The organism is Glycomyces salinus (assembly GCF_016428645.1).
Lineage (GTDB): Bacteria > Actinomycetota > Actinomycetes > Mycobacteriales > Micromonosporaceae > Glycomyces > Glycomyces salinus.
On record NZ_JAELXW010000018.1, the window covers coordinates 1 to 104190 of the forward strand.

General features: G+C 71.2%; 91 protein-coding genes, 3 pseudogenes and 1 riboswitch. Of the genes and pseudogenes, 63 read left to right on the top strand and 31 right to left on the bottom strand.

Features of this window, described 5'->3' with window-relative positions; translation table 11 throughout:
* From JFB92_RS07255 to ptsP, 4 genes and pseudogenes are all read left to right on the top strand, one after another.
* Positions 1 to 210, top strand: a pseudogene (locus tag JFB92_RS07255) (1-phosphofructokinase); the annotation flags it as partial.
* A 22-nt stretch (positions 211 to 232) separates the two neighbouring features.
* Positions 233 to 2157: pseudogene (locus JFB92_RS07265) on the top strand (PTS fructose transporter subunit IIABC).
* Positions 2158 to 2170: 13 nt separating this feature from the next.
* Complete coding sequence (locus JFB92_RS07270) at positions 2171 to 2452, top strand: HPr family phosphocarrier protein (RefSeq protein WP_199036490.1); 282 nt, start codon at positions 2171 to 2173, stop codon at positions 2450 to 2452.
* Positions 2449 to 4092, top strand: a complete 1644-nt coding sequence (ptsP, locus tag JFB92_RS07275; protein ID WP_199036492.1) for a phosphoenolpyruvate--protein phosphotransferase — start codon at positions 2449 to 2451, stop codon at positions 4090 to 4092. Before JFB92_RS07270 ends, ptsP begins: the two co-directional genes overlap by 4 nt.
* A 4-nt stretch (positions 4093 to 4096) precedes the next feature.
* On the opposite strand, the gene JFB92_RS07280 is transcribed toward ptsP, so the two are convergent.
* Positions 4097 to 5074, bottom strand: coding sequence for an aldo/keto reductase (locus tag JFB92_RS07280; RefSeq protein ID WP_199036495.1), 978 nt, complete (start codon positions 5072 to 5074; stop codon positions 4097 to 4099).
* Positions 5075 to 5181: 107 nt separating this feature from the next.
* Here JFB92_RS07280 and JFB92_RS07285 point away from each other — a divergent pair, with 107 nt between their 5' ends.
* From JFB92_RS07285 to JFB92_RS07305, 5 genes are all read left to right on the top strand, one after another.
* On the top strand, positions 5182 to 6387 hold the full coding sequence (locus JFB92_RS07285) for an ROK family transcriptional regulator (RefSeq protein ID WP_199036497.1): 1206 nt from the start codon (positions 5182 to 5184) through the stop codon (positions 6385 to 6387).
* A gap of 194 nt (positions 6388 to 6581) precedes the next feature.
* Positions 6582 to 7874 (top strand): ABC transporter substrate-binding protein, encoded by a 1293-nt coding sequence (locus JFB92_RS07290; RefSeq protein ID WP_199036505.1) that lies wholly within the window; start codon positions 6582 to 6584, stop codon positions 7872 to 7874.
* 10 nt (positions 7875 to 7884) lie between these two features.
* Entirely contained in the window at positions 7885 to 8859 is a 975-nt protein-coding gene (locus tag JFB92_RS07295; protein WP_307789048.1) for a carbohydrate ABC transporter permease, read from the top strand.
* A gap of 5 nt (positions 8860 to 8864) precedes the next feature.
* Entirely contained in the window at positions 8865 to 9743 is an 879-nt protein-coding gene (locus JFB92_RS07300; protein WP_199036507.1) for a carbohydrate ABC transporter permease, read from the top strand.
* 65 nt (positions 9744 to 9808) lie between these two features.
* Positions 9809 to 10324: an adenine phosphoribosyltransferase gene (locus JFB92_RS07305; RefSeq protein ID WP_199036509.1), complete on the top strand. Its 516-nt coding sequence runs from the start codon at positions 9809 to 9811 to the stop codon at positions 10322 to 10324.
* An 8-nt stretch (positions 10325 to 10332) separates the two neighbouring features.
* On the opposite strand, the gene JFB92_RS07310 is transcribed toward JFB92_RS07305, so the two are convergent.
* Both JFB92_RS07310 and JFB92_RS07315 read right to left on the bottom strand, forming a co-directional pair.
* Positions 10333 to 10926, bottom strand: a complete 594-nt coding sequence (locus tag JFB92_RS07310) for a bifunctional 4-hydroxy-2-oxoglutarate aldolase/2-dehydro-3-deoxy-phosphogluconate aldolase (protein WP_199036511.1) — start codon at positions 10924 to 10926, stop codon at positions 10333 to 10335.
* Complete coding sequence (locus JFB92_RS07315; protein ID WP_199036513.1) at positions 10923 to 11840, bottom strand: sugar kinase; 918 nt, start codon at positions 11838 to 11840, stop codon at positions 10923 to 10925. The genes JFB92_RS07310 and JFB92_RS07315 overlap by 4 nt, the downstream gene beginning before the upstream one ends.
* A gap of 121 nt (positions 11841 to 11961) precedes the next feature.
* On the opposite strand from JFB92_RS07315, the gene JFB92_RS07320 reads away from it, so the two are divergent.
* The 4 genes from JFB92_RS07320 (at position 11962) to JFB92_RS07335 (ending at position 16860) form a co-directional block, all read left to right on the top strand.
* Positions 11962 to 12387, top strand: a complete 426-nt coding sequence (locus tag JFB92_RS07320; protein ID WP_199036515.1) for a hypothetical protein — start codon at positions 11962 to 11964, stop codon at positions 12385 to 12387.
* A gap of 77 nt (positions 12388 to 12464) precedes the next feature.
* On the top strand, positions 12465 to 13988 hold the full coding sequence (locus tag JFB92_RS07325; protein ID WP_199036517.1) for an RICIN domain-containing protein: 1524 nt from the start codon (positions 12465 to 12467) through the stop codon (positions 13986 to 13988).
* A gap of 395 nt (positions 13989 to 14383) precedes the next feature.
* Entirely contained in the window at positions 14384 to 16285 is a 1902-nt protein-coding gene (locus tag JFB92_RS07330; protein ID WP_199036519.1) for a DEAD/DEAH box helicase, read from the top strand.
* Positions 16285 to 16860, top strand: coding sequence for an SWIM zinc finger family protein (locus JFB92_RS07335; protein ID WP_199036521.1), 576 nt, complete (start codon positions 16285 to 16287; stop codon positions 16858 to 16860). Before JFB92_RS07330 ends, JFB92_RS07335 begins: the two co-directional genes overlap by 1 nt.
* On the opposite strand, the gene JFB92_RS07340 is transcribed toward JFB92_RS07335, so the two are convergent.
* Complete coding sequence (locus JFB92_RS07340) at positions 16857 to 17507, bottom strand: HAD-IA family hydrolase (RefSeq protein WP_199036523.1); 651 nt, start codon at positions 17505 to 17507, stop codon at positions 16857 to 16859. The genes JFB92_RS07335 and JFB92_RS07340 overlap by 4 nt on opposite strands.
* Before the next feature lie 96 nt (positions 17508 to 17603).
* On the opposite strand from JFB92_RS07340, the pseudogene JFB92_RS26880 reads away from it, so the two are divergent.
* A pseudogene (locus JFB92_RS26880) lies at positions 17604 to 18128 on the top strand (GNAT family N-acetyltransferase); the annotation flags it as partial.
* 37 nt (positions 18129 to 18165) lie between these two features.
* Entirely contained in the window at positions 18166 to 18936 is a 771-nt protein-coding gene (locus tag JFB92_RS07350) for a class I SAM-dependent methyltransferase (RefSeq protein ID WP_199036525.1), read from the top strand.
* Here JFB92_RS07350 and JFB92_RS07355 read toward each other — a convergent pair.
* From JFB92_RS07355 to JFB92_RS07380, 6 genes are all read right to left on the bottom strand, one after another.
* Positions 18917 to 19591 carry a response regulator gene (locus JFB92_RS07355; protein WP_199036527.1) on the bottom strand — a complete coding sequence of 225 codons (675 nt, stop codon included), beginning with the start codon at positions 19589 to 19591 and terminating at the stop codon, positions 18917 to 18919. The genes JFB92_RS07350 and JFB92_RS07355 overlap by 20 nt on opposite strands.
* Complete coding sequence (locus JFB92_RS26515; protein WP_199036529.1) at positions 19588 to 20847, bottom strand: sensor histidine kinase; 1260 nt, start codon at positions 20845 to 20847, stop codon at positions 19588 to 19590. Before JFB92_RS26515 ends, JFB92_RS07355 begins: the two co-directional genes overlap by 4 nt.
* A gap of 10 nt (positions 20848 to 20857) precedes the next feature.
* Entirely contained in the window at positions 20858 to 21685 is an 828-nt protein-coding gene (locus JFB92_RS07365; protein ID WP_199036531.1) for an ABC transporter permease subunit, read from the bottom strand.
* Positions 21685 to 22605, bottom strand: coding sequence for an ABC transporter ATP-binding protein (locus JFB92_RS07370; RefSeq protein WP_199036533.1), 921 nt, complete (start codon positions 22603 to 22605; stop codon positions 21685 to 21687). The genes JFB92_RS07365 and JFB92_RS07370 overlap by 1 nt, the downstream gene beginning before the upstream one ends.
* Positions 22606 to 22724: 119 nt before the next feature.
* Positions 22725 to 24290: a bifunctional 3'-5' exonuclease/DNA polymerase gene (locus tag JFB92_RS07375; protein WP_199036535.1), complete on the bottom strand. Its 1566-nt coding sequence runs from the start codon at positions 24288 to 24290 to the stop codon at positions 22725 to 22727.
* Between the two features lie 54 nt (positions 24291 to 24344).
* Complete coding sequence (locus tag JFB92_RS07380; RefSeq protein ID WP_199036537.1) at positions 24345 to 24620, bottom strand: hypothetical protein; 276 nt, start codon at positions 24618 to 24620, stop codon at positions 24345 to 24347.
* 244 nt (positions 24621 to 24864) lie between these two features.
* On the opposite strand from JFB92_RS07380, the gene JFB92_RS07385 reads away from it, so the two are divergent.
* Complete coding sequence (locus JFB92_RS07385; RefSeq protein WP_199036539.1) at positions 24865 to 25620, top strand: GntR family transcriptional regulator; 756 nt, start codon at positions 24865 to 24867, stop codon at positions 25618 to 25620.
* Here the strand turns inward: JFB92_RS07385 and JFB92_RS07390 are convergent, their stop codons facing one another.
* The 3 genes from JFB92_RS07390 to JFB92_RS07400 form a co-directional block, all read right to left on the bottom strand.
* Positions 25621 to 26637, bottom strand: coding sequence for a LacI family DNA-binding transcriptional regulator (locus JFB92_RS07390; RefSeq protein ID WP_199036541.1), 1017 nt, complete (start codon positions 26635 to 26637; stop codon positions 25621 to 25623).
* Positions 26638 to 26800: 163 nt separating this feature from the next.
* Complete coding sequence (locus JFB92_RS07395) at positions 26801 to 28201, bottom strand: carbohydrate-binding protein (protein ID WP_199036543.1); 1401 nt, start codon at positions 28199 to 28201, stop codon at positions 26801 to 26803.
* Between the two features lie 202 nt (positions 28202 to 28403).
* Positions 28404 to 28856 (bottom strand): hypothetical protein, encoded by a 453-nt coding sequence (locus JFB92_RS07400; RefSeq protein WP_199036545.1) that lies wholly within the window; start codon positions 28854 to 28856, stop codon positions 28404 to 28406.
* A gap of 105 nt (positions 28857 to 28961) precedes the next feature.
* Between JFB92_RS07400 and JFB92_RS07405 the strand changes: the two genes are divergently transcribed.
* Positions 28962 to 29699, top strand: coding sequence for a M50 family metallopeptidase (locus JFB92_RS07405; RefSeq protein WP_199036547.1), 738 nt, complete (start codon positions 28962 to 28964; stop codon positions 29697 to 29699).
* On the opposite strand, the gene hrpB is transcribed toward JFB92_RS07405, so the two are convergent.
* The gene (gene hrpB / locus JFB92_RS07410) at positions 29696 to 32137 is read right to left on the bottom strand and encodes an ATP-dependent helicase HrpB (RefSeq protein ID WP_233162574.1); all 2442 of its coding nucleotides are present in this window, start codon (positions 32135 to 32137) and stop codon (positions 29696 to 29698) included. The genes JFB92_RS07405 and hrpB overlap by 4 nt on opposite strands.
* Before the next feature lie 65 nt (positions 32138 to 32202).
* On the opposite strand from hrpB, the gene JFB92_RS07415 reads away from it, so the two are divergent.
* Entirely contained in the window at positions 32203 to 32730 is a 528-nt protein-coding gene (locus tag JFB92_RS07415; protein ID WP_199036551.1) for a COG4315 family predicted lipoprotein, read from the top strand.
* 3 nt (positions 32731 to 32733) lie between these two features.
* Here the strand turns inward: JFB92_RS07415 and JFB92_RS07420 are convergent, their stop codons facing one another.
* Complete coding sequence (locus JFB92_RS07420; protein WP_199036553.1) at positions 32734 to 34263, bottom strand: serine/threonine-protein kinase; 1530 nt, start codon at positions 34261 to 34263, stop codon at positions 32734 to 32736.
* A gap of 61 nt (positions 34264 to 34324) precedes the next feature.
* Positions 34325 to 34717 carry a peptide-methionine (R)-S-oxide reductase MsrB gene (msrB, locus tag JFB92_RS07425; protein WP_199036555.1) on the bottom strand — a complete coding sequence of 131 codons (393 nt, stop codon included), beginning with the start codon at positions 34715 to 34717 and terminating at the stop codon, positions 34325 to 34327.
* Positions 34718 to 34778: 61 nt separating this feature from the next.
* Here msrB and JFB92_RS07430 point away from each other — a divergent pair, with 61 nt between their 5' ends.
* The 8 genes from JFB92_RS07430 (at position 34779) to JFB92_RS07465 (ending at position 43408) form a co-directional block, all read left to right on the top strand.
* Positions 34779 to 35798, top strand: coding sequence for a lactonase family protein (locus JFB92_RS07430; RefSeq protein ID WP_199036557.1), 1020 nt, complete (start codon positions 34779 to 34781; stop codon positions 35796 to 35798).
* Between the two features lie 74 nt (positions 35799 to 35872).
* The gene (locus JFB92_RS07435; protein WP_199036559.1) at positions 35873 to 36481 is read left to right on the top strand and encodes a TetR/AcrR family transcriptional regulator; all 609 of its coding nucleotides are present in this window, start codon (positions 35873 to 35875) and stop codon (positions 36479 to 36481) included.
* 117 nt (positions 36482 to 36598) lie between these two features.
* Complete coding sequence (locus tag JFB92_RS07440; RefSeq protein ID WP_199036561.1) at positions 36599 to 38848, top strand: MMPL family transporter; 2250 nt, start codon at positions 36599 to 36601, stop codon at positions 38846 to 38848.
* An 85-nt stretch (positions 38849 to 38933) separates the two neighbouring features.
* Positions 38934 to 39503: a DedA family protein gene (locus JFB92_RS07445; protein ID WP_199036563.1), complete on the top strand. Its 570-nt coding sequence runs from the start codon at positions 38934 to 38936 to the stop codon at positions 39501 to 39503.
* Positions 39504 to 39588: 85 nt separating this feature from the next.
* Positions 39589 to 41283 (top strand): DUF2264 domain-containing protein, encoded by a 1695-nt coding sequence (locus JFB92_RS07450; protein WP_199036565.1) that lies wholly within the window; start codon positions 39589 to 39591, stop codon positions 41281 to 41283.
* A 143-nt stretch (positions 41284 to 41426) separates the two neighbouring features.
* Positions 41427 to 42311, top strand: coding sequence for an RNA polymerase sigma factor SigJ (gene sigJ, locus JFB92_RS07455; RefSeq protein ID WP_199036567.1), 885 nt, complete (start codon positions 41427 to 41429; stop codon positions 42309 to 42311).
* A gap of 60 nt (positions 42312 to 42371) precedes the next feature.
* Positions 42372 to 43037 (top strand): NAD(P)-dependent oxidoreductase, encoded by a 666-nt coding sequence (locus tag JFB92_RS07460; protein WP_199036569.1) that lies wholly within the window; start codon positions 42372 to 42374, stop codon positions 43035 to 43037.
* 17 nt (positions 43038 to 43054) lie between these two features.
* Complete coding sequence (locus JFB92_RS07465) at positions 43055 to 43408, top strand: DoxX family protein (protein ID WP_199036571.1); 354 nt, start codon at positions 43055 to 43057, stop codon at positions 43406 to 43408.
* A 1-nt stretch (position 43409) separates the two neighbouring features.
* Here JFB92_RS07465 and JFB92_RS07470 read toward each other — a convergent pair whose 3' ends face one another.
* On the bottom strand, positions 43410 to 44051 hold the full coding sequence (locus JFB92_RS07470; RefSeq protein ID WP_199036573.1) for a TetR/AcrR family transcriptional regulator: 642 nt from the start codon (positions 44049 to 44051) through the stop codon (positions 43410 to 43412).
* Positions 44052 to 44125: 74 nt separating this feature from the next.
* Between JFB92_RS07470 and JFB92_RS07475 the strand changes: the two genes are divergently transcribed.
* The 9 genes from JFB92_RS07475 (at position 44126) to atzF (ending at position 56749) form a co-directional block, all read left to right on the top strand.
* Positions 44126 to 45562 (top strand): serine hydrolase domain-containing protein, encoded by a 1437-nt coding sequence (locus JFB92_RS07475; RefSeq protein WP_199036575.1) that lies wholly within the window; start codon positions 44126 to 44128, stop codon positions 45560 to 45562.
* Between the two features lie 241 nt (positions 45563 to 45803).
* Positions 45804 to 47081 (top strand): urea ABC transporter substrate-binding protein, encoded by a 1278-nt coding sequence (urtA, locus tag JFB92_RS07480; protein WP_199036577.1) that lies wholly within the window; start codon positions 45804 to 45806, stop codon positions 47079 to 47081.
* 28 nt (positions 47082 to 47109) lie between these two features.
* Positions 47110 to 47994 (top strand): urea ABC transporter permease subunit UrtB, encoded by an 885-nt coding sequence (gene urtB, locus JFB92_RS07485; protein WP_199036579.1) that lies wholly within the window; start codon positions 47110 to 47112, stop codon positions 47992 to 47994.
* On the top strand, positions 47991 to 49076 hold the full coding sequence (gene urtC, locus JFB92_RS07490; RefSeq protein WP_199036581.1) for an urea ABC transporter permease subunit UrtC: 1086 nt from the start codon (positions 47991 to 47993) through the stop codon (positions 49074 to 49076). The genes urtB and urtC overlap by 4 nt, the downstream gene beginning before the upstream one ends.
* A complete protein-coding gene (gene urtD / locus JFB92_RS07495) occupies positions 49073 to 49837 on the top strand; it encodes an urea ABC transporter ATP-binding protein UrtD (RefSeq protein WP_199036583.1) in 765 nt (254 codons plus the stop codon). Before urtC ends, urtD begins: the two co-directional genes overlap by 4 nt.
* Positions 49821 to 50513, top strand: coding sequence for an ATP-binding cassette domain-containing protein (locus JFB92_RS07500; RefSeq protein WP_199036589.1), 693 nt, complete (start codon positions 49821 to 49823; stop codon positions 50511 to 50513). Before urtD ends, JFB92_RS07500 begins: the two co-directional genes overlap by 17 nt.
* Before the next feature lie 220 nt (positions 50514 to 50733).
* A complete protein-coding gene (locus JFB92_RS07505; RefSeq protein ID WP_307789050.1) occupies positions 50734 to 51450 on the top strand; it encodes a GntR family transcriptional regulator in 717 nt (238 codons plus the stop codon).
* A 23-nt stretch (positions 51451 to 51473) separates the two neighbouring features.
* On the top strand, positions 51474 to 55046 hold the full coding sequence (uca, locus tag JFB92_RS07510; protein ID WP_199036591.1) for an urea carboxylase: 3573 nt from the start codon (positions 51474 to 51476) through the stop codon (positions 55044 to 55046).
* Between the two features lie 2 nt (positions 55047 to 55048).
* Positions 55049 to 56749 carry an allophanate hydrolase gene (atzF, locus tag JFB92_RS07515; protein ID WP_233162577.1) on the top strand — a complete coding sequence of 567 codons (1701 nt, stop codon included), beginning with the start codon at positions 55049 to 55051 and terminating at the stop codon, positions 56747 to 56749.
* 99 nt (positions 56750 to 56848) lie between these two features.
* On the opposite strand, the gene JFB92_RS07520 is transcribed toward atzF, so the two are convergent.
* Positions 56849 to 57406, bottom strand: a complete 558-nt coding sequence (locus JFB92_RS07520) for a CDP-alcohol phosphatidyltransferase family protein (RefSeq protein WP_199036595.1) — start codon at positions 57404 to 57406, stop codon at positions 56849 to 56851.
* Positions 57403 to 58014, bottom strand: coding sequence for a hypothetical protein (locus tag JFB92_RS07525; RefSeq protein ID WP_199036597.1), 612 nt, complete (start codon positions 58012 to 58014; stop codon positions 57403 to 57405). Before JFB92_RS07525 ends, JFB92_RS07520 begins: the two co-directional genes overlap by 4 nt.
* A gap of 144 nt (positions 58015 to 58158) precedes the next feature.
* Between JFB92_RS07525 and JFB92_RS07530 the strand changes: the two genes are divergently transcribed.
* Genes JFB92_RS07530 through JFB92_RS07545 form a run of 4 tightly spaced genes read left to right on the top strand, consistent with a single transcriptional unit; the run spans position 58159 to position 61930 of the window.
* On the top strand, positions 58159 to 59547 hold the full coding sequence (locus JFB92_RS07530) for a histidine kinase (RefSeq protein WP_199036599.1): 1389 nt from the start codon (positions 58159 to 58161) through the stop codon (positions 59545 to 59547).
* The gene (locus tag JFB92_RS07535) at positions 59544 to 60245 is read left to right on the top strand and encodes a response regulator (RefSeq protein ID WP_233162578.1); all 702 of its coding nucleotides are present in this window, start codon (positions 59544 to 59546) and stop codon (positions 60243 to 60245) included. The genes JFB92_RS07530 and JFB92_RS07535 overlap by 4 nt, the downstream gene beginning before the upstream one ends.
* Before the next feature lie 48 nt (positions 60246 to 60293).
* The gene (locus JFB92_RS07540) at positions 60294 to 61142 is read left to right on the top strand and encodes a YwqG family protein (protein WP_199036601.1); all 849 of its coding nucleotides are present in this window, start codon (positions 60294 to 60296) and stop codon (positions 61140 to 61142) included.
* Between the two features lie 35 nt (positions 61143 to 61177).
* On the top strand, positions 61178 to 61930 hold the full coding sequence (locus JFB92_RS07545; protein ID WP_199036603.1) for a maleylpyruvate isomerase family mycothiol-dependent enzyme: 753 nt from the start codon (positions 61178 to 61180) through the stop codon (positions 61928 to 61930).
* Positions 61931 to 61987: 57 nt separating this feature from the next.
* On the opposite strand, the gene arfA is transcribed toward JFB92_RS07545, so the two are convergent.
* Positions 61988 to 63493 carry an arabinosylfuranosidase ArfA gene (gene arfA / locus JFB92_RS07550; protein ID WP_199036605.1) on the bottom strand — a complete coding sequence of 502 codons (1506 nt, stop codon included), beginning with the start codon at positions 63491 to 63493 and terminating at the stop codon, positions 61988 to 61990.
* A gap of 68 nt (positions 63494 to 63561) precedes the next feature.
* Entirely contained in the window at positions 63562 to 64569 is a 1008-nt protein-coding gene (locus tag JFB92_RS07555) for a LacI family DNA-binding transcriptional regulator (RefSeq protein WP_199036607.1), read from the bottom strand.
* A 286-nt stretch (positions 64570 to 64855) separates the two neighbouring features.
* Here JFB92_RS07555 and JFB92_RS07560 point away from each other — a divergent pair, with 286 nt between their 5' ends.
* From JFB92_RS07560 to JFB92_RS26085, 18 genes are all read left to right on the top strand, one after another.
* Positions 64856 to 65221 carry an L-rhamnose mutarotase gene (locus tag JFB92_RS07560; RefSeq protein WP_307789051.1) on the top strand — a complete coding sequence of 122 codons (366 nt, stop codon included), beginning with the start codon at positions 64856 to 64858 and terminating at the stop codon, positions 65219 to 65221.
* Positions 65214 to 66383 (top strand): L-rhamnose isomerase, encoded by a 1170-nt coding sequence (gene rhaI, locus JFB92_RS07565; RefSeq protein WP_199036610.1) that lies wholly within the window; start codon positions 65214 to 65216, stop codon positions 66381 to 66383. The genes JFB92_RS07560 and rhaI overlap by 8 nt, the downstream gene beginning before the upstream one ends.
* Before the next feature lie 13 nt (positions 66384 to 66396).
* Positions 66397 to 68418, top strand: a complete 2022-nt coding sequence (locus JFB92_RS07570; protein ID WP_307789052.1) for a bifunctional aldolase/short-chain dehydrogenase — start codon at positions 66397 to 66399, stop codon at positions 68416 to 68418.
* Positions 68415 to 69911, top strand: coding sequence for a rhamnulokinase (locus JFB92_RS07575; RefSeq protein WP_199036614.1), 1497 nt, complete (start codon positions 68415 to 68417; stop codon positions 69909 to 69911). The genes JFB92_RS07570 and JFB92_RS07575 overlap by 4 nt, the downstream gene beginning before the upstream one ends.
* Positions 69912 to 69970: 59 nt before the next feature.
* A complete protein-coding gene (locus JFB92_RS07580) occupies positions 69971 to 71266 on the top strand; it encodes an ABC transporter substrate-binding protein (protein WP_199036616.1) in 1296 nt (431 codons plus the stop codon).
* A gap of 20 nt (positions 71267 to 71286) precedes the next feature.
* The gene (locus tag JFB92_RS07585; RefSeq protein ID WP_199036618.1) at positions 71287 to 72282 is read left to right on the top strand and encodes a carbohydrate ABC transporter permease; all 996 of its coding nucleotides are present in this window, start codon (positions 71287 to 71289) and stop codon (positions 72280 to 72282) included.
* Positions 72279 to 73166: a carbohydrate ABC transporter permease gene (locus JFB92_RS07590; RefSeq protein ID WP_199036620.1), complete on the top strand. Its 888-nt coding sequence runs from the start codon at positions 72279 to 72281 to the stop codon at positions 73164 to 73166. The genes JFB92_RS07585 and JFB92_RS07590 overlap by 4 nt, the downstream gene beginning before the upstream one ends.
* A gap of 28 nt (positions 73167 to 73194) precedes the next feature.
* Positions 73195 to 73809 carry a hypothetical protein gene (locus JFB92_RS07595; protein ID WP_199036622.1) on the top strand — a complete coding sequence of 205 codons (615 nt, stop codon included), beginning with the start codon at positions 73195 to 73197 and terminating at the stop codon, positions 73807 to 73809.
* A 70-nt stretch (positions 73810 to 73879) separates the two neighbouring features.
* Positions 73880 to 74503: a hypothetical protein gene (locus tag JFB92_RS07600; protein ID WP_199036624.1), complete on the top strand. Its 624-nt coding sequence runs from the start codon at positions 73880 to 73882 to the stop codon at positions 74501 to 74503.
* A 296-nt stretch (positions 74504 to 74799) separates the two neighbouring features.
* The gene (locus JFB92_RS07605; protein ID WP_199036626.1) at positions 74800 to 75402 is read left to right on the top strand and encodes a CDP-alcohol phosphatidyltransferase family protein; all 603 of its coding nucleotides are present in this window, start codon (positions 74800 to 74802) and stop codon (positions 75400 to 75402) included.
* 168 nt (positions 75403 to 75570) lie between these two features.
* On the top strand, positions 75571 to 75951 hold the full coding sequence (gcvH, locus tag JFB92_RS07610; protein ID WP_307789053.1) for a glycine cleavage system protein GcvH: 381 nt from the start codon (positions 75571 to 75573) through the stop codon (positions 75949 to 75951).
* Positions 75952 to 75985: 34 nt separating this feature from the next.
* A complete protein-coding gene (locus tag JFB92_RS07615) occupies positions 75986 to 76423 on the top strand; it encodes an FHA domain-containing protein (RefSeq protein WP_199036627.1) in 438 nt (145 codons plus the stop codon).
* A gap of 124 nt (positions 76424 to 76547) precedes the next feature.
* The gene (locus tag JFB92_RS07620; RefSeq protein WP_199036629.1) at positions 76548 to 77018 is read left to right on the top strand and encodes a bifunctional nuclease family protein; all 471 of its coding nucleotides are present in this window, start codon (positions 76548 to 76550) and stop codon (positions 77016 to 77018) included.
* A 107-nt stretch (positions 77019 to 77125) separates the two neighbouring features.
* A complete protein-coding gene (locus tag JFB92_RS07625) occupies positions 77126 to 77674 on the top strand; it encodes a MerR family transcriptional regulator (protein WP_199036631.1) in 549 nt (182 codons plus the stop codon).
* Between the two features lie 21 nt (positions 77675 to 77695).
* Positions 77696 to 77796: riboswitch (glycine riboswitch) on the top strand.
* 99 nt (positions 77797 to 77895) lie between these two features.
* Positions 77896 to 80751 (top strand): aminomethyl-transferring glycine dehydrogenase, encoded by a 2856-nt coding sequence (gcvP, locus tag JFB92_RS07630; protein WP_199036633.1) that lies wholly within the window; start codon positions 77896 to 77898, stop codon positions 80749 to 80751.
* 76 nt (positions 80752 to 80827) lie between these two features.
* The gene (locus JFB92_RS26080) at positions 80828 to 82528 is read left to right on the top strand and encodes a vWA domain-containing protein (RefSeq protein ID WP_199036635.1); all 1701 of its coding nucleotides are present in this window, start codon (positions 80828 to 80830) and stop codon (positions 82526 to 82528) included.
* A 63-nt stretch (positions 82529 to 82591) separates the two neighbouring features.
* Positions 82592 to 83827, top strand: a complete 1236-nt coding sequence (locus JFB92_RS07640) for a chorismate-binding protein (RefSeq protein ID WP_199036637.1) — start codon at positions 82592 to 82594, stop codon at positions 83825 to 83827.
* A gap of 324 nt (positions 83828 to 84151) precedes the next feature.
* Positions 84152 to 84529, top strand: a complete 378-nt coding sequence (locus tag JFB92_RS26085) for an ankyrin repeat domain-containing protein (protein WP_372451593.1) — start codon at positions 84152 to 84154, stop codon at positions 84527 to 84529.
* Here JFB92_RS26085 and JFB92_RS07650 read toward each other — a convergent pair.
* Complete coding sequence (locus JFB92_RS07650; protein WP_307789055.1) at positions 84526 to 85455, bottom strand: LysR family transcriptional regulator; 930 nt, start codon at positions 85453 to 85455, stop codon at positions 84526 to 84528. The two genes, JFB92_RS26085 and JFB92_RS07650, sit on opposite strands and share 4 nt — an antisense overlap.
* A gap of 73 nt (positions 85456 to 85528) precedes the next feature.
* Here JFB92_RS07650 and JFB92_RS07655 point away from each other — a divergent pair, with 73 nt between their 5' ends.
* From JFB92_RS07655 to JFB92_RS26890, 5 genes are all read left to right on the top strand, one after another.
* Positions 85529 to 86269: a succinate dehydrogenase cytochrome b subunit gene (locus JFB92_RS07655; protein WP_199036641.1), complete on the top strand. Its 741-nt coding sequence runs from the start codon at positions 85529 to 85531 to the stop codon at positions 86267 to 86269.
* A gap of 1 nt (position 86270) precedes the next feature.
* Positions 86271 to 88211, top strand: coding sequence for a fumarate reductase/succinate dehydrogenase flavoprotein subunit (locus JFB92_RS07660; RefSeq protein WP_199036643.1), 1941 nt, complete (start codon positions 86271 to 86273; stop codon positions 88209 to 88211).
* Entirely contained in the window at positions 88208 to 88954 is a 747-nt protein-coding gene (locus JFB92_RS07665; protein ID WP_199036645.1) for a succinate dehydrogenase/fumarate reductase iron-sulfur subunit, read from the top strand. The genes JFB92_RS07660 and JFB92_RS07665 overlap by 4 nt, the downstream gene beginning before the upstream one ends.
* A 140-nt stretch (positions 88955 to 89094) precedes the next feature.
* Positions 89095 to 89859 carry a MerR family transcriptional regulator gene (locus JFB92_RS26885; RefSeq protein ID WP_199036647.1) on the top strand — a complete coding sequence of 255 codons (765 nt, stop codon included), beginning with the start codon at positions 89095 to 89097 and terminating at the stop codon, positions 89857 to 89859.
* A complete protein-coding gene (locus JFB92_RS26890) occupies positions 89860 to 91134 on the top strand; it encodes a hypothetical protein (protein WP_199036649.1) in 1275 nt (424 codons plus the stop codon). It begins immediately after the preceding gene.
* On the opposite strand, the gene JFB92_RS07680 is transcribed toward JFB92_RS26890, so the two are convergent.
* The 9 genes from JFB92_RS07680 to JFB92_RS07720 form a co-directional block, all read right to left on the bottom strand.
* A complete protein-coding gene (locus JFB92_RS07680; RefSeq protein ID WP_199036651.1) occupies positions 91128 to 92276 on the bottom strand; it encodes a type III PLP-dependent enzyme domain-containing protein in 1149 nt (382 codons plus the stop codon). The genes JFB92_RS26890 and JFB92_RS07680 overlap by 7 nt on opposite strands.
* Entirely contained in the window at positions 92273 to 93793 is a 1521-nt protein-coding gene (locus JFB92_RS07685) for an IucA/IucC family protein (RefSeq protein WP_199036653.1), read from the bottom strand. Before JFB92_RS07685 ends, JFB92_RS07680 begins: the two co-directional genes overlap by 4 nt.
* Positions 93790 to 95127, bottom strand: coding sequence for an IucA/IucC family protein (locus tag JFB92_RS07690; RefSeq protein WP_199036655.1), 1338 nt, complete (start codon positions 95125 to 95127; stop codon positions 93790 to 93792). Before JFB92_RS07690 ends, JFB92_RS07685 begins: the two co-directional genes overlap by 4 nt.
* Before the next feature lie 48 nt (positions 95128 to 95175).
* Complete coding sequence (locus tag JFB92_RS07695; protein WP_307789056.1) at positions 95176 to 96636, bottom strand: J domain-containing protein; 1461 nt, start codon at positions 96634 to 96636, stop codon at positions 95176 to 95178.
* A 12-nt stretch (positions 96637 to 96648) separates the two neighbouring features.
* Entirely contained in the window at positions 96649 to 98157 is a 1509-nt protein-coding gene (locus JFB92_RS07700) for a molybdopterin-dependent oxidoreductase (RefSeq protein WP_199036659.1), read from the bottom strand.
* Positions 98158 to 98220: 63 nt separating this feature from the next.
* Positions 98221 to 98730: a hypothetical protein gene (locus JFB92_RS07705; protein ID WP_199036661.1), complete on the bottom strand. Its 510-nt coding sequence runs from the start codon at positions 98728 to 98730 to the stop codon at positions 98221 to 98223.
* On the bottom strand, positions 98723 to 100621 hold the full coding sequence (locus JFB92_RS07710) for a dynamin family protein (protein WP_199036668.1): 1899 nt from the start codon (positions 100619 to 100621) through the stop codon (positions 98723 to 98725). The genes JFB92_RS07705 and JFB92_RS07710 overlap by 8 nt, the downstream gene beginning before the upstream one ends.
* Complete coding sequence (locus tag JFB92_RS07715) at positions 100618 to 101190, bottom strand: nucleotide exchange factor GrpE (RefSeq protein WP_199036670.1); 573 nt, start codon at positions 101188 to 101190, stop codon at positions 100618 to 100620. Before JFB92_RS07715 ends, JFB92_RS07710 begins: the two co-directional genes overlap by 4 nt.
* A 21-nt stretch (positions 101191 to 101211) precedes the next feature.
* Complete coding sequence (locus tag JFB92_RS07720; protein ID WP_233162585.1) at positions 101212 to 102654, bottom strand: dynamin family protein; 1443 nt, start codon at positions 102652 to 102654, stop codon at positions 101212 to 101214.
* 219 nt (positions 102655 to 102873) lie between these two features.
* Between JFB92_RS07720 and JFB92_RS07725 the strand changes: the two genes are divergently transcribed.
* A partial coding sequence (locus JFB92_RS07725) for an AAA family ATPase (RefSeq protein WP_199036675.1) occupies positions 102874 to 104190 on the top strand: 1317 nt, incomplete at its 3' end.

Here is a 104190-nt window from a genome sequence, read left to right on the forward strand (position 1 = left end):
CCCGTGGCCAGCACCGTCGGCGCCGGCGACGCCGCCCTGGCCGGGTTCCTCGCCGCCGGAGGCGCCGGAGCGCGGGCCCTGGCCGCGGCCGTCGCCTGGGGGACCGCCGCGGTCACCCTGCCCGGCAGCCGCATGCCCCACCCGCACGACATCGACCTGCAGGCGGTCGAGACCACATCGCACCCGGACGCCGCCCGGGTCCTGACCTGACAGACCACAGAGGAGACAGCCAATGACGGATCTCATCAACGCCGACCTCGTCGACCTCGACCTGACCGGCGAGGACCGCTACGAGGCCACCGCCCTACTGGCCGAACGCCTGGTGGAGGCCGGACGGGTCACCGACCTCGACGGCTTCCTGGCCGACGTGCGGGCCCGCGAGGAGCAGATGCCCACCGGCCTGGAAGGCGGCATCGGCATCCCCCACGCCCGCAGCGCCCACGTCACCGCACCGACGCTCGCGTTCGGACGGTCCACCGAGGGCGTCGACTTCGGCGCCGCCGACGGTCCGGCCGACCTGGTGTTCCTCATCGCCGCCCCCGAAGGCGGCGGCTCGGAGCACATGACCATCCTCGCCTCGCTCGCCAGGCGGCTGGTCCACAAGGAGTTCAAAGACGCCCTGCGCGCCGCGCCCGACGCCGACGCAGTGGTCGCCCTGATAAAGAAAGAGGTGCTCGAACAGTGAAGTTCGTAGCCGTCACATCCTGCCCGACCGGCATCGCCCACACCTACATGGCCGCCGAGGCCCTCGAGCAGGCCGCCACCGAGGCCGGACACGAGATCCAGGTCGAGACCCAAGGAGCGGCCGGAGCCGAACCGCTCGACCCGGCCGACATCGCCGCGGCCGACGCGGTCATCTTCGCCGCCGACGTCGAAGTCCGAGACAAGGAGCGCTTCGCCGGCAAGCCCACCGTCTCCGGCGACGTCAAGCGCGGGATCAACCACGCCGCGGCCATGGTCGCCGAGGCCGCGGAGGCCGCCGAGAAGGCACCGGCCACCGCCGGAGCTCCCGCGCCCGCCGCCCCGGCCGCCGAAGCGCCCAAGGTCGGCCCCGGGGCCCGGCTCCGCATCTGGCTGATGACCGGCGTGTCCTACATGCTGCCGTTCGTCGCCGCCGGAGGCATCCTCATCGCGCTCGCCTTCGTCATCGGCGGCGCCGAGATCGCCCCCAAGGTCAACGGCGGCGAATTCGAAGGCGTCACCTACGAGGCCATCGCCAACCCGACCGACATCCTCGCCCAGGTCGGCATCGCCGGGCTCATGTTCTACCTCGGCGGGCTCGCCTTCTCGATGCTGGTGCCCATTCTGGCCGGCTTCATCGCCTTCGGGATGGCCGACCGCATGGGCATCGCGCCCGGCGTCGTCGGCGGCCTCATCGCCGTCAACATCGGCGCCGGATTCCTCGGCGGCCTCGTCGCCGGACTGCTCGCCGGGGCCGTGGTCATGGCCCTCAAACTCATCAAGGCGGGCCAGGCGTTCTCGGGCATCATGCGGATCGTGGTGATACCGCTGGTGAGCGTGTTCGCCGTCGGCTTCGTCATGCTGGTGCTCGTCGGACAGCCGATCGCCTCGGCCCAGGAGGGCCTGACCGACTGGCTCGAGGGGCTCTCGGGCACCAACGCGATCCTGCTGGGCCTCCTGCTCGGCGCCATGATGGGCTTCGACCTGGGCGGACCGGTCAACAAGGTCGCCTACCTGTTCGGCGTCGCCGCCATCGCCAGCGACAACTTCGCGATCATGGCCGCGGTCATGGCCGCCGGGATGGTGCCGCCGCTGGGCATGGCCCTGGCCAGCGTCATCCGCAGGAGCCGGTTCACACGCGCCGAACGCGAGGCCGGCAAGGCCGCCTGGCTGCTGGGCGCCTCCTTCATCACCGAAGGCGCGATCCCGTTCGCCGCCGCCGACCCGCTGCGCGTCATACCGTCCACCATGGCCGGAGGCGCCGCCGCCGCGGCCGTCTCCATGGCCTTCGACGCGACCCTGCGGGCGCCGCACGGCGGCATCTGGGTCATCGGCCTGATCGGCAACGCCTGGGGCTTCCTGATCGCGCTGCTGGTCGGCACCGCCGTCACCTGCGCGGTCGTGCTCGGCCTGAAGTCGGTGGCCCGCAGCGAGCGCGCCGCCGAAGTCGAAGACCGCGCCATGGCCACCATCTGAGAAGGGAAGAGACATGCCGCAACGCCGCGTCACCGTCGGCTCGAGGGTCGGGCTCCACGCCCGCCCGGCAGCCCTGTTCGTGCAGGCCGCCGCCGCCCAGGACGTCCCGGTCACCATCGGCAAGGACGGCGTCGAACCGGTCGACGCCCGCTCCATCCTCTCGGTGATCGGACTCGACGCCAAGGGCGGCGAAGAGGTCGTCCTCCACGCCGAGGGCGAGGGCGCCGAAGCGGCGCTCGACGCGCTCGAGACCGTCCTCGAAACCGACCACGACACATCGGAGAAGCCGACATGAACGCTGAGACGTCGGGGATCGGGGTCGCCCCGGGGGTGGCCTCCGGGCCGGTCGCCCGGCTCGCCGCCCCGCCCGAACCGCCCGCCGACACCGGGCCCGAGGCCGACCCCGCCGCCGCACTCGAGCGGATCAAGGCCGCCCTCGAATCCGTCGCGACCGAACTGGACGCCCGCGCCTCGCGGGCCTCCGGCCCGTCCGCCGACGTCCTGTTCGCGCAGTCGATGATGCCGCGCGACCCGGCCCTGGCTGAGCGGATCTCGAAGGCGCTCTCCGACGGCCGGTCGGCGCCCCGCGCCGTCGCCGAGGCCTTCGCGTCCTTCCGGGCCTCCCTGGAGGCCGCCGGAGGCTACCTCGCCGAACGCGCCGCCGACCTCGACGACCTGCGGGACCGGACCTTGGCCGAACTGCTCGGCCTGCCGATGCCGGGCCTGCCCGACCCGGGCCACCCGTTCGTGCTGGTCGCCCGCGACCTGGCCCCGGCCGACACCGCCGGACTCGACCCGGCCCGGGTCCTGGCCGTCGTCACCGAAGCGGGCGGCCCCACCAGCCACACCGCGATCCTGGCGAAGTCGATCGGCATCCCCGCCGTCGTCGCCTGCCCCGGGGCCGGCGGCCTCGCCGACGGCGACCCGGTCCTGGTCGACGGACGCACCGGCGCCGTGACCGCCGACCCCGACCCGGCCGCGGTCCAGGCCGCCCTCGAAGCCGAGGAACGCCGCCGCGCCGCCCTCGAAGCGGGCGGCGGCCCCGGCCGCACCGCCGACGGCCGGCACGTCCAGCTCCTGGTCAACCTCGGCTCGGCCGCCGACCTGGAGGCCGCGGCCGGGGCCGACAGCGAAGGCGTCGGCCTCTTCCGCACCGAGTTTCTCTACCTCGACCGGGCCGCCGAGCCGACCGTCGCCGAGCAGACCGAGACCTACCGGCGGGTCTTCGCGGCCTTCGCCGGACGCAAAGTAGTCGTGCGCACCCTCGACGCCGGGGCCGACAAGCCCCTGGCATTCGTCGACCACGGCCACGAGGACAACCCCGCGCTCGGGGTGCGCGGCATCCGGATGGCCCGCCGCCACCCGCGGATGCTCGACGACCAGCTGGAGGCCATCGGAGCGGCCGCGGCGGACGGCGAGGCCGAGGTGTGGGTGATGGCCCCGATGGTCGCCACCGCCGCCGAGGCCGCCGACTTCGCCGAACGCTGCCGCGCCCGCGGACTGCCGACGGCCGGGACCATGATCGAGGTCCCCGCGGCCGCCCTGCGGGCGGACCAGATCCTGCGCACCTGCGACTTCGCCAGCCTCGGCACCAACGACCTGGGCCAGTACACGATGGCGGCCGACCGGATGAACGGCGAGCTGGCCGAGCTGCTCGACCCCTGGCAGCCCGCGCTGCTGGAACTGGTGGCCCTGGCCGCCGAGGCCGGGCGCGAGCTCGGCAGGCCGGTCGGGGTCTGCGGCGAGGCCGCCAGCGATCCGCTGCTGGCCTGCGTCCTGGTCGGGCTCGGGGTCACCAGCCTGTCCATGGCGCCCTCGGCGCTCGGCGAGGTGCGCGCCGAGCTGGCCGCCCGCACCGGCGCCGACTGCGCGGCCATGGCCGCCGCGGCCCTGGCCGCGGCCGACGCCCGCGAGGCCAGGGCGGCCGTCCGGTGACCGGCTACCAGCGGTGGTGGACCTGCGGGCGGATCAGCTCGTCGTAGACCGCCGCCACCTGCCCGTGCACTGACCCGGGCAGCGGGGCGAAGTCGGCGGCCGCGGCGTTGGCGCGGGCCTGCTCGGCGTTGCGGGCGCCGGGGATGACCACGGTGACGCCCGGCTGGTCCAGGATCCAGCGCAGCGCGAACTGCGCCATCGTCATGCCCTCGGGCACCAGCGGGCGCATCCGCTCGACGGCGGCCAGCCCGGTCGCGTAGTCCACGCCCGCGAAGGTCTCACCGACATCGAAGGCCTCGCCGTGCCGGTTGAAGTTCCGGTGGTCGTCGGCGCCGAACTCGGTCCCGGCCGTGTACTTGCCCGACAGCAGGCCCGAGGCCAGCGGAACCCGGGAGATGACGCCGACCCCGGCCTTCTCGGCGGCCGGGAGCACGGCCTCCAGCGGCTTCTGCCGGAACGGGTTGAGGATGATCTGGACCGTCGCCACGCCCGGCCTCTCGATCGCGGCCAGGGCCTGCTCGCAGGTCTCCACGCTGACCCCGTAGGCGCGGATGCGGCCGGCCTCGACCATCTCGTCGAGCGCGGTGAAGACCGCCTCGGAGTGGTAGACCGGCGTGGGCGGGCAGTGCAGCTGCACCAGGTCGAGGGTCGGGACCTCGAGGTTGGCGCGCGAGTCGTCGTTCCAGACCTGGAAGTTCTCGGCGCTGTAGTGCTCGGGGACCTGCTCGACCCGCCGCCCCATCTTGGTGGCCACGGTGATCTCCGGGTGGCGGCGGCGCAGCCCGGCGATCAGGCGCTCGGAGCGGCCGTCGCCGTAGACGTCGGCGGTGTCGAAGAAGTTCACGCCCGCTTCGACCGCGGCCTCCAGGGCCGCGTTCGCGTCGTCCTCGCCGACCTCGCCCCAGGCCGCGCCGATCTGCCAGGCGCCGAAACCGATGACGCCGACCGGCACGCCGGTCCTTCCCAATACTCGTTGCTCCATGCGGGCGAGCATAGCCGCCGCCAACGGGCAACGTTCTATACGGTTTGACCGGCGTGACTTCATATAACCCATTTACAAAGGTCGCCTGCCGTCGTAGGCTTCGATACATGAAGTCCACCTCGCGCGACATCCGCATCCGCAACTGCTTCTCGGTGCTCAGGCACCTCATTGCGGATTCGCCCACCTCGCGGCAGCAGCTCGCGCGCGCGACCGATCTGAGCGTGGCGACCGTCTCGAACCTGGTCACCGACCTCATCGAGCTCGGCGTGGTCGTCGAGATCGGGCGCGAGGACTCCGGGGGCGGGCGGCCGCGGGCGCTGCTGGCCCCCAACACCGGCGGCGGCGTCCTCATCGGCGTCGACGTGGCCGAGACCTACGTCCAGATGGAGGTCTACGACCTCGGACTGTCCGTGCTCGAACGCGTCGAGGAGCGCCTGGACACCAGCGAGAACAGCCCCGGGGCCGTCCTGGGCCACATCGTCGACGGCGTCAAGGCCGCGCGGGAGCGCCTGGACGGCAGGCCGATCCTCGGCCTGGGCGTGAGCCTGCCCGGGCAGGTGGACGTGGCCGGGGGCGTGTCGACGTTCGCGCCCAACTGGAACTGGCGCGACGTGCCCTTCAGGGACCTGCTGGAGCAGCGGCTCGACCTGGACGCCCCGATCTATCTGGACAACCCGCTCAAGACCGTCACGGTCGGGGAGCTGTGGTTCGGCGACGGGCGCGGGGTCGACCGGCTGGCCGTGGTCAACCTCGGTACCGGCTGCGGGGCGGGCCTGGCCTTCGGCGGCGAGCTCTACCGGGGCGCGTCCAACGCCGCGGGGGAGTGGGGCCACACCGTCATCGACCTGGAGGGGCCGCAGTGCAGGTGCGGCTCGCGCGGCTGCATCGAGGCATATATCGGCGCCCCGGCGATCCTGCGCCAGTGGGGCGAGCTCGACGAGCGGGCCGCACACGGCTCGCAGGACGAGGCGATGGCGGCCCTGGCCGCGGCCTGGGCGGCGGGCGAGCCGGCCGCGGCCGCCACGATCGAGTCGGTGGCCGTCAAGCTCTCGGCCGGGCTGGCGAACCTGGTCAACGTCCTCAACCCGGACCTGGTGGTCCTCATCGGCTGGGTGACCCGGGCGCTGGGCGACCGGCTGCTGCCGGAGATCGAAAGTCGCCTCCCCGCCTACTGCCTCGATGCGACACTGGGGTCGCTGCAACTGAAGGTCAATCACCAGCGTCGCAACATGGTCGGCCTGGGGGCCGCGGCCCTGGCACTGGAGGGGCATCTGAGTCGGATAAACACTGTCGGGGCACGCGCGCGCCGCTGAGGCACCGCTCTCCAACATCTTCGAACACAAATCGTTATCGAGAACTTAATCCAACCCATTGACAAAGCCAGTGTGTCCCGTAACACTGGGAATCGGATCGAGAAGTGTTGATTCTCCTCCGCGGCGTCGACCAAGACCCGGGGTCGCACGGGAGCCCTTCACTTGACCTCTCAACGTAGCGAGGAGCAAAAAAGATGGTTGCTTCAGGCAATTCAAAGAAAGCGTTCGCAGACTTCATGGTGAACCGGCGGCGCATGCTCGCCCTCGGCGGCATGGCCGCGGGAGCGGGCGCGCTGAGCGCCTGCGGCGGCGACACCGGACGCGATGACGGCGGCGACGGCGACGGTGCGTCGCTGCTGCAGTGGTACCACGAATACGGCGAGGCGGGCACCCAAGAGGCCGTCCAGCGGTACGCCGAGGAGTACACGGACGCAGGCGTCTCCGTGGAGTGGATTCCCGGCGACTATGACGCGGCGATCAGCTCCGCCCTGCTCACCGACGACGCCCCCGACGTCTTCGAGTGGCACCTCAACCGCGCCATGGTCGAGGCCGGGCAGGTCGAGCCGCTCGACGACATCCTGGCCGACGTCATCGACGACATTCCCGAGAGCGACATCGCCCGCAACACCCTCGACGGCACCATCTACGGCGTCCGGATGATCGACGACCCGCAGTACATCGTCTACCGGCCCAGCATGTTCGAGGACGCCGGCATCTCCGCGCCGCCGACCACCTTCGAAGAGCTGGTCGACATCGCCATCGAGCTGACCACCAGCGACGTCAAGGGCATCGACTTCGGCGCGGCCGGCGGCACCGACCGCTTGGGCCAGCACATGATCCACAGCCTCGGGCTGTCGTTCATAGGCGACGACAAGCAGGCCGGCTTCGACGACCCGCGCATGGCCGAGGCCGCCGAGCAGGTCGTGCGGCTCAACCAGTCCGACGCGCTGCTGCTCGGCGCCCCCACCGACTGGTGGGATCCTTCCTCGATGAGCCAGGGTCTCACCGCGATGTCCTGGACCGGTCTGTGGACCATGCCGGTGCTGCTGGAGAACCTCGGCGACGACATCGGCGTCTTCCCCAACCCGGGCTTCGTCGACGGCTCGCCGACCGTCTTCAACGGCGGCTGGTCGGCCTTCGTCAACGCCAACAGCTCCAACGTGGAGGCGGCTAAGGCCTTCACCAAGTGGCTGTGGGTCGACAACACCGAGAACATCCTCGACTGGTGCCTGAGCTACGGCTTCCACATCCCGGCGCGGCTGTCGCTGCGCGAGCAGGCCGACGAGCTCAGCTCGGGCCCGTCCGCGGAGGTCGTGGCCATGTCCCAGGAATACGGCTGGGCCGAGGATCCCGACTGGACTCCGACGATGAACACCGCCGTCCAAGACTGGCTGAGCAACGTCGTCAACGAAGGCGCCGACCCGGTGGACGAACTCTCCAAGACCGTCGAGACGGTCAACTCCGAACTCGATGGCATCTTCGGTTAAGGGGAACTGAGTGGCCGTCACCCGAAAGTCGGCCGAACCGGCATCATCGGCAGCGGGGGCGCCCCGGCGCCCCCGCCGCCGATTGTTCGGCGGCCGCAACCTCGCTTTCTGGTACTTCGTCGGGCCGTTCCTGATCGGCCTGGCGATCTTCACCTACATCCCGGTGGGCTGGTCGGCCTACCTGTCGCTGTTCGACGCGCGCAACACCGTCACCCCGGCCTCCGAGGACTTCGTGGGGCTCGACAACTTCGCCACGATGCTCACCGACGAGAACTTCCGGCGGAGCCTGATCACCTTCACGGTGTTCGCGCTGTTCGTGGTGCCGCTCACGTTCGCGGCATCGCTCGGGCTGGCCCTGGCGGTCAACCGGGTCCGCATCATGCGGGCCTTCTTCCGGTCGGTGTTCTTCCTTCCCTTCGCCTGCTCCTACGTGGTGGCGTCGCTGGTGTGGAAGATGTCCATCTTCACCGGTGTGCGCTACGGCATGATGAACACCGTCCTGGAGTGGTTCGGGGTCGAGAACATCGCCTGGCTCGCCGGGAACGACCCGCCGTGGTTCTGGCTGGTCATCGTGACCCTGCGAATCTGGATCCAGTGCGGCTTCTACATGATCCTGTTCATCGCCGCGCTCCAGCAGATCCCCGAGCAGCTCTATGAGGCCGCCTACGTCGACGGTGCCAAGCCCGGCCGGCAGACCTTCTGGCACATCACCATGCCGGGGCTGCGCGCCACCTCGGTGGCGGTGCTGATGCTCATCGTCATCCAGGCATACCAGGCGTTCGACGAGTTCTACAACCTGCTGCCCAACAACGGCAACGTGCCCTACGCGCGGACACCGCTGATCTACCTCTACAACACCGCGCTCGGTACGGGCCAGGATCTTGGAAGGGGCTCGGCGGGTGCGCTCATTCTCGCGCTGCTGATCGCGATCGTGACCCTGCTCCAGGGCAGGTTCCTCGGCTTCGGCAAATCGGAAGGACGGTGAGCGGAATGCTGGACACTAAGCCGCAACGGCGCAAACCGGTCGGATACAAGCCCGGCGTCGGCTCCCGCGCCTCGCGTGTGGTCAACCTCGTGGGGCTGCTGGCGCTCGCGGCGGTCTTCCTGATCCCGTTCTACCTGATCGTGCGCAACGCGCTCTCCACCACCCAGGAGATCACCGCACCCGAGTGGATGTGGTTCCCCACCGACATCCAGTGGTCGAACTTCGCCGAACTGTTCAACGACCCGATGGTGCCGATGGCGCGCAGCCTCTGGAACTCCACGGTAGTCGCCGTGCTCACCACGGTCGGCACCCTGTTCCTGTGCACTACGGCCGGATACGGGCTCGCCCGCATCCCCAACCGGTTCTCGAACCACGTGTTCTACGCGATCCTGGCCACGCTGATGATCCCCAGCGCGATCACCTTCGTGCCCAGCTTCGTGCTGGTCTCCAGCCTCGGCTGGGTCTCGGACCTGCGGGGCCTGATCATCCCGACCCTGTTCAACGGCTTCGTGTGCTTCCTTTGCCGCCAGTACTTCCTCGGCTTCCCCAGGGAGCTGGAGGAGGCCGCGCGCGTCGACGGGCTCGGGTACTGGGGCGCCTTCTGGCGGATCGTGATCCCCAACTCGAAGGGCTTCCTGGCCGCCATCGGCGTGATCACCTTCGTGACCTCCTGGAACGCATTCCTGTGGCCGCTGGTGATCGGCCGGAGCTCGGACTCGTGGACGGTGCAGGTCGCCCTGTCGACCTTCCTGACCGCGCAGACGATCAACCTGCCGCAGCTGTTCATGGCCGCCGCCGTGGCCATCCTGCCGCTGGTGTTCGTGTTCCTGTTCCTCCAGAGGTACCTCGTCCAAGGGGTCACCCAGTCCGGACTCAAGGGCTGAGACCGACCGCGCCCCCGGCCCCGCGGCCGGGGGCGCGGTCCGCGGCCACCGGATAGGCTGGCCCGGTGGAACTGACCGATTACGTGCCCGTCGTCCCCGACTTCCCGCAGCCGGGAGTCGGCTTCCGCGACATCACGCCCCTGCTGGCCCACCCGGAGGCGTTCCGCACCTCCATCGACCGGCTCGAGGACGCCTGCGCCGCCCACCCCTTCGACTCGATCGCGGCCTTCGACGCCCGCGGGTTCCTGTGGGCCGCGCCCCTGGCCGACCGCACCGCCAAGCCGCTCGTCCCCATCCGCAAGGCCGGCAAGCTCCCCAGGGACGCGGCCGCCGAGAGCTACCACGGGGAATACGCCGAGGTTCGGGTCGAGATCCACGCCGACGCCGTCGCGCCAGGCGACCGCGTCCTGCTGGTCGACGACGTCATCGCCACCGGCGAGTCCATGGCCGCGGGCGTGCGCCTCGTCGAGGGCCTGGGCGGGACCGTCGCCGCCTGCGTGGCGCTGCTGGAGATCGCCGCGCTCTCCGGGCGCGACCGGCTCACCGGCCACCCGGTCGTCTCCCTCCTCGGCAGGCTCTGACAGGCCGGTCAGCCGACCAGCTTGGCGAGGTTGGCCGGGTCGGCCAGCGCCGAACCCATGCCGATCGCCGAGGCCCCCGCCTCCAGGTACCGGCCGACCTCGTCCGGGCCGACCCCGCCGGTGCCCACGAACCGCGCGTCCGGGAACGGCCCCCGCATCGCCTTGAACCAGGCCGGACCCAGCACCGAGGCGGGGAAGACCTTCACCCAGGTGCAGCCCAGCTCGCGGGCCCGCTGGACCTCGCTGGCGGTCGCCACGCCGGGCAGGTGGGGCAGCCCGGCCTCATGGGAGGCGGCCACGACGGACGCGTCCAGGCCGGGGGCGACGGTGTAGGCCGCTCCGGCTTCGGCCGCGCGCTCGACGTGCCCGGCCGAGACGACCGTGCCGGCCCCGACGGCCAGGCCGCGCTCGCGCCCGGCCGCGACGGCCGCGGCCAGGGCCTCCTCCTGGCCCGGCTGTCCGATCGGGACCTCCACGAGGCCGACCCCGCCGTCCCAGACCGCCGTCGAGAGCGCCACGGTCTCCTCCGGCGGCAGGCCCCGCCAGATCGCCATCACGCGCTGGCCCTCGAAGAGCTGGTCGAAGTACTCGCCTTGGTTCATTGTCGCGACTCCAGGATCGATGTGACGGTGGCCGGATCTGGCGGTGCGGCGAGGTCGCCGACGGTCTGGAGGGCCCCGGCGGCGAGCCGGTGGCCCAGGCGCATGGACTGCGCGTCTCCGGCGCCCTTGAGGCGCCCGTAGAGGAACCCCGCGGCGAAGGCGTCGCCGGCGCCGACCGGCTCGACGATCTCCACCGACTCGGCGGGGGAGTAGCGGCGGTCGTCGCCGCTGAAGCAGGTGACGCCCGCGCCGCCGTCCTTGACCACGAGGGTTCCGGCGCCCGGCAGCCGCTCGCGCACGTCGTCGGGGCTCTCGGCGCCCCACAGGGTCTCGGCCTCGTCGAGGCCGACGAAGGCGATGTCGGCCCGGTCGGCCAGGTCGGCCAGGACCGGGCCGGCGGTCTCGACCGGCCACAGCGCCGGCCGGTAGTTGACGTCGAAGCTGACCTGCGCCGGAGCCAGGGCCCGGTCGACCAGGAGCTCCTCGACCAGGGCGCGGCAGGACCCGGACAGCGCCGGGGTGATGCCGGACAGGTGCAGGATGCGGGGAGGCTCGGCGCCGCGGAGGTGGCCGGGGGCCATGGTGGAGGCCGCCGAGCCGGACCGGTAGTAGTGGACGCGGGTGCCGTCGGGGCCGGGGTTCTTGAAGTAGACGCCGGTGGGCCGCTCGGGGTCGACCTGGACGCCGCCGGCGTCGACTCCGGCCGCGGCGAGGGCGTCGGTGACGCGCTCGCCGAAGGGGTCGTCGCCGACCTTGCCGCGCCAGCCGGAGCGGGCTCCCAGCAGCGCCAGGCTGATGGCGACATTGGACTCGGCCCCGGCCACGCCGATCTTGAGCTCGGGGGCGCGGCGCAGGTCGTGGTGCGGCGCCGGAGCGAGGACGACCATCGACTCTCCGAGGCAGAGGACTTCCATCGGCAACTCCTAGAGCGTAGGCTGCCCACAGCCTACCGGTCCGCTGACAAGCGCTTGCCACCGTGTGGACCGGTGCGGACGCGCTAAGGTGGAGGCGACCCGAGGGCCGAGGGTGTGAGCGATGACCGGTACCCAGTTGACGAAGCTCTTCGCCTGGGCCATTGGGGTGCTGATCCTGCTGTGGCTCCTGGCGGAGTGCCTCGGCGGCGCGAACCCGACCGGTCCGGCGCCCGAGGAGATCGAGCAGGAGAACCAGCAGCTGGTGGACGACTGCCGCCGCACCTGGGAGGCTCTGGAGCTGCTCGGCACCGCCGACCACGAGAACCTCGGCCGGGTCGTCGACGAGATCGAGATCCTGGCCGCCGAGATCGCCGACCCGGAGCTGGGGGCGATGGCGGCCGACTTCGGGGTGCGCGCCGAGGAGATGGTCGACTCGGTCGAGCCCGGCGACCGGGAGGCGTTCGAGGAGAACTACCGGCTCTTCCGCTCCCTTACCGAGGTGGATCTGTCCATGCGCTGCGCCGGGGCGGCGGGGGCCGGGATGTGACGCATTGACAATCGTGGAGTCCGTGGCTAATCTCTACTGGTCCCACGTACTTTATCGATCAACCAAGAGGTGTGACAGTGAAGCCCCTTGACGAGCGCGGCGCCCCCACCGCGCGGACCCCTCGCCGCCCCTGGCTCGGCGCGGCCCTGATCCTCGCTCTCGTCGCCGCCCTCCTCGGCGTCGCCCCGGCAGCTGGCGCCGGGGAGCGGCACGACTGCGAACCCGCGGCCCCCGACGGGCCCATGCTCGGCGAACTGGGCTCCCACGACCCGGCCCTGGTGGTCGGGTGCGACGGCGAACCCTGGTACGTCCTGGCCACCGGCTGGGAGGGCTACGCCGGCGGCGCCGTCCCGATCCGGCAGTCGCTCGACGAGGGCCGCTCCTGGCGCACAGTCGGATCGGTCTTCGACGGCATACCCGACTGGGTCTCCGAGGAGATCCCCGGCGTGTCGAACCTGTGGGCGCCGGCCGTCCACTTCGACAAGCGCTCGAAGACCTACTACGTCTACTACTCGGCCTCGACCTTCGGCTCCCAGCGGTCCCTGATCGGCCTGGCCACCAACACCACCCTCGACCCGTCCGACCCCGACTACGAATGGGTCGACCACGGCAAGGTCTTCGAATCCCACGAGGGCGACCCCTACAACGCCATCGACGCCGAGATCACCGTCGCCCACCGCGGCAAGCACTACATGACCTTCGGCTCCTGGTGGTCGGGCATCCACATCGTCGAACTCGACTGGCCCTCGGGCAAGGTCGCCGAAGGCGCCGAACCGATCCAGCTGGCCGCCGACCCCGAGGAGGGCCCCGAGGGCGCCTCGATGATCAGGCACGGCAGGCACTACTACCTGTTCATCTCGACCGGCGTCTGCTGCGCCGGAGCCGACTCGACCTACGCGATCGCCGTGGGCCGCTCGACCTCCCCGACCGGGCCGTTCCGGGACGCCGACGGAGTCGACCTGCGTGACGGCGGCGGCACCGTCGTCCTCCGAGAGCACGGCACCAACGTCGCCACCGGCGGGCAGAGCTTCGACCGCCGCCTGATCGCCTACCACTCCTACGACCAGGCCGGCGGCTTCGCCATGGGCGTCGAACGCCTGGAATGGAAGCGCGGCTGGCCGGTCCTGTCCGGCCCGGCCGGGGGCGGCGAGCCGAGTCCGGCGGTCGACCCCGACGCCTGGTACGAGATCACCAGCGCGCACTCCGGACTCGCCCTGGGCATCGAGGGCGCCTCGACCGAGGGCGGCGCGCCCCTGGTCCAGCAGACCCCCACCGGCGAGACCCACCAGCAGTGGCGATTCGTCTACTCCGACAACGGCTTCTACCGCCTCCAGAACCGCGCCTCGGGCATGGCGCTCGACATCTGGGAGTGGAACGACCAGCCCGGAGCGACCATCGCCCAGTGGGAGGACCTCAACGGCGTCAACCAGCAGTGGCAGGTAGGCCAGACCGGCGGCGCCGTCACCCTCCTCAACCGCTTCTCGGCGCTGTCGATGACGGTCTGGGAGGACTCCACCGAGCCCGGCTCGCGCATCAGCCAGGACGCACCGAGCGACTCGGCCTCGCAGCAGTGGCTCCTCGACGAGGTCGAGGGCCCCTAGGCGGTGTTTAAGGACCCCTGACGGCCGCTATCCGGCCGATTCGCCCGCTCGCTGCGTTGTCGGCCTTGCAGATCCAACCCCGGGATCTGGAAGGCCTTCCGCCTTGCGAGCGAACAAATCGACTCGGATACCGATTCGCCAGTGGTCCTTAAACACCGCCTAGCCTCCCCGAAGACCGAACGGGACGGCGACCGTTTCCTATATGAAATGCGCCGTCCCGTTCGGCGTTGAACACCCATAAAACGCCCAAAACCACCGCGCGCGTTTGGGATCGTGATCCAACCTGTGGCAAAATGGCTCGTCTGCTCTGCGAATGTAGGGTCCCGCAGGCACCCTCGGCGAAGCTTGCGAGCCGCAAATTGGCAGAGACGTCACCAGAACCCGTAGGAGCCTTGGTGCCACCCAGCCAACTGCACGCCACCTTCCTTCCCGACCTCGCCTCACCGGCCGACGGTCGGCTTCTCTTCTACGGCGGCGAGCACCCCCACCGCGCCGCCGGCGAACTCGGACTCCCCCCGGGCGACACCGCTACCACCCGCCTGTACCTGCAAGGAGACCTCACCGAGGTCACCGGCATCGCCATCCCCGCACGCTCGGTCCTGACCGCCCTGGCCCGCGTCGCCTCCCGCCCCGACATCACCCCCTCGGTCGCCGCCTGGGCCCGCGTCGCCGGAGCCGTCGCCGACGACAAATTCGACGACCTCGACAAGATCGCGAACGAACTGCCGCCCGAGGGCCACGCCGCACCCCACTCCGAGGACCACGTGTGGACCCGGGCCGCGGCCGTCGCCTCCTTCGTGGAGTCCTACACCGAGCTCCAGCGCTCCGACTCCGGCCTGAACCTGCGCCTCGTCACCGCCCAGCACACCGACCCCGGAGACGTCCGCGTCAACGCCGACCTGCGCCGCTACCAGGCCCACGGCATCGCCTGGCTCGAGGCCGCCGCCGAAGGCGGGGCCGGAGTCATCCTCGCCGACGACATGGGCCTGGGCAAGACCCTCCAGTCGATCGGCCTGCTCGTGCGCCGCGCCGGCGGCGCCCCCCACCTCGTCGTCTGCCCGACCTCGCTGGTCGGCAACTGGCAGCGGGAGATCGCCCGCTTCGCCCCCCAGCTGACCGTCCACCTCCACCACGGGCCCGGCCGCACCAAGCACGCCGAACCGCTCCTGGAGGCCGACGTCGTCGTCACCTCCTACTCGATCGCACTGCGCGACGTCAAACTCATCCGCTCGATCGCCTTCGACACCATCGTCATCGACGAGGCCCAGGCCATCAAGAACCACCGCTCCCGCACCGCCGGAGCCGTCCGCGACCTCACCGGGCGGGTCCGGGTCGCCCTCACCGGCACACCCGTGGAGAATCACCTGGCCGAACTGTGGTCGATCTCGGAGTTCGTCAACCCCGGCCTGCTGGGCGGGCAGACCGACTTCAAGCGCCGCTTCGCCGACCCCATCGAGATCGGACGCGACCCCGCCGCCGCCGCGCTCCTCCGCGCCCGCATCGACCCGGTCGTGCTGCGCCGCATGAAAGAAGAGGTCGCCGCCGACCTGCCCCCCAAGATCGAATCCACCGTCGCCTGCACCATGACCGACGAGCAGGCCGGGCTCTACAAGGAGACCATCCGCGAGGCCTTCGACGAGGGCCTGGGCGACGGCATCACCCGCCGCGGCCGCGTCCTCAAGCTGCTCACCAAGCTCAAGCAGGTCTGCAACCACCCCGCCCAAGCCATCGGCGTCCGCGAGGGCGACCTGGCCGAGCGCTCCGGAAAGCTCGACCGCGTCACCGAGATGCTCGCCGAGGTCGCCGACGAGGGCGCCAAGGCCCTGGTGTTCACCCAGTACCGGCAGATGGGGGAGATCCTCTCCGAGCACCTGCCCGCCGAACTGGGCGTGGACGCGCCGTTCCTGCACGGCGGCCTCGACCAGGCCGCCCGCGACCGGCTGGTCGACGAGTTCCAGGTCGGCGAGGGCCCGGCGATCCTCCTGGTGTCCCTGCGAGCCGGCGGCACCGGCCTCAACCTCACCGGCGCCTCCCACGTCGTCCACTACGACCGGTGGTGGAACCCCGCCGTCGAGGACCAGGCCACCGACCGGGCCCACCGCATCGGCCAGACCCAGACCGTCCACGTCCACAAGCTCGTGACCGCCGGAACCCTCGAAGAACGCGTCGACGAGCTGCTGGCACGCAAACGGGCCATCGCCGAGGCCGTGGTCGGCACCGGCGAGGACTGGCTCGGCGAACTCGACGACTCGCAACTGCGCAAACTCATCGAACTCGACGAAGGCGGAGGCTACTGATGAGCGACCCGTACGGCCGGACCTGGTGGGGACGCAAATGGTGGCGCGCCTTGGAGACCATCGGCCTGAACTACCCCGACCAGCGCATCGTCAAGGGCCGGTCCCTGGCCGGACAGGGCGCCGTCTCCGAGCTGGCCATCGACCCCGGCACGGTGTCCGGACGCGTCGCCGACGCGACCGGCACCTTCGAGTCGGCCATCCACATCCCCGTCTACGACGGCCCCACCTGGAACCGCGGCATGACCGCCCTGTCGCTCTCGCCCGCGTGCGTGGCCGGGCTCCTGGCCGGACGCCTGCCCAAACGCATCGACGACGTCCTGGCCGAGGCCGGGATGCGCCTGCTGCCGAAGAAGTACGTCGCCGAGCCCTACAACCGGATCGAGACCTCCTGCGACTGCGCCGACTCCCGCGACGTCTGCGCCCACATCATGGCCGTCGCGCTCGTCAGCGCCGCCAGGATGGACGACGACCCGTGGCTGGTCCTGCTCCTGCGCGGCGGCCCCACCCGCGACCTGGCCGGACGCCTCCGCGCGGCCCGAGTCGCCAGCATGGACGCCGCCCAGCCGGTCGCCTAGAGCACCACCCGCAGCTCCGCGCCGTCCGCGACCACGGCCGCCCCCGAAAGATCGGCCACGCGCGGCAGCCCCGCGGCGGCCCCGCCCTCGTAGGCGCCGACCACGACCGTCGCCGCACCGGCGGCCCGCCCGGCCAGCAGGCCCGCCTCGGCGTCCTCGAACACGACCGCCTCGCCCGCGCCGGCCCCGAGCGCCTTCGCGGCCATCCGGTACCCCTGCGGGTCCGGCTTCCCCGCGCTCACGTCGTCGGCCCCGACCAGCACCGCCGGCACCGGCAGACCGGCCGCGACCAGCCGCCGCCGCGCCAGCTCCCGCGGCGCCGAGGTGACCACGGCCCACCGGCCCGGCTCCAGCGACGCCAGCAGTCGCCCCGCACCGGGAACCTCCCTGATGCCCTCGGTCCGGTCCATCTCCTCATCCTCGATCCGCGCCGTCTCGGCGGCCGGATCCATGCCCGGGGTCGCGAACTGCTCGATCACCTCGACCGTCGGCCGCCCGCTCGAGACGGCCAGGATCGCCTCGGCGTCCAGGCCGTGCCGGGCCGCGAACCGCCTCCAGCAGTCCTCGACGACCTCCGCCGAGTCCACCAGCGTCCCGTCCATGTCGAACAGCAGCACCCGCGCGCGCAGCTCGGTCGGAGTGTCCATGCGCCTCTCCCATCGTGATCGACCCGCAACGGTACCAATCCCACGTGAACTCCGAATACGGTTGTGCGCCGGCCCGACCTCGCTTAGCGTCGGGGCATGGCAGAACTGATCGCCCCGACCGTCCGCCTCGCCGACTCCTTCGCCGAGGCGATCGAGGAGTTCATCGCCGAAGGCCGCGGCGGACCGGGCGACCACAGCCTCACCGGCGACCTGATCCGCAACTTCGCCCGAGGCGCCGACGGCGCCGCATGGGTGGCCGACTTCCTCGCCTACGAGCGGCGCTTCGAGACCCACCCGCCCGAGTACTTCGTGCCCATGACCGTCTACTGGTGGGTCGAGGTCGAGACCTACCTGGGCCGCATCTCCGTCCGGCACCGGCTCAACGACCGCCTCTTCGAGATCGGCGGGCACATCGGATACGATGTGCGGCCAAGCGCCCGCTGCAAGGGCCACGCCACAGCCATGCTCGCCGCGACCCTGCCCCGGGTGGCCGCCCTCGGCGTCGAGAAGGCCCTCATCACCTGTGACTACGACAACATCGCCTCGCGCAAGGTCATCGAACGCAACGGCGGCGTCTTCGAGGACCAGCGCGGCAAGAAGCTCCGATTCTGGGTGCCCACCGGACCAGGAGCCGAGCCCGACCACGGAGAACGCCCACATGCTCAAACGCGTCGATTACGACCGCACCCTCCACCCCGGCTACGCCCGCGGCCGCGCCCTGCTGCCGGTCAGCCGGGCCGCCTGGCTGCGCGCCTTCCGGATCCACGCCGGAGACGACCGCATCGAGATGATCCTCGACGTCGGCTCCGGCACCGGCCGATTCTCGCCGGTCCTGGCCGACGGCTTCGACGCCGACGTGGTCGGCGTCGAACCCTCGTTGCGAATGCGCGAGATCGCCCGGACCGAGTCGGCCCACCCGGCGGTCACCTACGCGGAGGGGTCGGCCGCCGACGTGCCCCTTCCCGACGGCGCCGCCGACCTGTCCCTGATGTTCCTGGTCTGGCACCACGTGCCCGACCGGGCCGCCGCCGCGGCCGAACTGGCCCGCGCCCTCGCCCCCGGCGCGCGCCTGCTGATGGCCACGACCTTCGCCGACCGGCTCAAGGACCTGCTGCTCTACCGCTACTTCCCGCGCACCCGCCAGATCGACGTCGAACTGTTCCCGACCCTCGCCGAGACCGTCGAGCTGTTCGACGCCGCCGGATTCGAGCACACCGCCCTGACCGAGGTCCGCCACCGCTCGGCAGAGAGCCTGGCCGAGTACGCCGCACGCCAGCGCCTGCGGGCCCTGTCGGTCTACGAGCACCTGACCGAGGCCGAATACGAGGACGGCATGGCCGCGCTCGAAGCCGACGCCGCCGCCGAGACCGAGCCCCGCCCGGTCGAGGCCGACTGCGACCTTCTGGTCCTCACTCGCCGTCCGGACTGACCAGCCCCGTGTTGTAGGCGAAGATCACCGCCTGCACCCGGTCCCGGGCCCCGATCTTGGCCAGGATCCGGCCCACGTGCGTCTTCACCGTCGACTCGGCCAGGTGGAAGCGCCCGGCGATCTCGGCGTTGTTCCAGCCCCGGCCGATCGCGGTCAGCACCTCGCGCTCCCGCTCGGTCAGCACCGCCAGCCGCTCGGCGGACTTGGCGTCCTCCGGCTCGCCGTCGACCGGGAACTGGTCGGCGAAGCGGTCCAGCAGCCGCCGCGTCAGCTTCGGGGCCACCACCGCGTCCCCGGCGGCCACCACCCGGATGCCCGTCAGCAGCTCCTCGGGCTGGGCGTCCTTGACCAGGAACCCGCTCGCCCCCGCCCGCAGCGCCGCGTAGGCGTACTCGTCCAGGTCGAACGTGGTCAGCACCAGGACCCGGCTGCGGCCGCCCGCGGCGATGATCCGCCGCGTCGCCTCGATCCCGTCCATGCCCGGCATGCGCACGTCCATCAGCACCACGTCCGGGGCCAGCTCGGCGGCCATGCGCACCGCCTCGGTCCCCGTCTCGGCCTCACCGAGCACCGACAGGTCCTCCTGGCTCTCGACCAGCATCCGGAAACCCATGCGCTGCAAGGGATGGTCATCGACGATCAGCAGTGTGGTCAAGGCCGTGACTCCTCGGTCGGCGTGGTCTGCGAATCCTGGTCCTGCCCGTTCCGGGGCAGCCACAGGGCCACTCGCCAGCCCCCGGCCGGCTGCGGCCCGGCCTCTATTGTGCCGCCGAAGGCCGAGGCGCGTTCGCGCAGTCCCGCCAGGCCCCGCATGGGCCCGGCGTCGGCGACCGCCGGTCCGGAGTTGCCCACCGACGCGGCCAGCCCGTCGTCCCGGTAGTCCAGCGTCACCTGTGCTCGGCGCGGCTCGGACGCGTGCTTGAGGACGTTCGTCAGCGCCTCCTGCACCGTCCGGTACACCGCCAGCTGCTGGTTCTCGGTCAGGTCCCACCGCTCGCCCGAGACCCGCACCGACACCGGCAGTCCCGCCTCCCGGACCCGCTCGATCAGCGTCTCCAGTTCGGACAGGCCCGGCTGCGGGGCCAGCTCGCCCACCTGGTCGGCGTCGTCGGCGTTGAGCACCGACAGGACCCTCCGCAGCTCCCCGAGCGCCTGGCGGCTGGTCGCCCCGATCGCCTCCAGCGCCTCCTTGGCCCGCTCCGGTGCGGCCGTGGCCGCGTACGCGCCCCCGTCTGCCAGCGCGTTGATGACCGCCAGGTTGTGGCCGATGATGTCGTGCATCTCCCGGGCGATCCGGGTCCGCTCGGCCGAGACCGCGTCCCGCGCGACCTGGTCGCTGACCGACTGGTGGAAGGACCGGCGGGTCTTGATGACGAGCGCGATCAGGGCCACCAGCCAGAATATGGTCGCACCGCCGAGTAGCGCCGTGGCCACCTCCGAGGCGTCGGCGTCGATGCCGGTCATCCAGATCTCCATCGAGGTCTGGACCGCCACGATCCCCGCCGCGACCCACATCAGGCGGGTGGACCGGCGCAGCACCAGGTTGAACAGGACGGGAACGAACGCGAGCGCGATCGCCGCGTCGACCGGCGCGGGTGCCTGCGGGCCCTCCGGCCGCCAGATGGACAGGTAGTACAGCGTGATCGGCACGTTCTGGCTGAGGAACACCGCGAAGGGGTACCGCCGCCGCCACACGACCGGCACCATCAGCATGAGGATCAGCGCGATCGCGAGGACCCGCTCGCCGGCGCCGATGTCGATCACGGCCGCGCCGATCAGGATCGCCAGCCCGACGACCGCCACCGGCCCGATGTCCCACCACAGCGGGTGCCGGGAATCGAATCCCCACACCCGCTGCAGCAGTCCCGGTTTCCTCGGTTTCACGGCCCGCCTGCCCGTCACTTCCGACACGTCGGCATTGTCACACGTCGCGGCGCCTGAGGAGGACGGCCGCGAGTCCGAAGGTGACGACGATCCAGATGCCCATCCAGGTCCACGACTCGCCGAGCGTCAGATTCGCTCCGGCGGTGTCGGACATCGACAGGGTGTTGACGACCTCCCCGGGCGTGTAGGGGACGGCGTCGGCGACCCACTGCCACGGCAGCATCGTCGCCAGCTGCGGCAGGATCATGATCACGCCGATGTAGAAGGCGATCGACCCGGCCGAGTTGCGCAGGATCGCGCCCAGGGCCAGACCGAGCAGGCCCAGGTAGGCGATGGTCGCCACGTACCCGGTGAGCACCCGCAGCGTGGTGGCGTCCGACAGGCTCGCCCCGCCCAGGTCGGTGCCGCTGAGGATCGCTTGCGTCCCATAGAAGGTCGCCAGCACCACCGCCGAGTAGACGCCCACGACGACGGCGGCGAACACGGCCGCCTTCGCCCACAGCACGCCGGTCCGGCGCGGCGCGGCCGACATCGTCGAGCGGATCGACCCGGTCGTGTACTCCCCGGTGATGAACAGGGCCCCCAGCACGGCGATGAACACCCCGCTGAGCAGGAACCCGAACAGGACGTCGCCCGGGGCCATGCCGAAGCCGTCCGCGCTCGGGTCGTAGTTGGCGCTGTAGTCGGCCGAGACGGCCACTGCGATCCCGGCCCCGAACAGGGCCGCGCAGACCAGCACGATCCAGCTCGACCGCAGCGACCAGAACTTGGTCCACTCGCTGCGCATCAGGCCGAAGGCGGTGAGCCGGTAGTCCGAGGGCGGGGTGTAGACCGCCCGGTTCTCAATGAGCGTCGCGGAGGTCATCAGGCCGCCACTCCTTCCTTGCTCTGCTGGTACTCGACCGAGTCGGCGGTGATCTCCATGAACACGTCCTCCAGGGAGGCGCGCTGGGTGTGCAGCTCGTGCAGCACCAGTCCGTGGGCGGCCGCGGTCTCGCCGATGAAGGCCGACCCGGTGCCCCGGACCTCCAGCACCCCCGACTCGGGACTGGTGATGGACACGCCCGGCCCCTGGAGGCGTTCGGCCAGCGCCGCGGCGTTGGGCGAGACGACCTTGACCGCGCCGCCGCCGCGGCTCTCGACGAAGTCGTCGACGGTGGTGTCGGCCAGGAGCCTGCCCTGCCCGATGACGACCAGGTGCTCGGCGGTCTGGGCCAGCTCGCTCATCAGGTGCGAGGACAGGAACACCGTCCGGCCCTCGGCGGCCAGCCGCTTGAGCAGCTGCCTGATCCAGCGGACCCCGTCGGGGTCCAGGCCGTTGACCGGCTCGTCCAGGATGAGCACGGCCGGGTCGCCCAGGAGGGCGACGGCGATGCCGAGCCGCTGCCCCATGCCGAGGCTGAACCCGCCGACGCGCTTGCCGGCGACGTCGGACAGGCCCACCATGTCGATCACCTCGGACACCCGCCGCTTGGGGATGCCGTGGGTGTGGGCCAGCGCCAGCAGGTGCTTGTACGCCGACCGGCCGGCGTGCACCGACTTGGCCTCCAGGAGCGCCCCGACCTCGGTCAGGGGCGCCCGGAACCGGTCGTAGCGCTGGCCGCCAACCCGGACGGTCCCCGAGGTGGGGGCGTCGAGGCCGACGATGGTGCGCATCGTGGTCGACTTCCCGGCGCCGTTGGGGCCGAGGAAGCCGGTGACGGCACCCGGCTTGACGGTGAAGCTGAGGTCGTCCACGGCGGTCTTCTTGCCGTAGCGCTTGGTCAGGTGCTCGATTTCGATCATGGACACGACGTTACGGCCGCCGCCGCCCGGTTCCATCGGGCTCGGGCCTGAACTTCGCGGCCCCCGGTCATACCCCGGTACTACGCCGCGAGTAGTCCCGACGCCCCACCGCGCCCGCGCTACTTGGCCTCGGCATAGGTGTCGACGGTCTTCGGCCGCAGCGGGATCCGCACCGGCACGTCCCCGAACAGCGTCCGGGTGGCCCCGGCCGCGGCCTCCTCGATCGCCGCCGAGACGGCCTCGGCGTGCTCGGCCCGGCAGTGGACCATCACCTCGTCGTGCAGGAAGAACACCAGCTCGCCGAGGCCGTGCTCGTGCAGCGACCGCCGCAGCAGCGCCAGCACCACGTTCGCCCACTCGGCGGCGGTGCCCTGGACGATGAAGTTGCGGGTGAACCGGCCCCGGCCCCGGGCGACCTGCGTGCCGTCCTCGGAGTTGAGCCGCTTCCACCACTTGTCGCCGGGGACAGGCACGGTGCGGCCGAGCCAGGTGCGGACGACGCCGCCCTTCTCGCCGATGCGCGCGGCCGACTCGACCCGGTCGAACGCGGCCGGGAACCGCTCGCGCATGAGCTGCACGAGCGCGGCCGCGTCACCGGCGGTGCCGCCGTACATCGCCGAGATCAGCGCGATCTTCGCCTTCGACCGCTCCCCGCCGAGGTCGGGCGCCAGCTCGGTGTAGACGTCGTCGGCGGCGGTGGCCGCGATCATCGCCTCGTCGCCGCTGATGGCCGCCAGCAGTCGCGGTTCGAGCTGGGCCGCGTCGGCGACGACCAGCTTCCAGCCCGGCTCGGCGCGGATGGCCGCGCGGACGGCGTGCGGCATCTGGAGCGCCCCGCCGCCGTCGGTGCCCCAGCGTCCGGTGTCGGCCGACCCGACCGCGTAGACCGGCCGGAACCGTCCCTCTGCCACCCACTCGTCGGCCCAATTCCAACCGAACGCCGTCCACACCCGCGCGTGCTCGCGGTAGACCTTCAGTGCCCCGACCGCCGGATGGTCGATCGAGTGCAGCTCCCAGGCGTGCGTGGTCTTGACGTTCAATCCGGCCGCGTGGAAGGCCGCCAGCACCTGCTTGGTCGAGTCCGGATTCAACTGATGGCCGAACGCCTCGGTCACCTTGTCAGCGAGGGCCTGGAGCTTGCGCGGCCGCATGCCCTTGGTGGGACGGGGCCCCAGCAGCTCCCGCAGGAGCTCGTCGTGGACGGCCACGTCGAACGGCACGCCGGTGCGGGCCATCTCGGCCCCGACCAGAGCGCCGGCCGACTCGGCGGCCAGCAGCGTCTCCAGCCCGGGAAGCCCGGCCGACCGCAGCCGCCGCCGCTGGTCGAGCCAGGTCGCCTGGAGGCGGGTGAGCAGGGCCGGGCCGTCGACCGGTTCGGGCTCGCGCTCGAAGAGCGTCCCGGCGTCCGGATCGGACTGGGCCACCGCGGCGGGCGGCTCGTGCTGCTCGACACGCGAGAGGATCCGCTCGGCCAGCCGCAGGTCCCGGCCCCGGCACAACCGCGCGCCCGCCGCCAGCAGCGGCGGATAGTCGCGGGCGGTGTCGGCCAGCACCCACCGCGGAGCCTGGTCGGCCTCGGCCGACGCCACCGCTTCGGCCAGGTCCGAGTGGTGGCGCATCTCCCCGCCGGGCAGGGACATCGTCCAGCCGTCCCCGCCGCGACCCGGCACCAGCGCTACCTCCACCCCTCCAGCCAAGCACGGCCCACCGACATCCGCAGGTGCCTCGTCCGGCTGCCTTCAGTCGCGGGTGGTCTTGCCGCTGATGGTGGTGCCGGGTTTCCTGCTCAGCAGCGCGAATGAGTCCCTGTCGAACTCGCGACCCAGATGAGCCCAGTCGGCGGCGCCTTCATGGCGGTCGGCGGTCTCGGTGATGATCTGGTGAGCGAGTGCGTCGGCTTCGCGAAAGCTCAGTCCTTCGGGCAGATTGAGGCGGAGCATGTAGCGTTCATGCTCGAACAGTTCGCCGAGCGCACGCTCGCTGTATTCCAAGTCGTCTTCGTAGAAGTCGCCCATGCTCGAACAGTTCGCCGAGCGCACGCTCGCTGTATTCCAAGTCGTCTTCGTAGAAGTCGCCGGTTTGCTGGCTCGTGCCCATGGTCGTCTCCTCAGCGCTCGTGGTCGGAGAGCTCGTGTCTGGATAACATATTATAACGAGTATAATGAGATGTCGAGCCGGGTGGACTGCCGATAATCGGACAAGTGCAGTAGCGTCGGGGAACATGGAATACTCGTTGTACTGAGCGGGAAGGAGGCCGATGTGACCAAGCCCGGACGCCCCGCTTATCTCCGGATCGCCGACGACCTTCGGGACCGGATCATCGGCGGCGACCTCGCTCCGGACGAACTTCTTCCCAGCGAGAGCTCCCTCGAAGCGCAATACAAGAAGTCGCGCATCGTGGTTCGGAACGCCGTCAAGGTCCTTCGATCCGAAGGCTTGGTGATCACCGAACACGGCAAGGGCACCAGAGTGCGAAGCGTCCGGAAGGTCATACGCGACAGTGCGGGCCGGTACTCTCGGAACAGGACGGCCGACGTCTCTCCGTTCAAACGCGATGCCGGCGAGTCCGGGCAGCGCGGGGGATGGGAACACGAGAGCGTCAAGACCCGTGCCTCCGATGCGATCGCACAGCGACTGGGCATCGAAGCAGGGGATCCGGTCATGCGCACCAACTACCTGTTCCAGGTCAACGGCGAGCCCGTCCAGATCTCAACTTCGTACGAGCCGCTCTCCCTGACCGAGAACACCTCGGCCGAGTACCCCGAAGACGGTGCGGCAGTGGGCGTCATCGCACGTATGGACACCGTCGGCGTGCACGTGGATCATGTGATCGAGAAGGTCAATGCGCGCGCCGCGCGGCCTGAAGAGATACGGCGGCTGGACCTACCGGCTGAAGGGTCCTACGTCCTGCTGATAGAGCGGACCCACTTCGCTGGAGAAACCCCGGTCGAGACCTGCGACATCGTATTCCCCGGCGACCGGTACGAGCTGAACTACCGCATCGACGTCGACTGATCAGGCCGATTCGCGCTGCACCAGCTCGGTCGGCAGGATCGTCTCGCGCTGGACCGGCTCCCCGGCCAGCAGCGCGAGCATGTGCAGCGCCAGCGTCCGGCCGATATCGGTGATCGGCTGCCGCACCGTGGTCAGCGGCGGCTCGCTGTAGGAGGCCATCGCGATGTCGTCGAAGCCGACCACCGCCACGTCCTCGGGCACGCGCCTCCCGGCCTCCCGCAGGGCGATGAGCGCGCCGTGCGCCATCAGGTCGGAGGCGGCGAACACCGCGTCCAGGTCCGGCTCGTCGGACAGCAGCTGCCGCATCGCGTCGAGCCCGGACTGGGCCGTGAAGTCGCCGACGGCCACTATCGCCCGCCGGTCCGCCGCCGCCAGGGCCGCCCGGTAGCCGGCCAGGCGGCCCCGGCCGGCGACCATGTCCTGCGGCCCGGCCACGGTCGCGATCCGCGTCCGGCCCCGCGCCAGCAGGTACTCCACGGCCTTCCGGACGCCGCCGACATGGTCGACGTCGATGTAGGGCACCGTCGAGTGCGGCAGCATCCCGTTGACCACCACCGGGACCCCGCGCCGCACGATCAGCTCCGGCAGCGGGTCGGCGTCGTGCAGCGAGGCGAACATGACTCCGTCGACGTGGCCGCCGACCGCGTACCGCTCGACGCGATCGCGGCCCTCGGCCGAACCGGTCGTCATCAGCACCAGGAGCTTCCCGGCCGCGTCCAGTTCGGCGGCCACGCCCCGGATCACCCCGGGGAAGAACTGGTCGTCGGAGAACACGCGGGTAGGCGCCTCGGGGACGATGAGCGCCACCGAGTCCGTCCGCTGGGTCACCAGCGACCGGGCCGCGGCGTGCGGCACATAGCCCATGTCCGAGGCCGCCTCCTCGACCGCCTTGCGCAGATGCTCGGCCACCGTCGTCTGGCCGTTGACCACGCGCGAGACCGTCGCGCGCGAGACACCGGCGCGCTCGGCCACCTGCTCGAGGGTCGGACGCCGTCGTCCGTTCCCGCTGCTCGCCATCGCCTTACGCCCAGCCCTTCGCCGCACTTTGCATGATCGCGCCGATCATGTACCCGCCCAGCAGCGTGAACACCGCCAGTAGGGGAAGGGTAGCCAGCGCCCTCGCGGCCGGTACCGGCGAGTGGTCGGTCGCATACCCTCCCGAAACCGGAAGAATGCCCTTCTATCTGCGGAAATGGAACTGGTCGACCGACACGAACGGGTCGGGCTGACCGGAGGTGAAGGTGAGGTAGACGTCGTGGACGCCGGTGGTGGAGGCGACGTTGCCGGGCACGTCCCGCCAGGACTCCCAGCCTCCGGTGCTCCCCACCGCGAACGAGCCGATCGGATCGGCGGTGGCCGAGTCGAGCCGGACCTCGACCAGGCCGCTGACCCCGCCGGCGGCGCCGGAGGCGACCGTGGCGACGAAGTCGATCGGGCCGCTCGACCCGAAGTCGACGTCGTCATAGCGGAGCCAGGCGCCGTCGCCGAGCGGTCCGACGGCCGATCCGGAGACGGTGGCGCCCTCAGCGTCGTCGAAGTCGGTCGCGTCGATGGGGGAGTAGGCGTCGTGGCCGTCGCCGGGCTCATCGGGCTCGGAAGTGGTCGGGTCGGGGTCGGTCGAGCCGCCGCGGGTGTAGACGCGGACGTAGTCGACCAGGAGCGAGTGGCCCGGCTCGGTCGCGCCGGTGGGGGTGGCGATCCCCGAGACCCCGTCGGGGAAGGCGCCGCCGACGGCCAGGTTGAGCAGGATGAAGTATCCGGCGTGCTCGGTCATGTCCGCCCAGGTGCCGGCGGGCAGGTCGGACTCGCGGACGGTGTGGTACAGCTGCCCGTCGGCGTACCAGCGCAGCTCGCCGGTCGATCCGGAGTCGTCCCATTCGAACGCGTAGGTGTGGAAGCCGGTGTGGCAGCTGCCGCCGCAGGTGGTGGTGGCGCCGAGCCCGTTGTTCTCGTTGCACGGGCCGCCGGGGGCGGTGCCGCAGTGGAGGACGCCGTGGACGGTGTCGGAGCCGTTGACGTTCTCCATGACGTCGAACTCGCCGATGCCCGGCCAGTTCCAGTAGTTCCCGCGGTAGGGCGAGCCGAGCGCCCAGAACGCCGGCCAGTACCCGAGGGCGGCGTCGCCGGTGACCTGGGGGAGCTGGAGGCTGCCCTCGATGCGCATGGCCCCGCCCTCGGGGGCGCGGAAGTCGTCGCGGTTGGTCTCGATGCGCCCTGAGGTCCAGTTGCCGGAGCCGTCGCGCAGGGCGGTGATGTTCAGGTTGCCGTCGCCGTCCAGGGAGATGTTGGCCGGGTCGTCGGTGTGGTAAGCGATCTCGCCGGTGCCCCAGTTGTCGGGACCGCCCGGGTAGGAGTGTCCGATGTCGAAACGCCAGTTGTCGGTCGACGGCAGCTGGCCGGCGGGCCCGTCGAAGTCGTCGGACCATACCAGTTCCCAGTCCTGGGATGCCTGGGGCGGGGTCTGGGCCCCGGCGGAGGTGATGGTGAGCGCGGCCGCGGCGGTGACCGCCACGGCGGCCGCGAGCGCGGCGGCGACGCGAACCGGGAGGCGGCGCCGGGATCTGGTTCTGTCTGCGGTCATGATGACTCCTGAGTCGTAGGAGAGGGATCGCGCTCTCTGTGTTCTGAGCTAGTGCAGAACGCTAATGAGAGAGCGCTCTCTCATCGGTCTAGAGTCATGTTTCTACCGAACATATCAATGTATGTCAATCCAACTGGGCCGATTCGTCGCCGGACGGCGAGGATCAAACGCTTTCAACCGGCGCGGCGGATGGACCCGGGCCTCAAGTCCCGGACTCCTCGGCCCCCGGCTCGGGCCTGCGCCGCTCCCGGGAGTGCTGGCGGAGCTCGTCGAGGCGCTCCCGCCGCTCGGTGCTCAGCCGGTCCAGGCGGTTCTGGCGCTCCCGCCGCTCCTCAGGGGACTCGGTGCCGCCGAGCATCCGCTTCTCGAGCCACTCCACGTGCTCGGCGTGCGAAGCGGCGTTGATCGCGCGCACGTCCTGGTAGGTGTCCCGCAGCGACTCCATCCGCTTGAGCGCGTCATGGCACTGCGCCAGCAGGATCTCGATGTCGGCGTTCTCATCCGAGGTCGCGTCCATCCGGCGGGCCTCCAGCCACGCGATGCCCTCCCGCAGCTTCTCGCGCGCCTTGAGATTGTGGACGGCGAGCTCCTCGACGATCTGGTCGGTCAGTTCGAGGAAGTTCAAGTGCGGATCGGGGCGATCGTCGGTGCCCATCTGGGGCTGTCCTTCCGTGCGGAGGAGATGCCTGCCTCCTCTACGATACGGCTGGACACTGGAAGTCCGATCACCGAGCGTCCGATCCCCCGGAGACGAGGCCCCTTGGATACCTTCGACGCGGTCATCGACCGCCTTACCCAGACCCAGTCGGCCCCGCCGGCGGGCGTCATGCTCGCCTGCCTTGGCGCGGCGGCGGTCATGGTCCTGTACGCGCCGCTGTGGCGCTGGAGCCGCGGCCTGGTCACCATCGCCCATGAGGGCGGCCACGCCCTCATGGCGGTCCTCATGCGCCGCCGCCTGACCGGCATCCGCCTCCACGCCGACACCTCGGGGCTGACTTTCTCCCGCGGCAAGCCCACCGGGTTCGGCGCGGCGATGACGCTCCTGGCCGGCTACATCGCCCCCGCCGCGCTCGGCCTGGCCGCGGCCGCCCTGACCGGCGCGGGGTACATCGTGGCGCTGCTGTGGATCACCCTGGTGCTGCTGGCGGTCATGCTCGCGTTCATCCGCAACTGGTACGGCGCGCTGGCCCTGGTGATCGTCGGCGCCGGAGTCTTCGCCGCCACCTGGTACGGCAACGCGATCGTCCAGACCGTGGCCGCCTACCTCGGAGCCTGGCTGCTGCTGCTCGGCTCGGTCAAACCGGTCCTCGAACTCGGCGCCCGCCGCCGCGGCAGGCGCACTCCCGGCGCCTCCGACGCCGACCAGCTGGCCGGGATCACCCCGCTGCCGGCCGGGCTGTGGATCTTCCTGTTCTCCCTGGCCACCATCGCCGCTGCCGCCTGGGGCACCTGGATGCTCCTGCCGGTCGAGGAATGGGGCTGGTTGCGGCCGTCCTAAGCCCTGCGGCGCTTGACCGTCCGCCACCGCGGCTCGGCGGTCAGCGGGTCCTCGGGCCAGTCGTGCTTGGGGTAGCGGCCGCGCATCTCCCCCCGCACCTCCCGATACGGTCCGGCCCAGAACGAGGCCAGGTCGGCGGTCACGGCCAGTGGCCGACCGGCCGGGCTGAGCAGATGCACCACCACCGGCTCCCCGGCCACCTCGGGCACCTTCGACGTCCCGAACATCTCCTGGAGCTTGACCTCCAGCACGACCGCGTCGCGCCCGTAGTCGAGGCGGACCGTGCGGCCGCTGGGAACCTCGATCGAGTCGGGCGCGACCCGGTCGATGTTCTCCCGCCACGGCAGCAGGTTCCGCAGCGCCGCGGCCACGTCGATGCGCTTGAGGTCGGCCTCGCCGCGGACCCGGGAGAGCCACGGCTCCAGCCAGTCCAGGTCGCCGCTCAGCGCCTCGTCGCCGACGTCCGGCCAGGGCTCCCCGAGTTTCTCGTGGCACCAACGCATCCGCGCGCGCAGCCGCTTCGCCGGTTCGGTCCACCTCAGCAGGCCGACCCCCGCGTGCAGGGCGCCCACCAGGGCCTGGTGCATGAACTCCGGATCGGGGTCGGGAATCTGCCGCGAGGACAGGACGATCGCGCCCAGGCGGGTGAGCCGCGAGGCCCGCAGCCCGCCGGAGCCCCATTCGATGACCGAGGCGGTCTCGGTGGCGCCTCCGAGCTCGACCGCCAGCTCGCCGTCGATCGGGACCGCCGCGCGGACGGTGGCCGCGGCCCGTCCGGGGGACCGGTCGGCGTCGGCGATCGCCAGCCATTCGCTCCCCGACAGCGGTGAACCGTCCGCGACCACCGCGCCGGTCCCGGCCACCGTCAGCCACTGGCCGCCGCTGCGCTTGGCCACGCGCTCGGGGAACGCCAATGCCACGATGGTCGCCGCGGCCTCGTCGTCGGACGAGCGCCGGTCGACCCGGGGAACGTTGACGCTCAGCCGCCTGACCTCCTTGCGCCATTCGCCGTCCCCTCCGGACCTGGCCCTGCGCCACTCGGCCAGCAGGTCGTCGGACCTGCCGCGCCGGTCGAGCCCGAGCAGCGCGACGACCTCGGTCGCCTTCTCGGACCCGACCCGCTCGGCCCCGTCGATCAGGGCCCGCGCCAGGCGCGGATGGAGCCCCACCTTCGCCAGGGCCCGGCCGCGCTCGGTGGCGCTGCCGTCGGCGTCGACCGCGCCGAGGGAGCGCAGCGTCTCCCGCGCGGCCTCCAGCGCGCCGCCGGGCGGCCGTCCCGGGAGCGCGAGCCGCTCGACCGCCGTGCCCCAGCAGGCCGCCTGGAGGGCGAAGGCGGCCAGGTCGGAGGTCTCGATGTCGGGTGTCGGCTGGGCGGGGCGGCGGGCGTGCTCGGCCTCGCTCCAGCACCGCCACACCGCGCCGGGCGCCTCGCGTCCGGCCCGCCCGGCGCGCTGGTCGCACGAGGCGCGCGAGGCGGCCGTGGTCGTCAGTCCCGGCAGTCCGCGGGCGTGGTCGACGACCGGGCGGCGGGCGAGTCCGGCGTCGACGACGATCCGCACCCCCGGCACGGTCAGGCTGGACTCGGCGATGTCGGTCGACAGGATCACCCGGCGCCGGTCGCCGGGGTGCATCGCCCGGTCCTGAGCGGTCGACGAAATCGAGCCATGCAATTGATGTATATCGACGTCGAGGTACTCGAGTTGTGCGGCGACCCTCCGGATCTCGCCGGCGCCGGGCAGAAAGCACAGCAGGTCGCCCTCGTCGGCCTCCAGGGCCCGCTCGATCGTGCAGGCCGCGTGCGCCAGCGCCCGGGGGTCGACCCGCAGGCCGTCGGGCGGCGAGATCCGCTCCCGCGGCGGCACCCAGTGCATCGCGACCGGGTGCCTGGCCGGGGCGGAGGAGACGGTCGGGGCGTCCTCAAGCAGGCGCGTCCACAGCGCCACGTCGGCGGTCGCCGAGGCCGCGACCAGGGCCAGGTCGGGGCGGAGGATCTGCCGGGTCTCGATCAGGAACGCGCAGGCCGTGTCGGTCTCCAGGTGGCGTTCGTGGCACTCGTCGAGCATGACCGCGTCGACGCCCGGCAGCTCGGGGTCACCCAGCAGCCGGTTCAGCAGGACCCCGGTGGTCACCACCTCGACGCGCGTGGCGGCAGAGCGCTTGGACTCCCCGCGGATCCGGTAGCCGATGCTCCGCCCGACCGGCTCGCCGAGGATCGCGGCCATCCGCCGCGCGGCCGAGCGCGCCGCCAGCCGCCTCGGCTCGGCGACCAGCACCGTCCGCTCGGTCCCGCCGTCGAGCAGACCGGCCAGGGCCAGCGGCGCGAGCGTGGTCTTGCCGGTGCCCGGGGGTGCGGACAGGACCGCGGTCCCGGTCTCGTCGACGGCGCGCAGCAGATCGGGGAGGGCCTGGCGGATCGGCAGCTCGGGAGGCTCGGACATGCCGACCATTGTCGCGGGTGCGGAATCGGCTGCGAGCGGGGGAGAGTGAATCTATCGTTTTCTATATGAGACGTGTATTTCGAAAGAGCGGCCTCGGGGCCGCCGCGGCGATCCTGGCCGCGGCCATGGCCCTGGCGGCCTGCGGCGACGGCGATGACGGCGGTTCGGACGGCGGCGGAGGCTACGGAGGCGTCCCCGATACCGACGGCGAGGAGGAGACGACCACCGAGGCGGCGTCGGCGACCGTGGCCACGGGCGAGACCTCCCTGGGCGAGGTCCTGGTCGACGGCGAGGGCATGACCCTCTACTTGTTCACCGACGACACCGACGGCACCTCCACCTGCTACGAGCAGTGCGAGGAGAATTGGCCTCCGCTGCTGGTCGAGGGGACGGCGGACGTCGGGGGTGCCGCCGACGAAGCGCTGCTGGGCACCACCGAACGCGACGACGGCTCCACGCAGGTCACCTACAACGACTGGCCGCTGTACTACTGGGCGGCCGACACCGCGCCCGGGGACGTGGACGGCCAAGGGGTCGGCGGCGTCTGGTTCGTCCTCGACGCCGAGGGCAACGCGGTGGAGACCACCGGCTGAGGCTCACACGCCGCAGCCCTCACCGTCGTCCCAGTAAGTGAGTTCGACACGGGTGTTGTCGGGGTCCCGCTCGCCGTCCTCGGGAGTCGGATCCTGGGTCTCGACCCGGCAGCTTCCGGCGTCCTCGTCCTCGATCAGCCCGTCGTCGGACTCGGCGGCCCAACCGACGTCGTTGAAGCCGGCTTCGCTGAGCGAGCCGACCGCGTCGGTCAGGACCTGCCCGGTCACGTCGGGCACCGCGACGCCCTGCGGCTCCTCGAGCGTGTGGTCGCCGGGGTCGGGCTGCTCCTCGTCGTCCGAGGTGTCCTGCTCCTGGTCCTCGTCCTGGTCTTCTTCCTCGTCCGAGCCCTCGTCGGCGGTCTCCTCGGACTCGTCCTCAGGGGACTCCTCGTCCTCGGCCTGTTCGGTGGTCGTGGTGTCCTCGGCGCCGGCCCGATCGGGGTCGCCGTCGCGGGGCCACAGCCACACCGCCGCGACGACCAGGATCATCACTCCCAGGACCGTGAGCACGATCGGCACGACCGGGCTGCGCCCCGGCTCCTCGGGCTCGCGCGGGGCGGGCCAGTCTCGTTCGGCCGCCGGAGGCGAGTCGAACTCGCTCCTGGGCATGGCCTGGGTTCCGGCCGGGACCACGCCCTGGGGCATGCGCTGCGTGGCCGCCGCCCCGGCGGCCGCCCGGCCCGGGGGCAGGATCGCCGTCGTGCCGCCCTGCGAGGTTCCCCCGTCGCGGCAGGCCCGAGCGAGCTCGCCGGCCGAGGCGAACCGCTGCCGCGGGTCCTTGGCCAGGCAGCGCATGACCAGCTGCGCGATCGGCTGGGGGACGTCGGGCGGCAGCGGGTCGGGGGTGCCGGTCAGGTGCCCGGTGATCGCGGAGGTCGGGTCGGCGCCGTTGAACGGGGTCCGCCCGGCCAGGCACTCGTAGGCGACGATCCCGAGCGAGTAGATGTCGGTCGCGCCGGTCAGCTGCGCGCCCTGGAGCTGCTCGGGGGAGGCGTAGGCGACGGTGCCCATGACCGTGCCGGTCTCGGTCAGTCCGGCCTGGGCCCGGCCCGCGGCGATGCCGAAGTCGACGATCTTGGCGGTGCCGTCGTCGCCGATCAGCAGGTTCCCGGGCTTGATGTCGCGGTGGATGATCCCGGCCCGATGCGCCGTGTCCAGGGCCTCGGCGGCGCTGGCGACGATCTTGAGCGTCTCGTTCGGGGACAGGCGGCGGCGCTGGGCGATGAGCCTGTCCAGGGAGGTGCCGCGTACCAGCTCCATGATCAGGTACGAGGTCAGGCCCTCCGGGCTGTGCTCCTCGCCGTAGTCGTAGAGCGCGACGATGCCCGGCGATTGCAGGGCGGCCACGGCCTGCGCCTCCTGGTGGAAGCGGGCGCGGAAGCGGTCGTTGCCGGACAGGCCCGCGTGCAGCAGCTTGACGGCCACGGCGCGGTTGAGGCGGGTGTCGGTGCCGCGCCACACCTCTCCCATGCCGCCGGCGGCGAGCCGGTCGTCGAGTCGGTAGCGGCCGGCGATGAGCGTCCCGGGGTGCACTGGCCCTCTTTTCGCTGCGGGAATTCACGTATAGGGAACCCCGAGCTTAGTCGGGTCCCGCTCAGGCGTCCTCGGCCGGTTCCAGGGTCAGGCTGATGGAGTTGATGCAGTATCGGACATCCTCGGGAAGGTTCCATCCCTCGCCGTAGAAGACGTGCCCCAGGTGCGAGTCGCAGTTCGCGCAGCGCACCTCGGTCCGCTCCATGCCCAGGCTGCGGTCGGTCAGGAGTTTCACCCGCTCCCCGGCCAGCGGGGTCCAGAACGAGGGCCACCCGCACTGGGAGTCGAACTTGGTGTCGGAGGCGAACAGCTCGGCGCCGCAGGCGCGGCACCGGTAGACGCCCCGGCGCTTCTCGTCGACGTACTCGCCGGTCCACGGCGCCTCGGTGCCGGCCTCGCGCAGCACCCGGTACTCGTCCGGAGTCAGCTTCTGGCGCCACTGTTCGTCGTTCATGTCTCCGAGTCTAGGCAGCCGAGCCGCCCCGGGGCGGCGGCCGACCATTAAGATCTGCGGAATGCGGTATCTCCTTGGCGACTACACCACCGAAGGCGGACCCGGGCTCGTGGTCGCCGGGCCCGACGGGCTCGGCGGGGCCGCGGCCGTCGCCAACCCCTCGTGGGTGGCCACCGGCGGGCCCGGCGGGACGGTCTACACCGTCGCCGAGACCGAGCGGGGCTCGGCCGCCGCGTGGCGGATCGGTCCCGACTTCGCCCCGGTCCCGGTCGGCCTCCCCAGGTCGGTCGGCGGCGAATCGCCCTGCCACGCGGTGGTCCACCCTTCGGGGAAGTGGCTGCTGGTGGCCAACTACGGGAGCGGCTCGATCGCGGTCCTCCCGATCGGCGACGACGGCGCCCTGGGGGAGGCGACCGACGTGTTCGAACTGGACGGCTCCGGGCCCGACCCGGACCGCCAGGAGGGCCCCCACGCCCACCAGATCGTGTGCCACGCCGGGCGAGTCCTGGTCGTCGACCTCGGATCCGATCGAATCTGGGCCTTCGACCTCGACGGCGACGGCAGACTCCAGCCGGTCGCCGCCACGGCACTCGAGCCCGGCTTCGGCCCCCGCCACCTGGTGATCGAGGGCGAACGCGCGCTCATCGCGGGAGAACTGGCCAACGCGGTCCAGTCCGCGACCTTCGATCCCCGCTCGGCCCAGTTCCACCTCGGCCCGACCCTGCCGCTGCCCGGCACCGACCAGGCCGATCTGGCCGCGCTGCCCGACATCGGCCTGCCCGAGGACGCCCCCCGGCCTCTGCCGGCCGCGGTCGTCGCCGACGAGCGGCGCGGCTTGATCTACGTCACTGTGCGGGGCACGGACCAGTTGGCCGTGATCGACCCGGCCGGCCCGGCCCTGGTGCGCGCGGTCCCGGTCGGCGGCTCCTGGCCGCGCGACGCCGTGCTCGCCGACGACGGGAACCTGCTGGTCGCGTGCCAATTCAGCGGCACCGTCACCCGAGTCGACCCCAGCGGCGAGGCCGCGGCCGAGACCGTCTGGGAATGCCCCGGCGTCGCCCGGGTCACCCCGCTCGGATAGAAAAACTTGCGCCGACTGAAAACTTTCGCTGAGGGAACCTTGTAAACGGCGGCAACCCTCACTAGGGTTGCCACATGGCAGAGCAGACCGGACTGCGCGAGCGCAAGAAGGCCGCCACCAAGGCGGCCCTCGGCCTCGCCGCGTTCCGGCTCGCCACCGAGAAGGGCGGCCTCGAGGCCGTCAGCCCCGACGAGATAGCCGCCGAGGCGGGCGTGTCCACCCGCACCTTCCACAACTACTTCCACAGCAAGGAAGACGCGCTCCTCCACGACTTCAACGAGGTCGCCCGCGCCCTCCTCGCCGACCTCCGCGAGCGGGCCCGGCACCAGCCGATCTGGGACGCGCTGCGCGACGCGAGCATCGGCCTCCACATAGACCGGCGCTTCGACGTGGCGACGATGAAGTGCCGCGAGGACCTGGTCAAGAACTCGCCGACGCTGATCACCGTGCAGGCCGGCAAGTTCATCGAACTGTTCACCGCCGCGGTCGACATCGTCGCCGAGGCCACCGGCACCGACCCCGCCGACCTCTACCCGAGGCTCGTCCTCGGCAGCGCGCTCGTCGCGATGAAGGTCGCCAACGAGCACTGGATAGAACATCCCCAACACGCCCCGCTGGCCGAGGTCATCACCCGGACCTTCGCCCAGTTCGAGACCGGGATCACCAGACCCATAACCGAATAAAGCGAAATACCAGGAAACCCGCCGCCGAAGAAGTCGGCGAACCACCACGGCCCACCGGACCGCCGCCACACCCGATCGAGGCGGTCCGGGCGGTCGCCATCGATTGGAGCACCCTCCGTGGCAACCTTCCTCTACCGCATCGGCAGAGGGTCCTATCGGCTGCGATGGCTCGTCCTCGCGCTCTGGGTCCTCATCGTCGCCGGCGTCGGCTCCGCCGCCGCGACCCTCCAAGAGGAGACGAACCCCGAGTTCGAGCTTCCCGGCACCGAATCCCAGGAGGCGTTCGACCTCCTCGCGGACCGGTTCCCCGACCGGAACAACGACGGCGCGAGCGCCCAGATCGTCTTCGCCGCCGACGACGGCCAGACCCTCCTCGACGAGGACAACGCCGCCGTCGTCAACGAACTGACCGCCGAGATGATGGACTCGCCGCAGGTGGACGAGTCCGGCGTGATGGGCCTGTTCGACCCCGAGGGCAACCCGGTCGGGATGCTCTCCGAGGACCAGACCATCGGCGTAGTCCAGGTCTCATACAGCGCCAACGCCTTCGAACTCGACGAGGAGACCACCGAGTACCTCAAGGACACCGTCGAGACCGCCCGCGACTCCGGGATGACCGTCGAGATCGGCGGTGACGCGCTCCAGGAGATCGAGCTCGGCGGCATCACCGAACTGATCGGCATCGGCGTCGCCCTGGTGGTCCTGATCGTCACGTTCGGCGCGCTGCTGGCCGCCGGGCTCCCGATCATCACCGCCGTGCTGGGAGTCATGCTGACCACGGCCGGAATCATGGCCGCGACCTCCTTCATGAACATCTCGCAGGACACCGGCACGCTTTCGACGATGATCGGCCTGGCGGTCGGCATCGACTACGCGCTGTTCATCCTCTCGCGCTACCGAAACGAGCTGGCCTCCGACGGCCGCGTCGAGGACCGGAACGCCCGCATCGACGCCATGGGCCGCGCCGTGGGCACCGCCGGCTCGGCGGTCTTCTTCGCGGGCCTGACGGTCATCATCGCCCTGCTGGGCCTGTCGGTCGTCAACATCCCGTTCCTGACCGAGATGGCCGTCGCGGCCGCCGTGGCCGTCCTGATCGCCGTGGTCATCGCCGTGACCCTGCTGCCGGCCCTGGCCGGCTTCACCGGCAAGCGGATCTTCACCGGCCGCCAGCGGCGCCGGATCGCCGAAGGCCGGCACGACGAGAAGCCCAGCGGCGGGCGCCGCTGGGGCGGCTTCATCACCCGCCACCCGATCCTGGTGGGCCTGATCGGGCTCATCGGCCTCGGCGTGGTCGCGATCCCGGCCGCCGACCTGGAACTCGGCATGCCCGACAACGGGTCGATGTCCGAGGACAACACCGCTCGCCGCGCCTACGACCTCATCAGCGAGGGCTTCGGAGCCGGATTCAACGGCCAGATGCTGGTCATCGGCGACGTCGACCCGGGCTCGGACCCGATGGCGGTCGGCCAGGAGGTGGTCGACGAGCTGTCGGCGATGGACGGCGTCGCCGTGGTCTACCCGCCGGTCGCCAACGAGGCCGGTGACACCGTGCTGTTCAACGTGATCCCCGAGACGGCCCCGGCCGCCGAGGAGACCAACGACCTCGTCCACGCGATCCGCGACGCCCTGGCCGACGACTCCGGCGCCGACTGGGCCGTCACCGGCGGCACCGCGGTCAACATCGACATCTCCGACAGCCTCAACGACGCTCTGATCCCGTACATGCTGGTCGTGGTCGGCCTGGCGGCGCTGGTCCTCCTGCTGGTATTCCGGTCCCTGCTGGTGCCGGTCCTGGCCACACTCGGGTTCACGCTCAGCGTCTTCGCCGCGATCGGGGCCCTGGTGGCGGTCTTCCAGTGGGGCTGGATGGCCGACGTCTTCGGCGTCGAGCAGCCCGGCCCGATCATGTCGATGATGCCGATCCTGATGATCGGACTGGTCTTCGGCCTGGCGATGGACTACCAGATCTTCCTGTTCACCCGGGTCCGCGAGGCCTACGTGCACGGCGCCGATCCCAAGGCCGCGATCCAGGAGGGCTACGCCCACTCCTCGCGCGTGGTCGTAGCCGCCGCCCTGATCATGATCAGCGTCTTCGCCGCGTTCATCCTCAGCAGCGAGGTCTTCATCGCCGCCATGGGCTTCGGACTGGCGGCGGCGGTCGCCTTCGACGCGTTCATCGTCCGCATGGCGGTCATTCCGGCGCTGATGTCCCTGGTGGGCCGCGGCGGCTGGTGGATCCCGAAGTGGCTGGACCGCATCCTGCCGAACGTCGACGTCGAGGGTGAGAAGCTCCAGCAGCGCCTCGCCGACAATGCGACGGCCGAGGGCACCGACGAACGCGAATTCGTCGGAGCCTCGGCGAAGTAGCCCGGACGCAGGGGGCGGACCCGCCGCTCGTCCGGCGAGCCGAGGGCGCCCGCCTCCTGCCCCGCCAACTGAAGAAGAACTCAAGATGAGCCTGACTGTGGCGATCGTTGCCGTACTGCTGGCGGCGCTCGTGATCGCCGATTTCTTCGTACCGATGCTGCCGAGCGCGACGACCATCGCCACGCTCGCCGGCTTCCTGATCGGCAGCCCGGTGCTGCTGGTCATCCTCGTGGTCGGATCCGCCTGCGCCTCTTGGGCGGGCGACGTCCTAGGCTACCGGGCCCTCCGCCACGCCCGGGGCCGCATGAAGCGGCCCATCCTGGCCTCGGCCAAGGTCACCCGGCTGGAGATCCGCCTGCGCGAATCGCTGCGGCGGCACCCGCGCTGGACTACCGTCGTGGCCCGCTTCCTCCCGGCCGGGCGGACCGCCCTGGCCTGGGCGGCCGTGGTGACCCCCGACTACCGGCACGCGCGGATGTCGCTCATGGCCGGGATCGCGTGGGCCGCCTACATGACCGGGGTCGGCCTGCTGATCGCGGCCGTGTTCGGGCCCGGCCTGCTGTCGGCGGCCACCACCATCACCTCGGTGGTGGCGCTGTCGGTGGTCCTGGGCTGGTGGTTCCGCGGCTCGCCCGTCGAGGCGGCCGAGCGGTGAGGCCCCGGAGGGCTTCGGCTCTCCGGGGACCGCCGGTCCTGCAAGGGGTTGCGGACCGGCGGTCCCGTTGATAGCGTCGGCGCCTGTGAACTCACCGCTGCGCGCATTCGGACCCCTGCAACACAGTCACAGCGGCTGGGAGGCCGCCGCGGTAGCCGTCGGCAGGCCCGCCGCCGAACTGGCCGCGCGCGGCCCTGAGGCCATGACGGTCACCATGTCGAACCACTCCGAGCACGAGAACTGGTTCGAGCTGCTCACCCGCCCCCTGTGGGGCCTGGCCCCGGCGAAGGACTCAGTCCCCGGGGAGGTCTGGGAGATCCTGGCCGAGACCCTCGTGCGCGCGACCGATCCCGACGACGAGTGGTACATCGGCGCCGGAGAGGGCCAGCGCACCGTCGAGTCCGCCTCGGTCGGATGGGCGCTGGCGCTGGCGCCGGAGCACATGTGGGAGCCCCTGGCGCCGGGGTCCAGGGACAAGGTCGCCGCCTGGCTGTCGAAGGCGTACCTGCACGACACGGTCGACTCCAACTGGCACTACTTCCCGGTCTTCGCCGGGCACGGCCTCGACAAGGTCGGCGTCAAACGCGACCCCAAGGTCGCCGAGGCGCACCTGGAGCGCATGGGGGAGTTCCTGCTGGGCGACAGCGTCTTCGAGGACGGCCCCGGCGGGAGGGTCGACTACTACAACCCCTTCGCCTTCCACACCTACGCGCTGCTGCACTACCGCCTGAGCGGCGACGACCGCTACGTGGCGAACGCGGCCGCCTTCGCCCGAAAGTTCCGCTCCTGGTTCGGCGCCGACGGCGCGGGCGTCCCCTACGGCCGCAGCATGGGCTACCGCTTCGCGCAGGGATCGCTGTGGGGCGCGCTGGCCGCCGCCGACGTCGAGGCCGTGCCGTGGGCCGAGGCGGCCGGGTTCTCCCGCCGCCACCTCGACTGGTGGTGGGACCGGCCGATCCTGGACGGCGAGGGCCGCCTGACCGTCGGCTACGGGTACACCGGCGACTCGCTGGTCGAGCAGTACCTGACGGCCGGATCGCCGTGGTGGGCCACCAAGATCTTCACCGGGCTCCTGGCCGGGCCCGACCACCCGTTCTGGGGCGAGGAGACCGCGCCCGCCCCCGGGCCGGGCGTCGAGCCGCACTCTGCCGCGCGGGCGGTCCACGTGCGCGACCGCGGCGGGAACGTCACCCGGCTCAACGGGCAGGCCGTGCACGTCAAGGGCATGCGCGGCGCGCAGGACACCTACGCCAAGCTCGCCTACTCGACCCTGGCGGGCTTCTCGCGCTCGATCGCCGGGGTCGACCTGGAGTGCGCGGTGCCGGACGGGGCGCTGCTGCTGTCCGAGGACGGCCACCACTGGCGGGGCCGGGAGGACTCCGAGGAGGGCGTGGTCGACGACAAGGGCGTCATCACCATCGCCTGGCAGCCCTGGGAGGACGTCTCGGTCACCACCTCCCTGGAGGCGGCCGTGGACGGCTGGCACGCCCGCGTGCACATCATCGAGACCGAGCGCGTCCTCTACACCGGGGAGGGGGGCTGGTGCGTTCCCCGCGACGGCCATGTCGCGGACGTGTCCGAGGGCCGCGCGGTCGCGACCGCGCGCGGCCTGCGCAGCGAGATCATCGACGGCGCGGCGGGCCGCGAGGCCGAGGTGATCCACCCCTCGGAGGGCACGCACCTGTACTGGCCGCGTACGGTCCTGCCGGTGCTGCGGGGCATCCTGGAACCGGGCCGACACGCCTTGAAATCTCTGATATATATCGGAAACGAGGTATAGGGACTCTGCCGGTGATGAGGGATCCGTCACATCCTCGGCCCTGAAAGTCACAGCGGCTACGCCACAGACCTCTCGGTTCGGTGACCACGCACGAGCCGCGGCTTCGTCGCCCGGCTCGCGAGCTTCGCCAAGCGGGAGGACCCATGACCACCGACGCGGCGGCGACCGAGACGTTCACCGAGCACCGCGAACTGCTGTTCGCGATCGTCTACAGCATGCTCGGCACGGTCGCCGACACCGAAGACGTCCTGCAGGAGACCTGGCTGTCCTGGGAGCGGCGCTTCCCGGCCGGGGCGATCGACCATCCACGCGCCTACCTGGTGCGCGTGGCGGTCAACGCCGCAATGGCCCGGGACCGCGCCATCAAGCGGCGCCGCGAGACCTACATCGGTCCCTGGCTGCCCGAACCGCTGCCCGGGGCCGAGGAGCCGGACGCGGCCGACCACCTGATGCGGTCCGAGTCGGTCTCGATGGCGCTCATGGTCGTCCTCGAATCGCTCAGCCCCGCCGAGCGGGCCGTGTTCGTGCTCCGTGAGGTCTTCGGCTACGGGCACACCGAGATCGCCGAGATGACCGGCAAGAGCTCGGTGGCCGTCCGCCAGCTGGCGCACCGCGCCCGCTCGCACGTCCGGGCCCGCCGCCCGCGGTACCGGGTCGACCCGCGGGTGCACCGCGAGGTCACCGAGCGGTTCATGACCGCGGTGGCCGGCGGCGACATGGACGGCCTGTTCGACCTGCTCGCGCCGGATGTCACGCTCATCTGCGACGGCGGCGGCCGCGCTCCGGCGGCCGGGCCCCGCCCGCTGCACGGGGCCGAAAGGGTCGGCGGGCTGCTGCTGCGGCGCGGCTTCGGGCTCTCAGAGGAGGTGGAACTGGACTACCGGTCGGTCGGCGGGGCCCCGGCCGCGCTGATGTACCGCGACGGACGGATCGTGAGCGTCCTGGTCCTGGACCTCGACGCCGAAGGCGACCGCGTCACCGGCGTCTACGCCGTCACCAACCCCGACAAGCTCACCCACCTGCGCTGACCGCCCAGGCAGGCGCGCTTCGCGCAGACCTCTTCCGAACCTCATTCTGGAGCGAAGACCGTGAAACTCACCGTCATCGGCGCGACGGGCGGCATCGGCCGCGCCGTCGTCGCCCAGGCACTCGAAGCCGGACACGACATCACCGCCGTCGTGCGCGATCCGCGCAGGGTGGAGGCCGACGTCCATGTGGTCCCGACCGACCTTTCCCGTCCCGATCCCGCCGTGCTCGCCTCGGCCATGGAGGGCGCCGCCGCGGTGCTGTCGGCGATCGGGCCACGCCGCAGGGGCGAATGGGGCATCGTCTCGCGCGGCACCGCCGCGATCGCCGAGGCGATGGCGGCGGCCGGCGCCCGCCGGGTCCTGATCGTGACCGGCGTCGGCATCTCCACTGTCCGCACGCCCGGTCGGCCGAACCCGGCCAAGCGCGAACCCGGAGCCGGATTCGTGATGCGCCGTTTCGCCACGCCGCTCGCCAGGGCGGTGATCGGCGAGCACATGGCCGATGTGGCCACGGCCGAGGAGATCCTGGCCGGCAGCGGTCTCGACTGGACCTCGGTGCGCGTGCCCTACCTGGTCGACGCGCCGCTCACCGGCGTCTACAAGGTCGCCTACGGGGTCAGTCTGCCGCGCGCCTTCCGGCTCGGCCGCGCCGACGCCGCGCACTTCATGCTCGGCGCGGTCGACGAACCGCGAGCCTTCGCGCGGCCCGTCACCGTCGCCTACTGATACCGCAGGGAGATCCGATGTCCACGTTCTACATCGTGCTCGCCGCAACCGCGGCGGGTGCCCACCTCTTCTCCGGCGTCGCCTCGATGATGCGGCTGAAGATCATCTATCCGCTGCTGGAGCGCGTTGGCGTGCCCGGTTCGTGGCTGGTCTTCCCGATCGGGGTCGCCAAGACCGCCGGCGGCCTCGGCCTCTTGGCCGGTCTGCTCGGCCCGCACTGGATCGGCGTGGCCGCGGCCGGGGGCCTGGTCCTGTTCTGGACCTGCGCGATCTTCGCGCACCTGCGGGCGGACTTCTGGCCCAAGCAGACGCCGTTGATCTTCGTCTTCACGGCCCTAGCGGCCGGGACGCTGGCGGTCGGCCTGGTCTGACTCACCGGTACCGGCGGCACTCGCCCGGGAGGGTCGAGGCCAGGGCGCCGCGGAGGATCACGACGGCCGCCTCACCGGCGGGGCGGCCGTCGACGGCCTGCCCGGCTCCCCGGTAGAGCTGGTCGGCCAGGCCCTCGACCAGCGCGAGGACGCCCATGGCCGCGGTCTCGGCGGCGGTGCCGGGCTCGGTCTCGCCGCATTCCTTGCCGTTCTCGATCGAACTGGCGATCAGGCCGCGGATGTTCGCGGCGGTCTCGCGGGCCACCTCGGCGACTTCGGGGCTGTCCATGGAGCGGGCGCGGAACGCGGCGGCCACGCGGTGCTCGCCGCGCCGCCGCGCGTCCAGCGGCCACAGCTGCTGGAGGCACTCCAGCAGGATCCCGGCGATGGTCCCGTGGGCGGCCTCGCCCTCGGCGACCAGCTTGTAGGCCCGTTCGAGCACGCCGTCCATGGTCCGCCGGTAGGTGAACAGCAGCAGCTCGTCCTTGGAGCCGAAGTAGTGCTGCACCAGGCCGACCGAGATGCCGGCCTCGCGGGCGACGGCGGCCATCGTGGCCGCGTCGAGTCCCGCGCCCGCGATGAGGTCGTAGGCGGCCTCGGCAATCTGCGTGCGACGCAGGTCATGGTCGGCGGTCCTCGGCATCCGTTGATCATACCGCTGTATGGTTATGATGAAACCATACGAGCATATGGTTATCGAGGACCATTGGAGACCCCGTGCAGAACACCCTGATCATCGCCGTCGCCGCCGCCCTCACCGGCGCACCCGCACCCCCGGCGCAGGTCGACACCGCCCATGCCGACATCGACTCCTTCATCGAACAGCGGCTCGACGACCTCCAAGTCCCCGGAGCGGCCTGGGCCGTCGTCTCCTCAGCGGGCATCGAGCACCAGTCCGCGCGGGGCGAGGACGGCGACGGCGGTCCGGTCACCGCGACCACTCCGTTCCTGTGGGGATCGGTAGCCAAGCCCGTCACCGCCACCGCCGTGATGACGCTCGTCGAGGACGGCGCGATCGACCTCGACGAGCCGGCCGCGACCTACCTGCCGGACTTCCATCTGGCCGACCGGGACCACTCGGACCGGATCACCGTGCGGCACCTGCTGGAGCAGACCAGCGGCATCCCCGCCGACACCGGCATCACCGACCGGGCCGACCCCTACGGGGAGGCCGTGGCCGACCTCGCCGATGCCGAGCCCGTCACCGAACCGGGCGCCGAGCACCTGTACGCCAGCGCCAACTACCTCGTCCTCGGTGCGATCGTCGAGGCCGTCACCGGCGAGACCTACGCCGACTACCTCCAGCGGGCCGTGCTCGACCCGCTCGGCATGGACGGCGCGATCACCACCACCGAGCGGTCCGAGCGAGTAGCCGAAGGCCACTCCTACTTCTTCGGTCGACCGGTCGGCATGGGCCTGCGGTTCGACCCGACCGGTCCCAGCTACGGCTACCTCGGCGGCACCATCGAAGACCTCGCCGCCTTCGCCGCCGCCAACCTCAGCGGAGGCGGCGGCGTGCTCGAGCCCGAGACGGTCGAGCGGATGCACACCGGGACCGCGACGATGAGCGGCTCGACCAGCTACGGCCTGGGCTGGAAGGACTCCGGCCTCAACGACGACCTCGGCACCAGGACCATCTGGCACTCGGGCGGCACTCCGGGGTTCTCCGCGGTCCTGGTGCTCCTGCCCGAACTGGACCGCGCCGTGGTCCTCCACCAGAACCTCTACCACTACTTCGCCGACACGCCCCTGATCTTCACCGCCCTCGACGCCGCCCGGCTCCTGGCCGGAGGCGATGTGAGCGACCGCGAAGTCGGCCCGCTCTATCCGACCCTGCTGGCCTCGCTGTCGGCGCTGCTCCTGGCGGCCATCGCGATCGGAGCCTGGAACGTCCGGCGCATCCGCCGCCCTTCGGCCTCCGCCCACCGCGGACGCACCATCGCCGCGACGGCCGCCTGGGGCGCCGGCGGACTCGCCGTCGCCTACGCCGCAGCGATCGGACTGCCGAGCGCGGCCGGGGGAGACCTGCATCTGCTGCGACTCATAGTGCCCGACCTGGCGGCTCTGCTCACCGCACTGGCCGCCGCCACGATCGCAGCGGCCGCGCTCAGAGTCTGGGCGGGCACGCTGCGCCTGCGTCGCACCGGCGACTGACCCCGGTATTCATCACCCGCACCGCCATCCGGTTGTGCGGGCTTTTTTACTGCCCAGAAATCACAGTTCACCTGCCTGTACTTGACAGGCATGGCGGTGAAACATCGCGAACCTAACTTGTCCTGAAAGCGGATACGCCGTTGTATACGCACCCGTACACCGCCGCTGCCTGCGGCGGCGCCCGTGCAGACCCCGCGCCCCCAGCGGCCGGGACACTCCTCTGCGAAAGGTCGATAACCGCATGCCACACCGCTTCAGCCCCTTCAAGGGCCGCCCCGCCCGCGCACTGGCGGCCTCGGCGGCCGCCCTGCTCGCCGCCACCGTCGCGGCCGCCTGCGGTTCCCGCGCCGGCGACGAGTCGGCCGCCGCCGCCGAATCCTGCCTGGACACCTCGGGCGACACGGTCGCCGTCGGCGCCCTGAACTCCCTGTCCGGCACCATGGCCATCTCCGAGACGACCGTCCGCGATGCCATCTACCTCGCCGTCGACGAGATCAACGCCGACGGAGGCGTTCTGGACAAGCAGATCGAGATCGTCGCCGAGGACGGGGCCTCGGAGCCGACCGTCTTCGCCGAGAAGGCCGAGAAGCTCATCCGCGAGGACTGCGTCGCCGCCGTCTTCGGCGGCTGGACCTCGGCCTCCCGCAAGGCGATGCTGCCGGTCTTCGAGGACAACGACTCCCTGCTGTACTACCCGGTCCAGTACGAGGGCCTGGAGGCCAGCGAGAACATCTTCTACACCGGCGCGACCACCAACCAGCAGATCATCCCCGCCCTGGACTACCTGGCCGAGACCGGCGTCGAGTCCCTCTACCTGGTCGGCTCCGACTACGTCTTCCCGCGCACCGCCAACGCCATCATCAACGCCTACGCCGAGGCGAACGGGATCGAGATCCTCGGCGAGGACTACGTGCCGCTGGGCTCGACCGAATTCTCCACGATCGTCCAGCAGGTCGACGCCGCCGACGCCGACGCGGTGTTCAACACCCTCAACGGCGACTCCAACGTGGCCTTCTTCCGCGAGTACTCCAATGTGGGCCTGACGGCCGACCAGATGCCGGTCATGAGCGTCTCCATCGCGGAGGAGGAGGTCGGCGGCATCGGCGTCGAGAACATCGAGGGCCAGCTGGCCGCCTGGAACTACTACCAGACCGTCGAATCCGACGCCAACAGCGCCTTCGTCGAGGCGTTCAAGGCCGAGTACGGCGCCGACCGGGTCACCTCCGACCCGATGGAGGCCGCCTACAACTCCGTCCACCTGTGGGCCGCGACCGTCGAGGCCGCCGAATCCTTCGCCGTCGAGGACGTCCAGGCCGCGGCCGGAGGCGTCTCCTTCGAGGGACCCGAAGGGACGGTCGTGATCGACGGAGAGAACAACCACGTCTCCAAGACCGCCCGCATCGGCGAGATCGCCGACGACGGCCTGCTCTACACCGTCTGGGAATCGGAGGGCCCGATCGAGCCCGACCCGTTCCTGGAGGGCTACGACTGGGCCGCCGACCTGACCGTCACCGAATAGCGACGCAGGCGATCGGGAAGGAGACCGCATGGACGTCATCGTCGGACCCCTGTTCACCGGATTGAGCACCGGCTCGATCCTGCTGCTGGCCGCCCTCGGACTGTCGCTGACCTTCGGTCAGATGGGCGTGATCAACATGGCGCACGGCGAGTTCATCATGGCCGGCACCTACACCGCCTACCTCACCCAGCAGCTGGTCGGCGACGCCGGCGTCTCCCTCCTGATCGCCCTGCCGTTCGGCTTCGCCGTCGGCGGGGCGATGGGCCTGATCCTGGAGGCCCTGCTCATCCGGCACCTGTACCACCGGCCGCTGGACACGCTCCTGGCCACCTTCGGCGTCGGCCTGATCCTCCAGCAGGTCGCCCGCGACATCTTCGGGGCCCCGGCGGTCAACGTCACCGTCCCCGAGGCGCTGCGCGGCGGCGTCGACATCCTCGGCACGACCGTCCCCAAGACCCGTCTGTTCATCATGGCCCTGGCCGTGGTCGCCGTCGTCGCGGTCACCCTGGTGCTGCGCTTCACCCCGGCCGGGCGGCGCATCCGAGCCGTGGTCGGCAACCGCGACTTGGCCGAGACGGCCGGGATCTCCTCGCGCCGGGTCGACGCCGGGACCTTCTTCATCGGCTCGGGACTGGCCGGCGTCGCCGGGGTCGCCTTGACCCTCATCGGCTCGACCAGCCCGACCACCGGGCAGTCGTACCTGGTCGACGCGTTCCTGGTCGTCGTCGCCGGGGGACTGGGCCGCATCAAGGGCGCCGTGGTCGCCGCGGTCGCCCTCGGCGCGCTCCAGGCGGTCTTCGAGACCTACTCGACCGCCTCCCTGGCCAAGGTCGGCGTCTTCGTCGTCATCGTCGTCTTCCTGCAACTGCGCCCGCAGGGCCTGTTCACGCTGCGGACAAGGAGCCTGGCATGAGCAAATTCCTCCAATCCAGACTGGGAACCTGGAGCGGTTTCGCCGCCGCCGCGCTGGTCCTGTTCGGTCTGGCCCCGCTGGTCCTGTCCGGTTTCCGGCTCGGCCTGTTCGCGCAGTTCATCTGCTACGCGATCGTCGCGGTCGGCATCGGCCTGGCCTGGGGCAGGGGCGGGATGCTCACCCTCGGCCAGGGCGTGTTCTTCGGCATGGGCGCCTACCTGATGGCCATGCACCTGAAGATGGCCGACGCCGAGTTCCGAGGCGGCCCCGGCTCGGTCCCCGACTTCATGGAACTGGCCGGCATCCGCGAACTTCCCGCCTACTGGGCCCCCTTCGCGTCCCCGGTATTCACCGTCGCCGCGATCCTGATCCTGCCGACCGCCGTGGCCGTCCTGCTCGGCCTGGCCGTGTTCAAACGCCGAGTGAAAGGCGCTTACTTCGCGATCCTCTCCCAGGCCCTCGCCGGAGCCTTCGCGATCCTCCTGATCGGGCAGCAGTCGCTGGGCGGGTTCAACGGCCTCAGCTACTTCCGCTACTTCTTCGGGTTCACCATCAACGACCCGGTCAACCAGCGGATGCTCTACTTCATCACCGCCGCGGCCCTGCTCGGCGTGGTCGCGGTGGCCCTGCAACTGCGGCGCTCCCGCTACGGCGAGCTGCTGGTGGCCGTCCGCGACGCCGAGGAACGCGTCCGCTTCCTCGGCTACGACGCGGCCAACGTCAAGGTCGTCGCCTACGCGGTGGCCGCCCTGTTCGCCTCGATCGCCGGGGCACTGTTCGTGCCGGTGGTCGGCATCATCTCCCCGGCGAGCGTCGGCATCGTCCCCTCCATCATGTTCATCCTCGGCGTCGCCATCGGCGGCCGGGCCACCCTGGTCGGCCCCGTCGTCGGCGCCCTGGCCGTCGCCTGGGCCCAGACCGCCCTGTCCGAGCAGTTCCCCTCGGCGTGGACCTACGCCCAAGGGCTCCTGTTCGTCCTCGTCATCGCGCTCCTGCCGGGCGGGATCGCGTCGATCCCGGCCCTGGCCAAACGACTGAAGAAGACCCGGACCGCCAGCACCCCAGCGGAGGCAACGGCATGAACGACATCGCACTGACATGCACTGACGTACAAGTGGCCTTCGACGGATTCAAAGCCGTCGACGGCGTCGACCTCACCCTGCGGCGCGGCGAGGTCCACTTCCTCATCGGACCCAACGGCGCCGGCAAAACGACGCTGGTCGACGCCGTCACCGGCCTGACCCCGTACACCGGCTCGGTCGTCAAGGACGGCACCGAACTGCGCGGCAAGAAGGTCCACCACATCGCCCGCGCCGGCGTCGGACGCACCTTCCAGACCGCCGCCGTCTTCGACAACCTCACCGTCGCCCAGAACCTCGACATCGCCGCCGGAGCCGCCCGCGGCCCCTGGACGCTGCTGCGCCGCCGCAAGCACCTGCCGGAATCCGTCGTCGACACCATGAAGCGCATCGGCCTGGCCGAACACGCCGACCGCGCCGCCGGCACCCTCGCGCACGGGCAGAAGCAGTGGCTGGAGATCGGCATGCTCCTGGTCGGCGACGCCGACGTGCTCCTGCTCGACGAACCCATTGCCGGCATGGGCCACGAGGAACGCGAGACCACCGGGGCGCTCCTGCGCGACATCGCCGGCGAACGCGCCGTGGCCGTGGTCGAGCACGACATGGACTTCATGCGCGCCAACGCCTCCCGTGTGACCGTCCTCCACGCCGGATCCGTCCTGGCCGCCGGAGGCGTCGACGAAGTCTCGGCCGACCCCCGCGTCCAGGAGGTCTACCTCGGCGCCGAACGGGGAAAGGAGACCGCCGATGCTGCGGCTGCGTGACCTCACCTGCGGCTACGGCCGCACCGCCGTCGTCCACGGCATCGACCTCGAGATCGGCGCCGACCAGGTCGTATCCGTCATGGGGCACAACGGAGCCGGCAAGACCACCCTCCTGCGCGCCGTGGTCGGCCTCATCCCGGCCATGGGCGGCACCGTCGAGTTCGACGGCGCCGACGTCACCGGCCGCGCCGCCAACAAACGCGTCAAAGCGGGCATGGCCTACGTCGCCCAAGGCCAGCAGTGCTTCGCGCACCTGACCGCCGCCGAGAACCTCCGACTGGTCGCCGACGGCCGCAAGAACGGCAAGGCCCTCATCGACGCCGCGCTCGACCGCTTCCCGGCCCTGCGCGGCCTCCTCGGCCGCCAGGCCGGGCTGCTCTCGGGCGGCCAACGCCAGCAACTGGCCATCGCCCGCGCACTGATCACCGAGCCGCGCCTGCTGATCCTCGACGAACCCACCGAGGGTATCCAGCCCAATGTCGTCGCCGAGATCGAACAGGCGATCGTCGACCTGGCCGGGACCGGCGGACTGTCGGTCCTCTTGGTCGAGCAGCACCTCGGATTCGCACTCCAAGCAGCTCAGCGCTACTACGTGCTCCGCTCGGGCCGGGTCGCCTCAAGAGGCGATACCGGCCCGGAGAGCAATGTCCTCGTAAGAGAGGCCATGGCCATTTGACATCCCATCCTGCCTTTGCAGGAGGCCCCAACCTTCACAGGTCGAGCTTTCTGCTTCACAGACGGTCGCCGACTCGCATGAGCAACAAGGGACGAAGCCTCGTCCATCGGTCTTACACCAGCTCCACAGACCTGACATTCCGTGAGCCCCACGGTAGGTCCAATTTGCTTGGTTTTCGCATAGCGGACGACCCAAACGACACCAATCGATCGGAGGGAAAGTGAAACCAGGTTCCTACTCAGAGTTGCCGGAGACCGAGGAGCCCCTGGCCGCCCGCGTCTACGTCGCCCTGCGCGCCGACCTCATGGCCGGCAAGTACGAGCCGGGCCGCCGCCTCGGCGAGGAGCGCCTGGCCGGGAACTACGGCGTCTCGCGCACGCCCGTGCGCGAGGCCCTCTCCCGCCTGTCCGCCGATGGCCTGGTCGCCCGCGAAACCGACGGCCTCTACCCCTACCGGCCCCGCATCGACCAGCTCAACGACCTCTACGAGGTCCGGCTGACCCTGGAGCTGCGCGGCCTGGCGCGGGCCGCGGCCGACCCCGAGACCGTCCACGACCGCGACATCATCGGGCCCGAACTCGACCGCTGGTACGCCCTGCGCGCCGCCCCGCCCAGCCCGGACGCCGGATTCGTCGACTCCGACGAGCGCTACCACGTCACGCTCCTGGCCTCGGCGGGCAACCCCGAACTGGCCGAGGCGCTCAAGGCCGTCAACAACCGCATCCGGCCGGCCCGCATGTTCGACTACTTCACCGACGAGCGGATGGCCTCGACCATCGACGAGCACATCGCCATCGCCGAAGGCGCGCTCGAAGGACGCTACGAGGAGTCGACCAAGATCCTCACCCGCCACATCGAAACCTCCCGGTCCATCGTCGTCACCCGCGCCGAATCCGCCCTCACCTGGGCGAACCTGGCCAACGCCGTCCGGCCCTGAACCGCCCATCGGAGGAGAGCACCGTGTTCGACCGCATCCTGATCGCCAACCGCGGGGAGATCTCGCGCCGGATCACCCGCACCGCCCACCGCATGGGCATCGAGACCGTCGCCGTCTACTCCGAGGCCGACGCCGCCTCCCTGCACGTGGCCGAGGCTGACCGGGCCGTGTGCGTCGGCCCGGCCGCCCCCTCGGAGTCCTACCTCGACGTCGACGCGATTCTGGCCGCCGCCAAGGACACCGGAGCCCGGGCCGTCCACCCCGGCTACGGTTTCCTCTCCGAGAACGCCGAGTTCGCCCGCCGCGCCGCAGAAGCCGGCCTGGTCTTCATCGGACCCACCCCCGAACAGCTCGAACTGTTCGGCGACAAGGTGACCGCCCGCGGGGCCGCCGCCCGCGCCGGAGTGCCCCTGGCCGCCGGCACCGACGCCCTGCCCGGGGTCGAGGAGGCCCTGGCCGCGGCCGAGGCCGTCGGCTACCCGGTGATCGCCAAGGCCTCGGCCGGAGGCGGCGGCATCGGCATGCGCACCGCCGAGGACGCCGACGAGCTCGCCGAGGTCTTCGCGTCGGTCAAGCGCCTGGCCGCGGCCAGCTTCGGTGACGACGCGGTCTACCTGGAGCGGTACGTGCGCCGCGCCCGCCACGTCGAGGTCCAGGTCTTCGGCGACGGCGCCGGGCGCGTGCTCAGCCTCTCCGACCGCGACTGCACCCTCCAGCGCCGCCACCAGAAGGTCATCGAGGAGGCCCCGGCGCCGGGACTGCCGGACGAGGTCCGCGACGCACTGCACTCCTCGGCGCGCGCCCTGGCAGCACAGGCCGACTATCTTTCGGCCGGGACCGTCGAGTTCATCTACGACGCCGACCGCGACGAGGCGTCCTTCCTCGAATTCAACACCCGCCTCCAGGTCGAGCACCCCGTCACCGAGCAGATCCTCGGCATCGACCTGGTGGAGTGGATGATCCGGGCCGCGGCCGGCGACACCGGATTCCTCGACCAGATCCCCGAGGGCGGCCCGGCCCCGACCGGCTGCGCAGTCGAGGCCCGCGTCTACGCCGAAGACCCGGCCCGCGACCACCTGCCCAGCGCCGGGCTGCTCACGTGCGCAGAATTTCCCGAACAGGCCCGAGTCGACACCTGGATCGAACGCGGCATCGACGTCCCGGCCCACTACGACCCGATGCTCGCCAAGATCATCACCGCCGGCGACACCCGCGAAGAAGCCTGGAAGGCGCTGTCGGAGGCCCTGGCCGGCACCAGGATCGAAGGCGTCCACACCAACCTCGGGCAACTGCGCGCCGCCACAGTCGACGAACGGGTCGCCGCCGCCGAGCACACCACCGGAACCGTCGCCACCATCGCCGACACCTCCCCGCGCATCGACGTCATCGCCCCCGGCGTGCTGACCACCGTGCAGGACTGGCCGGGCCGCGTCGGCTACTGGCAGGTCGGCGTCCCGCCCTCGGGCCCGATGGACGACTACTCCTTCCGCCTGGGCAACCGCGCCCTCGGCAACGACGAGGGCCTCCCCGGGCTCGAATGCACCGTCGCCGGGCCCGTCCTGCGGTTCACCACGGCGACGACCGTCTGCGTCACCGGCGCCCCCGCCCCGGTCACCGTCGACGGCGAACCGGCCCGCCAGTGGGAGCCGATCGAGGTCCCCGCCGGAGCCGAACTGGCCGTCGGCCAGGTCGCCGACGCCGGAGCCCGCACCTACATCCTCTTCGACGGCGGACTCGACGTCCCCACCTTCCTCGGCTCGGCCTCGACCTTCCCGCCCGGACGCATCGGCGGCTACACCGGCGACCAGCTCCGGCCCGGCGACCGCCTCACCCCCGGCCGCACTACCGGAACCCCGGCCCCGGTCCCGATACCGGCCGAAGCACGACCGACCTTCACCCACGACTGGACCCTCGCGGTCACCCCCGGACCCCAACCGGCCCCGCACTACTTCACCCGCGAGGACATGGAGACCCTCTACGAGGCGGCCTGGAACGTCCAAGTCCACGCCGGACGCTCCGGCGTCCGCCTCGACGGACCCCGCCCGACCTGGGCCCGCACCGACGGGGGAGAAGCCGGGCTCCACCCGTCCAACCTCCACGACAACCCGTACTCGGTCGGCACGGTCAACTTCACCGGCGACACCCCCGCGCTGCTGGGCCCCGACGGGCCGAGCCTGGGCGGCTTCGCCTGCCCGTTCACCGTCACCGTCTCCGACCGGTGGAAGCTCGGCCAGCTGCGGCCGGGCGACACCGTCCGGTTCCTGCCGGTCGCCGAGGACGAGGCCGACCGGCTCCGCGCCGCACCGGTCGCGGCCCCCGTGCCGCTGATCGGCGCCGCCGACGACGACGCCACCCTCGCGTCCATCGACGGCGACCGGAACCGCCCGGCCGCGGCCTACCGCCGCGCCGGCGACGACGCGATCCTCCTCGAATACGGGCCCATGCACCTCGACCTGGGCCTGCGCATGCGGGTCGGCGCGCTCATGGACGCCATCGCCGCGGCCGAGGTGCCCGGCATCATCGACACCACCCCCGGCGTGCGCAGCCTCCACCTCCACGTCGACCCCGACGTGATGCCGATCCGCACCCTCACCGGGCTGCTGACCGAGCTCGAGGCCGACCTGCCCGACATCGACGACATGGTCGTGCCCTCCCGCGAGGTCCGCATGCCGATCGCCTGGAACGACCCGGTCGTGGACGAGGCGATCGCCCGCTACACCACCAACGTCCGCGACGACGCCCTCTACAACCCCTCCAACATCGAGTTCATCCGCCGCATCAACGGACTCGACTCGGTCGAGGACGTCGCCCGCATCGCCACCGACGCCAGCTGGCTCGTCCTCGGCCTCGGCGACGTCTACCTCGGCGCCCCGGCCGCCGTCCCGGTCGACCCCCGCCACCGCCTGGTCACCACCAAGTACAACCCGGCCCGCACCTGGACCGCCGAGGGCACGGTCGGCATCGGCGGCTCCTACATGTGCATCTACGGCATGGACTCGCCCGGCGGCTACCAGCTGGTCGGCCGCACCGCCCCCATCTGGGCCGGACTGCGCGACCTCGCCTCCTTCCGCGACGGCCTTCCCTGGCTGCTGCGGTTCTTCGACCGCGTCGTCTTCGAACGCGTCTCCGAGGAGGAACTGGCCGAGACCCGCCGCGAACTGGCCGCCGGCCGCACCGAGATCGACATCCGCGAAGGCGTCTTCGCCTACGCCGAATACCGGAGGCTCCTGGCCGACAACGCCGAGTCCATCGCCGCCTTCACCGACCGCCAGGCCGCGGCCTTCGAAGCCGAGCGGCGCCGGTGGGCCGAGGCCGGCGAGTTCGACCGCGACCTGACCGAACCGGCCCCCGCCGCGACCGCGATCAAACTGGCCGACGACGAGACCCTCATCGAAGCCCCGATGGCCGCCAGCGTCTGGCGCGTCGACGTCGCCGAAGGCGACCGGATCGACTCCGGGACCGCCGTGGTCGTCCTGGAGGCCATGAAGCTGGAGATGCCGGTCCCCTCGCCCGCCTCGGGCACCGTCCGGCGGGTCCTGGCCGCGCCCGGCGACCAGGCCGCGCCGGGCACCCCACTGGTCGTGCTGGGCCGATAACGTTGCAAGCGAAGCAGACAGGGGAGTACGTGAACACCATCGAACGGGTCGAGGCCGCCTACGCCCGCATCGCTCGGATCGACCGGCCCGAAGCCTGGATCACCCTGCGCGAGAAAGATGAAGTGCTGGCCGAAGCCGCCATCATCGACCAGCGGGCCGCCGCCGGAGCGGACCTGCCGCTGGCCGGGCGGCTCTACGCGGTCAAGGACAACATCGACGTCGCCAGTCTGCCGACGACCGCCGCCTGCCCCGCCTACGTCTACACCCCCGAACGCGACGCGGCCGCCGTCGCCCGGCTCCGCGCGGCCGGAGCGATCTGCCTGGGCAAGACCAACCTCGACCAGTTCGCCACCGGCCTGGTCGGCACCCGCAGTCCACACGGTCCCGTGCGCGCCGCCGCCGACCCCGCCCGGATCTCCGGCGGCTCCTCCTCCGGCTCGGCGGTGATGGTCGCGCTCGGCGTGGTCGACTTCGCGCTCGGCACCGACACGGCCGGATCGGGACGGGTTCCGGCCGCGCTCAACGGCATCGTCGGCATCAAGGCCAGCCTCGGCCTGGTTCCGACCGGCGGCGTCGTCCCGGCCTGCCACTCCTACGACTGCGTGACCGCCTTCGCCGGCGACCTGGCCGGTGCGGTAGAGGCCATGCGCGCCATGACCGGGCCCGACGCCGACCCCGCCTCCCGGGACTGGCCCGCCGAGGTTCGGCTCGCGGCCGGGCCCCGGCCCCGCCTCGCCGTCCCCCGCGAGTCCGACCTCGAACCGCTGGACCCGGACTTCCGGCCGCTGTGGGACCGGGCGCTCGCCCGGTTCGAGGCCGCGGGCGTCGAGTGCCGCCCGATCGATGTGCGGCCGCTGCTGGAGGCGGCCCTGCTGCTCTACGAGGGCGCCCTGGTGAGCGAACGCTACGCCGCCTTCGGTGAGTACATCGACGCCTGGCCGGACGAAGTGGACCCGACCGTGGCCGAGATCGTCATGGGCGCCAAGAAGTTCACCGGCGCCGACCTCGCCGCCGACCAGCAGCGGCTCCGCGCGGCGCGGGCGGCCGCCCGCGACCTGCTCGACGGCTTCGACGCCCTCGCCCTGCCCACCGCGCCCCTGCACCCGACGATCGCCGAGGTGCGGGCCGACCCCATCGCCGTCAACGCCAAGATGGGCACCTACACCAACTTCGTGAACCTGCTCGACATGGCCGCCGTCGCCGTCCCGGCCGGCAGCGCCGGAACCAAGGGCTTCGGCGTCAGCGTCATCGTCCCGGCCTTCAACGACCAAGTCGCCGTCGACCTGGCCGCCCGATTCGGCGGTGTCGAAGCCCCGCAGTACGCCCCGGCCGAGGCGGAACTGGTCGTCTTCGGCGCCCACATGACCGGCATGCCGCTCAATACCCAACTGACCGACCTGGGCGCCCGCTACGCCGGTGCGGTCGCGACCGCACCGGCCTACCGCATGTACGCCCTGAACACCGATCCGCCGAAACCGGCCGTGGTCAGAGCGGCCCGCGGCGTCTCCCTGCCCGGCGAGCGCTGGCTGCTCAGCCCGACCGCGCTGGGCCGATTCCTGACCGCCCTGCCCGAGCCGATGACGCTCGGCAAGGTCGAACTGGACGACGGCGACTGGGCCACCGGGTTCGTCGCCGCGGTGCCCACGGGCACCGACATCACCACCACCGGAGGCTGGCGCGCCCACACCGCCAAGACCGATTGACCCGCCACCGGCACGCACACCCGGTCGCCCGGTGCCGACACCAACTTCAGGGCGCCCCGCCCGGTCCGCGCGGTGGCCGGCGACTGGATCCACGTCGGCTCAACGGAGGATCTGGCGCAGATACCCGGCCCCGGCGGCGATGTGGAGCAGAGCCCCGACCGCCAGGCCGAGCTGCCCTATCGGGAGCATCCAATCCAGATCCGGGTCCAGGCCGAGCATCACGGCGAACAACGCCGCCATCGACACGGCGGTGCGGACCTTCCCGATCCGGGAGACCCTGAGCCGGCAGGCCCGACCCCGCCACCAGTACAGGCCGCCGACGACCAGATCCACCACGGGGAAGGCCGCAATCAGCCACAACGGACCGGCCCCGGCGAGCGCCGATGCGACAGCGATGCACACGATGCCGACACGATCGGCGAGCGGATCGAGCGCCTCCCCGACGCGGCTCGCCTGGTCGAGTTTGCGGGCGAGGAAGCCGTCCACCCAGTCGGAGGCGCCCCACAAGGCCGTGAGCGCGGCCGCGCCGAGTGGATCGGAGTCCCACACCAGCAGGGCCACGATGGGCGCGATGAGCGCGAATCGGATCGCGGTGACCAGATTGGGCACGGTCCACCACGCCGGACGCCGCTGTCGCGTTTCCGTTTCCCGCGTCATGCGCACTCCCGCATCTCCACGGCGGCTTCGGGCGATCCGGACCGCCTCCCCTTGAACCACCAGCCCAAGGCGACGCTCAACGCGGCAACTGAAGTCACCGTCGTGGCCGCCGACAGCAGTCCGGCACCGAAGACCCAGCCGATGAGCAGGCCGACGCCGACCATGTACGACGCCCACGCGGCACCGGCGAACGCGGCCATGGCGGCGTGCCGATAGTCGGGCGTGGCCACCGCCGCCCAGGCCAGCGCCGTCCTGCCGGCGGGGACGAACCTGGCGACGAGGGTCGTCCGGACCGGCCGGAGCCTGAGCGTCTCCCGCAGTTTGATCTCCGCATGAGTGATCGTGGCCGACCGCAGTACGGGTCGGCGCATGCTCCCCCGGAAATACCGCAGGGCACGGCAGCCCAGCACGTCACCGAGCCAGGAGGTGCCGGCGGCCCAGGCGATCAGGCCCGCTATGAGGAGCGGGTCGCCGACGAGGAAGCCGGAGATGGTCGCGATCGTGGTGGCGCTGGGGACCATCGGAACGAAGAAATCGGCGATGACCAGCGCTGCCAGCAGCAGAGCAACGAGCGGCAGGCTGGAAATCTGGGTGAGTTCGTCCAACATGCGGGCAACGTTATGGGCGCGGCCGTGCCGCTGGACAGTGATGAAAGAGAGGCTCGGCACTAACGAAAGTGAGTGCCCGCGGCGGCGCCGGCTCCCTATCTTCGAGGGGTGCCCAATCGTAATCCGCTACCGGCTTCGCGTGGCATGCGCGCCGCAGCCGCCGCCGTCGCAGGAGTCCTAGTCGGCCTCGCCGTGACCTTCTCGGCGTCGTACAACCTATTCGGGCTGCTGTTCAGCCTGGCCGTCGTCGGATTGGCGGTCTGGTACTTGAGACCGGCCTGGTCGCAGGTCGCGGTCGCGGCGGCGGTGATGTTCGGGACCACGACGGCGATGGGACAGCTGTACTGGTCGGCCCCCGTGGAGGGCTTTCTCTTCGGAGGGCTCTACGCCTTCGGGTTCCTCGTCGTCATCCTGATCATCTCAGCGGTGCGTGCACGCCAGAGCTATCTCCAACGAGGCTGGGCCCTGGCCTTCGCCGAGGCGCGGGAGCAGGACGTGCGTGTCGAGCGGGCCGTGGCCCGGGAACGCGAGGCGATGGCCGGTGAGATCCACGACGGCCTGGGGCACCGGTTGACGCTGATCGCCGTGCAGGCCGCCCGGCTCTCCCTCGACGAGGAATTGCCGCGGCGGGTCAGAGACGAGATGCAGGGCATTCGGGCGAACGCCGCCGCGGCGGCGGACGAGCTCGGCGAGACGGTCGGGCTGCTGACGGGGAGGACCTCGGAGGTCGCGGGGTCGTTGAACGGGCTCGGCATCGAAGACGTGATCGAGCGCGCGCGGTCCTCCGGTGTCACGGTGCGCGGCACCGTCGGCCCGGAGGTCGAGGGGGCCGCCAACGACTACAGCCGCGCCGCGCTGCTTCGGGCCCTGCAGGAGGGGCTGACCAACGCCGCCAAACATGCACCGGGTGCGGAAGTGCATGTCACCGCCTACGTCGACGGCGAGGAGGCGGTGCTGGAGATGCGCAACGCGGTGGCGGTCGCGGCCACGGCTCCAGGACCGAGCGGCCACGGCATCGTCGCGTTGCGGCACCGCGCCGAGATCCTCGGCGGCATCCTGGAAGTGGAGGACGGCGAAGAGTTCGCGGTGACGCTGCGACTGCCGTGCGTGTCGATGCCGTCGAGCACCGGGACGCGACCCGAGCCGTCCCGGATCGCGAAAATCGCCGATGAGGCCGCCGGTGCTCGACGGCGAGGACGGCTCGCGACGCGATTGGCGTGGATGGTGCCCCTCGCCGGACTGTTGGTCTCGGTGCTGGTGGTCATCGGATACTTCGTGTATTTCACGTACGCGTCAGTCCTGCCGCCCGAGCGCTTCGCGTCCATCGGCGTCGGCGATGATCGCGACGAGACGGAACTGGTGCTGCCACGAGAGGAGATGCTCGACGCCCCGTCCGCGGTCCTTCCCGAGCCTTTCGGGGCGACGTGCCGCTACTACGAGGCCACGGTCAGTTTCTTCGAGCGCGACGATGTCCACCGGATCTGCTTCTCGGACGGCCGCGTCGTCGCCACTGATACGATTCCGCCCTCATGACCGCCTCTGTGTCCGAACCAATGGAGCCGCGACGCGAGGGTCCGGTGCGGGTGCTGCTCGCCGATGACGACGTCCTGGTGCGCACCGGCATCGCCGGCATCCTCTCGACCGCCCCCGGCATCGAGGTCACCGCCGAAGCGGCCGACGGCCTCGAAGCGCTCGACCTGATCCGCCGACACCTGCTGGACGTCGTCCTCCTCGACATCCAGATGCCCGGACTGGACGGCATCGGCACCCTCGAACGACTGCGCCGCGACCGCGTCGGCACGCCGGTGGCGATGCTGACGACCTTCTCCGACGAGACCTACCTCGCTGAAGCATTCAGGCTCGAGGCGCTCGGGTTCTTCCTGAAGTCCGACGACCCTCACCACCTCATCGCCGGCGTGCGCGCCCTCGCCGCCGGCGGAGCCGCGTTCTCGCCGCGCGTGGGCCGCTGGCTGGTGCGCCGCCAGGCGCGCCAGCCGCTCGACCGCTTGACTCGGGCCCAGGCGATCGTCCGCGACCTGACCCCGCGCCAGCGCGAACTGCTCGCCGCCGTCGGCAAAGGACTGTCCAACGTCCAGATCGCGGCGTCGCTGCATCTGTCCGAAGGCACCGTGAAGCAGTACCTCAGCGCCCTGTTCGCCCGGATCGGGACCGAGAACCGTGTGCAGGCCGCGCTGATCGCCTTCGAAGCCGGGCTCGACGCGGAAGAGTGAGGCTCCGGTCGGTCGGTGGGTGTCGCACGGCTGCGCTACGGTGCGCAGATGACCGATTCCCAGGAGCTGAGCGAGCTCGCCGACCGATATCTGCCCCCGTCGATCGCCACGCCGTGGAAGGCGATGCTGAAACCGGCGATCCAGTTCGGTTCGGCCGCGGGGAACGATGTCGTGGCCGCTCAGCTGGGCGGAGATCCGGATCTGCCGGTCGGTGAGCCCTGGCCGGTGTGGGAGGGCCGCGGGCCGCTGAGTTTCATCGCCGCCTTCGACTGCGCGGCCCTGCGCGTGGCCGGCTTTCCCCTGCCGGAGGCCGGGAGCCTGTTGTTCTTCTACTTCGACGGGCAGGCAGACGACCATGACGCCGTGGTCGGCGCGTTCGTACCGGGCACGCAGGACGGAGCGCGAGTGGTGTACGTCCCCGCGGGCGCGGCCACCGAGCGGCGCTCGGCCCCCGCACCGCTCAAGCCCTACCGGCGACAGCTGCTGCGGGCCGAACCGGTGTGGACCGTTCCCGAACCCGGCAGTGCCGCCGTCGCCGGCGCCTTCGGAGCGGAAGCCGCGGAGAAGGACGACCATCCGCTCAATGCCGACGCCTTCGTCGAGGCGATCTACGAGGAGGTGTCGGTCAGCGTGTGCCACCAGGTCGGAGGGTATCCGATGTCGGTGCAGCATCCGGTCGAGTACGAGGTGAACCAGGTCGCGGCCGAGCTCGTCGGGCCCGCGGGCAGTGCCGAGTACCGTGAGGCCGACCGTTGGCACCTGCTCGCGCAGATCGACTCCGACGACGCCTCCGGCATGATGTGGGGCGATGTCGGCATGCTCTACTGGCTCATCCAGGAATCCGACCTGGCCGCCGGGAGGTTCGACCGGGCCGCGTTCACCTGGCAGTGCTCCTGAGCCGGCCGTCACACCGACCTGAGATGATCGCCGTCATGGACTTTCCAAGCCTCCGAACTCATCTCGCCGCCGAGGCGGACGCGCTCAAGGCCGCCGCCGCCCGCGCCGACCCGGACGCCCGCGTCCCCTCCTGTCCCGACTGGACCGCGACCGACCTGCTCGACCACGTCACCGAGGTCTACGACCACAAGACGCAGTGCATGCGACTGCTGCGCGAACCCGAAGACGGCGAGCGGCTCGAACGCGAAGGCGGCCCCGCCGAACGGTTCGACGCCGCCCTGGCCGGGCTGCTGGCCGAGTTCGACGCCCGCCACCCCGAGGACCTCTCCCACACCTGGTACGGCCCCGATCAGACGGTCGGGTTCTGGATCCGGCGCATGGCCGCCGAGACCGTCGTCCACCGCGCCGACGCCGAACTGGCCGCCGTGGAGACGATCGGTCCGGTCGACCCCGGGCTCGGCGCCGACGCCGCCGACGAGATGCTGCGGATCATGGTCGAGTGGGAGAGCAGGGTCTCCCGAGACGAACTGGCGGAGGTCCTCGCGGACGCCGCCGGTCTGGTCGTGGCCGTGGACGCCGGTGAGCGCGCGTGGACCGTGCGGGTCGGCGCCGAAGCGGCCGAGGTCGCCGATGGGATCGACGCCGACGCCCAGGCCACGGTCTCCGGGACGCCCGGAGAGGTGCTCATGTGGCTGTGGCGGCGCCTGCCCGCCGAGGCGCTGACCGTTGAAGGCGACGCCGCCAAGAGCGCCGCGCTGCACGCCATGCTCGCCGAGTTCGGCCAGTAACCGCATACGCGAACGGGGCCGGGACGCGAAGCGTCCCGGCCCCGTGCTGTCGCTGTCTTAAGGCCGGATGCGGATGGTGTTCCAGCTCATCGCGGGCAGTTCGACCGAGATCGTGCCGTCCTCGGTGGTGACGGTCTTGTTCTCGACCGAAACGACCCGGTTCTGGTCGTCGATGGTGTTCCGCGCGTCCGGGTCCTCATCGGTCAGCGTCGAGCAGGTCACCGACCCGACCGATTCGAGCGCACCGGCGTCGACCGTGAGCGTCAGCGGCCGGTCCAGGTCGCGGTTGACGGCGAACACGGTCACCGAGCCGTCCTCGCCGGCCACGGCCACCGAGTGCAGGGCGGAGACCTCCCCGTACTTGTCGGTGTCGAACCCGGGGGAGTCGGCGGAGACGCGCAGGACCTTGCCGCGTCCGTGCCGGCTGGCCTCGGCGAAGGGGTAGAACGTCGTCTGCCTCCATGCCGGACCGCCCGGCTCGGTCATGATCGGGCCGATGATGTTCACCAGCTGCGCCAGGCAGGCTGCCGTGACCCGGTCGGCGCGGCGCAGCAGGGTGATCAGGAGCGAGCCGAACACGACCGCGTCCATCGCCGAGTACCGGTCCTCCAGCTGCCGGGGCGCCTCGACCCACTTGGCGTGCTCGGACTTCTCCCAGTCCTGCTGGTACCAGACGTTCCACTCGTCGAAGGAGATGTTGATCTTCTTGTCGGTTTTGAGCTCCGCGCCGACCGCGTCGGCGGTGGCGATGACGCCGTCGATGAACAGCTCCATGTCCTGCGCGCTGGCCATGAAGCTGGGGATGTCGCCGTCGCCGGGGTGATAGTAGGCGTGGGCGGAGATGAAGTCGACCGACTTGTAGCAGTTGGCCAGGACCTCGGCCTCCCAGGAGCCGAAGGTCGGCATGCCGCGGGAGGAGGAGCCGCAGGCGACCAGGTCGAGCGAGGGGTCGATCATGCGCATCGCGCGGGCGGTCTGGTCGGCGATGCGGCCGTACTCGGTGGCGGTCATCTGGCCGATCTGCCAGGGCCCGTCCATCTCGTTGCCCAGGCACCACAGCTTGATGCCGTAGGGTTCCTCGTCGCCGTGGGAGCGGCGCAGGTCCGACAGGGCCGTCCCGGAGGGGTGGTTGGCGTACTCCATCAGGTCGAGGGCCTCCTGGAGTCCGCGGGTGCCGAGGTTGACGGCCATGTTCGGCTCGACGCCGACCGCGCGGCAGAACTTCATGAACTCGCCGAGGCCGAACTGGTTGGTCTCGGTGACGCCCCAGGCCAGGTCGAGGCGGCGGGGGCGGTCCTGTTTGGGGCCGACCCCGTCCTCCCAGCGGTAGCCGGAGACGAAGTTGCCGCCGGGGTAGCGGATCATGGTCGGACCGAGCTCGCGGACCAGCTCCAGGACGTCCCCGCGCAGCCCCGCGGCGTCGGCGGTGGGGTGCCCGGGCTCGTAGATGCCGGTGTAGACGCACCGGCCCAGGTGCTCGACGAAGGAGCCGAAGAGCCGGTCGGGCACGTCGGCGACGGTGAAGCGGGGGTCGAACGCGATGCGCGCTTGTCGTTGGGCCATGGGTGCCTCCCAGAGAGGATCGTGACCGTCGGCGGCACGATGTTTTATCGGTAAATTCCCATGGGATACTACAGGTCGGCGACAGTGGAGGCGCGTGCGACCAGCTCGGGCTGGAATACCACGTTGCGGTGGGTGTGGCCCGAGCCCTCGGCCACCTCGTCGAACAGCAGCTGCGCGGCGGTGCGGCCCAGCTGGGCGCGCGGCTGGCGGATCGAGGACAGCGGCACGGCCGCGGCGGCGGCGAAGTCGATGTCGTCGTAGCCGACGATCGCGCACTCCTCGGGCACCTTGACCCCGCGCATGGTCAGGCCCTGGAGCGCCCCCAGGGCGAGCAGGTCGTTGGCGCAGAAGATCGCCGTGGGCGCATCGGACAGGGCCAGCATCTGGTCGACCGAGGCGCGCCCGCCCTCGGCGTTCAGGCTCGCCGAGGCGTAGGTGTCGAGGCGGACTCCGGCCTCCTCGCAGACCTCGCGGCATCCGGCCAGGCGGTCGGCCACCTGGGGGATGGTGGGGGGACCGCCGAAGAAGGCGATGGAGGTGTGCCCGAGCTCGACCAGGTGGCGGGCGGCCAGGCGGCCGCCGTGCACGTCGTCGACGGCCACCGAGCAGTGCGGGTAGCGGCCCGCGCCGCGGTCGACGAGGATGACCGGGATGTCGTGGGCGGTCAGCCGGGCCAGGCGCTCGGCCGAGGACTCGTCGACCGGGGTGATGAGCAGGCCGAGGACCCGCTGCTCTTCGAGGATCTCCAGGTGGCGCTGCTCCCGTGCGAGGTCCTCGCCGGAGTCGCACACGGTGACCACGCCGCCGGCGGAGTCGACCAGCGGTTCGGCCCCGCGCACGACGTCGGTGAAGAAGGGGTTGGCCACGTCGAGGACGACGATGGCGACGTTGCGGCTGCGCCCGGCCCGAAGCTGGCGGGCCGAGTCGTTGCGCACGTAGCCCAGCTCGGCGATGGCGGCTTGGACTCTGGCGCGGGTGTCCTCGGCGACCGCTTCGGGGCGGTTGAGGACGTTCGAGACCGTGCCGACCGATACGCCCGCGGCCCTGGCCACGTCTTTCATGCTGGTAGTGCTCATCGTCACCTCACCGAGTCTATAGAGGGGCGCCACGCCGGCGGCGCCGCGAGCGAGCCGGAGCGGGGTCGGGCGTCGATTCGGGGAGCCGTGTGCCACCAGCAGGTTGAAACGAATCAACCCGTTTTGGAAGGCACCCGGAGCATAGCTCGGAGTCGCGATCGAATTGTCACCGGAGGGATCTTGACAGCGCTGGCCAGCGCGATTTATGTTTACGGGACCCCTCATGAAACGATTCAATAATGCCGGTGCAATAATCGTGACCCCCACCTCAGAAGGAGGCACCCCTGTGAGACAGCGAGTGTGTTTCACCTTGCAGGTCCGCCGTGACCGCCTGGACGAATACCGGCGCCGCCACGCCGCGGTCTGGCCCGAGATGCTCCGCGCCCTGGCCGAGACCGGCTGGGAGAACTACTCGCTGTTCCTGTCCGAGGACGGCCTCCTGATCGGCTATCTCGAGACCGAGGACTTCGACGCCGCCCGCCGGGCCATGGCCGAACGCGAGGTCAACGCCCGCTGGCAGGCCGAGATGGCCCCGTTCTTCGAGAACATCGGCGCCTCGGCCGCGGACGAGTCGTTCAACGTCATCCCGGAAGTGTTCCACCTGGAGGACCAATTGGCGGCGGCAGAGCTGAAGGAGCCCGCTCATGAGTGACCTGCGCAAACACGCGAAGACGGTGCTGGCCGGCCAGAACATAGAGACCCCGTCCTGGGCGTTCGGAAACTCCGGCACCCGGTTCAAGGTGTTCGGCCAGCAAGGCGTCCCCCGAGACCCCTTCGAGAAGATCGCCGACGCCGCGGCCGTGCACCGGCACACCGGCGCGGCCGGCTCGGTCGCCCTCCACATCCCCTGGGACAAGGTCGAGGACTACCCCGCACTGGCCGCCCACGCCGCCGAGCAGGGCGTGTCGATCGGCACGATCAACTCCAACACCTTCCAAGACGACGACTACATGCTCGGCAGCGTCTGCCACCCCGACCCCGGCGTGCGCCGCAAGGCCACCGACCACCTGCTCGAATGCGTCGACATCATGGACGCGGTCGGCTCGACCGACCTCAAGCTCTGGTTCGCCGACGGCACCAACTACCCCGGGCAGGACTCCATCGCCGGCCGCCAGGACCGCCTGGCCGAGGTCCTGGCCGAGGTCTACGACCGCCTCGGCGAAGGACAGCGGATGCTGCTGGAGTACAAACTGTTCGAGCCGTCCTTCTACCACACCGACGTGCCCGACTGGGGCACCTCGTTCGCCCACTGCTCGCAGCTGGGGGACAAGGCCCAGGTCGTCATCGACACCGGCCACCACGCCCCGGGCACCAACATCGAGTTCATCGTCGCGTTCCTGTTGCGCGAGGCCAAGCTCGGCGGCTTCGACTTCAACTCCCGCTTCTACGCCGACGACGACCTCATGGTCGGCTCGGCCGACCCGTTCCAGCTGTTCCGCATCATGCACGAGCTGGCCCTGCGGGACGCGATCGGCGCCGAATCGGGCATCGCCTACATGCTCGACCAGTGCCACAACATCGAACCCAAGATCCCGGCGGTCATCCGCTCGGTCATGAACGTCCAGGAGGCCACCGCCAAGGCCCTCCTGGTCGACCACGAGGCCCTGACCGCCGCCCAGGCGAGCGGCGACGTGCTCGGCGCCAACGCGGTCCTGATGGACGCCTACAACACCGACGTCCGACCGCTGCTGGCCGAACTACGGGGCGAGCAGGGCCTGTACGCCGACCCGGTCGCGGCCTACAAGGCCAGCGGCTACGCCGAGACCATCGTCGAAACGCGCCGAGGCGGCCAGGCCGCCGGATGGGGGGCCTGAGTTGCACGCGCCAGTGAACGACCTGATCGACCGCTCCAACCGGCTCGGCGCCGACAAGCGCAACACCAACTTCGCCGGCGGCAACACCTCCGCCAAGGGCGTCGCGACCGACCCGGTCACCGGCGGCGACGTCGAACTGCTGTGGGTCAAGGGCTCCGGCGGCGACCTGGGAACCCTGCGCCCCGAGGGCCTGGCCGTGCTCCGGCTCGACCGGATGCGCGCCATGGTCGATACCTACCCCGGCGTCGCGGCCGAGGACGAGATGGTCGGCCGCTTCGACTACTGCCTCCACGGCCGCGGCGGCGCCGCCCCCTCGATCGACACGGCCATGCACGGCCTGGTCGACGCCCCGCACGTCGACCACCTGCACCCCGACTCCGGGATCGCCTTCGCCACCGCCGTCGACGGACCCGCCCTGACCAAGGAGTGCTTCGGCGACCGCGTCGTGTGGGTGCCGTGGCGGCGCCCCGGCTTCCAACTCGGCCTCGACATCGCCGCCATCAAGGACGCCAACCCGCAGGCCATCGGCTGCGTCCTCGGCGGCCACGGCATCACCGCCTGGGGAGCGACCTCGGCCGAATGCGAGGCCAACTCCCTGGAGATCATCCGCGGCTGCGAGACCTTCATCGCCCAGCGCGGCGACAAGGACCCGTTCGGAGCGACCGTGCCCGAACGGGCACCGCTCGACGAGGCCGACCGCGCCGACCGCGCCGCCGCCCTGGCCCCCGTCATCCGCAATCTGGCCTCCACCGACCGCCGCCAGGTCGGCCACTTCACCGACGACGCTGCCGTACTGGACTTCCTGGCCTCGGAGAAACTGTTCGACCTGGCCGCGCTCGGCACCTCCTGCCCCGACCACTTCCTGCGCACCAAGGTCCGACCCCTGGTCCTGGACACCCCCGCCGACACCCCGCTGGAGACGGCCGTCGACCGCCTCAAGGAGCTGCACGCGGCCTACCGCGAGGACTACGCCGCCTACTACGAGCGCTACGCCGAACCGGACTCGCCGCCCATGCGCGGCGCCGACCCTGCGATCGTCCTCGTGCCGGGCGTGGGCATGTTCTCCTTCGGCGCCGACAAGAAGACCGCCCGCGTCGCCGGCGAGTTCTACGTCAACGCCGTCAACGTCATGCGCGGAGCCGAGGCCATCTCGACCTACCGGCCCATCGACGAGGCCGAGAAGTTCCGCATCGAGTACTGGGCGCTCGAAGAGGCCAAACTCAAGCGGCTCCCGAAGCCCAAACCGCTGGCCGGACGCGTCGCCCTGGTCACCGGCGCCGCCAGCGGCATCGGCAAGGCCACCGCCGCCCGGCTCGCGGCCGAAGGCGCCTGCGTCGTCATCGCCGACCTCGACCCGGCCAAGGCCGCCGAGGCCGCCGCCGAGATCGGCGGCGCCGACACCGCCGCGTCCGTGGCCGTCGACGTCACCGACGAGAATGCGATCAAGCGCGCCGTCGCCGCGGCCGCCCTCGCCTTCGGCGGCCTCGACCTGGTGGTCAACAACGCCGGGCTCTCCCAGTCCAAGCCGCTGGTCGAGACCACCGCCGCCGACTGGGACCTCCAGCACGACGTGATGGCCAAAGGCTCCTTCCTGGTCTCCCGCGAGACCGCCAAGCTCATGATCGACCAGGGCCTGGGCGGCGACATCGTCTACATCGTCTCCAAGAACTCCGTGTTCGCCGGCCCCAAGAACATCGCCTACTCGGCCACCAAGGCCGACCAGGCCCACCAGGTGCGCCTCCTCGCCGCCGAACTCGGCGAGCACGGCATCCGCGTCAACGGCGTCAACCCCGACGGCGTCGTGCGCGGCTCGGGCATCTTCGCCGGCGGCTGGGGCGCCAAGCGCGCGGCCGTCTACGGCGTCAAAGAGGAAGAACTCGGCCAGTACTACGCCGGACGCACTCTGCTCAAAAAGGAGGTCCTCCCCGAATCGGTCGCCGACGCCGTCTACGCCCTGGTCGGCCCCGACCTCGGGCTGACCACCGGCGTCCACGTCCCGGTCGACTCGGGCAACCCGCAGGGATTCCTGCGATGACAGCGCTCATAGCGGCAGTCGACCTCGGCGCCTCCTCCGGGAGGGTCATGGCCGCCACCGTGGACGGGAACCGGATCGGCCTGACCGAGGCCGCCCGGTTCCCCAACCGGGCCCTCAGCGCCGCCGGTCGCCTCTACTGGGACCTGACCGGCCTGTGGAACGGCATCCTCGAGGGCCTGCGCGACCTGGACGGGCCCGCCGCCGTCGGCGTCGACTCCTGGGCGGTCGACTACGCCCTCCTCGACGCCGACGGGCACCTGCTGGGCACCCCGGTCTGCTACCGCGACTCCCGCACCGACCGCACGAGGGGCCGGATCCTCGACGCACTCGGCGCCGAAGCCCTCTACGCGCGCACCGGCATCCAGCACCAGCCGTTCAACACCGTCTTCCAACTGGCCTCCGAGCGAGCCCAGACCCTGGCCGCGGCCGACCGCGCCCTGCTGATCCCGGACCTGATCGGCTACTGGCTCACCGGCGCCTACGCCTGGGAGGCCACCAACGCCTCCTCCACCGGCCTGGTCGACCAGGCCACCGGCACCTGGGTGCCCGAAGTGTGCGCCGCCGCCGGCCTCCCGGCCGACCTGCTGGGCCCGATCACCCCCACCGGCACCGTCCTCGGCGGCCCGACCGACACCGTCGCCGCCGACACCGGCCTCGACGCCCGCACCAGCATCGTCGCCACCGCCAGCCACGACACCGCCTCGGCGGTCGCGGCCGTCCCCTACGAGAACGAGCACGCCGCCTACATCTCCTGCGGCACCTGGTCCCTGGTCGGCACCGAACTCGACCGGCCCGTCCTGAGCCCAGTCGCCCTGGAGGCCGGATTCACCAACGAACGGGCCGCCGACGGCCGCACCAGGTTCCTGCGCAACATCGCCGGACTCTGGCTCCTCCAGGAATCCCTGCGCGCCTGGGCCCGAGCCGGGCACGAGGCCGACCTCGACCGGCTGATCAAAGCCGCCGCCGCGCTCCCGCGCGCCCGCTCCCTGGTCGACCCCGACGACCCGGTCTTCGCCGCCCCCGGCGACATGCCCGAACGCATCCGCACCTGGTGCGAGCGAACCGGCCAGCCGGTCCCGCAGAACCCGGCCGAGACCACCGCGTGCATCCTCGACTCACTGGCGCTGGCCCACCGCCGCGCCATCGAACGGCTCGAAGCGCTCACCGGCACACCGGTCGAGACGATCCACATCGTCGGAGGCGGATCCAACAACGAACTGCTGTGCCGACTGACCGCCGAGGCGACAGGCCGGACCGTCCTGGCCGGACCCGACGAGGCGACCGCCCTGGGCAACGCCCTGGTCACCGCCCAAGCGCTCGGCCTGATCGCGGACGGACCCGAACCCCGCCGCGAAGCGGCCCGAGCCTCGGCCCGGCCCCGCAGATACGAACCGGCCCCCTCGGGCCGGCTGTGGACCGACGCCGCCGCGCGGCTCGCCGACTTTTCCGACACCGACCCGGCCGCGCGGCTCGCGGCCGAGAAGACCAACTGAACAACGATCCTGAAGGCCCGCGCGAGCGGGACCCCTCTCAAAGAAGGAGAACACCGACAATGAAACGCCACCAGTACCGCGCCAAGCGCCGTACCCTGCTGACCGGCGCCACCGGCGCCGCCGCCCTCGGGGCGGCCGCCGCCTGCGGCGACGACGGACCCGCCGGCACCGCCGACGACCCCATCGAACTGAGTTTCGAATGGTGGGGCAACGACGACCGCGCCGAGATCACCCAGCAGGCCCTCGACCTGTACCAGGAGAAGAACGAGGGCATCAAGATCACCACGAACTTCTCCGACTTCCCCGAGTACTGGCAGTCGATGACCACCCGCATGGCCGCCCAGGATCTGCCCGACGTGTTCCAGATGGACTACTCGCGGCTGCTCCAGTTCGGCGGCAACGGCATGCTGCTGCCGCTCGAAGACCTGGTAGACACCTCCGATTTCCTCGACGGATTCCTGGAGACCGGCTACGTCAACGACGAGCTGGTAGCCGTGCCGATCGCCGGGAACACCCTCGCCATGATGTACCGGACCGACTGGTTCGAGGCCGCCGGCGTCACCATCGAGCCCGGCTACACCTGGGCCGACTACCAGGAGGCGATGCGGCAGGTGACCCAGAACCTCGCCGAGGAGGGCAAGTGGGGCGGCGGCGACTTCGCCGGCCAGTACCACTTCATGGAGCTGTGGCTGCGCCAGGAGGGCGGCAGCTTCTACACCCAGGACGGCACGGCGCTCAACTTCGACAAGGCCCAGCTCACCGAGTGGTGGTCGATGAACGAGGAGATCAACGCCGACGGCTCAGTCGCTCCGATCGACATCACCACCCAGTGGGAGGAGGACGGCATGGTCCTCGACGCCCTCGGGTCCCAGATCCTGTGGGACAACTTCCTGCCCTGGTTCGCCCCGACGATCCAGGAGAACGGCGGCGAGCTCGCCCTGGCGGCCCCTCCGTCCAAGGACCCGAACAACATCGGCCTCTACCTCAAGCCGTCGATGCAGTTCGTGATCGGCGCCAACACCGAGCACCCGGAGGAGTCGGCGAAGCTGATCGAGTTCATGCTGACCGACCCCGAGGCCGTGAAGATCCTCGGAACCAACCGAGGCGTCCCGGCCACCAACGTCGGCCGCGAGAACGTCGAGATCGACGAGATCGCCCAGCAGGTCCTCGACTACGAGGCCAGCGTCTCGCAGTACCTGACCTCCCCGCCCCCGGCCCCGCCGGCCGCGACCGGATCGATCGAGGTCAAGTTCGGCGAGGTCTACGAGCAGGTCCTGTTCGGCGAGCTGTCGGTGGCCGACGCTGTCGACACCTTCTTCACCGAAGCCGAGACTCTGCTGGCGTCCGAGCAATAACCAACCCGAGGGAATCCACCGTGTCTGCTTCACCTCCCACCGCCGCCGTGCCGCAGACGGGCGCTGCCGGTGAGGCTGGAGCGCCGCCGGACCGCGGATCCCGGGGAGCGGCCAAGCGCCGCTCCCCGGGCGTCCGGGGCGGCGAGCGTCTGGCCGGCTATACCTTCATGATCCCCTGGCTCATCGGGACCGCGGTCCTCACCGTCGGCCCGATGGCCTGGTCGCTGTACCTGTCGTTCACCGACCACCACCTGATCCGGGGCGGCAGCTGGATCGGCTTCGACAACTACATCGCCATGTTCAGCGACCCGATGTTCGGTCGCACGGTGCGCGTGACTTTGATGTACGTAGCCCTGGCCGTGCCGATCAAACTCGTCGCCTCTCTGGCCGTGGCCATGCTGCTGGCCCAGAAGCGACGCGGCATGGGCTTCTACCGGGCCGCGTTCTACATGCCCAGCCTCATCGCCATGAGCGTCGGCATCGCCCTGATCTGGAAGGCCCTGTTCTCCGACGACGGCGTCCAGGACAGCTTCATGAGCGCCTTCGGTTGGGAGGGCGGCGGCTTCCTCGGCAACCCGTCGGTGTCGATCCTGATGCTCGTCATCCTGGCGGTCTGGAGTTTCGGCGCACCCATGGTCATCTTCCTGGCCGGATTGATGCAGGTCCCCAACGAGCTCTACGAGGCGGCGGACGTCGACGGGGCCGGGAAGTGGCAGAAGTTCGTCCGCGTCACCCTGCCGATGCTCTCACCGGTCATCTTCTTCAACGTCCTGATGGAGACCGTCGGCGCCTTCCAGGTATTCGGCCCCGCCTACATCATCGGCGGCGAGGCCGGAGCCCCGGCGTGGTCGACCCTGTTCTACACGGTGCGGATCTACACGCTTGCGTTCACCGACTTCCGCATGGGCTACGCCTCGGCCTACGCCTGGATGCTGGTGCTCGCGGTCGGGATCGTCACCCTGCTCATGTTCCGGGCCGCCAAGCAGCTCGTCTTCTACGCCGGGGAGGACAAATGACGACCAGGACCGCCTCCGGACGCGAGATCGTCCGCAACACCAGGCCCGCCTCCCAGCGGGCCAGATCCTGGGCGTGGCACCTGACGATGCTCGCGGTCCTGGCGATCGTGCTCTACCCGCTGCTGTGGGTCATCGCCGCCAGCCTGAAGGGCAACGCCGACATCATCACCGACACCGGCCTGTGGCCGGAGACGGTGACCTGGGAGCACTTCAGGTCGGCCTTCGACGGACTGGCCGGCATTCCGCTGTGGAGGTTCTTCTGGAACTCCTTCGTCATCGCGGCGCTGTCGGTGGTCGGGGTCGTCGCCTCCTGCTCGATGACCGCCTACGCGCTGGGGCGGCTCCGGTTCCCCGGACGCACCCTCATGCTCGGCATCGTCATCGCGACCCTGCTGCTGCCCGGCCAGGTCATGCTCATCCCGCAGTACCTGATCTTCTCGGAGATGGAGCTGACCAACTCGTACGTGCCGCTGGTGATCGGCAAGTTCCTGGCCCTGGACGCGTTCTTCGTGTTCCTCTACATCCAGTTCATGCGGGGCATCCCGCGCGAGCTCGACCAGGCGGCCACGATCGACGGCGCCGGGCACTTCAGGATCTTCTTCTCGATCCTGCTGCCGCTGCTGCGGCCGGCGGTCATCACCTCCTCGATCTTCACCTTCATCTGGTCGTGGAACGACTTCCTCGGCCCGCTGATCTACCTGTACGACATGGAGAAGTTCCCGCTGCCGCGCCTGCTGCAGTCGTACTCGAACTCCGAGGGCGTCACCAACTGGGGTGGCATGATGGCCATGACGCTGCTGTCGCTGGTCCCGGTGGTGCTGTTCTTCCTGGTGTTCCAGAAGTTCCTCATCCGGGGCATCGCCACCTCGGGCGTCAAGGGCTAGATCCGAGCAGGGGAGGAGGCCGGGGAGCGTGGCCGGAACCAGACGCGACTCGCACGGCACCAGGCCGTTCGCGCTGTTCGCCGAGTGCATCCTGACCGGGGTGTGGCTGACGGCGGCCGCGCTGCCGGTGGTGACGCTCCCGGCCGCGCTCGCGGCGGCCTCGCGCCACCTGGCCGGCTTCCTCGACGGCACCGACTCGGGGCTGGCGCGGTTCTGGAGGGACCTGCGCACCGCCTGGTCCGAAGGGGCCTGGAAGGCGGGCCTGGCCGTGCTCGGCGCGGCAGCGCTCCTGGCGGCCGACCTGTTCGTGCTCGCACAGGAGGGCGTCCCGGGCCGGGCGGTGATGGCGCTGCTGACGATGGCGGTGGCCGGTGCGGCGGCCGCGGTGCTGCTGCGGGCGGCCGCGGCCTGGGAGCCCGGATCGTCCTGGAGGGACCTGGCCTCGGCGGCGCTGGCGGATTCGCGGGCGGACCTGTCGGGCACCGGCATCCTCCTGGGCGGGCTGCTGGTGCTGTCGGTGTCGACGTGGGCGCTGTGGATCCTGTTCGTGCCGATGGTCGGGTGCATGGCGGGGGCGGCCCTGGCGGTGCGGCGCCGCCGGAGGGCCATCCCCGATGAGGAGGGGCAGGTACTGCCGGAGTAGGACGAGTATTCCTCCCCGCGGTGGTCGTCCGGTGTTGGTAGCGTGTGTCAAACCCACCCTTGGAGGAACCATGGACAAGTCCCCACAGGCCCCGCAGCGCAAGGCCCGACCGGGCACGGTGACCTTCGCGGTCGCCGTGCAGTGGCTCCTTGTACTCGCACTGCTGGCCACCACCGTGGTCAGCTACATGTACGGCGCCGACGCCCAGGAGGCGTTCGAGGCCGAGGTGCGCGCCCAGGGCATCGCGCCCGAAGACCTGCCGGAGGGCTACGGCAACTTCGACAGCTCGCTGAACCTGGTGTTCACCCTGGTGGCCGCCGTCGTGGTGGCGCTGCTGGCGCTGCTGAACGCCCGAGGCAACCGGCCGGCGCGCATCGTCACCTGGATCGCCCAGCCCCTGGTGCTCGTCTGCGGCGGCTTCGTCTTCGTCGGCCAGCTGTTCATGGCCCAGTCGTTCCAGATGACGCTGGACAACTCCGGCGACGCGCAGCTGGAGGGGCTGGACGCCGATCCGATGGTCGAGGCGGCCCTGGGCGCCTTCCCGGCGTGGACGGCCGCGATCGACTGGTCGGTCCTGACCCTGGCCACGCTCGGGTCGGTGCTGGTGATCATCCTGCTGGCCGTTCCCAGCTCCAACGAGTTCTTCCGCAAGGAGGAGCCCGAGAAGTACATTCCCGGGGCTCCGCAGTCCTGAGAGCGCGTTCGGACAACCCGGGTCGGAAGCGGCCTGGGTTGTTCTGTATCACCATTAATATCAAATATATATCGACATCGAGGTTTTCAACCTCCACCGTAGACAGGCCCCCTGCACCTCACGGACCATTACAAGACGGGCTTCGCCCGGCAGCCACATAGCGACAGCGGGTCAATTTCAGGGATACAGTCAGGCCCCGGTGCGGCTAGAATCGCGGTACACCCGCCGCACCACGGCTCGGACCACCCGAGCCGACAGGAAACCACCGGCTCTCGCGAGCCGTCGAGAGGACCGCATTGAGCAATACAGCAGCGCCCGCCGGCTGGGGGGTATGGACGTGGCCGAACCTGGTCACGGCGATCCGCCTGGCCGGAATCCCGCTGTTCTGCTACCTGCTGCTGGCCACCGAATACTACTGGCAGGCCGCGATCGTCCTCGCGGTCGGCGGCGGCACCGACTGGGTCGACGGCCAGCTCGCCCGGCGCCTCAACCAGGTCTCCAAGCTAGGCCGCCTCCTCGACCCCTTCGTCGACCGGCTCTACATCCTCACCTCGCTGCTGGCCCTGACCTACGTCGGGCTGCTTCCGTGGCCGTTCACCATCGCCGTGCTCGCCCGCGAGGCGGTCATGGTGTCCATGGTCCTGGTCCTGCGCTTCCACGGCTACGCGCCGCCGCAAGTCCACTTCTTGGGCAAGTCCGCCACTGCGGTGCTGTTCATGTCCTTCCCGGTGCTCGTGGTCGCCGGCCTGGTCAGCAACGCCGACACCTGGGCCGCCCCGCTCGGGTGGGCCCTGGCCTGGTGGGGCCTGGGCCTGTACTGGATGGCAGCCGCCGTCTACGTGCGCCAGGCGGCGAAGCTGGTCCGCGGCGACCGTCCACGGTCCCACGCGGCGGCCTGAGCACCGCCCGGCGCAACCCCTTCGGCCCATCGAAATGATCACGCCCCCGCGGCCCCGCCGACGGCACGGCGAGCCTTGGCGATACGGTCATTGGCGTCCGACCCGCCTTCTTCCGCGGCGGCGCTTGCGAGCCGCGGTCCCGGCGGGATTCTCAGAGGGGAGCTACAGGTGATTCCGGAGCAGCTGCGCTACACCGCCGAGCACGAGTGGGTCGAACAGCGCGAAGGCGCCGTCGTGCGCGTGGGCATCACCGACTTCGCACAGGAATCCCTGGGAGACGTCGTGTTCATCGAGCTCCCCGAGGTCGGCGCCGGTGTCGAGGAGGGGACGGTGGTCGGCGAAGTCGAGTCGACCAAGAGCGTCTCGGACGTGTACGCTCCCGTGACCGGTAAGATTCTGGCGTGCAATGACCGACTGACGGAATCCCCGGAATTGGTGAACAGCGACCCTTACGAAGCGGGCTGGATGTTCGACATCGAGGTCGAGGATTCCGGCTCTCTCAGTGCTTTGCTGGACGCGGGAGCGTATGCGAAGCTTATTACGGAGTGACCAGAGGGTCCAATCTTCTAGAAGGTGGCAATCCATGACGCGTTCGAATGACGAGTTCCCTCCGCCCGACGTGACCGCCACGATGAACCTGTCCGCTTTGCAGGAGAGCGGAGAGGTCGACGCGGAACTGAACTCAGCCCGTCTGGCAGAGTCCCTGCCGGCGGGAACCGCGCTGTTGGTCGTCCGCCGTGGACCGAATGCCGGCGCCCGCTTCCTGCTGAACACGGAAGTGACCACGTCCGGCCGCCATCCCGACTCCGACATCTTCCTCGACGACGTGACCGTCTCCAGGCGCCACGCCGAATTCCACCGCGACACGGCCGGGTTCACCGTCCGCGACGTCGGCAGCCTCAACGGCACCTACGTCAACCGCGAACGAGTGGAGACCGCCACGCTCGGCAACGGCGACGAAGTCCAGATCGGCAAGTTCCGACTGCAGTTCATCAGCGGCCCCAAGGCCGCCGCGGCCTGACCCGCCCGTCCGCTCGGTTCGATTCGATCGATTTGCGAGTAGGCTGAAAGACGACAGGCCCGCCCGGGCAAGCCCCGGTGCGGGCCCTGCATCAGCGACGACGGCACCCGTTGGAGGCGAACCGGTGCGGATGATGACCGTAGTCGGGGTCCGCGTGGAACTCCCGACCAACCAGCCGGTGGTCCTGCTCAAAGAGAGCGACGGCAACCGCTACCTGCCGATCTGGATCGGCACCGTCGAAGCGGCCGCCATCGCCTATCAGCAGCAGGAAGTCCAGCTGTCCCGCCCGCTCACCCATGACCTGATGCGCGACGTCCTCGAGGCGCTCGACGTCACGCTGACCTCGGTGGAGATCACCGAGCTGCGCGACACCATCTACTACGCCGAGCTGCTCCTCGACGGCGAGACCCGCGTCTCCTCGCGCTCCTCGGACGCGATCGCCCTCGCCCTGCGCACCGAGACGCCGATCTGGTGCGCCGAAGAGGTCCTCGACGAGGCCGGAGTCGTCCTGCCCGACAGCCAAGAGGACGAAGTGGAGAAATTCCGCGAGTTCCTCGAAGAGGTCTCCCCCGAGGACTTCGACGAGGAAAGCTGAGCCGCACCCGCCGCCACCAGCCGAGCAATATTCTCTTTCGGCCCATTGTGATGGGTCGGCGCGTTACTCTCACCAACATAGAGGCCCGACGGTGCGGAGGACGAGCGATGGACGCCCACAGTGAATCGACCGGCCGGAGCCCCGTTCCGCCCTCCCAGATCCGCGGCTGGCGCGGCACCGCCGCCTGCCGGGTGGTCGGCATCACCTACCGCCAGCTCGACTACTGGGCCCGCACCGGACTGGTCGAGCCCAGCATCCGCCGCGCCAGCGGATCGGGTTCCAACCGGCTCTACTCCTTCCGCGACATCATCGTCCTGAAGGTCATCAAACGCCTGCTCGACGCCGGGGTCTCCCTCCAGAACATCCGCAAGGCCGTCGAGGCCCTCCGCACCCGCGGCGTCAAGGACTTGGCCGAGATCACGCTCATGTCCGACGGCTCGACCGTCTACGAATGCCGCTCCGCCGGCGAGGTCATCGACCTCCTGCGCGGCGGCCAGGGCGTCTTCGGCATCGCCGTGCGCTCCACGGTCACCGAGGTCATGGGCCGGTTGGCCACCCTCCCGGGCGCCGAGGCCCCCGTCAGTCCGCCCGAGCAGCTGGCGGCCCGCCGCGCCGAAGACGGCCAGGTGCCGCATCGACGACGCACCGCATCCTGACATACGATGTGCGCAGAGCCGGAAAACCGGGCGGGAGAGATCGTGGGCCACACGCGCTCCACGACACCGAAGGGGCAAGTCCCTCGCTTCAAACTCTCAGGTACCAGGACCGCCCGGCCTTGGCCGCTCTGAAGCCGTCACGTCGAGCCGTCGGGCTCGCCGCCGTGACCGGTGACAGACGAGGGGACCGCTGAAGCCGTCGACTGTCACCGGAGGCCCTCGTGACCGACCGTTCGTTCTCCGCCCGCCACATCGGCACCAGCGCCGCTGATCGCGACGCGATGCTCAAGACCGTGGGATACCCCTCGCTCGAGGCGCTCATGGACGCCTGCATGCCCGAGCTCATCCGCTCCCGGGACGGCCTGAAGCTGCCCGAGGCGGTCTCCGAGGCCCGCGCCCAGGCCGAACTGCGCGCCATCGCCGCGTCCAACCGGCCGCTGCGGTCGATGATCGGCCTGGGCTACTACGGCACGCACACCCCCGCGGTGCTGCGCCGCAACATCCTGGAGAACCCCTCCTGGTACACCGCCTACACGCCCTACCAGGCCGAGATCAGCCAAGGGCGGCTCGAAGCGCTGCTGAACTTCCAGACGATGATCGCCGACCTCACCGGCCTGCCGGTCGCGGGCGCGAGCCTGCTGGACGAGTCCACCGCCGCGGCCGAGGCCATGCTCCTGGCCCGCCGGGCCGCCCCTGCGCCAAGGCGCGGCTCGAAAGCTTCGTCGCGGCGAGTTTCCTCGGACGTGTTCGTGGTCGACTCCCGTGTCCTGCCCCAGACTCTGGCCGTCCTGCGCACCCGCGCCGAACCGGTCGGCATCGAACTGGTCGAGACCGACTGCGCCGACCCCGCCAACCTGCCCGAGGCCATGTTCGGGATGCTCCTGCAGTACCCGGCCGCCGACGGGGAGGTCCGCGACTGGGCCGAGACGACCCGCCTGGCCCGCGAGCGCGGTGCGACGGTGGCCGTGGCCGCTGACCCGTTGGCGTTGGCGCTGCTGGTGCCGCCGGGGGAGTTCGGTGCGGATATCGCGGTGGGGTCGACGCAGCGGTTCGGGATGCCGGTGGGGTTCGGTGGTCCGCACGCCGGTTATATGGCGGTGCGTGAGGGGCTGAAGCGTCAGCTTCCGGGGCGGTTGGTCGGGGTGTCGAAGGACGCGACCGGCGCGCCCGCGCTGCGGTTGGCGTTGCAGGCTCGGGAGCAGCATATTCGTCGTGAGCGGGCGACGAGCAATATTTGCACGGCGCAGGTGCTGCCGGCGGTGATGGCCTCGTCGTTCGCGGTGTGGCACGGCCCGGAGGGGCTGGTCGCGATTGCCGAGGAGGTGTCTTCGTCCGCGGCGCGCCTGGTGGCGTCGTTGGAGGCGGCGGGTGCGGCCGTGGCGTCGGGGAGTGTGTTCGACACGGTGGTGGTGGAGGTTCCGGGTCGGGCTGAGGCGGTGGTGGCTTCGGCGGCGGCCGGGGGGATCAATCTGCGTCTGGTCGATGGTGATCGGGTGGCCGTGGCGTGCGATGAGACGACGACTGAGGCGGATCTTCGGGTGGTGTGCGAGGCGTTCGGTGTGGATTTGGTGGTCTCGGGGGGTGTGGCGGTTCCGGTGGGGTTGCGGCGGTCGAGTGCGGTCTTGTCGCATCCGGTGTTCTCGGCGCATCGTTCGGAGACGGCGATGATGCGGTATTTGAAGCGGTTGGCGGATGTCGACTACGGGTTGGATCGGGGGATGATTCCGCTGGGGTCGTGCACGATGAAGCTCAATGCGGCCGCAGAGATGGAGCCGGTTTCGTGGCCGGAGTTCGCTGAGGTGCATCCGTTGGCGCCGGAGGGGCAGACGGCGGGTTGGCGGCGGTTGGTCGGCCAGTTGGAGGGCTGGTTGGCGGATGTGTGCGGGTATGCGGCGGTGTCGGTGCAGCCGAATGCCGGGTCGCAGGGGGAGTTGGCGGGTCTGTTGGCGATTCGGGCTTGGCAGGAGGATCGGGGGCAGGGTGGTCGGGATGTGTGTCTGATTCCGGCTTCGGCGCATGGGACCAATGCGGCTTCGGCGGTGTTGTCGGGGATGCGGGTGGTCGTGGTGGCCTGTGATGAGGCCGGGAACATCGATGTGGCGGATCTGGAGGCGAAGATCGGGGCGCATGCCGATGATCTGGCGGCGTTGATGGTGACCTATCCGTCGACGCATGGGGTGTTCGAGTCTTCGATCGTGGAGGTGTGCGGGCGGGTCCACGATGCGGGTGGGCAGGTGTATGTCGACGGGGCGAATTTGAATGCGTTGCTGGGGTGGGCGAAGCCGGGGCGGTTCGGTGCGGATGTGTCGCATTTGAATCTGCACAAGACGTTCTGTATTCCGCATGGTGGCGGCGGGCCGGGTGTGGGTCCGGTGGCGGTGGCGGAGCATCTGGTGCCGTATCTGCCTTCGGATCCGTTGTCGGCGGTGCCGGGTCGGGTGGGGCCGGTGTCGCAGGCGCGGTGGGGTTCGGCGGGGATTCTGCAGATTCCGTGGATGTATCTGCGGATGATGGGTCCGGACGGGGTGGCGGCGGCGACGGCGTCGGCGGTGCTGGCGGCCAATTATGTGGCCTCGCGTCTGGGTGAGGCGTTTCCGATCCTGTATGCCGGTGAGCATGGGCTGGTGGCGCATGAGTGCATTCTGGATTTGCGTGAGCTGTCGCGGCGGTCGGGTGTGAGCGTGGAGGATGTGGCCAAGCGGCTGATCGATTACGGGTTCCATGCGCCGACGATGTCGTTTCCGGTGGCGGGGACGTTGATGGTGGAGCCGACGGAGTCGGAGGATCTGGCGGAGTTGGATCGGTTCTGTAAGGCGATGATCGCGATTCGGGCTGAGATCGAGGCGGTGGTCTCTGGTGTGGTGGCGGTGGAGGATTCGCCGTTGCGGTCGGCGCCGCATACTGCGGCGGCGGTGACGGCCGAGGGGTGGGATCGGGTGTATTCGCGGGCTGAGGCGGCGTGGCCGGCGGGTGTGGGTGCTGGTAAGTATTGGCCTCCGGTGGGCCGGGTGGACAATGCGTGGGGGGATCGGAACCTGGCGTGTACGTGTCCGCCGCCGGAGGCGTTCGGGTCTTAGCCTGGGCGGTGGGGCTGCGTCTGGGGGTGTGGGTGGTTCTACACTGGCTGCCAGTGTTCCCCCAGGAGAGAAGCTGATGGTTTTCGGGCATACGCGTGCAGTCAAGTCGCACCGGACGGGGCGGCGCCGGAAGAAGGGCGGTTCGCGGTTGCCGGTGGCGCCGTGGATTGTGATCACGCTGGTGTGCGTGTTGGTGGCGTCGGTGTTGACCGTGGGGTTCGTGATGCTGCTGCGGGCCGGTTGCAGTGGGGATACGTATCGGGTGTCGGTGGCGGCTGCGGGGAACTCGGCGCGGGCGTTGGAGGATCTGGCTCAGGAGTGGGAGCAGGAGGAGGCTCCGGAGCTGGACGGCGAGTGCGTGGGTGTGGAGATCAATCCGGTTTCGGCGGTGGATGCGGCGCGGGGGTTGACCGGTCAGTGGAACACGGTGTCGCTGGGGGATCTGCCGATCGCGTGGGTGCCTGATTCGGACGTGTGGGCCGAGTGGGTGACCGACACGGAGGTCACGGCGGATTATTTCGGTGATGAGCCGGTGGTGCTGGGGCAGTCGAACACGGTGTTGGCGGTGCCGGAGGCGACTGCTGAGTCGTTGGGTTGGCTGGGGGGTGAGCCGCCGTCGTGGGCGGCGGTGCTGGATGCGGCCGAGGCGGGGGATCTGCGGTTGGCGGCGGCGAATCCGCGGACGTCGACTGAGGGGTTGCAGTCGATGCTGAATGCGGTCAGTGACGGCGAGGGCGGGGTCGATCTGGCCGAGATGGATCGTTATGCGGCGGCTTTGGAGGCGGGTCGGACGGCCGACAATGCCGAGGCGTTGTTCTCGGAGGCGCGGGACGCTGAGGATCCGGTGGGTTTTGCCGATGCGTATACGGCGTTGGATTATCAGGTGGAGGAGTTCAATTCGGGTCCGGATGCGGGGTTCGAGTTGGTGCCGGTGACGCCGGCGGGTGCGGAGTTGAACGCGGTGTATCCGTATCTGGTGTTCAATGCGGGTGGGGCGCAGTGGGTGTCGGAGTCGGATGCGCGGATCGCGGAGATGTTCGGTGGGTATCTGCAGTCGGATGGGGCGTTGGAGGCGTTCGCCGAGGACGGGATCGGGCCGGTCGATGATGCTGGTGCGGCCTCGGGTGTGATCACGGGGGACACGGTGCGGGAGGCGGTGCGGCAGTGGCGGGCGCCGGGTCAGGCGTCGGTGAACGTGCTGCTGGTGCTGGATCGGTCGGAGGCCGGGGGGCAGGAGTCGGTGCGGTGGAACGGGGAGGACGTGCAGGCCAGTGATGCCGAGATCCGGGCGGCGGTGTCGCTGCTGGGGGAGTTGCCCTCGTCGTCGCGGGTCGGTTTGTGGGAGTTCGGGGCCGGTGCGGGGGGCGGCCAGAATTGGGAGCAGGTCTTGGAGGTCGCGGATTTGTCCGATGGGCATCGTGAGGACGTGGAGGGGGCGCTGTGGAATCCGTCGGATCTGTATTCGGGGGGTTCGCCGCTGTTCGACACGGTGACGGCCGCGCACGCGTATCTGGGGGAGAGCGCGGTCGAGGGGGCGGAGAACATCGTGGTGGTGTTGACCAACGGCGGGGTCGACACGGTCAGTGCGCCGACGGTGGAGGAGACGGCCGATGCGTTGTCGTCGGCGACGGCGGAGCAGTCGGTGCCGGTGCAGGTGTACACGGTCGGGTTCGGCAGTGCCGATGCGGGGAATCTGTCGCTGTTGGCCGAGGCGACCGGCGGGCGGCTGGTGGAGGCCGAGGGAGGGAGCCTGCTGGATCAGCTGCGGGCCGGGTGAGGTGGTCCACTCGCGGTGGCCGTTGCGACACCGCCGGGCCTGAACGCCGTTCACACTTGTGGCATGTCCGCGTTCTCGTCGGTCCGGCCTGTGCCTCCGGGTGCGCCGGGAGTGTGCGCTGATCGCCTGGTCGAGTGCGATCGTTTCGAGTGGCGGCTCGGCCAGGGCGGTGACCCGGCGGTGCTGGTGGCCGATTTCCTGGACCGCTGGCGGGGCCGGCACACCGGTGCCGAGGGTTCGGTGTGCGGGGTGGGGGTGCTGATCTCGGCGGCGGCCGGTGCGGCGATGATCGGCGGCGCGGCCGGTGCGGTCACTCCGGTGCCGGCGGTCCCGGATGTGGCGCTGGTGGCCTACCGGCACGGCCGGTCTCGTGCGGCGCCGGTGTCGGGGGGTTTCGGTGCGGGGCCGTGGCGGCGGTCGTGGACGGCGTCCGATCACGCCAAGGCCGTTTCGCTGGTTCAGGAGGCCATCGGGCGCGGCGATGTGTACCAGGCGTGCCTGGTGGGGCATCGGCAGGCGTCCTGGTCTGGGGAGGCGGGCGCGGCCGCGGCGGCGGTGCGGCGGATCGGCGGTGCCGCTTGGGGCGGGGTGATGAGCGGGGATGACTGGATGGTCGCCTCGGCCTCCCCGGAGTGCTTCCTGATCGCCGGTGAGGGGCGGGCGGCGACCTTCCCGATCAAGGGGACGGCGGCGGCGACCGAGGCGGGCCGGGCCGAGCTGCTGGCTTCGGTCAAGGAGCGCGCCGAGCATGTGATGATCGTGGATTTGGAGCGCAATGACCTGGCGCGGGTGGCGGTGCCGGGGTCGGTGACGGTCGAGGAGTTGTTCGCGTTGCGGTCGTGGGGGCGGTTGTGGCAGGCCGAGTCGACCGTGTCGTGCGTGTTGGCCGAGGCGGGTGATGTGGCCGGTCTGCTGCGGGCGATGTGTCCGCCGGGGTCGGTGACGGGGACGCCGAAGTTGGCGGTGTTGGATCTGGTGTCGGGGTTGGAGCCGGTGGGGCGGGGTCCGGCGATGGGGGCGATGGGTTTCTGGTCGGGCGGGGTCTTGCGGTTGGGGTTGACGATTCGGACGGTCGCCTTCGATGGGGCGTCAGTGCATGTGTGGGCGGGCGGGGGCATCACGTGGCGGTCGGTGGCCGCCGATGAGGTGGCCGAGGCCGAGGCGAAGGCGGCCGGGGTCGTGGAGGCCCTTGGGTTAGTGCTGGCGGGATCTCCAGACTTCGAGGGTGCGTTCTTTGGCTTCTTCGCGGAGGTGTTCGGGCCATTCGGCGCGGTAGAGGCGCAGTCGGGGGGTGGGTGAGTCGAGTTCGACGACGCAGCCGAGGGCCATGGGCGGGTCGGGGTGGACTCGCTGGAGCCAGACGGTGCCGCAGCCGTCGTCGCCGCTGACTTGGATGGTGCGGTGTTCGAGTTGGAACTGTCCGAGTATTTTCGGCTCGTTCATGCGCGAGTCCCCCACCTGTTTGTGTCCCACCGTTGCGGCGCGGTTCCGGTCGGCCGGTGCGCGCCCGCAGTCCATCTTCGCCACCGCTTCGCGGCGATGTCAATACCCCCGGTGACACCTTGGTGGGTGAATCCCCTGGGCAGCGCGTTCGGGGGTCGGGGCGGTGGGGTGTGTGTCAAGCTGTTGGGCGTGAGTGATGAGAAGGATTTGCAGGCGATCGCCGAGCGGGCGTTGGATTTGGCCAGGGCGGGGGAGACCGAGCGGTTGCTGGCGTTCGTCGATGCGGGGCTGCCGGTGGATCTGGCCGGTGGCAGTGGTGATTCGCTGTTGATGCTGGCGGCCTACCACGGGCATGCGGAGACGGTGCGGGCGCTGATCGGCCGGGGGGCGGATGTGGAGCGGCGCAATGATCGGGATCAGTCGCCGCTGGCGGGGGCGGTGTTCAAGGATTTCGGTGCGGTGGTGTCGGTGTTGTTGGAGGCGGGGGCCGATCCGGATGCGGGGACGCCGTCGGCGCGGCAGATCGCGGCGATGTTCGATCGGGAGTTGCCGGTTTAGATCGTGTGCATGCCTTCGGGGAGGCGGCCCCAGGCGTGGAGGTCGGTGAGGTGTTCGTCGAGGCGGGCGGCGAAGGCGGCGGCGGCTTTGGTGGGGGGTGTGTCGGTGCGGGAGGTCAGGGCGATGGTGCGCCAGGCTCCGGGTGGGGCGATGGGGGTGGCGCGCAGGCCGGGTGCGGCGGCGGCGATCATGGCCGGGAGGAGGGCGATGCCGAGGCCGGCTTCGACGAGGCTGGCGACGGCGTCGGTGGCGCCGCCGTCGACGGCGACGGTGGGGGTGAATCCGGCTGCTTCGCAGGTGTTGACGGTGAGGTTGCGCAGGTCGTAGCCGTGTGCGGGGAGCACGAACGCTTGTTCGCGCAGCTGGGCGAGGCCGATGTGGGCCTGGCGGGTCAGCGGTGGCTGGGTGGCGGCGGAGGCGACCACGAGTGCTTCGGTGAGCAGGGGTCTGAGGTCGAGGCCGTCGGCGTGGGCGAGGCCGATGGTGAAGGCGAGGTCGAGGTCGCCGGCGGCGAGGCGTTCGGTCAGTGGTCCGGAGCCGTCTTCGGTGAGGGTGACGGTGACGCCGGGGTGGGCTTCTCGGTAGCGGACCAGGAGCGGGGCGATCAGCCAGGAGCAGAGGCTGGGGGTGGCGCCGAGGCGGAGGCGGCCGGCGCGGACGGCGAGGACGTCGTCGATGTCGGCGTGGGCGGCTTCGTGGGCGGCGGTGATGCGGCGGGCGTGGCCCAGGAGGGTGGTGCCGATGTCGGTGAGGGTGATACGGCCGCGGGTGCGGGTGAAGACCGGTGCGCCCAGTTCGGTTTCGAGTGCGGCGATCTGTTTGCTCAGTGACGGTTGTGTCACACCGAGGTTATCGGCCGCTTGGGTGAAATGGTGGGTTTGTGCCACGGCGAGGAAGGCTTTGAGTTGCTGCGGGCGCATGTCCATAACTTATCGGCATGGAAAACCTCGCTGCCATGAATTGGACTCGTGACGCCGGTCGCGTTTAGCATTGGGATTCGTGTCTACGGATTTGAAACCGCGCAAAGCCGCGCCGGCGAAGGCGGGCGGTCGGCCGGCCCGCTCGCCCCGCCTGCGCTCCTCGATCGGGCTGAAACTGGTCATGGCCGTCTCCGGGCTGCTGATGGTCGGCTTCATCATCGCCCACATGGCCGGGAACCTCCACGTGTTCGAAGGCCGCGAGTCGATGAACGACTACGCCCACGGCCTGCGCACCTTCGGCGAGCCGCTCATCCCGCACGAGTCGCTGCTGTGGGTGATGCGCCTGGGTCTGATCGCCGCGGTCGGCGCCCACATCTGGTCCTCGGTCGTGCTCACCCGCCGCGCCCTGGCCGCCCGCCCGGTCAGGTACGCCTCCAAGAAACCGGCCAAGGGCGAATCGCGGCACGCGGCGGCCACCATGCGCTGGGGCGCGGCCGTGATCGTGCTGTTCGTGACCTGGCACCTGCTGGACCTGACCTTCCGGACGGTCAACCCGGTCAAAGAGGTCCCCGACGCCTACGGCGCGGTCGTGGCCGCTTTCGCGCCCGAGCGGTGGCCGGTCACCGTCTTCTACCTCCTGGCCCTGGTCGCCCTGGGCTTCCACCTGCGGCACGGCATCTGGTCGGCCGTGCAGACCATCGCCGGACCGGACACGCGCTGGAGGGCCCGCTGGCAGGCGGCGGCCCTGGGGGTGTCGGTCATCGTCGTGGCCGGGTTCGCCGTGGTGCCCCTGGCCGTCTCCTTCGGATTGGTGAACTGACATGAGCGCCGACGACTACTTCCGTGAGGGCGACCCGGTCGCCGACACCAAGGCCCCCTCCGGGCCCATCAGCGAGCGCTGGGAGTCCCGGCGCTTCTCCGGGCGGCTGGTCAACCCGGCCAACCGGCGCAAACTGCGCGTGATCGTGGTCGGCACCGGCCTGGCCGGTGCCAGCGCGGCGGCCACGCTCGGCGAGCTGGGCTACCGGGTGTCCAACTACTGCTTCCAGGACTCGCCCCGCCGGGCCCACTCGATCGCCGCCCAGGGCGGGATCAACGCGGCCAAGAACTACCGCGGCGACGGCGACAGCGTCCACCGGCTGTTCTACGACACGGTCAAGGGCGGCGACTTCCGGTCCCGGGAGTCCAACGTCCACCGCCTGGCCGAGGTCTCGACCGAGATCATCGACCAGTGCGTGGCGCAGGGCGTGCCCTTCGCCCGCGAGTACGGGGGCCTGTTGGACAACCGGTCCTTCGGCGGCGCGCAGGTCTCGCGGACCTTCTACGCGCGCGGCCAGACCGGCCAGCAGCTGCTGCTGGGCGCCTACCAGGCCCTGGAGCGCCAGGTCGCGGCCGGGACGGTGGAGCTGCACACCCGCCACGAGATGCTCGAGCTGATCGTGGTCGACGATCGGGCCCGCGGGATCGTGGTGCGCGACCTGGTCACCGGGGAGGTCTCGACCGAGATCGCCGACGCGGTGGTGCTGGCCAGCGGCGGGTACGGGAACGTGTTCTTCCTGTCGACCAACGCCAAGGGCTGCAACGTCACCGCCACGTGGCGGGCGCACCGCAAGGGCGCCTACTTCGCGAACCCGTGCTACACGCAGATCCACCCCACGTGCATTCCGCAGTCCGGCGACCACCAGTCGAAGCTGACGCTCATGTCCGAGTCGCTGCGCAACGACGGGCGCGTGTGGGTGCCCGCCGAGCGCGGCGACGACCGGGCCCCCGGGGACATCCCCGAGGCCGAGCGGGACTACTACCTGGAGCGGCGCTACCCGGCGTTCGGGAACCTCGTGCCGCGCGACATCGCCTCCCGGGCGGCCAAGGCCGTGTGCGACGAGGGCCGCGGCGTCGGCCCCGGCGGCCTGGGCGTGTACCTGGACTTCGAGGCCGCGATCGGGCGGCTCGGCAAGGACGCCGTCGAAGCGAAATACGGCAACTTGTTCGACATGTACGAGCGGATCACCGGCGAGAACCCGTACGAGCGTCCGATGCGGATCTATCCGGCCGTGCACTACACCATGGGCGGGCTGTGGGTCGACTACGACCTGATGAGCAACATTCCGGGCCTGTTCGTGACCGGGGAGGCCAACTTCTCCGACCACGGGGCCAACCGGCTGGGGGCCTCGGCGCTCATGCAGGGCCTCTCGGACGGGTACTTCGTGCTGCCCAACACCATCTCGGACTACCTGGCCGACGGGCCGTTCGAGGCCGTGGCCGACGACCACGAGGCCGTAGCCGAGGCCCGCGAAGCGGTGAACGACCGGATCGAGTTCTTCTTGAACAACGACGGCGACCGCACCGTCGACTCCTTCCACCGCGAACTGGGCAAGATCATGTGGGAGTACTGCGGCATGGAGCGCACCGACGAGGGCCTGCGCAAGGCCATCGGGCTCATCGGCGACCTGAAGGACGAGTTCTACAAGCGCGTCAAGGTCACCGGCGGCGCAGGCGAGCTCAACCAGCAGCTGGAGAAGGCCGGCCGGGTGGCCGACTTCTTCGAGCTCGGTGAGCTGATGTGCATCGACGCCCTGCACCGCACCGAGTCGTGCGGCGGCCACTTCCGGGCCGAGTCCCAGACCGAGGACGGCGAGGCCAGACGCGACGACGAGCAGTTCTCGTACGTCGCAGCCTGGGAGCACGGCCAGACCGGACCGGTGCTCCACAAAGAGGACCTGGTCTTCGAATATGTCAAGCCCACCCAACGGAGCTACAAGTGAAACTCAAGCTGCGAATCTGGCGTCAGAGCGGCGCCGAAGCCAAGGGCAGGATGGTCGAGTACATCGTCGACGGCATCTCCGAAGACGCCTCCTTCCTGGAGATGCTCGACGTGCTCAACGAGCAGCTCATCGCCGAGGGCGCCGACCCGGTCGCGTTCGACCACGACTGCCGTGAGGGCATCTGCGGGGCCTGCTCGCTGGTGATCGACGGCCAGGCGCACGGGCCGCAGGCGGCGACCACGACCTGCCAGCTGCACATGCGCAAGTACCGCGACGGCGACGTGATCGACGTCGAGCCGTGGCGGGCCGGGGCGTTCCCGGTCATCAAGGACCTGGTGGTCGACCGGACCGCGTTCGACCGGATCATCGCCGCCGGCGGCTACATCTCGGCCCCGACCGGGACCGCCCCGGACGCGCACGCGACCCCGGTGGCGAAGCAGGACGCCGACGCGGCCTTCGCCGCGGCCGCCTGCATCGGCTGCGGGGCGTGCGTGGCGGCCTGCCCGAACGGGTCCGGGATGCTGTTCATGGCCGCCAAAGTGGCGCACCTGGCGCGGATGCCGCAGGGCCAGCCCGAGCGGCACACCCGCGTCCTCGGCATGGTCGCCGAGCACGACGCGTCCGGCTTCGGCGGCTGCACCAACACCGGCGAGTGCTCGGCCGCGTGCCCCAAGGAGATCGGGCTCGACGTGATCGGGCAGTTGAACCGGGACTTCCGCAAGGCCGCCGCCAAGGCCGCCTGATCATCACCGCCGCGGCCGGGCCCAAGCGATGCTTGGGCCCGGCCGTTCGCGTGTGAGGCGCATCGCCCCGAATCGGGGTTGCCGTTGACGTAGCGTCAGCTTCTAACGTCGAGGGCACATCGACGAGCAAGGGAGTCCCGATGCGCACCTGGTCGACCGCCGAAGTGGTCAAGCTGGCCGGCGTCACCGCCCGCACGTTGCGGCACTACGACGCGATCGGCCTGCTGGCCCCGGCCTCGGTCGGTCACGGCGGCATCCGCCGCTACGGCCAGACCGAACTGCTGCGGCTCCAGCAGATCCTGCTGCTGCGCCGCCTCGGCCTGGGCCTGGAGACGATCGACCAGATCCTGACCGGCGGCCTGGAGACCGTGGACGCGCTCAAACGGCACGCCGAGCAGCTGACCGACGAACGCGAACGGATCGACGCACTGGCGGCCACCGTCGATGACACCATCCGACAACTCGAAGGAGGCCGACCGATGGCACCCGAAACCTGGTTCGAAGGACTCGACGACGCCCGGCGGCGCGAATGGGAGGCCGAGGCCCGCCGCCGCTGGGGCGACGCGGCCGTCGACGCCGCAGACGCGGCGATCCGGCAGATGAGCCCGGCCGAGCGGGCCGCGATCCCGGCGAAGTTCGAACAGTTCCACCGCCGCCTGGCCGCCCTCGACAGCGAGGGCGCCGCGGCGGCCGACGAGCGGGTCCAGGCCGTCATCGCCGAGCACTACCGGTTCATCGCCGAACTGTGGGGCACCGAGCCCACCGGCGAGGCCTACCGGGGACTGGGCGCGCTCTACTGCGACGACCCGGCGTTCCGCGAAACCTACGACGAGGTCGCCGTGGGCCTGGCCGCCTACCTGCGTGAGGCGATGGACCACTACGCCGAGGCCAACCTGGGCGAGTAAATGCCGCTGCCGGTAGTGGTCGATGTAGCGCTGGGCCACCGCCTGGTCGTGGCCGCCCGAGGCGTGCCGCAGCCGCAGCCGCTCCAGCAGCTGCTCGAGGACCCCGGCGAGGTCGGCGCCCAGCGCGGGGCTGCGGGCGGCGGTGCCGGTCAGGCACAGCATCATGCCCAGCCAGGTCGGGCCGTGGTCGCGGAAGTTCAACCGCAGGTTGCGTTCGCCTTGACGGTCGGCGGCGGTCAGCAGGTAGTGGATCTCGGTGGCCAGCCGCCAGGCGACCGGCGCGTGCGAGCTCTGCAGGAGCTCGACGGCCCCGGCCACGGCGTGGAGGGCGACCGCGGCCAGGCCGGGGTCGCAGCGGGCCGAGATCGCCGGCGGCGCGGCGTGCGAGGCCGGGTCCGGGCACAGCCGGTCGATCAGGCTCGTGTCACCGAACGTGCCCAGGCGGGAGGCGGCCTCGAGGGCCCCGCGCAGGCTCAACGGCCGGGCCTGTTCGGTCTCGGTCGGCCCGGTCTCGCCGAAATGTCGGGCCAGCAGCCGCCCGGCGCCTGCGGCCAGGGACTGCCGTCCGGCCGCGGCGTGCAGGCGGCAGGCCAGGGTCAGCGCCGACCGGAGGTGCTGGCGCTGGGACTCGGTCGCCTCGTTGAGCGACAGCAGCATCCGGGCGGACTGGTCGGCCGCGCCCACGGCCAGGTCCGGGTCGCCGGCGGCGGCGAGGATGCGGGCGTTGCGGGCCAGCGCGCACGCGACCTCGGCGAAGGCGTCGTGTTCTCGCTGTTCGGCGGTGCGGCTGTGGTCGTGTGCGCGGACGGCGTCGTCGGCGACGGTGGCCGCGCTGAGCAGGTGTCCGGCGCTCAGGTGGGCGTCGGCCAGGTCGAGGCCGGCCGCGGCCAGGTCCCGGGCCGGTTCGCCGAGGTCGGTGAGGTGCCGGAGCCGCTCGGCCAGGGCGGCGGCGGCGCCGGGCCGGTCTCCGGCGGCGGCGCGGGAGGCGGCGGTCTTCTCCAGCAGGTCGACCAGGTCCCGTTGCGCGTCGGGGTCGGTGCGGTAGGTCAGGTGCTCGCGGTATTCGGCGGCGGCGTGGTCGAAGGCGGCCAGGGCGGCGGCGTGGTCGCCGATGCCGGCCAGGCGGGTGCCGTCCCGCGCGGCCTTGCGGGCGCCTCGTTTGCTGGGCATGGCGGCTCCTCGTGGGAGGGGATCAGAGGGCGTGGCGGTGCGTGTGCGGTCGCGCCGCCGGTTGCCGGAGTCCTCATGGTAATCGCCGTCCCGGCGATTCAATAGGGCCCGTCGAGGGTGATCTGGAGGGGCCGGGGGTGGGCCAGGAACCGGTCGTGGGAGATCTCCCAGCCGTAGGCGCCGGCGCCGGCGAACAGGAGCCGGTCGCCGACGGCCGCCGAGGCGACGTGTCGGCCGGTGTTGAGGACGTCGCGGGGGGTGCACAGTTCGCCGCAGACGCGCAGGTCGACCTCGTCGAGGCGGGGCCGGGGCCAGGGGTGGGGCCAGGTGTCGGTGGCGATGAGGGTGAACGGGTGGGCGTAGCCCCAGGCGGCCGGGAGCCTGAAGTGGTGGGTGCCGCCGCGGACGACGGCGATGGCCTGGCCGTCGACGGTTTTGAGGTCGGTGATCTCGGTCAGGTAGGTCCCGGCCGGGGCCGCCAGGTAGCGGCCGGGTTCGACGGCCAGTTCGATGCCGTCGTGGTCGAGGCGGGCCAGCAGGTCGGCGAGCAGGTCGAGGTCGATCACCTGGCCGCGGGGGTCGGCGCCGAGGCCGCCGCCGACGTTGACGTAGCGCAGGTCGACGCCGGAGGCGGCGGCCGCTTCGCGGGCCCAGTCGAGGCCGCCGGCGACGTGGGCGGCGTAGGCGGCCGCGTCCAGGCAGTTGGAGACGGCGTGGAGGTGGAAGCCGACCACGTTCAGGCCGAGGCGGCGGGCGGTCTCGGCGGTTTCGGGCACGTCGTCGGCGGCGATGCCGAACGGGGTGGCCGGGCCGGTCATGCGGTGGCTGCCGGGCAGGGCCGGGCCGCGGTTGACTCGGAGGGCGACCGGGCCGGTGTAGGCGGCCTCGGCCAGGCGGTGGAGTTCGGTGGCCGATTCGGCGTGGACGAGGATCCGGTCGGGGAATTCGGCGGCCAGGTTGCATTCGGCGGCGGTCTTGGCCGGTCCGGACAGGGCGATGCGGTCGGCTCCGGCGTCGATGGCCGCGGCCGCCTCGCCGGCCGAGGCGCATTCGATGCCGTCGCAGGCGTCGACGGCCGCGGCCAGCACGGCCGGGTTGGCGCAGGCTTTCATCGCGTACAGGACCGTGGCGGTCGGGAGCGCGGCGGCCACGGCGCGGGCCCGTTCGCGCAGGGCGTCCGGTTCCCAGATCCAGGCGCAGGCCGGGGACGGCAGTGAGGCGGCCAGGTCTTCGATGGTGTCGTTCACGGGCGTCTCCGGTGCATCGGGTTGTCCACGGTCGCGGTGATGTCGGTGCCGGGGTGCAGTCGCATGGTCAGCAGGGCCTTGGTGGGCACGGTCGCGGCCAGGTAGGTGTCGCGGTCGGCCTCGGGCAGGTCGAGGGAGGCTATCAGGTCGGCCAGGTCGGACCAGAATGCGGCCGCTTGGAGGTCGCAGTCGCGTTCGAGGGCGGTGACGAGGGCGGCCAGGTGGTTCTGGAAGAGGGTGTAGCCGATCTTGGTGCGGACGGCGTCGAGGCCGCCGGCGTTGACCGGGGAACCGGGGGGCAGGTCGATGCCGGTGGTGGGGGTGTGGATGCGGGCGCCGCCCAGGTCGCGGATGAGGGCTCGGACGGGTCGGGGGCCGTCGAGGGCGATCAGGCTGTTCTGGAGGTGGGCTTCGAGGCCGATGCCGGCGGCGGCCAGCGCGAGCAGGGGCGGGGTGAACAGGGTCGCGTAGGTGCGGATCCACGCTTCGGGGTCGCCGTGCCAGGTGGCGTATTCGGCGGCCAGGCTCTGGCCGGTGACCGGGGAGGTCGCGGCCAGGGCGGTGGCCGGGACGCAGGCGGTGCCGGGCGGGGTCGGGTCGGCCAGGGGGGTGCGGGCGATGGCGGTGAGGTCGCGGGAGCCGGGCAGCCAGGCTCCGGCGGTGTCGCGGACGAAGCCGATCGAGGCGGCGGCGTCGAGGTCGGCCAGGTGTGCGTGGAGGACCGGTGCGAGTGCGGCGGTGGTGGGGGAGATGTCGCGGCGGGTGGAGGTGATGTGGATGCCGAGGGCGAGTTTGAGGAATCCGGGTGTTTCGTGTCCGGCGAGGGTGCGGATCGAGGCGGTGGGCCAGGCCGGGACGGTCTGTGGCAGCAGGCGCAGGCGGCCGGTGGTGAACAGGTCGCGGTGGCCGGGCAGGATGCGGTGTTCGAGCTGCCAGGGGTGGGCCGGTACGACCGGGTCGGGCAGGTCGAGTGCGGCCAGCATCGGGTGGTCGCGCAGGTCTTGGCCGGAGTGGGACAGGACGCGGCCGGTGTCGGCGATCAGGCGGATGCCGATCGGGGTGGGGGTCTCGGCGTCGTAGCGGTCGAAGTCGGCCGCCCGCCAGCCGAGGCGGGTGCGGGCCAGGGGGTGCAGGAGGTGGCCTTCGGTGGCGAGGGTCTCGAGGGCGCGGGCGGTCCGGTCGGGGGTGGCGGTGCAGCGGGCGACCAGTTCGGCGAGGGTGGTCTCGCCGGCGCGGGCGGCGAGGGCGGCCAGGTGGCGGGCTCGGCGTTCGGCGCGGGGTGCGGCGATGCGGGCGCCGAGATCGGCGGAGTCGTATTCGGCGGCCAGGTGGGGTGGGGCGGGGGCGCCGAGGATCGTCTCGAGGGTCTCGATCGGGTCCTGTCGGGGGGCTTTGGTGATCTCGATCTGGTTGAAGGCCCGTTCGGTGCCGTCGAAGCCGATGCGTTCGCCGCTGTCGCGCAGGCCGGCGAGGTTTTCGCGCCAGGCGGCGGCCAGGGTCGCCTCGGTGAGGTTCACGTGTCCGCCAGCGGGTTGTCGATGCGGGTCCAGATGTCGTCGGTGGGGCGGTCGGCCAGGCGCATGGCGGTGGTGGCCTTGATCGGCCAGGGCTGTTCGAGTGCGGTCCGGCCGATCTGTCCGGTGTCGGCGATGGCGTTGGCGAGGGTCTTCCACCAGCGGCCGGGGTCGGTGCCGGTCCAGGCGGCGAGGGCGTCGACGAGGGCGGCCAGGGTGGTCGGGAAGAGGGCGGCGAGGAGTTTGCGGGCGCGTTCGTCGGCGTCGGGGCAGGGCGGGTCTCCGGTCAGGCCGGGTGCGAAGTCCGGTGGTAGGCGGACGCCGCCGAAGTCGCGGTAGACCAGGCCGGTGGGGCGGTCGCCGTCGAAGGCGACCAGGAGGTTCTGGCCGTGGGCTTCGAGGGCGACGCCGGTGGTCTCGAACAGGCGCAGGACGCCGGTGAGGGTGTGGGCCAGGGCCGCCCACCAGGGTTCGAGGTCGTCGCCGGCGAGGGCGGCGGCGAGGGGGCGTCCGGTTGCCGGGCAGGGTTCGGCGAGGGCGGCCAGGGGGATGGTGCGGTCGAGGCCGAGGCTGTGGGGGGCGGGGCGGATGATCGCCGACAGGGCCGGTATCGGTTCGCCTGCGGGGTCGAGGGCTTGGGTGGCGGCTTCGGGCAGGACGGTGATGCCGCATGCGGCCGCCGGGCGCCGCAGGTGCCGGGCGAGGATGGGGCCGTTGGCGGCCGCGGCGTCCGAGACGTGCCGGACCGCTGAGGTCAGTTGGAGGTCGACGGCGCATTTGATGTGGTCGGGCCCGGTGGAGACGGTGCGCAGGCTCATCAGGGGGGCGGCGTCGCGGTGGAGGTGGGCCGGGCCGGTCAGGCCGTGTCGTTCGGCCTGCCAGGGGTGGACCGGCAGCCGGGCGCCGGAGGGCCGCCTGCCGCGGGTGCGGGTCGGTGCGAGGTCGTAGGCGGGCAGGTCGATGCGTGGCCGGTGTTCGGGGGCGAAGGCGCGGATCTGGTCGGCGGTGAGGTCGCCGCGGGAGCGGGCGAGGGGGTGGGTGGGGTGGCCGAGGGTCACGGCCTGCTCGAACCAGACGATCGGGTCGGGGTGTGCGGCAGCGGCGGCGGCCCACAGGTCGTCCGGGTGGGGGCGGGCGGCTTCGAGGGCCAGTGCGGTGCCGGCCACGGCGGCGGTGATTTCGCGGGTGAAGCGTCCGGCGTGGGCCGAGCCGGCGCTGACGGTCGCAGCGGCCTGCGCGGCGGTGGCGCCGGGCTCGGGTGCCGGGAGTCGTTCGCGGTCGGCGGCGAGGCGGAGGCGGTCGGCGACGATCCGGTCGGCCTGGCGCGTGGCGTTCATTGCATTGCACTGTACTCAGTGCCGGTCGGCTCGTCCTGGTGGTTTCGGTCACGCCCGCACGGCGGGGGTGCGGTCGTCGGTGTCGCGTTGGGCCGGGACGGCGGCGAGGCGGGTGCGCAGGGTCGCCAGGAGCGGCAGGTCGTAGTGGGCGCCGCCGTCGGCCAGCCAGGGGCCGATGTCGGCGGCGGCCGCGTCGGCGGCGACGTGGTCGACCGCGCCGTCGGCGTCGTCGGGTCCCTGTTCGGGGAGGGTCGGCCACAGGACCCAGCCGCGCACGTGCGCGCTCGGCAGGCTGGTGTCGAGGGCGGCCACGGCCGCGGCCAGGTTCCCGGAGTCGACGTCGCCGGTTTCGCGGCCGACCGGCGGGCACAGCAGCGCGAGCCGGTCGCCGCAGATGATGGCGTGGGGCACGCGCTGCTCCGGTGAGGTCGGCAGGGACACGAACAGGCGGGCGGCCGGCAGGTTGGTGAGGACTTCGCGCAGGAGCCGTCCGGTGCGGCGGTCGGCGGTCGGCCGGGTTCCGGCCGGGCCGAAGGCGTTGTACTGGCGCAGGGCGGCGCCGACCGAGCGGCGCAGGGCCGCGGCCCAGCGGACGCGCCGCATCGGCCAGGCGGCGCAGGCGGTGGTGGCGGTGAAGACGGCCAGTTGCCAGCCCAGGGCCGAGGCCGGTCCGGCCGTCCAGATCGCGATCGCGGCCGCGGCGGCGGCGATGGCGAGGCGGGCGCGGGGGACGGCCGGGGGCCGATTGGCCGATCGGCGCCGGGTGCGGGCGGTGGCGGCGGCGACCAGGCCGATGGCGGCCAGGGCGGCCGGGAAGGACAGGGCCCGGATCGGCAGGGGCGCGCCGGAGTCCATCGCCGAGTCGATGAAGGCGATGCCGGAGGCGGCCCAGGCGGCCAGGACGGCGGCCAGGATCGCCGCTTCGGTCCACAGTGAGGGCCGGGAGGCGACGCCGCGGCGGCGTCTGAGCCTGGCGTACCAGGGGACGGCCACCAGTGCCGAGGTCGCGTCGGCGGCCGCCGGGCTGGCGGCGGGTCTGGTGGGGCCGACGTTCCAGCTGCGGACTTTGCGGTGGGCGGGGCGGGCGGCGGCCTTGCCGTAGCGGCGGGCGGCGCGTTTGCCGAACCGCAGCAGGTCGTATTCGCGCCGCGAGGCGGGGTCGGCGAGGGTCTCCCAGGCGGTCTGGACTTGGTGGAAGGCCGTGTCGTCGCCGCCGCGGTCGGGGTGGGTCTGGCGCAGCCGGGCCCGGTAGGCGGCCTGGATCTCGGATCGCGGGGCCTGTGGGCTCACCCCGAGAATGCGGTAATGGTCCGGTTCGTTCACCACAGTGCTCCCGGTCGGTCGTACGGGGATGGGGCCGGCACGGTCGCAGTGCCTTCGGCGGGCTCGCGAGTCCGGCCATGGCCATGCCGATCCATGGCTCGCGAGCTTCGCCAAGGCTGGGCCTGCCGTACCGCTCGACGGTAATGGAGTCAATCTACCGCCGAGCGGGCGCCGATGGTGCCGCACGGTCCGAGAAATTCACGCCACCGAGATCTTGACATTGTGGAGGCCGGTCGCTCCGGACGGTTTGGGGTCGGTGACGTCGCTGGTCTGGGGCCGGCCGTCGCCGTCGGTGGCGCGCACGGTCAGGTCGTGGTCGCCGGGTTCGGCTTCCCATTCGAAGCGCCATTGCCGCCAGGTGTCGGTCGAGGGCGCTTCGGCCAGTTCGCATTCGGTCCAGGGTCCATCGTCCACTCGCAAGTGAACGGCGGCGATGCCGCGGTGCTGGGCCCAGGCGACGCCGGCGACGGTGACCGTCCCGGCGGCCGCGTTCGAGCGGGGCGTGTCGATGCGGGAGGCGGTCTTGATCGGCCCGGGGCCGGACCAGCCGCGCTGGATCCAGTAGGGGTCGTAGTCGCTGAAGCGGGTCAGTTCGAGTTCGGTGAGCCATTTGGTGGCCGACACGTACCCGTAGAGGCCGGGGATGATCAGTCGGGCGGGCCAGCCGTGGTCGATCGGGAGCGGGCTGCCGTTCATGCCGATCGCGATCAGCGCGTCGCGGCCGTCGAAGACGGCCCCGGTGGGGCTGCCGGCGGTCCAGCCGTCGTGGGAGCGGGAGACCAGTTGGTCGGCTTCAGGGTCGGGTTCGGACTCGGCCAGCAGGTCGGCCAGGGAGACGCCGAGCCAGCGGGCGTTGCCGATCAGTTCGCCGCCGATGGGGTTGGACACGCAGCACAGGGTGATGTCGCGTTCGATCAGTTCGCGGCCGAGCAGGTCGTCGAAGGTGTAGGTGCGGGTGCGGCCGACCATGCCGTGGACGCGCAGCCGCCAGGAGTCGACCTCGACCTGGGGGCTGGTGATGGCGGTGTCGATGCGGTAGAACTCGTCGTTGCCGGTGTGCCAGGACGCCAGGCCGTCCTGGTCGAAGTCGACCTCGCCGGGCGCGGGCGCGGGCAGGTCGGGTTCGGGCAGGTCGAGCTGGGCGCGGTCGGCCTCGACCTGCGCGGGCACGAAGCGGCGGACCAGGAACGATCCGGCCGCCGCGGCGACCGCGACGCCCGCGGCGGCGACCAGGAAGCGGCGTCTCCCGGTCGGGCCGGCTTCGGTGCCCGGCCCCGACCACCAGAACATGATCCCGGCGGCGACCGCCGCGGCGATCAGGGAGGGGACGATCGCGGCCGCGCCGAGGGCCTCGCGAGTGGCCGCCGAGGCCGCCCCGACGGCGGCGAACAGGCCGATCACGGTCAGGCCGGCCCACCGGTTGCGGCGCCACAGCAGCCCGCAGGCGGCCCCGACCACCGCCAGGGCGACGATGATGCCGGCTTGCAGGATCGGCTTGTCGGCGGTCCCGAAGGTCTGGATGGCCCATTCGGTCGCCGGCGGCGGGCTGGCGGCGATGACGACGTCGGCCACGGCCGACAGCGGCGCCGCCCTGGGACCGGTGAAGGCCGCGACCAGGTGGGAGGCGGCCAGTCCGGTCAGTGCGGCCGCCGCTCCGGCGGCGGCCCAGGCGCGCGGTGCTGGTCTCGGAGGAGTTCGATCGCTCACGCCTCCATCTTCCACCCGTATCCGCTGTTCGGCGCTTGAGCGGGCCTTACCGTTCGCTTACATTCACCGCTGCCAGAACCGGGCCAGGGCCCCGGCGGCCGGGTCGTCGTCGAGGTCGCCGGCGGCGAAGTCGCCGCCGGCGGCGGTGTTGACCGCCCACGGCTCGGTCTCGGACTCCCCGAGGGTGTCCAGGTCCACCCACGGGTAGCCGTCGACCGGTTCGGGGACGTCGAGGTCGAGCTCGGGCGGGAACTGCGGCGGGTTGTCGGCGTCGGCGACCAGCATGTCCTCGTAGGTGGCCGCGTAGGCGGTCTCGTCGCCGCCGCTCTCACCCGGCTCCTCGGGGACCGAATCGTCACCGCCGAAGTCGTCCTCGACGGCGAAGTCGTCCTCGAGGCCGGCGTCGAGCCCGGCCGGGTCGGCGCCGTCGTCGAAGTCGTCGAAGCCGCCCAGTTCCTCGCCGTCGTCGAAGTCGTCGAACGGCGAGGACGGCCCGGTATCGTCACCGAAGTCGCCGCCGTCGAAACCGTCGGCGGGCTCGTCGCCGGGCGCGAATCCGTCGAACTCATCCATCGGCGTCCTCCTCGCCTGGCACGAGCGTGCGGGCCTTGGCCAGCACCTCGTCGAGCTGTTTGACCTTCTGCGCCATCGAGTCGCGGCGCTGCTTGAGCGCCTCCTTCTTCTTGGCGCGGGCGGCCTGGTCGGCTTTGGCGGCCTCTTCGGCGGCCGCGATCCGGGAGTCGTATTCGGTGCCGCGGCGCTCCAGGGCGTCGTCGAGCGTGGAGTTGAACACGAACTCCACTTCGGTGAAGCGGAACCCGATCTCCTCGTTGAGGTTGGCGCGGGCCTCGGCGATCACGCGCTGGATCCACTGCTTGGCGGCCTGCCGGTCGCCTTGGATCTTGCGCCGGTACAGCAGGAACCCGCCGGCGGCCACGGCGATGCCGATGCCCGAGGCGGCCGCGGCGACCGCCCCGGCGGTGCCGACGATGCCGATCGCGGCCGCGCCGGCGGTCGCGCCGGAGAAGATGGTCCTGCCGGCCATGGCGGCCATACCGACGCTGGAGGCCACCAGCAGGGCCCCGTCGGCGTTGGCGTCCCGCTGGGCCCGGCCCGAGGCGGCCGCGCGCAGCCCGGCCGAGATCGAGTTGGTCGCCTGCTGCAGCTCGTCGTCGTTGAACACCTGCCGCAGGACCCGCTCGGCCAGCAGCACGAACCGCTGATGCAGCTCGGCCGACAACCGGGAGGCGATCGCCTGCAAGGCCACGTCCACGCGCTGCGGCAGCGACTCCAGGGTCTGCTTGTTGGCCTTGGTCAATTCGTCCAGCAGCGCCTCCTCCAACTGCTGAAGATGACCCCGCAGCCGCCCCTGGACCTCGATCTTGGCCCGCTGGGTCTCCACCCGCAGCGCCAGGTTCGCCTTCTTCGTCTCCGACCGCTTGGTCGCAAGGACCTGCTTCTTCTCCTCTTTGAGGCGCCCGGCCTGGGCCGGGTCGGGGTCGTAGGCCTTCATGTCGGCCGAGGCGGCGGCGGCCAGGCGCGCGAACTCGGTGCGGGCCGCGCGTACGACGTTGGCCGCGATCAGGGCCTTCCCGGCGGCCGCGACCTTCACCAGGGACCGCTGGAGCCGGCCGATGCCCGACTCCTTGGCCAGGGCCTGCCGGGTGGGGCCGGTCGAGTTCAACGCGTGCTCGGCGAGCATGGCCGAGACCGGGAAGTGGGGGGCGTGCCGGAACCGGGGCGCGTGCGCCTCGATCAGGGCCCGGTTCTCCTCCAGCACCGTCCGCCACCCGGGGTAGGTGTCGGTCTTGGTCAGCGCGAACACCACGAAGTTGACGCGCTTGGAGGCCTCGGTCAGGAAGTCCAGTTCGGTCTTGGCCATCGGCGAGGACGCGTCGGTGACCATGATCAGGCACGTGGCCCGGGAGACCGCCTCGAGCGCGATCTGTGCGTGGTCGGGGTCCAGTCCGCCGGTACCGGGCGTGTCGACCACCGACAGGTGCTTGAGCAGCGGGGAGGGGTGGCCCACGAGCATGCGGCGGGGCGGGGCCATCCCCGGCGGGAGCGTCCCCAGCTGGGTGGCCCAGTTGCGCAGGTCGCCCACGCCCAGCAGCATCGGGTCGGCCGCGCCGGGCTGCCAGGCGCGCACCGACGCCTCCTCGGCCCAGGCGAACTCGAGGTAGGCGCTGGTGGCGACCTGGGCGTCGACCGGCGACAGCCCCGGCATGCCCAGCAGGGCGTTCACCAGCGACGACTTGCCGCGTTTGGTCTCGCCGACGACGACGGCGACCGGTTTGGACGGCTGCCAGCGGGCGACCTCGTCGACCTCGGCGGCGGCCTTGGCGTCGACCGACCGCAGGGAGGCGGTGCCGGCCTTGGCGGCCTTGGCGCACAGCTTCCCGATCTGGGCGGCAGGGTTCGGTTTCGGCTTCGGTTTGGCCTTGGTCTCGACCGCGTCGCTCATGCCGGGACCTGCCCGCGGTAGACGGTCACGACCGGGTGGCGCAGCAGTCGGCCCCGGTCGGCGTAACCGGGGGTCTCGGTGCGGGCGATGATGCCGTCCTCGGCCGGGGCGCGGGCGGCGACGGTCGCGCCGGCCTCGTGCACGGCCGGGTCGAACCGCTGCCCGGTCGCGTCGATCGCGCGGACCCCGACCTTCTCGAACGTCTGGTCCAGGTGGGCGGCCAGGGCCGGGGAGGTGGCGCGGTCGCGCACCCAGATGCAGGTCTCGACCAGGGCGGTGCGGTCGGCCGTGGCCTGGGCGGCGCGGGCCGGTTCGGCCAGCTGGTCGACCGGGATCGCCCCGGAGGTGGCGCCGGTGCCCTGCGGCGGGGCCGCCTCGGGCGCGGCGGCGGGTTTGGGGGTGATGGACCGGCCGGTGGCGGCCGCTACGACCGCGGTGACGATGACGCCGCCGGCGGCCACCGCGAGGGTCGTCCACAGGGTGTCTCCGGCGACCAGAACCGCCGCCACCGCTGCCGCGGCGAGGCCGGCCAGCGCCCCGACCAGCGGCCCGCCGAGTCGAATGGTCACAATGCTCTCCTTCATCGAAAATCAGCCGAGACGTTGGGCCAGCAGATGGAATCCACGATGCACTACGTTCGCCACTCTGGCTTGAGCCGGGGTGGCGCCGCCGTTCGCGAAGGCCCGCCACCGGGAGGCGGCCTCGATCGCCGAGCGGCGCAGCTGCGCACGAGGGGCCTCGGGCAGGCCCAGGACGGTACCGGCGTCGTCGGTCAAGGCCAGGCGCGCGACCTCGGACTCCATTTCCTCGGGCAGGGGCACCTGCCCGGTGGTGACCTGCGCGGCCGCCTCCAGCAGCGGCAGCCGGTGGTATTCGGGGCGGGCCACGATCTGCTCGACGGCGCCGCGCAACTGGTCCCGGTCGCCGGCCGGGCCCGAGGAGGCGGCCGCCTCCAGGCGCGACAGGGCCCACCCGGCCTTGATGACGTCGGCCCTGACTCCGAAGATCTGGTGGAGAGTCGAGCGCAACCGCGGGAACCCGGAGGCGGCGAACAGCAGCCGCACCAGCTCGCCGGTCGCCAGGTGCGGGTTCGCCTGCAGGTGGGCGATCGCGAAGTTGATGCCGTACAGGTCCAGCCGCTCCAGCAGCCGTTTGCGCTGCTCGACGTCGACCGGTCCTTCGGTGGAGGTGAACAGGCCCGCGCTGGCCAGCATCAGGGCCCGCTTCTCCTCGTCGAGTCCGGCGAGGGTCCGCAGGGCCTCGCAGTCGGCGGCGGTCAGCAGGCCGGCCTCGGCCGTCTCGGCCAGCAGCCCGACCACTGGGACGACGTCGCAGACGGCGCGTTTGAGGATCGTGGCCTGGTCGGCCGCGATCGGGGTCGCCACCGGCCACGGGTCCTGGCCGGGCCCGGGGGAGAGCTTGTCGGCCTTGTTGTAGAGGGCCAGGGAGTTCATCGGCGAGCTCGACAGCTGCTGCGAGGCCTTGGCGAACGCCTCGAGCGCTTCGATGTCGTCGCTGCGGACCTGCTGGGTGAACACGTAGATGATCGCTTCGGCCCCGGCCACGGCCTCGCGGGAGTCGTCGTCGATGTCCTCGGAGAACAGCATCTCGCGGGCCGCGTCGGAGATGTCGGTGTTGACCGACTGCAGGCCGGGCGTGTCGACCACGATCAGGTCGCGGAGCCGGTCGGAGGACAGCTGGACGTCGATCAGGGCCGCGTCGTCGGCCGGGATCGGCAGGCTGGTGGGGATCATTCCGGCCGCGTCCAGCGGCACGGCGTGCTTGCGGCCGTCGCGGGCGATCACGTCGATCCGGTCGGCCGGCCCGTAGCGGAACTGGGTGACCACGCGGGTGCACTCGCCGGCCGCCGTCGGTGCGACCCGCCGCCCGATCAGGGCGTTGACCAGGGTCGACTTGCCGGCTTTGAGGCGCCCGGCCACGGCCACCCGCAGCGGCTGCCCGAGCCGGGAGGCGACGTCCTCGACCACGGCGCGCGAGGTGTCCGAGACCTTCGGAGCGAGGTCCTCGCACATGCTCGCCACGCTCGTGGAGAGTTGCCCTGCCACCATGCTCGCCGGTCCGCCCTTTCGTGTCGGTGCTCAAGGTTCGAGTCGCCGACGCCGGTCTGCGGTATCGGAACATCCGCAATATCATGAGAGGCGTCGACGACCCGTCGACTCAACAACGACCATACAAACAGCAGGCGCGTCGCGCCTCCCCGATTCGTGCCACAGCGTGAAGGAGCCCCCATTTTGGCCGCCCCGTCGTCCCCGCCCTCAGGCCTGCAGCGACCCCGGCCGGTCCCGGTCGCGTCCGCCGGCCGCGACGACGCCCTCCGCACCGCCGCTGCGGCCTTGGCCTCGGGCACCGGCATGGTCATCTTCACCGGCCCGCCCGGGTGCGGGCGCACCAGGCTCCTGGAACGGCTGGCCGCGGCGGCCAAGCGCCCGGTCCACACCGGCGGCGGCCTGGCCATGCTCTCCTCGGCCCCGGCTCTGGCCCTGGAGCGCGCCACTCGGGCGCGCATGCCCGCCGAGGACGTGCCGCTGCTGGCCGAGGCGGTCTACTCGCGGGTCCGCGGCGGCGTGCTCATCATCGACGACCTCCAGTGGTGCGACGCGGCCACCATCGCCGTCCTGCCGATCCTGGCCGAGCGGATCCCGATCGCGGCGGCCCTGCGCACTCCCCACCGGCTGTCCGGGGCCGCGGCCGATCGCCTCACCGAGGCGGCGACGGTCATCGCCGTCCCCGACCTGACCGAGACCGAAGCGGCCGACATCGTCCGCCGATCCGCCCCGGCCCTGCCCGAGCACCGCGTCGAGGCGGTCGTGCGCCGCGGTGGACGCAGCCCCTTGGCGCTGACGGCCCTGGCCGGGCGCGCCGAGGACGCCGAAGTCGACTTCGAGGCCGCCGCCGACCCGGCCGCGGCCGCGGCCGCGGCGATCGCCGACCTGCCCCGGCCGGGCCGCACCGCCCTGGCCGCGCTCGGGCTCCTGGGCCGACCGGCCCACCCCAGCCTGCTCGGCGAAGGCGCGGCCCTGCTGCTGGAGGCCGGACTGGCCGTCGCCGACGGCCAGCACGTGCGCCCGGCCAGCCCGTGGATGGCCGAGATCGCCGCCGGCCTGCTCGACGGACCGGCCCGGGTCGCGATGCACACCCGCCTGGCCGAGGCCACCGGCGGCATCGAGGCCGCCCGCCACGCCCACGCCGCCGGCAACGGCCCGCTGGCGCTGCGACGCGCCATCGAGGCCGCCGAGGCCGCTCCCGGGCCCTCGGCGCGCGCCGAAGCCCTGCTGCTGGCGGCCGAGCTCGACCCGGACCGGCGCGTCGAGGCCGCCCGCGCGGCCCTGGCCGCCGGACGCCCCCGGGCCGCCGCCGCCGCGGCGGCCGAAGCGACCGGCAGCGAGGCCGCCCTCGTCCGCGCCTGGGCCCACCTGGCCACCGGCGAGACCGAAGCTGCCGCCGAAGCCCTGGCCGAGGCCGATCCGGGCCCCGAGACCGACCAGCTGCGGCTGCTGACGGCCTCGAACGCGGACCGGCCCGCGCTGGCCGAGCAGATCCGCCGCTCC

Bases quoted from the DNA above. Each gene is read 5' to 3' on its own strand.
- JFB92_RS07270 (WP_199036490.1), top strand. From the start codon at position 2,171: ATGCCGCAACGCCGCGTCACCGTCGGCTCGAGGGTCGGGCTCCACGCC.
- ptsP (WP_199036492.1), top strand. From the start codon at position 2,449: ATGAACGCTGAGACGTCGGGGATCGGGGTCGCCCCGGGGGTGGCCTCC.
- JFB92_RS07280 (WP_199036495.1), bottom strand. From the start codon at position 5,074: ATGGAGCAACGAGTATTGGGAAGGACCGGCGTGCCGGTCGGCGTCATC.
- JFB92_RS07285 (WP_199036497.1), top strand. From the start codon at position 5,182: ATGAAGTCCACCTCGCGCGACATCCGCATCCGCAACTGCTTCTCGGTG.
- JFB92_RS07290 (WP_199036505.1), top strand. From the start codon at position 6,582: ATGGTTGCTTCAGGCAATTCAAAGAAAGCGTTCGCAGACTTCATGGTG.
- JFB92_RS07300 (WP_199036507.1), top strand. From the start codon at position 8,865: ATGCTGGACACTAAGCCGCAACGGCGCAAACCGGTCGGATACAAGCCC.
- JFB92_RS07310 (WP_199036511.1), bottom strand. From the start codon at position 10,926: ATGAACCAAGGCGAGTACTTCGACCAGCTCTTCGAGGGCCAGCGCGTG.
- JFB92_RS07315 (WP_199036513.1), bottom strand. From the start codon at position 11,840: ATGGAAGTCCTCTGCCTCGGAGAGTCGATGGTCGTCCTCGCTCCGGCG.
- JFB92_RS07320 (WP_199036515.1), top strand. From the start codon at position 11,962: ATGACCGGTACCCAGTTGACGAAGCTCTTCGCCTGGGCCATTGGGGTG.
- JFB92_RS07335 (WP_199036521.1), top strand. From the start codon at position 16,285: ATGAGCGACCCGTACGGCCGGACCTGGTGGGGACGCAAATGGTGGCGC.
- JFB92_RS07340 (WP_199036523.1), bottom strand. From the start codon at position 17,507: ATGGACACTCCGACCGAGCTGCGCGCGCGGGTGCTGCTGTTCGACATG.
- JFB92_RS07350 (WP_199036525.1), top strand. From the start codon at position 18,166: ATGCTCAAACGCGTCGATTACGACCGCACCCTCCACCCCGGCTACGCC.
- JFB92_RS07365 (WP_199036531.1), bottom strand. From the start codon at position 21,685: ATGACCTCCGCGACGCTCATTGAGAACCGGGCGGTCTACACCCCGCCC.
- JFB92_RS07370 (WP_199036533.1), bottom strand. From the start codon at position 22,605: ATGATCGAAATCGAGCACCTGACCAAGCGCTACGGCAAGAAGACCGCC.
- JFB92_RS07380 (WP_199036537.1), bottom strand. From the start codon at position 24,620: ATGGGCGACTTCTACGAAGACGACTTGGAATACAGCGAGCGTGCGCTC.
- JFB92_RS07390 (WP_199036541.1), bottom strand. From the start codon at position 26,637: ATGGCGAGCAGCGGGAACGGACGACGGCGTCCGACCCTCGAGCAGGTG.
- JFB92_RS07395 (WP_199036543.1), bottom strand. From the start codon at position 28,201: ATGACCGCAGACAGAACCAGATCCCGGCGCCGCCTCCCGGTTCGCGTC.
- JFB92_RS07400 (WP_199036545.1), bottom strand. From the start codon at position 28,856: ATGGGCACCGACGATCGCCCCGATCCGCACTTGAACTTCCTCGAACTG.
- hrpB (WP_233162574.1), bottom strand. From the start codon at position 32,137: ATGTCCGAGCCTCCCGAGCTGCCGATCCGCCAGGCCCTCCCCGATCTG.
- JFB92_RS07415 (WP_199036551.1), top strand. From the start codon at position 32,203: ATGAGACGTGTATTTCGAAAGAGCGGCCTCGGGGCCGCCGCGGCGATC.
- msrB (WP_199036555.1), bottom strand. From the start codon at position 34,717: ATGAACGACGAACAGTGGCGCCAGAAGCTGACTCCGGACGAGTACCGG.
- JFB92_RS07430 (WP_199036557.1), top strand. From the start codon at position 34,779: ATGCGGTATCTCCTTGGCGACTACACCACCGAAGGCGGACCCGGGCTC.
- JFB92_RS07435 (WP_199036559.1), top strand. From the start codon at position 35,873: ATGGCAGAGCAGACCGGACTGCGCGAGCGCAAGAAGGCCGCCACCAAG.
- JFB92_RS07445 (WP_199036563.1), top strand. From the start codon at position 38,934: ATGAGCCTGACTGTGGCGATCGTTGCCGTACTGCTGGCGGCGCTCGTG.
- sigJ (WP_199036567.1), top strand. From the start codon at position 41,427: ATGACCACCGACGCGGCGGCGACCGAGACGTTCACCGAGCACCGCGAA.
- JFB92_RS07465 (WP_199036571.1), top strand. From the start codon at position 43,055: ATGTCCACGTTCTACATCGTGCTCGCCGCAACCGCGGCGGGTGCCCAC.
- JFB92_RS07470 (WP_199036573.1), bottom strand. From the start codon at position 44,051: ATGCCGAGGACCGCCGACCATGACCTGCGTCGCACGCAGATTGCCGAG.
- urtA (WP_199036577.1), top strand. From the start codon at position 45,804: ATGCCACACCGCTTCAGCCCCTTCAAGGGCCGCCCCGCCCGCGCACTG.
- urtB (WP_199036579.1), top strand. From the start codon at position 47,110: ATGGACGTCATCGTCGGACCCCTGTTCACCGGATTGAGCACCGGCTCG.
- urtC (WP_199036581.1), top strand. From the start codon at position 47,991: ATGAGCAAATTCCTCCAATCCAGACTGGGAACCTGGAGCGGTTTCGCC.
- urtD (WP_199036583.1), top strand. From the start codon at position 49,073: ATGAACGACATCGCACTGACATGCACTGACGTACAAGTGGCCTTCGAC.
- JFB92_RS07500 (WP_199036589.1), top strand. From the start codon at position 49,821: ATGCTGCGGCTGCGTGACCTCACCTGCGGCTACGGCCGCACCGCCGTC.
- JFB92_RS07520 (WP_199036595.1), bottom strand. From the start codon at position 57,406: ATGACGCGGGAAACGGAAACGCGACAGCGGCGTCCGGCGTGGTGGACC.
- JFB92_RS07525 (WP_199036597.1), bottom strand. From the start codon at position 58,014: ATGTTGGACGAACTCACCCAGATTTCCAGCCTGCCGCTCGTTGCTCTG.
- JFB92_RS07530 (WP_199036599.1), top strand. From the start codon at position 58,159: ATGCGCGCCGCAGCCGCCGCCGTCGCAGGAGTCCTAGTCGGCCTCGCC.
- JFB92_RS07535 (WP_233162578.1), top strand. From the start codon at position 59,544: ATGACCGCCTCTGTGTCCGAACCAATGGAGCCGCGACGCGAGGGTCCG.
- JFB92_RS07540 (WP_199036601.1), top strand. From the start codon at position 60,294: ATGACCGATTCCCAGGAGCTGAGCGAGCTCGCCGACCGATATCTGCCC.
- JFB92_RS07545 (WP_199036603.1), top strand. From the start codon at position 61,178: ATGGACTTTCCAAGCCTCCGAACTCATCTCGCCGCCGAGGCGGACGCG.
- arfA (WP_199036605.1), bottom strand. From the start codon at position 63,493: ATGGCCCAACGACAAGCGCGCATCGCGTTCGACCCCCGCTTCACCGTC.
- JFB92_RS07555 (WP_199036607.1), bottom strand. From the start codon at position 64,569: ATGAGCACTACCAGCATGAAAGACGTGGCCAGGGCCGCGGGCGTATCG.
- rhaI (WP_199036610.1), top strand. From the start codon at position 65,214: ATGAGTGACCTGCGCAAACACGCGAAGACGGTGCTGGCCGGCCAGAAC.
- JFB92_RS07575 (WP_199036614.1), top strand. From the start codon at position 68,415: ATGACAGCGCTCATAGCGGCAGTCGACCTCGGCGCCTCCTCCGGGAGG.
- JFB92_RS07580 (WP_199036616.1), top strand. From the start codon at position 69,971: ATGAAACGCCACCAGTACCGCGCCAAGCGCCGTACCCTGCTGACCGGC.
- JFB92_RS07590 (WP_199036620.1), top strand. From the start codon at position 72,279: ATGACGACCAGGACCGCCTCCGGACGCGAGATCGTCCGCAACACCAGG.
- JFB92_RS07600 (WP_199036624.1), top strand. From the start codon at position 73,880: ATGGACAAGTCCCCACAGGCCCCGCAGCGCAAGGCCCGACCGGGCACG.
- JFB92_RS07615 (WP_199036627.1), top strand. From the start codon at position 75,986: ATGACGCGTTCGAATGACGAGTTCCCTCCGCCCGACGTGACCGCCACG.
- JFB92_RS07625 (WP_199036631.1), top strand. From the start codon at position 77,126: ATGGACGCCCACAGTGAATCGACCGGCCGGAGCCCCGTTCCGCCCTCC.
- JFB92_RS26080 (WP_199036635.1), top strand. From the start codon at position 80,828: ATGGTTTTCGGGCATACGCGTGCAGTCAAGTCGCACCGGACGGGGCGG.
- JFB92_RS07640 (WP_199036637.1), top strand. From the start codon at position 82,592: ATGTCCGCGTTCTCGTCGGTCCGGCCTGTGCCTCCGGGTGCGCCGGGA.
- JFB92_RS07650 (WP_307789055.1), bottom strand. From the start codon at position 85,455: ATGGACATGCGCCCGCAGCAACTCAAAGCCTTCCTCGCCGTGGCACAA.
- JFB92_RS07660 (WP_199036643.1), top strand. From the start codon at position 86,271: ATGAGCGCCGACGACTACTTCCGTGAGGGCGACCCGGTCGCCGACACC.
- JFB92_RS26885 (WP_199036647.1), top strand. From the start codon at position 89,095: ATGCGCACCTGGTCGACCGCCGAAGTGGTCAAGCTGGCCGGCGTCACC.
- JFB92_RS26890 (WP_199036649.1), top strand. From the start codon at position 89,860: ATGCCGCTGCCGGTAGTGGTCGATGTAGCGCTGGGCCACCGCCTGGTC.
- JFB92_RS07690 (WP_199036655.1), bottom strand. From the start codon at position 95,127: ATGAACGCCACGCGCCAGGCCGACCGGATCGTCGCCGACCGCCTCCGC.
- JFB92_RS07705 (WP_199036661.1), bottom strand. From the start codon at position 98,730: ATGGATGAGTTCGACGGATTCGCGCCCGGCGACGAGCCCGCCGACGGT.
- JFB92_RS07710 (WP_199036668.1), bottom strand. From the start codon at position 100,621: ATGAGCGACGCGGTCGAGACCAAGGCCAAACCGAAGCCGAAACCGAAC.
- JFB92_RS07720 (WP_233162585.1), bottom strand. From the start codon at position 102,654: ATGTGCGAGGACCTCGCTCCGAAGGTCTCGGACACCTCGCGCGCCGTG.